The organism is Streptomyces sp. NPDC054866, assembly GCF_053610745.1.
Genome location: NZ_JBSGZA010000001.1, coordinates 508,851 through 621,481 on the forward strand (window position 1 = coordinate 508,851; position 112,631 = coordinate 621,481).

Consider the following 112,631-nt stretch of genomic DNA (forward strand, 5'->3'; position numbering starts at 1 on the left):
GTCGCCACCGCGGACCCGGACACCCCGGTCGTCGCCCTCTCCGGTGACTACGACTTCCAGTTCATGATCGAGGAGCTGGCGGTCGGCGCGCAGCACCGCATCCCGTACGTCCACGTCCTGGTGAACAACGCCTACCTGGGCCTGATCCGCCAGGCCCAGATCGGCCTGGACATCAACTTCCAGGTCAACCTGGAGTTTGAGAACCAGAACAGCCCCGAGCTGGGCGTGTACGGCGTCGACCACGTCAAGGTCGCCGAGGGCCTGGGCTGCAAGGCGATCCGCGTCACCGACCCGAACGAGCTCGGCGCGGCCTTCGAGCAGGCCAAGAAGCTGGCCCAGGAGCACCAGGTCCCGGTCGTCGTCGAGGCCATCCTGGAGCGCATCACCAACATCTCCATGAGCCCCACGGCCGACATCAGCGCGGTCAAGGAGTTCGAGGAGATCGCCACGGAGCCGGGCCACGCGCCCACGGCCATCCGGCCGTTGAAGGTGTGACGCGGCGCTGAGCGTCGAAAGGGGCGGTCCACCCGTGGGGGGTGGGCCGCCCCTTTATCTTGGGCGGATGGAATCGCTCGCTGATCTGAAGGCCATGACCTGCGCGGACCGGGCCGAGTTGGAGGCCTGGCTTGACGAGCACCACGACAGCTCGCCGGGTGTCTGGGTCAAGCTCGCCAAGAAGGGCTCGGGGGTGGCGTCGGTGACGGCCGCGGAGGTCAATGACGTGGCGCTCTGCTACGGCTGGATCACCGGCCATCGCAAGTCGTACGACGATGTCCACTACCTGCAGAAGATCACCCGCCGCCGCGCGCGCAGCCTGTGGTCGCAGGTGAACATCGACAGGGTCGAGGAGCTGACCGCGGAGGGCCGCATGCGCGAGCCGGGCCTCGCGGAGGTGGCCGCGGCGCGGGCTGACGGGCGCTGGGAGGCGGCGTACGCGTCGCAACGGACCGCCACGGTGCCGGACGACCTGACGGCGGCGCTCGCGGCGAACCCGGGGGCTCGCCAGACCTTCGAAGCTCTGGGCAAGTCGGACCAGTACGTGGTGTTGCACAGGCTGATGACGGCCAAGACCCCCGCGACGCGGGCTGCGCGCCTGGAGCGGATGGTTGCGAAGCTGGCTTCGGGCGAGAGGGTGCGCTGAGGTTGGCGTGCCCCTGCAGGTGCGTCGTGGTTGCTCGCGCAGTTCCCCGCGCCCCTAAAGGGGCGCCCACCGGCAGCCCCGCCAGGGGCGCGGGGAACTGCGCGACCAGCCCCCATTCACCCGCAGAAGTAAGCGGACCCAGAGACCGCCAAAGCCCGCGCACGCGAAAGAGCGCCGAGTACGGGACCGTCCGTACTCGGCGCTCTGGCTTCGGTGGGAGGAATTTGTAGCCGTCCGACCGCGCGCGACTGGCGGAACATGCATACGCGCTGCCGGACGGAGTCATGTGGGTCCAAGGCCCAGGGGCCCGAGAACGGCTGGGACCGCGGCGGCTGCGAATGGACCGGCGGGGTTCCCTTCCCTCAGGTCGAGAAGGGAGCCGCCTGACCTTTACCACCGCACTGGCTCGCAGAGCCGCCGCGGTCCTCGTCCGGCCCGGTTCACCACGGGACCACCCCTCATCCGGGTCCGTGATGGTGCGGGCGCAGCACCGGGAAACTGACCTCCCGTCAATTCCCCGGCGCAGTCTGGGAGTTCTGCCGGTTCTAGTCCTCGCGCAGGGCGCGGACCGCCTCCTCCACGCGCTTGCCGTACTCGGGGTCGGCAGCGTGGAAGTGGGCCAGGTTCTTCTCGATGACGTCGTCACGGGTGACCTGCGAGAGGCCACCGGCGATGTTCGCCACCAGGCGTGCCTGCTCCTCGGCCGACATCAGGCGGTAGAGCTCACCCGCCTGGAAGAAGTGGTCGTCCTTGGTGTGCAGCGGGGCCTCGTGCGTGCCCGTGTGGCCGTTGACAGCCAGCGGGGCGGAGAGCGCCTGGCCGGTCTCGGCGGGACCGTCGTACGAGTTGGGCTCGTAGTTCTTGCGGTCACGGCCGTAGGCGTTGGACGCCATCAGACCGTCACGGCCGTAGTTGTCGGCCGTGGTCGCCTTCGGCGCGTTCACCGCGAGCTGCGTGTGGTTGACGCCAAGGCGGTAGCGGTGCGCGTCCGCGTAGGCGAACAGGCGGCCCTGGAGCATCTTGTCGGGGGAGGGGCCGATGCCCGGAACGAAGTTGTTCGGGGAGAACGCGGCCTGCTCGACCTCGGCGAAGACGTTGTCGGGGTTGCGGTCCAGGACCAGGCGGCCCACGCGCTGCAGCGGGTAGTCGCTGTGCGGCCACACCTTCGTCAGGTCGAAGGGGTTGAAGCGGTAGTCGGCCGCCTCCGCCGCCGGCATGATCTGCACGTGCAGCGTCCAGGACGGGTTCACGCCGCGCTCGATGGCCTGGAGGAGGTCCGTCTGGTGCGAGTTGGCGTCCTTGCCCGCGAGCTCGGCGGCCTGCTCCGACGAAAGGCTGCGTACGCCCTGGTTCGTCTTGAAGTGGTACTTCACGAAGAAGGCCTCGCCCGCCGCGTTCGTCCACTGGTAGGTGTGCGAGCCGTAGCCGTTCATGTGGCGGTACGACGCGGGGATGCCGCGGTCACCCATCAGCCACGTCACCTGGTGCGTCGCCTCGGGGGCGTGCGCCCAGAAGTCCCAGACGTTGTCCGGCTCCTGCTTGCCCGTGAAGGGGTCGCGCTTCTGGGAGTGGATGAAGTCGGGGAACTTGATCGGGTCCTTGATGAAGAACACCGGGGTGTTGTTGCCGACGAGGTCGTAGTTCCCCTCCTCGGTGTAGAACTTCAGCGCGAAGCCGCGCGGGTCACGGACCGCGTCCGCGCCGCCGAGGCTGTCCGCCACCGTGGAGAAGCGCAGGAACGTCTCGGTGCGCTTGCCGACGGTGTTCAGGAAGTCGGCCGAGGTGTACGCGGTGACGTCGTCGGTCACCTCGAAGTAGCCGTAGGCACCGGAACCCCGCGCGTGCACCACACGCTCCGGGATGCGCTCGCGGTTGAAGCGGGCGAGCTTCTCGAGGAGGTGCTGGTCCTGGAGGAGGATCGGGCCACCGACGCCGGCGGTGGCTGAGTTCTGGTTGTCGGCGACGGGGGCGCCGGACTCGGTCGTGAGCACACGCTTCGACATGGTGGCGGGGTTGACCTTCCGTACGGACTGCTGAAACTGCTGAAGTGACGTGAGCGTAAGTACGCCTGAACAGCTACGTCAACAGTTTGTTGAAGTTTTGGGTGGAGCTTGTTCGTGGTTCTCGATGGAGCTTGAGTTCCGGACCGCGGCGACGCCTGGGCGCGACAGGACAGGTGTCAGCGCCGCCGCGGCCCGGAAGTTGAGGGAGCTCTCGCAGCCTTCCGGCTGCTTAGAGCTCGGCGCCCGAGAGGCGCTCCACGCCGCGAAGCAGCGCGGAGTGGTCGAGGCCGCCGTCACCCTGCGTGCGCAGCGAGGCGACGAGCTGGGCGACCACGGCGCCGACCGGGAGCGAGGCACCGACATTGCGGGCGGCGTCGGTGACGATGCCCATGTCCTTGTGGTGCAGGTCGATCCGGAAGCCGGGCTTGAAGTCGCGCTTGAGGAAGTTGTCCTTCTTGCGGGTCAGGACGGTCGAGCCCGCGAGCCCCCCGTTCAGGACGTCGAGGGCGGCGGTCAGGTCCACCCCGGACTTCTCCAGGAAGACGACGGCCTCGGCGCACGCCTGGATGTTCACGGCGACGATGAGCTGGTTGGCGGCCTTCACGGTCTGACCCGAGCCGTGCGGACCGCACAGCACGATGGTCTTGCCGAGGGCGTCCAGGATCGGCTTGGCCTCGTCGAAGTCGGCCTGCTCGCCGCCGACCATGATGGAGAGCACGGCCTCGATCGCGCCGGCCTCGCCACCGGAGACGGGGGCGTCCAGGACGCGGATGCCCTTGTCCTTGGCGGCCTTGGCCAGGTCCACGGAGGTCTGCGGGGTGATCGACGACATGTCGACGATCAGCGCGCCCGACTTCGCGTTCTCCAGGATGCCGTTCTCGCCGTACGCGATGGCCTCGACCTGCGGAGAGGCGGGCACCATCGTGATCACGACATCGGCGTCCTTGACGGCCTCGGCGATCGACTTGGCGACGGTGCCGCCGGCGGCCGCGAGGCGGTCCAGCTTGTCCTGCTCAAGGGTGAAGCCGGTGACGGAGTAACCAGCCTTGATCAGGTTCTCGGACATGGGGGACCCCATGATGCCGAGTCCGATCCACGCGATCTTGGGAAGGTTGCTCATGGTGGAGCCTTTCTGCTTACTGCGGGGCAATCGGGTGGGTGGGCGGGAAAGATCCGCCGCGAAGCGGCGGCCTAGTTCCCAGTCGGCAGCCAGCCGAAGGATTCAGAGCTAGGACGGTCGCCAGCCTTGTACTCCAGCCCGACGTATCCCTCGTATCCCGCCTTCTGGAGCTGATCCAGCAGCTCCTCCAGCGGGAGCGACCCCGTGCCCGGGGCCCCCCGGCCAGGATTGTCGGCGATCTGCACGTGCGCGGTCTGAGCGACGTACTGATCGATGACGGCAGGCAGGTCCTCACCGTTCATGGACAGGTGGTACAGGTCCATGAGGAACTTCGCGTTGCCGAGCCCGGTGGCGGCGTTCACCTTGTCCACCACGGCGATTGCCGCGTCCGCGCTGACGATCGGGCAGCGCGGCGACTCGGGCTTGTTCAGGGCCTCGATCAGCAGCACCGCACCCACGCGGTCGGCCTCACGAGCCGCCAACACCAGGTTCTCCAGGGCGAGTTCGTCCTGGACGGCGGGGTCCACGCCCTCCACCCGGTTGCCGTACAGCGCGTTGAGCGCCTTGCAGCCGAGGGACTGGGCGAAGTCCGCCGCGACCGAGAGGTTCGCGCGGAACTTCTCGCTCTCCTCGCCCGGAATCGACAGGGCGCCGCGGTCCGGGCCCGGCAGCTGCCCGGCGTAGAAGTTCAGGCCCACCAGCTGTACGCCGGCGTCCGTGATCGCGGCCCGAAGGGCGTCGAGCTCGGACTGCTCGGGGGTGGGGGCGTCGACCCAGGGCCACCACAGCTCGACCGCCGTGAAGCCCGCCGCGGCGGCGGCCGCGGGGCGCTCCAGGAGCGGGAGTTCCGTGAAGAGGATCGACAGGTTCACATTGAAGCGCTGGTCGGAGTATCCCATGGGGCTTCCGCGCTCCTTCCGTATTGCGGAAGTTAATTTCTGTCTGATGGAAGATTGCCGTCGAGGATCCGCCCTTGTCAAGAGGGGGCTGCCGGAAAATCACGACGCGGCAGTAGGTTGAGCGCGTGCGATTGAGAGTGGAGTTCACGACCGAACCCTTCGACCTGGACGAGGCCCCTGCCCATGCGGTGGTGGCCCGTGACGTCATCCAGGGGGCCGAGCTCGACGCCGTGGACGTCGGCCCCTTCGGCAACACCGCGGAAGGCGGCGCCGACGAGGTCCTGACCGCCGTCGACGCGCTGCTGCGCAAGGCCCTGGAGGCGGGCGCCACGCGCGTCTCGCTCCAGGTGAACGTGCTCGGAGAGTCGGGGGAGGCCATCGAATGACCGGTGCCAGAGACGACCACGGTCCCTTCGTGGCCGCCGTCAAGCCGCTCGTGGACGCCATGGGCGGCGAAATAGTGCCCCCCGACGAGGCGGGCACGGACGACGTCGTTCTCTCCTGGCAGGGCGAGGACGTGGTCGCCGTACGCCTTCCGCAGCTCGCGGACTCCCTGGACCACATCCTGCTCGCCCTGGAGCGCAAGCGCGGGGTGCCCCTGTCGGAGCTCGACCGCAAGGCCAAGCAGGAGGTCGTACGGATACTCGAGGCGCGAGGCGCCTTCGCCGTGCGGCACGGGGTGGAGACGGTCGCCGGCGCGCTCGGCGTATCGCGCTTCACCGTCTACAACTACCTCAACCGCTCCACCTGAGCCCCAGGTCAGAGGGGTCCAGAAGGCCGTCGTCCGTTAACCGGGCGGCGGCCTTTGTTACCCGAAGTTTTCAACAAAGTGTTGACGTGGTGTTTCGGCTGGCGTTAGCTATCCGCAGCCCGTCCAGCACAAGGCCGTATGGCCACGGAGGCACCCGTGACTTCGAGCTCGACGCCGGGCCTTGCCCGGTTCAACGCCTTGCCGGAGAGTGCGGCCACCGCCGCCCTCCACGAGGCCTGCGCCTCATCGGCCTGGGGAAGCAAACTGCTCTCCCAGCGCCCTTTCCCCACCGTCGAAGCCCTCTTCGCCGCCAGCGACGCCGCCATGGCCGAGCTGACCGCCGAGGATCTGGCCGAGGCGATGGCCGGGCACCCGCCGATCGGCCGCCCGAAGCCCGGGGACCCCACGTCGTCGCGTGAACAGCGCGGCATGGCGGGGGCCTCCGAGGAGCTCAAGGCCGAGATGCTCGAACTGAACCTGGCCTACCAGGACCGGTTCGGACATGTCTTTCTGATCTGCGCCACCGGGGCCACCGGTGAGCAGATGCGCGACGCGATGAAGGCACGGATCGGCAACACGGCCGAGGCGGAGCGCGAGATCGTGCGCACCGAACTCGGGAAGATCAACCGAATCCGTCTCACCCGTCTCGTAGAAGAGGACAAGGACTGATGAGCACTGACACCACCGCCTCGGTGTCCACGCACATCCTGGACACCAGCGTCGGACGCCCCGCCGAGGGCGTCGCCATCTCGCTCACCGCCCGCAGCGGCCGTGACGCGCAGTGGGTGGCGCTCGGTGGCTCCGCGACCGACGCGGACGGGCGCTGCAAGGACCTGCCGGCCCTGCCGGAGGGCACCACACACGTACGACTCGACTTCGAGGTCGAGGCGTACTTCGACAAGAAGCAAGCCGAGGCGCAGCAGGACGCCCCCCGCGTAAGGGACAGCGGTGCGTTCTTCCCGGAGGTGGCGATCACGTTCGCCGTCACGCCGGGCGAGCACTACCACGTACCGCTGCTGCTCAACCCGTTCGGCTACTCCGTTTACCGAGGGAGCTAGCAGACATGCCCACGATTCTCGGCCAGAACCAGTACGGCAAAGCAGAGAACCGCGTCGTCAAGATCACGCGGGACGGCGACACCCACCACATCAAGGACCTGAACGTCTCGGTCGCCCTCTCCGGCGACATGGACGACGTCCACTACTCCGGCTCGAACGCCAACGTCCTGCCGACCGACACCACCAAGAACACGGTGTTCGCGTTCGCCAAGGAGCACGGCATCGAGTCCGCCGAGCAGTTCGGCATCCACCTCGCCCGGCACTTCGTGACGTCGCAGGAGCCGATCCACCGCGCCCGGATCCGCATCGAGGAGTACTCCTGGGAGCGCATCGCGACCTCGGACAACAACTCCAAGTTCATCGGCTCGGACGAGGTCAACCACTCCTTCGCCCGCAAGGGCCAGGAGCTGCGCACCACGCAGATCACCTTCGACGGTGAGAACTGGGAGATCATCTCCGGGCTCAAGGACCTCACGGTCATGAACTCCACCAACTCGGAGTTCTGGGGCTACGTCAAGGACAAGTACACGACGCTGAAGGAGGCGTACGACCGCATCCTGTGCACCGACGTGTCGGCCGCCTGGCGTTACAACTGGACCAGCGACGCGGACCGGATGCCCAACTGGGAGAAGTCGTACGAGCAGGCCAAGAAGCACATCCTTCAGGCCTTCGCCGAGACGTACTCCCTCTCGCTGCAGCAGACCCTCTACCAAATGGGTTCGCGCGTCATCAACAGCCGGAGCGAGATCGACGAGATCCGCTTCTCGCTGCCGAACAACCACCACTTCCTGGTGGACCTCGAGCCCTTCGGGCTGAAGAACGACAACGAGGTCTACTTCGCGGCGGACCGCCCCTACGGCCTGATCGAGGCCACGGTTCTCAGGGACGGGGTCCAGCCGAAGATCCCGGTCGACATGACCAACCTCTGACGCGGGACGCGCGCCCCCGCCCGTCCGCAGCGGACGGGGGCGCGCCACACCGGAGGGAACAGCAGCAATGGCACAGCCTGCAAAAGGGTCGGCGAAAGGCCCGTGTCCCACCCCATCGGCGAAGACAGACATAGCTGACGGCGAGTCAACTGCCGCCTGTCACCCGGTGGATGAGAAGCTTCACCCCTCGCGGCTGGTCCCCGCCGCACTCCAGCACATCGCCGCCATGTACGCGGGCGTCGTCACTCCGCCGCTGATCATCGGCCAGGCCGTCGGCCTGGACACGGTCGCGCAGACGCGCCTCATCGCCGCGAGCCTGCTGATCGCCGGACTCGCCACGATCCTTCAGACGCTCGGCGTCAAGGGATTCGTAGGCAACCGGCTCCCCTTCGTGAACGCCGCCTCGTCCGCGGGCATCGCACCCATCCTCGCCATCGCCGAGAACAGCGCCACAGGACATCAACTCCCGGCCATCTACGGCGCGGTGATGGTCGCGGGCGTCTTCTGCCTCGCGGTCGGACCCTTCTTCGGGCGCCTCCTGCGTTTCTTCCCGCCGCTCGTCACCGGCGTCGTCATCACCCTCATCGGTGTGACACTGATGCCCGTGCCCGTCACCTGGGCGCAGGGCGGCGACAAGACCGCCGCCGACTTCGGCGCCATGAAGTACCTCGCGCTCGCCGCCTTCACGCTCGCCGTGATCCTGGTCTTCCAGCGGTTCGGACGCGGCTTCATCAAGCAAGTCGCCCTGCTGCTCGGCCTGTTCATCGGAACGCTCGCCGCGATCCCGTTCGGGATGGCCGACTTCAGCGCCATCAAGTCCGCGCCGGTCGCCGCGCTCCCCACGCCCTTCGCCTTCGGCGCCCCTGAGTTCCAGCCCGCCGCCATCCTCTCGCTCTGCATCGTGATGCTCGTCCTGATGACCGAGTCGTCGGCCGGCATGCTCGCCCTCGGCGAGATCTGCGAGCGCAAGAGCGACGGCAGGACCATCACCCGCGGCCTGCGCACCGACGGCATCGCGACCCTGGTGGGACCGGTCTTCGGCGGCTTCCCGACCTCGGCCTTCGCGCAGAACGTCGGCGTCGTCTCCCTGACACGTGTCCGCAGCCGCTACGTCGTGGCCGTCGCGGGCGGCGCCCTCATCGTGCTCGGCGCCTTCCCGATGCTCGGCGCGGTCGTCAGCCTCGTACCGATGCCGGTCCTCGGCGGCGCGGGCATCGTCCTCTTCGGCTCCATCGCCGTGAGCGGCATCCGTACGCTCTCCGAGGCGGGCCTCGACGACAGCTCCAACATCATCCTGGTGGCCGTCGCGCTCGGAGCGGGCATCATCCCGCTCGCCGCGCCCACCTTCTACGCCGAATTCCCGGCCTGGGCGCAGACCGTCCTCGGCTCCGGAATCAGTGCGGGAGCGCTGACCGCGGTCCTGCTCAACCTGTTCTTCAACCATCTCGGCACCCGCAGCCCCGCGGCCGCGGCACTCAAATCTTCCTAGGGTCATGCCGTGCCCACATCGCCACAACACAGAGAAGGAAGAAGCACCATGGCAGCACCGGCAGACCTTCAGCGCATCGTCATCGAGAACTGTGCGATCGCGACCGTCGACGCGAACGACACCGAGTACGCGTCGGGATACGTCGTCGTCGCGGGCAACAAGATCGAGTCCATCGGCGCGGGGAAGGCCCCCGAGGGCCTCCAGAACGTCGTACGCCGCGTGGACGGGACCGGTCACCTCGTGACCCCCGGCCTGGTCAACACCCACCACCACTTCTACCAGTGGATCACCCGCGGCCTCGCCACCGACCACAACCTCTTCAACTGGCTCGTCGCGCTCTACCCGACCTGGGCGCGCATCGACGAGCAGATGGTGAAGGCGGCGGCCCAGGGCTCGCTCGGCATGATGGCCCGCGGCGGTGTCACCACCGCGATGGACCACCACTACGTCTTCCCGAAGAACTCGGGTGATCTGTCCGGCGCCATCATCGGCGCCGCGAGCGACATGGGTGTGCGCTTCACCCTCGCCCGCGGCTCCATGGACCGCAGCGAGAAGGACGGCGGCCTGCCGCCGGACTTCGCCGTCGAGACCCTCGAAGGCGCGCTCGCCGCGACCGCCGAGACCGTCGACAAGCACCACGACGCCTCCTTCGACGCGATGACCCAGGTCGCTGTCGCCCCTTGCTCCCCGTTCTCGGTCTCGACCGAACTCATGAAGCAGGGCGCGGAGTTGGCGCGCGCCAAGGGTGTACGCCTGCACACCCACGGCAGCGAGACGGTCGAGGAGGAGAAGTTCTGCCACGAGCTCTTCGGCATGGGCCCGACCGACTACTTCGAGTCGACGGGCTGGCTCGGTGACGACGTGTGGATGGCGCACTGCGTCCACATGAACGACTCCGACATCGCCGCGTTCGCCCGCACCGGCACGGGTGTCGCGCACTGCCCGTCCTCCAACGCCCGCCTCGCGGCAGGCATCGCCCGCGTCCCCGACATGCTCAAGGCGGGCGTCCCGGTCGGCCTCGGCGTCGACGGCACCGCGTCCAACGAGTCCGGCGAACTCCACACCGAGCTGCGCAACGCGCTGCTCATCAACCGCCTCGGCGCGCACCGCGAAGCGGCTCTGAACGCACGTCAGGCCCTGCGTCTTGGCACCTTCGGTGGCGCCCAGGTCCTCGGCCGCTCCACGCAGATCGGGTCGCTCGAGCCGGGCAAGCTCGCCGACCTGGTCCTCTGGAAGATCGACGGCATCGGGCACTCCTCGATCGCCGACCCGGTGACCGCCATCGTCTTCGGCGCGGCGGCCCCGGTCACGCTCTCCCTCGTCAACGGCCGGCCGATCGTCGAGGACGGTCGCCTGTTGCACGTCGACGAGGACGCCATCGCCCGCTCAGCGCGGGAGGAGGCGCAGCGCCTCGCGCGGATCGCCGCCGAGGCCTGATCCCAAGAACTCCGGTCAGGGGGGACGGCCCCTGACCGGACTTGAGCAGCCGAGCGGGTTGCTCAAGTGCCGCCCCGGAACGTGGCCCAAAGCTTCACGTTCCCGGGGCGGTCAGTACTAAGTCAGTACTGAGTCAGTACTACCTGGGCGCACGACCCACAACTTCATACCGAGCAAGTCCTTGCACGACGCACCACCTCCCAGAAGCGATGTGCCGGCGGAGAGCCCGCCCGTACTGGAAAACAACCGGAGGAGCCACAGTGGCCACTCAGCCCAGGTTCACCAAGCAAGGCACCACCCCAGACCCAACCGAAGTCGACGGCGAAAGCGCCATACGTGGCGAAAGCGCCGCACAAGAGATACATCCCGTCGATCAGAAGCTCCCCCCGCTCAAGATGGCGACGACCGGCCTCCAGCACGTGGCGGCCATGTACGCGGGCGTCGTCGCCCCTCCGCTCATCGTGGGCGCGGCGATCGGGCTCTCGGCGAAGGAACTCACCTTCCTGACCGGAGCCTGTCTGTTCACCGCGGGCCTCGCCACCTTCCTCCAGACGCTCGGCATCTGGAAGATCGGCGCCCGCCTGCCCTTCGTCAACGGCGTCACCTTCGCCGGCGTCGCCCCCATGCTCGCGGTCGTCGACTCGACCAAGGACAAGGACGACGCGCTCCCCATCATCTTCGGGGCGGTGATCGTCGCCGGTGTCCTCGGCTTCATCGCGGCGCCGTTCTTCTCGAAGCTGGTCCGGTTCTTCCCGCCCGTGGTGACCGGCACGGTCATCACGCTCATCGGCATCTCGCTCATGCCCGTGGCCTTCGGCTGGGCGCAGGGACCCGTACCGGGCGCCGATGACTACGGCTCGATGAAGAACCTCGGCCTCGCGGGCATCACCCTCGTGATCGTCCTGCTTCTGCGCCGCTTCACCACCGGCTTCGTCAAGCAGATCGCCGTGCTCCTCGGCCTCATCGTCGGCACGCTCATCGCGATCCCGTTCGGCGTCACGGACTTCAGCCCGGTCGGTGACGCGGACATCGTCGGCTTCCCGACGCCGTTCCACTTCGGCGCACCGCAGTTCGCGGCGGCGGCGATCGTGTCCCTGTGCGTGGTCATGGTGGTCTCCATGACCGAGTCCACCGCCGACATGCTGGCGCTGGGCGAGATCGTGGAGCGTCCCGCCGACGAGAAGACCATCGCGGCCGGCCTGCGCGCCGACTGTCTGGGCTCGGCGGTGAGCCCGCTCTTCAACGGCTTCATGTGCAGCGCGTTCGCGCAGAACATCGGCCTCGTCGCGATGACGAAGATCCGCAGCCGGTACGTCGTCGCCGTGGGCGGCGGCTTCCTGGTCCTGATGGGCCTGTGCCCGATGGCCGCCTCGCTCATCGCCGTCGTACCGCGTCCGGTGCTCGGCGGCGCGGGTGTCGTCCTCTTCGGTTCGGTCGCGGCGAGCGGCATCCAGACGCTGGTCAAGGCGAACCTGGAGCGCGACAACAACGTCCTGATCGTGGCCGTCTCGCTGGCCGTCGGCCTCATCCCGATCGCGGCGCCGGAGTTCTACCACGCGTTCCCGGAGACCGCGAACATCATCCTCGACTCGGGCATCTCCACGGGCTGTGTCGCGGCGGTGCTGCTGAACCTGGTCTTCAACCACATCGGCAAGCGGGGCGAGGACGACGACGTGACCAATCCGATGGAGCCCGGGGGAGAAATCGCTGAACAGAGGGTGCACGAAGGGTCTTCCCCGGCGGGGGCCCACTGACGTAACGTGCGTGACGCCGCCCGCATCGCGGAAGTTACTTTCCAGTCGGAGTAGTGGTCGGCCCCGTCCCATGCGTCGTGAACTCCCATGGGACGGGACCGACTTCCGGCGTCACGCACACGGAAGAAGCGCCACCCATGAGTTCTCAGCACCGCCCTGCCGGGAAGGCTGCACCGATTTCTGAGGTGCACCCCGTCGACGAGATCCTGCCGCCGGGCCGGATGCTCGTCGCTAGCCTGCAGCACGTCGCCTCCATGTACGCGGGCGCGGTCTCCGTCCCGCTGGTCGTGGCCGTCGCCGCCAAGATGTCGCCGGGGGACACGGCCGTACTCATGGGCGGCAGCCTCCTGATGGCGGGCATCGCGACGCTGCTCCAGACGCTCGGCATAGGCAACTTCATCGGTTCGAAGCTGCCCTTCGTCAACGGCGTCTCGTTCGCGGGCGTCGGCGTGATGCTGACGATCATCACGACTCAGGGCGGCGTCGAGGCCGGGATGCCGGTCGTCTTCGGGGCGATCATCGTCTCAAGTGTGTTCGGATTCCTGGTCAGTTCGTACTTCTCGCGGCTTGTCCGCTTCTTCCCGCCGGTGGTGACGGGATCGGTCATCACTCTGATCGGCGTCTCGCTGATCCCCGTCGCGTACGACTGGATCGTGGACGACTCGCCGACGGGTACGCCGGAGCCGGGCAGTATCGGCCTGGCGGGCGCGACGGTCCTGGTCATGTTGCTGCTTCAGCGCTTCACGCGGGGCTTCCTCAAGCAGATCAGCATGCTCTTCGCGATGATTTTCGGAACGCTCCTTGCGATCCCGATGGGGCTCGCCGACTTCTCCAAGCTTGATGAGGCGGCGCTGGTAGGCGTCCCCGCTCCGTTGCACTTCGGAGCACCGGAGTTCAACATCCCGGCGATCATCTCGATGTGCGTGGTGATGCTGGTGATCTTGACCGAGTCGACCGCGGACATGATTGCCCTCGGCAAGATCGTCGACAAGGAGGTCGACGAGAAGACCATCGCCCGCGGCCTGCGCGCCGACGCGCTTGGTTCGGCCCTGAGCCCGCTGTTCAACGCCTTCCACGCGAGCGCGTTCGCGCAGAACATCGGCCTCGTCGTGATCTCCAAGGTGCGCAGCCGCTTCGTGGTGGCGCTGAGCGGTGCGTTCCTGGTCCTGATCGGCCTGAGCCCGGCCGCGGCGGCGCTGATCTCGGTGGTCCCCATGCCGGTCCTGGCCGCCGTCAGCCTCTTCCTCTTCGGGTCCATCGCGGTCAGCGGCATCCAGACGCTGCTCCAGGCGGACCTGCACCGGGGCGACAACGCCCTGATCGTGGTGGTAACCCTCGGCGCGGGCCTGGCCCCCGCGCTCTCGGACGGCTTCTACGACGCGTTCCCCGCTTGGGCGCAGATTGTCCTGGGGTCGGGAATCTCTACGGGGTGTTTGTTGGCGGTGGCGCTGAACCTGGTCTTCAACCACCTTGGTGGGGAAGCGAGTTCGGAGGGTTCGGGGAGTTCGGAGGGTTTGGCTGAGCCGGAGCCCGCGGTCACGCACTGAGGCGAACGGCAGGTCGGCGGGGGCGCCGCGCGGGAATCCGACGCCACCCCCGCCGCGGCACATTGACGTCGCATACGTGCCAGACCTGGCCCGTACGGCACTGCTGAACTCGGCAGCATGCCAGCACCCACCACGTCACCTCCGTTCACCGAGGCCTCCTCCGCCCGCCGTCGGCGGGGCGGCTGGCCGGCTGTCGTCGCCGTGACGACGGGGATCTTCGCCATCGTCACCACCGAGATCCTGCCGATCGGCCTGCTCAACCCCATCGGCGACACCTTCGGCATCTCGGACGGTACTGCCGGCCTGATGATGACCCTGCCGGGCATCCTCGCCGCCGTCGCCGCGCCGACCGTGACGGTTTCGACCGGACGCGTCGACCGGCGCCTCATGCTCTGCGGCCTGATGATGTTGCTGGCTCTCGCGAACTTCCTCGCCGCGCTCGCGCCCGGCTACTGGCTGATGATGGTCTCCCGGGTCCTCGTCGGAGTCGTCATCGGCGGCTTCTGGTCCATCGGCGCGAGCCTCGCCTCCCGCCTCGTCCCCGAGGTGCAGGCCGGGCGGGCGACCGCCGTGATCTTCTCCGCCGTCCCGCTCGGCTCCGTGCTCGGTGTGCCGGCCGGTACGTTGCTCGGTCAACTCGTGGGCTGGCGTGTTGTGTTCGTGGCCATGGGTGGTTTGACGCTGGCAGTTCTCGCCGCGCTTCTGGTGTCCGTGCCGGCCCTGCCTCCGCAGAACGTCACCCGCCTCGCCGTGCTGCGCGAGCTGCTCGGCGCGGGCCGCGTCCGCGCCGCCCTTGCCGTCACCTTCCTCGTCGTGACGGCTCACTTCGGCACGTACACGTACGTCACTCCGTTCCTGGCGGAGGTGACGGGTGTGGGCGCGGGGGCGATCACCGCTTTCCTGCTGGCGTACGGGGCTGCCGGCATCGTCGGCAACTTCCTCGCGGGCCCGTGGGTGAGGCGTGCGCCGCGCGGCACCTTCGCCACGGCCGCCGGGCTGATCGGTGCGGTGACGTTGCTGCTGCCCGTCCTCGGCACGGGGAAGGCGTGTGCGCTTGTGCTGCTGGTGGTGTGGGGCGTCGCGTACGGGGCGGTGCCCGTCTGCTCGCAGACGTGGTTCGTGACCGCGGCGCCGCATGCGCCGGAGGCGGCGTCCGTGCTGTTCACGTCGTCGTTCCAGGCGACGTTCTCGTTCGGCGCGCTGGCGGGCGGGGTGGTCGTGGACACGGCGTCAACCACGGCGGTCATGGCTGTCGGCGGGGGCGTTGCGGTGCTGGCGGCGTTGATGGTTGCCGGGGCCGCCCGGTTGGTCTGAGGGTGGCGGTGGAGGGGCGGGAGTAAAGGGCGCTCCGCTGCGCTACGCGTCGGCTGCGCCGATTCCGCTCCGCTCCACCCTTGACTCCCGCCCCTCCACCGCGCGTGAACCCGAGGCCGGGCGGCCAGGGGTGGGGCTCTCGGGGTCCGCTGCTCGGGTCATCCGGTTTCGATGCCGGGTGCGGACTGGTTCTTCTGGTGCGGGGCGGGAGGGGAGGAGTGCAGGAGTGCAGGAAAGTCCCAGTGGAGGCCCATTTTGTGGCTGCGGGAGTGGGATTTCTCTGCGGGAGGCGAGGGAGTGGGGAGGGGCGCCCTTATGTTGCCGTTGCCGGGGAGCGGTCCGTTGCGAGTTTGATTGCTAGTCCGCCCAGCACCGTTCCCATCACGTACCGCTGGGCTCGGAGCCATGTCGGGCGGCGGGTCAGGAATACCGCGATGGTTCCTGCCGCCACGATGATCGCCAGGTTCACGGCCAGGCTGATGGAGATCTGGATGCCGCCGAGTACGAAGCCCTGGAGGAGGGTGTGGCCGGCTGTCGGGTCGATGAACTGGGGTATCAGCGAGACGTACATGATGGCGACCTTTGGGTTCAGGAGGTTCGTCAGGACTCCCATGGTGAACAGGCGTCGGGGCGAGTCGGGGGTCAGCTCCTGGTGGGCGAAGACCGATACGCCGCCCGGCTTGAGCGCCTTCCAGGCCAGCCATGCCAAGTAGGCCGCGCCCGCGAGCTTCACGGCCATGTACAGCTGGGGGACTGCGAGGAAGACCAGGGAGAGGCCGAGGTTGGCTGCCGTCAGGTAGATGATGAACCCGACGGCGACCCCGGCCAGGGAGATCGCTCCGGCCCGCCTGCCCTGGGTGATGCTCCGCGAGACCAGGTACATCATGTTGGGGCCCGGCGTGAGCACCATGCCCAGGGACACCACTGCGACGCCGAGTATCGCGTTCATTCCGATCATTCGACAAGGATCGGGTGGCCTTGCCGTTCAGCACCAGCGAAAGCTGCTTCACTCAACTCGTAAGCGCTGCTACATCGGCGCGGGGTGGTGGTGTCCCGCGCCGATGTGGGCGTCAGCCTATGCGGTACGGGTCCCCGTAGACCTTCCACTCCAGCGGCGGGTTCAGGTTCAGGTTGCGCTTGTTCAGGAAGACTCGCTGGGCCGTGTCGACGCGGCTGGTGTCCTCGTGTGCCTCCTCCTGCTTCATCGCCCAGACGCGCGCGTCGAGGAAGGCGTGGAGGTATGTCACCTCGTCGCCGCCCTGGGCCGGCGGCTTGGCCGAACGCAGGGCGCGCTTGCGGATGTTGCGGAAGCTGGTGTTGTCGCTGCCGTCGCCGTGCATGACGATCGCGTCGTAGTACGCGAACTGCCCGAGTACGCCGATGCCGTCCGCCTTGCCCTGCTTGACGGCCGGGTTGAAGTAGACGCGGTCACGCTCGTCGTTCTGCGCCTTCTGGAACTCGGGGTCCTCGGCGGCCTTCTCCCAGTCGCGCTTGTAGTGGGGGTCGAGGCCCTCGTGGGAGTCGGTGCCGTCCACCTCGCGCAGCGCGGGCAGATACTTGGCGAGGATGTTGTTCGGCTTGCGGCGCGTGTAGAGCTCGACCAGGTCGAGCATGTCACCGGTGCCCGAGCAGAAGCCGATGATGCCGGCGGTGTAGCCGCGGCCGTCGCCGATGTCCTCGCAGTAGCGGTAGTACTCCTTCCAGTTGAGGTCGGAGTTCTCGGCGCTGCACACGATCTTCATGGCGATCTCCTTCTTCGCCGGATCGTCGAGTCCGCCCGCCATGGGGGCGGGGGCCGCGCCTGCCGACTGGGAAGCGATCACGGGGCCCGCGACGAGCGATGCGCCGATGAAGGTGAGCAGGGTGCGGCGTGAGGTGAGGGTGCGCGGGCGTGTGTGGGGGGTCTGCACGAGGGCCTCCAAGGGTGGGGAATCCAGGGGGAGTTCGTCGTTCAGCGTTCTGTTAGGAAGGTTTCCTACCAGAGATTGCGGGTGACGTATACCCGGCGCCCTGTTGCGTGCAGCGGAACTTCAACATCAATGGGGCTCGGCCGTGCCACCGATTTCCGTCCGGGGCACGGCCGTTGGGGCGATGGCTTCTCAGCGGATGGCGGTCAGTCGGCTGTGTACTTGCCTTGCGGTCTCGTACGTGTCGCCGGTCGGTCGGGTCGCGAGCGGTCCCGGGTTGCGAATCCAGCCGTCCTCGATCGTGAACCAGTCGATGGCCTTTGGTTTCCGGTCTTGGTCGAGTGCTGTCCGCAGCTCCTTGAAGTACGTTTCCCAGCGCAGCCGGTAGAGCCCGCCGACGAGGCCGGCCCACTCCCGGTTGGCGTAGTCGCGCAGTCCCGCGTCCGCGCCGGCCCGCGTGCCCCACACGGTGAGCAGCGACAGCTGGTCGTACGCGAGATGCTCCCGCTCCGTCGCGTCGGCGCCCCATGAGCGGGCGTCGGCGACCCAACGGCCCAGTAGGTGGCGGGAGTCGGTGGCCGCGAGCTTGTCGAGCAGGTCCATGAGGCCGAGCCAGGTCCGGGTCAGCCGGTCGAAGAGGGCGTTGTCCCGGTCGTCGTACGCCTTCTTGATCTGGGGGAGCAGTGCCCGGCTGCGGTTGGAGAGTGTCTGGCGGGCCACGTCCAGTAGGTCGCGGCGGTAGGCGGATGAGCGTCTCAACGAGGCTTTTACGGAGAGGAGTTCAGTTAGTGCTGGCTCGAAGTCTGCTGGCTCGTACCGCATTGCCTCCGGTGACCAGGCCGCCGCCGACTTCGCCGCAAGGTCCGGGCGCGCGCCGAAGAGGCCGTCCGCACCCTCGGACCACTCGTCCGCTCGGGTCGTGCCGTACGCGGTGCGGCGCAGGACGTCCCAGGCTTCGGCCGCGTGCGGGTCGGCGGCGCCGTAGCGGGACGCGGACCAGTCGGCGAACCAGGCGGTGAGGTTCAAGTCGCCCGTCCGCCAGGCCAGTTCGGAGAAGAGCTCGAAGGCGGCGGGGTTGTTGTCGGCCGCCTCCGGCATCAGGGCGACGCCGCGCTGCTTGCTGCCTTCCTTGGTGCGCCACTTCTCGTAGAGCGCTGCCCAGTCGGGGGTGTTGGCGCCGAGAGTCGTGTGTCCGCCGAAGTTCCAGATCGAGCCGAAGGTGTAGGGGGTGTCGTTCCAGTCGGACTCGCGGTCGGTGATCTTTGGGAAGCGGTCCGAGAGGCCGTCGACCACGAGCATCTTCGACTTGTCGACGGCGTCGACGATGGCCTTGGGAGGGTTGCTCTGCCAGCCGAGGATCACCCAGGTGGCGCCGGGGTGTGCGGACCGGAGGGCCTTTTCGACGGCCTTCGCCGCGTCAGGGACCGGGACGTCGCCCGGCTTTCCGCCCTCGTGGAGGAGGTCCATCTTGTACATCGTCGACGCCCCGAACAGCTCGTCCTGGGCGCGGTAGAAGGCGGCGGCCACCCGCTCGAAGTGCTCGGTGCGCGGGTCGAGCCAGTCGGGCCGCGCGAAGCCGACCCAGTCGCCCTGCGGCACGGTCTTCGCGCCGGGATTCTTCGCGGCGAATCCGGGCGGGACCGTTCCGAAGTAGCCGGGGAGGACCGGGGTCATGCCGAGCTCGCGCAGTCGGTTCGTGATCCGGCGCCCCAACGCGGCTCGTGCGTCCAGGAGTTGGCGTGAGACGGGATGCGGGAAGGAGGACATGTTCTGGAGCAGCCACCACGGCTGGTGGGCCGGGGACGGGATCCACTCGCGCATCACCTTGTCGGAGTAGCCGAACTCCTGGAACACGCGGTGATAGAGGGCGTCGGCGCCGACGTACACGAGCACTTCGTTGTAGCCGTGCAGCGCGAGCACGTCGATCTCGCGCTCCCAGTACGACCAGTCGTGGTACGCCCCTGTGTAGCCGTCGTTCGTGTCGTTGAGGACGAAGCGGTGCGGGGCGTTGGCGCTTCCGGTCACCGGTTCGTCGAGCCCGGGGAGCCGGTCGGGCAGGTCCAGCTGACTGCCCGCCCAGGTGATGTTCGCGTGGGCGGTGTGCTTCAAGTAGTGCCGCAGGCCGGTGAGTTGGACGGCCGGATTCGGCCCGGCTATCTCTATCCGCCCGCGCCGCCCGGATATCCGGAAGGCGTCGGCGGGACCCGCGGTCGTGAACGTCAGCTGCTTCCAGTGTCCGGGCAGCAGCCGCCGGGCGGCCTTGACCGCGGGTGACTCGGAGGTCGGGGCGCCGTCGGCGGACGAGCCGGAACAGGCGACGGCGGCGCCGGTCGTCCCGGCGAGGGCGGAGAGGAACGTGCGGCGGGCTAGGGGCATGACGTAGGGATACCCGCATTCACCGGGACTTTGTCCCGCCCCGTGGGCCGACGTCCCCGGCGACTCCGGTTCCAAGTCCCGGCGTCGGCGGCGGTCCATGCCCATAGATGCGCTCCGTACCGCTGACTTACGTTCGATTTGCGGCGCCGCACAAAAGAGCGCCTGCCCCAGTCGGGAAGCCAGTCGGGAAACCAGACGGGGAAACCATTCGGGATTCTCATTCGGAGAAAGGCAGCACATGAAGCGCGTGCACAGGACCGCGGTCAAGGCCGAAATAGTCCGCGAACCCGGAGCGAAGGAGACCACTCACCGGAAACTCATCGACACACCGGACGGCGCCGACCGCTTCGTCCTCACCGAATTCGAGGTCTCGCCGAACGGCTCCACACCGCCGCATTACCACGAGTGGGAGCACGAGATCTATGTGCTCGAAGGCTCGATGGGGCTCGTCATGCCCGGGCTCGGCAAGACCGAGAAAGTCGGCCCCGGCGACGCCATCTTCATCCCCCGGGGCGAACCCCACGGCTTCGTCACAGGACCGGACCAGACCTGCCGGTTCCTCGTCGTCGCGCCCTGCGAACGGCCCCCGGTACGGAACGTGTTCCTCTCCGAAGACCCGTACGAGTACACGCGGAACCCCGAGTACGTGAGCCTTCTGGAGGGCGGCAAGTGAGTGCCCCGACGGCCGCTGCCCACAGCCGCGCCCTCGCGCCGTACGAGGACGCGCCGGACCCCGGCCCGCTCCTCGCCCTGAACTTCGGCTTCGCCCGCGCCAGAGTGCTCGGCACGGCCCTGGACCTGGGCGTGTTCACCGGCCTCGCCCGGGGCCCGCGCGGCACGCCGGGCCTCGCCGCCGAGCTGGGCTGCGACCCCGCCGCGCTGCGCGCCCTGCTCGCCGCCCTGGAGGAGCTCGGCCTGGTCGCGGGCGGTGCCGAGGAGAGCTGGACTCTCACCGACGCCTCCCGTGCCCATCTGGTCGACGGCACCCGCGGCTACCTCGGCGACCACTTCGCCGACGTACTCGCGGAATGGGACCAGTGGAGCGGCCTCACCGAACTGGTGCGGGCCGGCGGCCACGGCGGCGGTGAGCTGGGCGCGCCCGAGAACCGGGGGCTCTACCCGGGGATGTTCGCCGGGATCTTCCCGGTGGGCGTGCGCACCGCCTTCCGCGTGGTGCGCGAGCTCGCCCCGCGGGACACGGGCCGCGTCCTGGACTTCGCCTCGGGCGCGGGGGAGTGGGGCATCGCCCTGGCCGCCGCCGACCCGGAGGCACGGGTGGTGGCCCACGACTCCCGGGAGCTGCTCACCGCCGCGCGCGAGCGGGCGGCGGAGTTCGGCGTGGCGGAGCGGTTCCGCTTCGTCCCCGCCGACTTCACCAGGGACTACGCCGACGACTTCCCCAAGGCGCCCTTCCCCGAGGGGTGTTTCGACACCGTCGTGCTCGCCCACCTGAGTCGCTTCGCCGGCCCGGACGCCACCGAACGCCTCGTCCAGGAGTGCGCACGGCTGCTGCGGCCCGGCGGCACCCTGCTGATCGTCGACGTCATGCGCCAGGAGCCGGGGCGGCCCGCCCTGCACCGCCCGATGATCGCGCTCAGCCTCCTGGTGAACACCGAGGCGGGCGGGGTCCAGGAGGAATCCGCGTACCGCGCGGTCATGGAGAAATACGGGGTGACGGCAAAGGAGTCCGTCACACCCGGTCTCATCACCGTCCTGACAGGAGAAAGGCGTTAGTGGTTCACGTGCCAGAAGCAGTGCGAGAAGTGGTGGTCACCGGGTTGGGCGTGGTCAGCCCGGCCGGAATCGGAACAGAAGCATTATGGGAAACAATCTCCGCGGGAAAGAGTGTCACCAAACCTCTTTCCGACATCACGAGTTCGGCGCTCTTCGGAGACTTCGACTTCGAGTCGGACGCGATCGCCGAGGTCGCCGGATTCGAGGAGCAGATACCGGCGCTGCCGCCCGAGGTGCAACGCCTCGACCGGTACACGCAGTTCGCCGTCGCGGCCGCGTACCAAGCCGTACGGGACGCCGGACTCGACCGGGGCGCCTACGACCCGGAGCGCGCCGGACTCTCACTGTCCACGGCGGTCTGCGGCACCCCGAAGATGGAGGAGGAGTTCCTGCGGGTCACCGATGAGGGGCGGGGGCCCGTCGACCCGGGGAAGGCCGGGCGCGATCTGTACCTCGCGTCCATGTCGAACACCCCCGGCACGATCCTCTCGGCCCTGCTGGGCATGCAGGGCCCGTGCGTGACCCTGTCGACGGGGTGCATCGGCGGCGTCGACGCGATCGGCCACGCCTACGAGGCGATCCGCCACGGGGAGGCGGACGTGATGATCGCGGGGGCCACGGAGGCGCCCATCACCCCGGTGACGGTGGCGTCCTTCGAGATCATCAACTGCCTCTCGCGCGCCCACAGCGACCGACCCGAGGCCGCGTCACGCCCGTACGACGCGGGCCGTGACGGCTTCGTGCTCGGCGAGGGCTGCGGCATCGTCGTCATGGAGTCGCGGGAGCACGCCGAGCGCCGGCGCGCCGTGCCCTACCTGACGGTCGACGGCTTCTCGCACACCTCGAACGCCGCGCACATGACCGATCTGCTCTCCGACGGCGAGGACCTGACCCGCGCCATGACACAGGCCGTCGCGGAGGCCGGCCTGCGTCCGCGGGACATCGACCACGTCAGCTCGCACGGCAGCTCGACCCCGCAGAACGACACCTGCGAGACCAGCGCCCTCAAGCTCGCCCTCGGCGAGCGCGCCCGGCAGATCCCGGTGAACTCGGCGAAGTCCATGGTCGGCCACGCGCTGGCCGCCGCGAGCGCCATGGAGATCGTGCTCTGCGCCCTCGCGGGCAAGCACTCCTTCGTCCACCCGACCGCCAACTACGAGACCCCCGACCCCACTTGTGACCTCGACTACGTCCCGGGCGAAGGCCGCCCGTGGCACGGCGAGGCCATCCTCAAGGGCGCCAGCGGATTCGCGGGGCTGCACGCCGCGCTCGTCACGCGGGCCGTGCGGAAAGGGGCGCACCGATGAGCGTCGTCATCACCGGCATCGGCGCGGTCACGCCCGCGGGTACCGGCATCGACCCCCTCTGGGACAGTGCACGCGAAGGCGTCCCGCGGGTCGCCGCCATCGACCGCTTCGACGCCTCGGAGTACGCCACGTCGGCGGCGGGCCAGGCCGACTTCGACGCGGGCGCCGAACTCCCGTCCCGCTTCGTCAAGCGCACCGACCGCTTCACGCACCTGTCCGTGCACGCCGTGCGGCAGGCACTCGCGGACGCCCGCGTCACCGTCGGCGAAGAGGCATCCGCCGAGCGGACCGGCGTCATGGTCGGAAACATCCTGGGCGGCTGGGAGTTCGCCGAGCGCGAGCTGCGCCACCTGTGGACCGACGGGCCGCGCGCGGTCAGCCCCTATCAGGCGACCGCCTGGTTCCCCGCCGCGCCACAGGGCAACATCTGCATCGACCAGGGGATCAAGGGCCCGGCGCGTACGTTCGTCGCCGACCGGGCCAGTGGAGCGTACGCGCTGATCGGCGGGGCCGAGGCGCTCCTGCGCGACCGCGCGGACATCGTGATCGCGGGCGGCGTGGAGGCGCCCCTCTCCCCGTACGGCTGGCTCTGCATGGAGACCAGCGGGCTCGGCGCCAAGTCCCGCGGCTCGCTCGCCCCGCACGAGCTGTACCGGCCGTTCGACGCGGGCCACGGCGGCAGCGTCTTCGGCGAGGGCGCGGTGTTCCTGGTCATGGAGCGCCGCGAGCACGCCGAGCGGCGCGGGGCGCGGATCCTGGGCGAACTGGCCGGCTGGGGCGTGAGCACCGACGGCTACATGCCGTACTACACGGTCGAGCCGACCGGGCAGATCCTGGGCCGCGCCATGCGGACGGCGACGGAACGCGCCGGGATCTCCGGCGGCGACATCGGAGCGGTCTTCGCGCACGGCTCGGGCGTCCCGTTCGAGGACGTCACGGAGGGATACGCGCTGCACGAGGCGTTCGGCCCCAGCACCGCACGCCAACTCCCCGTCACCGCACCCAAGTCGGGCTTCGGCCACCTCCTGGGGGCCGCGGCGCCGGCCGACGTGGCGCTCGCCCTGCGGGCGATGCGCGACGGGGTGCTGCCGCCGACCGTGAACCTGGAACGCCCGGCTCCCGGCATCGACCTCGACCTGGTCGCGGGACAGGCGCGTCCGGCGGGCGACTGTGAGCACACGCTGGTGGTCTCGCGCGGCCTGGGAGGTGTCAACGCATGTCTGTTGCTGAGGCGTTGACCGCGTGGAGTGCCCTGCCCCGGTCGTCCGGGATCCGCGCGGTGGGCATCGACATCGTCGACGTCGAGCGTCTGCGCGCGATGGCCGAGCGGCGGGGCCGGCGGCTCGTGGAGCGGTTCTTCACGGTCAACGAACTGGCCCTGTGCGAGGGCGCGTCGCCCCGCCACCGGGCCTCCTGCATGGCGGGCCGCATCGCCGCCAAGGAGGCCGTGCGCAAGGCCCTCGGCGGCCACGGCGAGGGCCTGGGCTGGCGCGACGTCGAGATCGGCCGCGACGCGTCGGGCGCACCCGTGCCCCGGCTGACAGGCCGGGCCGCTGAGGCCTTCCGGCGCGCCGGCTACAGCGGGCTGCACGTGAGCATCTCGCACGAGGCGGGCGTGGCCGTGGCGATCGCGGTCGCCGACTGACCCTCCCAGAGCATCCAACCAACGTGAGGAGTACGTGAGTTACATGGACATCCGCGAGAACGTGGTCACCGTCATGCGCGGTGCCGGCTTCGAGAACGAGGAGCTGGCCGACGGGCAGCGCCTTGCCGAAGACCTCGACATCGACTCGACCGAGCTGGTCGAGATCGTCGTAGCCCTCGAACAGCACTTCGGCGTCAGCATCGACGCCGACGCCGAGGGCGGCTTCCGCACCTTCGGTGACCTCGTCGACTGTGTGGGGCGCCTGCTGTCGGCCGGCGCCGCCACGGTGGGGAGCTGAGACGATGCCCAGGATCGAGAACAGTGTCGTCATCGAGGCCGACGCCCTGAGCGTCTTCGAGACCACCAACGACATCGCCCGCTGGCCCGACCTCTTCGACGAGTACCAGCACGCCAAGGTGGTCTCGCAGGAGCGGGACGGCCGCTGGACCGAGATCCTCTTCGAGCTGACCAACCCCGAGGGCTCGACCTGGAGTTCCTGGCGGCTCCTGGACCACCGCGAGCTCACGGCGGTCGCCGAGCGGCGCGATCCGCTCTTCCCGTTCCGCTACATGCACCTCAGGTGGAGCTACCGGCAGGTGCCCGAGGGAACCCTGATGACCTGGGTCCAGGACTTCGAGGTCGACGACGCCTTTGATGTCCCGCTGCCGACCGTCGTGGAGCGCATGCAGCTGCACACGCGGCAGAACCAGGCGGGCATCAAGCGGAAGATCGAGTCCGGGGTCTGAAGTCTCCGTGCCCATCGCCGTTACGGGGGTCATCGCGATGGACCACCTCATGACTTTCCCGGGCCGGTTCCTGGAGCCGTCAGGAGCATCGGGCCGGCCGCACGTCGCGTCGTTGCCCTTCCTCGCCGAGCGGCTCGAGATACGCCGGGGCGGCGCAGCCGCCAACGTCGCCCTCGGCCTCGGCCGCCTCGGCCTCGACCCGGTCCTGGTCGGCGCGGCCGGCTCGGACTTCGCCGACTACCAGGTGTGGCTCAAGCAGCACGGGGTCGACACCGAGTCCGTGCTCGTCGTGCCGGGCGAGCACACCGCGCGGTACGTGTGCACGACCGACCTGGAGGGGGTGCGGGTCAGCACCTTCCGGCCGGGAGCCATGGGGGCCTCGTCCACCCTCTCGCTGCGTTCCGTCGTGGAGCGCACGGGCGGTCTCGGTCTCGTGGTGGTCGAGCCGGGCGATCCGGCCGCGATGCTCCGGCACACCGGGGAGTGCCGTGCGCTGGGGCTGCCGTTCGTGGCCCACCCTTCGTGGCAGATCGGAGGGATGGGCCGCGCGGACCTCAAGTACCTGATCAAGGGAGCGAGTTGCCTCTTCACCGACGGGGGCGATTCGGTGCGGCTACGCGAAGCAACCGGCTGGAGCGGGCCGCGGATCCTCGAACGGGTCGGGGCGTGGGTGACCACGCTCGGCGCCGCCGGGGTGCGAATCGAGCGCGCCGGCCATGAGCCGTCCCTCGTCCCCGCTCCCGGCTCGGTCACCGTGGCCGAGCCGAGCGGGGCGGGGGACGCGTTCCGGGCGGGCCTCGTCGCCGGGCTCGCCCAGGGCGCACCGTTCGAGCGATCGGCCCAACTGGGCTGCGTGCTCGCGTCGTTCGCCCTGGAGACGACCGGCACACAGGAGTACGCGATGGACGTACGCCGCCTTCTCGGCCGGGCCAGGCAGACGTACGGCCATACGTCGGCGGCCGCGATCCGCCGCCTGCTCACCTACGCCGCGTGAGCGTGACCTACAGCGCCGCCTACAGCGCGACCGACAGCGCCACCTACAGCGTCACCGACACAGAACGAGAGAGGTGCACCCGACTCATGTATGTAGACCTGAGCATCCCCATCAGCCGCCGCGCACCCGGCGTGGAGTTCGAGCAGTGGCTCCACCGGGACGGCATTCGCCATCTGTCGCGCAGAATCAGGGCGTTACCGGGGGACAGCCGCACGGACCGGCGGCGCAACTACTGGCGCTGGCTGACCGGAGCCCGCAGGCTGCGCGTACGCGACCTGCCCGACGGCTGCTTCCTCTCGAACGAGTTCTACCGGATGTCCGTGCACCAGGGCACGCACGTGGATGCGCCCTTCCACTACGGCCCCGAGTGCGCGGGCAGGCCCGCCAAGAAGGTCCTCGACCTGCCACTGGAGTGGTTCCGCGGGCCCGGTGTCGTCCTCGACGTGCGGGAGTGCGGGGGGCGCGTCACGGCCCGTGACGTCAAGGAGGCGTTGCGCGCGGCCGGTTCGGAGGTGGTTCCGGGGACGGTGGTGCTCTTCCGCACCGACTCGGATCTGCGCCTGGGCACTCCCGCCTACTACACGGAGTCCACCGCCATCACTCCCGAGGCCGTCGACCATCTGCTGGATCTCGGGGTGAAAGTGCTAGGCACGGACTGCTGGAGTTTCGACGGGCCCGCCCGTCCGATGGTGGAGTCCTTCTACGGGACCGGAGATCCCGCGGCTCTCTGGCCCACGCATATCCATGGCAGGAAACGCGAATTCATCCAGATTGAGGGATTGGCCAGATTGCGAGACCTCCCGCCGGGCGGCGCGTTCACCTTCATGGCCTTCCCCGTCGCGCTGGCCGATGCGGGCGCGGCATGGTGCAGGGCGGTGGCCGATGTCGTACAGGAAGCGTAATGAACGGGCCAATTGCGCGGGTAATTGAGGCGTGTTCCGCAGTGATGTCAGGGAGATTCCCGTCCTGTGTGTCACGGGTCCGTCGCGAGTCCTCCATGGCGGCCTAAAGAGCGTTTCGCGTACAGGACGGTCTGGACGCGATTGGGGGTGCCCAATTTGGCGTAGATACGGCTCAGATAGTTGCGCACGGTCTTCGGGCGAATGCCCAGAGCCGTGGCGATGCAGTCGGTCTCGTGGTCGTCGGCGACCAGGGACAGGATCTGCCGCTCGCGCTCGGTCAGCGTCGACAGGGCCGCGTCGTCGCCGCGGTGGCGGCCCGACATGAGCTGCAGGAGCGGGCCCGCGGTGGCCGCGGTGAACGCGGCGCCGTCGCGGTGCACCGCGAGGAGCGTCCCGCGCAGTTCGTCCGCGTCGATGCTGCGGGAGAGATAGGCGTTGGCCCCGGCCACGAAGGCCTCGCGCATATAGACCGGCTGCTGGTTGGAGGAGAGGATGACGATGCGTACGTGGCCGGACTCGCGGCGAATGGCGCGGATCGCGTCCACGCCGCCCGTTCCGGGCACGCCCAGTCCCATCACGACGATCTGCGGACGGTGCCCGCGTAAGTGCTCAAGGGCGGTGGCGGCGTCGTGGGCGATGGACACCACGGAGAATTCCGTAAACCCGTCGAGAAGCTTGCGGAATCCTTCGAGGACGAGTTGTTCGCTGTCGACAAGCAGGATCTTTATCGATGACATGAGGGCCCCCGTTGGCTGATTTCAATCGTCGACGATTTATCTGCCTGATCCGATGCTACACCACTCTCACAAAGGCTCTTCCGGTGAATAGTCAATAGCGGAAGGGGTGTTGTGCGGCGGGTTTATCGGAGTCACAGATTCCTTTCGCTGGCTGACTCGGGCTGACTCGGGCCGACCCGGACCGACCGCAATTCGCTTGAAAGCTTTAAGGGGTGGGTGGCGAGGGTGGCTCGGGGGCGACCTGGGGGTGACCCGGGGGTCAGTCATCGGAGCGATGTCGCGTGATCACGCCAACATCCGCCCCATCAGGGTCAGTTGGGCGCATTGACATCCGATGTATTCAACCCTACGTTCCCGAGCGACCCGTCAACCTCAGGGAGCCGCCCCCATGCGCACACAGCTGAGCCGCACCCGGCGAAGAGTCGCCGGGATCGCCCTGCTCCTCGCCTCGGCCCTCGCCGCGACAGCCGTCCCCACGGCGGTCGCCGCGCCGACGGAACCCCCGGCCGCCGCGGGCCCCGGAACCGACCACGCCACCGACGACCCCTTCACCGCCGATCGCACCAGCTGGTTCCGGCAGGACCGCTTCGGCATGTTCATCCACTTCGGCGCGTACTCCAACCTGGAGGGCGAGTACAAGAAGGCCGACGGCTCCCTCTGCCGTGACGCCGAGTGGATCCAGCGCCAGTGCGACATCCCGAAGGCCGAGTACGAGAAGCAGGCCGCGACGTTCAACCCGGCCGACTTCGACGCCAAGGCCGTGGTCAAGGCGGCCAAGGACGCCGGGATGCGCTACATCGTCATCACATCGAAGCACCACGAGGGCTACGCGATGTGGCCCACGAAGGTCAACGACTGGAACCTGCGCGACCACTCCTCCTTCGACAAGAACCGCGACATCCTCGCCGAGCTGAAGAAGGCATCCGACGACGCGGGCATCAAGCTCGGCTTCTACTACTCGATCTGGGACTGGCGCGACCCGGACTTCCCCGACCCGGCGACCTTCCCCAAGTACGAGAAGCGGATGCGTGCCCAGCTCAAGGAGCTGGTGGACAACTACGACCCCGCCCTGCTCTGGTTCGACGGCGAGTGGGACACGGACAAGCCCAACAACCCCTGGACGGCGAGGGACGGCGAGAAGCTGGAGGCCTACCTCCGCGACCTCGACCCCGACCTCGTCATCAACAACCGCGTCGGCAAGCGCCGCGTGGTCGACGGCGACTACGGCACCCCCGAGCAGGAGATCCCCGGCGCCCCGGTCGACGGCCAGCTCTGGGAATCCTGCATGACCCTCAACGGCCACTGGGGCTTCGCGCGCTACGACACCAACTGGAAGTCGTCGTCCACCCTGGTCAAGAACCTCCTCTCCACGACGTCCCGCAGCGGCAACTACCTCCTGAACGTGGGCCCCGACGCCCGCGGCCGCGTCCCGCAGCCCTCCGTCGACCGCCTGAAGCAGATGGGCGACTGGCTGCGTACGTCGGGCCAGGGCAACGCGGTGTTCGGCGCCCGCTTCGGCGGACTCGTCGATGAGCCGTCCTGGGGTTCGGTCAGCCGCAAGGGCGACAAGCTGTACGCGGCGGTCACCCAGTGGCCGGCGTCCGGTACCGCCCTGCACCTGAAGGCCCATACGGACTTCGATGTCACGTCGGCGCGGGTGCTCGGCAGCGACCAGAAGGTGACCGTCACCAAGTCCGGCGACGGCATCGACCTGAAGCCGTCCGGCGCCGCGACCAACGACACCGCCACGGTCATCGAGCTGACGGTGGACCCGGGGCCGACAGCACGGCCCGGCAAGGGCAAGGGCCTGAAACAGGAGATCTTCGACAACGCGGACCTGAGCGGCACCCCGAAGATCACCCGCACCGACCGGTCCGTCAACCACGCCTGGAAGTACGAGGGTTCACCCGCGGCGAGCATCCCCTCCGACAAGTTCAGCGTCCGCTGGACAGGGAAGCTGGAGCCGCGCCGCTCGGAGACGTACACGCTGACGACCGTCTCTGATGACATGGCGCGGGTGTGGGTCGACGGCAAGCTCGTCATCGACTCGTGGACACCGCACGAGCCGAAGATCGACAAGGGTCAGGTCGCCCTCACCGCCGGGAAGCGGCACACGATCAAGGTCGAGTACGCGGAACAGACCGGCGAGGCCCACATGAAGCTGCTCTGGTCCAGCCCCGGACAGGAGCAGCAGATCGTGCCCGCGACACAGCTGTACGCGCGCTGAGCGGACCACGGCTCCTCCGCCGGGGTCAATCGGGCCCCAAGTCCTGGGAAGTCAGGACTTGGGGCCCCTGCTGTGAGGACCAATGGCGGGCACCTTCCGGTCCTCGGAATTGGCAGTGTTGATCGACGCCCGGCTGGGCAGACGACCGTTCGTCGATCTTTGACTTCCCAGGTCAGACGGTCGATGACAGATCATTGCCGACCAAGAAGGTGACTGCCCCGTGAGCGCCCCCGAAGCCCCCGAAACACCAGCACCCGCTCCGGAGGCCATAGCCAGGCACCGTGCGCTCTTCCGCGCGATCCACCGCCGGAAGAACCCGCGCCTGCGCCAGTCGGACATCACCGTCACCGAAGAGGCCCAGGTCAAGCGGGCGGTGAAGGCGACCGCCCTGGGCAACGCCATGGAGTGGTACGACTTCGGCGTCTACGCCTACCTCGCGGTGATCATCGGCAAGGAGTTCTTCCCCTCCGGCAACGACACCGCGCAGACCCTCTCCTCCCTGGCCACCTTCGCCGCCGCGTTCCTCGTACGCCCCATCGGCGGCATGTTCTTCGGGCCGCTCGGCGACCGCGTGGGCCGCAAGAAGATCCTCGCGCTGACCATGATCATGATGTCGACGGCGACCCTGGCCATCGGTCTGATCCCCAGTTACGCCACCATCGGCGTCTGGGCCCCGGTCCTCCTCGTCCTGTGCCGCATGGTGCAGGGCTTCTCCACGGGCGGTGAGTACGGCGGCGCCGCGACCTTCATCGCCGAGTACGCGCCCGACAAGCGCCGCGGATTCTGGGGCTCCTTCCTGGAGTTCGGCACCCTCATCGGCTACACCGTCGCGGCGGTGCTCGTCACCACCCTGACCATGTGGCTCAGCGACGACGCCATGCAGTCCTGGGGCTGGCGCATCCCGTTCCTGGTGGCGGCGCCCCTCGGCCTCATCGGTCTCTACCTGCGGCTGAAGCTCGACGAGTCGCCCGCATTCCAGAAGATGGCGGAGGCGGAGAGCGGACCGGCCGCCGAGCGCCAGAAGAAGTCATTCAAGGACTCCTTCTTCGGCCAGTGGCGGGCGATGCTGCTGTGCATCGCGCTGGTCGCCGCGTTCAACGTCACCGACTACATGCTGCTGTCGTACATGCCGACCTATCTGACACAGCTCGGCTTCGGCGAGACCGGCGGCCTGATGTCCATCGTGCTCGTCATGCTGATCCTGATGGCGCTCATCAACTCCGTCGGCCGCCTCTCCGACCGCGTCGGCCGCAAGCCGGTCCTGATGGCGGGCTCGGTGGGCTTCTTCGTCCTGGCCCTGCCGGCCTTCCTCCTCATCAAGCAGGGCGGGACGGTGGCGGTCTTCACCGGCCTGCTCATCCTCGGCCTCGCCCTGGTCTGCTACCTGGGCGCCATGTCCTCGTCGCTGCCGGCCCTGTTCCCCACGGACGTCCGCTACGGCTCGCTGTCCATCGGCTTCAACATCTCGGTCTCGCTCTTCGGCGGTACGACCCCGCTGGTCGTCGCCGCTCTGATCGGCGCGACCGGCAACGACTTGATGCCCGCGTTCTACACGATGCTCGCGGGTCTGGTCGGCATCATCGCGGTGGCCGCGATGAAGGAGACGGCCCGCAAGCCCCTGGAGGGCTCCCCGCCCTCGGTCGCGACGGACGAGGAGGCCCGGGAGCTGGTGGCCGCCCAGCGGCCCTGAGCTCCACCGAACCGTCAGCCGCGCCCGGCCTCCCGGGCGGATGCCTCAAGGGCTTCGATGGCCTCGGCCAGCCACTTCTTCTCCTCCGTGCCGGTGGCGCGGGCGATCCGGAGCATGCCCTGACGGAAGAGGTCGGGTGCCTCCTCCGCCGTCACCGGCTTCCCGTCGCGGTAGAAGAAGCTCGCGGGAGTGTCCAGGAAGGCCTTGCGGCGGCGGAGCACGGCGGCCTGCTCCGCCGGGTCGGGGAGGTGGCGCAGGAACGCGAGCAGGGTGAAGAAGCGCTGCCCATCGGTGATTTCGGCGTCCTTGGGGTCCCGGAGCCGGGCGCGCAGTTCGCCGTGCCCGGCCTCCGTGAGGGAGAGGATCCGGCGGGGCGCGGCGCTCTTGCCCGGCTCGGTGTGCTGCTCGACGAGGCCCGCCTTCACCAGACGGGTGATCGCCGGATAGAGCGCGCCGTCGCTCACCGGGCGGATGTGCCCGCTGAGGCCCTGGATGCGGGTCTTGAGGTCGTAGCCGTGGAGGGGTTCCTCGTGGAGGAAGCCCAGGATCGACAGCTCCAGCACGTGAGTTGAGCCCCTTCTCTTGTCCAGCCCTTGTCCTGCCGTGCGGTCGATGCTATCTCTTTCCGCTGTACCTCGAAACGAGGTACAGCGGAAAGAGGGGGAATGGTGGGTCCGAAGGAACATCGCGGACGGCTGGTGTCGCTCGCGTACCCGGTCTACTTCGAGCTGCTCGCCGGGGTCACGGCCGGGATCATCAACATGGTCTGGGTGGCCCGCCTCGGCGGTCCCGCGGTCGCCGCGGTGGCCGTCGCCACGAACGTCGAGAACCTGCTGCTCGGCGTCATCCTCATGGCAGGGTCCGGTACGACGGTCCTGGTCGCACGGGCCAGAGGGGCGCGGGACCAGGCGGCTGTACGGTCCGCGGTGCGCGGCGGCTGGACGCTGTGGGCGCTGATCACGCCCGTCGTCGCCATCGGCGGCTATCTGTGCCGGGAGCCGCTGGCCCGGCTGGTCCTCGGCGGAGGCGATGGCGACGCGCTCGCCCTGACGACCGGCTACTTCGCGATCGCACTGCCGGGCATGGCCGTGTACTTCGCCACGAACGTCGTCGACGGAATCCTCAAGGGCGCGGGAGACACCCGCACTCCGATGCGCCTCGCCCTGCTGGCCAACGGCCTGATCCTCGTCCTGGACCCGCTGTTCATCCTCGGGCTCGGACTCGGCGTGCGCGGGGCGGCGATCGCCACGGTCATCGGCCGGACGGTCGCGTTGCTCTGGGGTCTCGCGGCGCTGCGGCGGAACGACGTACTGCGGGGAGAAGTGCCCCTCCAGAGGTCCGGGTTGGAGCGACTGGCGGCCGACGCCCGCAGGACGGTGGCGACGGGGCTTCCGATGTCCGCGGACTTCGTGCTCCGGATGACGGGCGCGCTCGCGCTGGTCGCGGTCGTCGCCAGGATCGGCGTGGGCGAGGTCGCCGCGTACGGCATCGCGACCAAGGCGATGTATCTGGCGACGATGGCCTTCTACTCCGTGCGCCAGGCCGCGGCCATCCACACCGCCCACCTGATGGGTACAGGACGTCACGAGCGGCGGGCAGTCGGGCGCCAAGTGCTGCTGGTCGCGGGTGTGTTGGGTCTTACGGCCGCGCTGCTGCTGCTCGTCGCCGGTCCGTGGATCATGCGGGGCTTCGGCGCCGAGGGTGAGGTGGCCGCCGCCGGGGCGCTCTATCTGCGGTGCCTGGGACCGTACTTGGTGCTGCTGGCCTGCTTCATCGCGCTGGGCGGTGTGTTCGAGGGCAGCGGCGGAAGCCCGGCCCTCGCCCGCATCACGGCAGGCGGGGTGGCGGCCCAACTGGCCCTCGCCTACGCCCTGTTGGATCAGGGACTGCCGGGCGTCTGCGTGGCCATGGCGGTGTCCATGGCCCTGCAGTGCGCGGCGGTCGGCCGGCTCTACCGGCGGGCAGAAGGCGCCGAGGTCAGTCGCAGAGCCGGCGCGTGGTGAGGGAGCCTCCCGCGTTCTCGTCGTCCGTGCCGAGGGCCGCGAGGCCGGAGCCGGGGAGACAGCGCAGCGCCTCGATCTTGTGACCCTCGAACGTCTCCAGGAGCTCGGGCGACCTGTCGACGGAAAGACGCACCTTCCCCGCGGAGGTGACCCTCAGCTTGCCCGCGTCACTCACCGCGGAGTCGAACGGCCCGTCGTCACCGGCATCCGACGCCGAACTGACAAGGATGCGGCCCGACTTGGTCACCTCGATGTCCGAGGCGTGACGCACGTTCCCCTTCGGGTAGGGCGCGCGGAGGGTCGCCTTCTTCACCGCGCCGAACTTCGACTCACCGTAGGAATTGACCGAGAACGCAGCCGCGTACAGCGTCGCGGGACGGTCCGCGCCTTCGCCGCGGTCCGCCCAGAGCGCCGCCGTCTTCCCGTTCCGTGAGGTCAGCGTGAAGCTCTCGAAGTCGTCGCCCGCTCCGATCGCGGGCAGCGGGGCGATGTCCAGGACGCGTACGGCCTCCCCGGCGTCGGTCAGTTTGAGGTGGTAGGCGAGCCCGCGGCTCGCCACGGCCACGTACTCGTCGGACGTCCCCGGCACCGCGTCGACCGCCTCCAGGTCGACGGGCTCGGCGCCGCTCAGCCACGTCATCGCGGCGACCTCGGCGGGCCGGCCGGGGCGGTGGGTCACTTCGGCGATGCGGTTCTCGCCGGGCCGCTTGTTGTCGCGTACGACGAGGGCGCGGAGATCGTCACCCGAACGAGAGGTGACGGTCAGCCCACTGATGCCGGACTTCACGTCGTCCCCGACCTGCTGCCACCGGCCGGTCTCGGGCTGCGCCGCGGACAGTCCGGTGCTGAGCGCCAGGGCAATTCCCGTGCCCAGTGCGGTCATTGCGGTCAGAACGGTCTTACGCATGGTCAGGGACCTCTCGATCGGTGTGCGACGCGCGTAGATTCACGGCTGGCCGGACCGTAGTGGCCCGGCTGGTCGTGAGGCAAGAGGAGTACCCGGATCGGTCTAACAGCTGGTTCACACCGTCGTGGGCTCGCGGCGCTCCGGCTCGCCCTGCTGCTCGGTGGCGGCAGTTGCGGTGGCAGCGGCAGCGGCGGTGTCATCGGATGCGGTCGTTCCGCGCCCCGGTCGCAGCAGCGTCGCCGCCAGGGCGAGGCCCGCCGCCGCGATGCCCGTGGCCACCCAGAAGGCGAGCCGGTAGCCGTCGGCCGTGGCCGCCACGGTCTGCCCGCCGTCCGCGAGCAGGCCCTCCGTGCGGCTCGCGGCAAGCGTGGTCAGCACGGCCAGGCCCAGCGAACCGCCCACCACCTGCGTGGTGTTGAAGAGCCCGGAGGCCAGGCCCGCGTCCTCCTCGCGCGCCCCTGACATCGCGAGCCCCGTCACGGCGGGCATCGCCGCCGCGAACCCGGCGCCGAGCAACAGCATCGCGGGGAGTACGTCGACGACGTACGAACCGTCGGCGGGCAGGCGGCCGAGGAGGGCGAGACCGGCCGTGATGAGGACCAGGCCCGCGAGCAGCGAACGGTAGGGGCCGAAGCGGCCGATCACCCTGGCGGACAGACCCACCATCAGGACGCCGATGACGATCGGCGCGGGCAGGAACGCGAAGCCGGTCTTCAACTCGCCGTAGCCGAGCACCCGTTGGAAGTAGAGCGCGCCGATGTACTGGAAGCCGAACATGCCCGCGATCATCATGATCTGCACGGCGTTGGCGCCGGTCAGGACGCGAGAGCGGAAGACGCGCAGGCGCAGCAGGGGCCGGGCCGTGCGGGCCTGGCGCACGGCGAACGCGGCGTACAGGGCGAGGGAGAGGGCGGCGAGCGCGAGCGTCGCGGGCGTCCCGTGCTCGGCGGAGCCGACGATCGTGTAGACGGTGAGCATCAGCGCGCCGGTGACGAGCGCCGCGCCCGGATAGTCGGCGCCCCCGGCGAGGCCCGTGCCGCGGTCGTTCGCGAGGACGCGTACCGCCGCGACGAGCGCGACGACCCCGATCGGCAGGTTGATCAGGAAGATCCAGTGCCAGTTGAGGGCCTCGGTGAGCGCCCCGCCGAGGAATGTGCCGAGCGCGCCGCCCGCCGCGCCGACCGCGCTGAACACAGCGATGGCCCTTGCCTGTTCGCGCGGCTCGGGGAAGAGCGCCACCAGCATGCCCAGTACGACCGCCGATGTCATCGCCCCGCCGACGCCCTGCACGGCGCGTGCCGCGATCAGCAGACCCTGGTCGGTGGCGACCCCGCACAGCACGGACGCCGCGGTGAACACGGCGAGGCCCGAGACGAACATCCGCTTGCGGCCGATGAGATCACCGATCCGCCCGGCGAGCAGGAGCAGACCGCCGAAGGCGATGAGGTAGGCGTTCACGACCCACGCGAGGCCCGGCGCCGAGAAGCCGAGATCGCTCTGGATGGCGGGCATCGCGACGGTCACGATGTTGCCGTCGATGATCGTCATCAGGAGCCCCGAGGAGAGCACGGCGAGCGACGCCCGGCGGGAGCGTGGTGTGGTGGATGGGGCCTGAGCCCTGGCCTCGGACACGATGAAAACCTCCATGAACTGCATAGGTGCACGACTTGTAACGGGACTCATCGTGGGTGACCATGGAGGCCGGGAGAAGGAGGCACTTCAATGTCCCATGGGAACACCGGTGTTACCTCGCAGGTGGTGAACGCGCAGGCGTGCCCCGTGCGGGAAGTTCTTGACAGGGTGGTCGGGAAATGGAGCGTCCCGATCCTGGTCGCGGCGGCCCACGGCCCCATCCGCTTCACGGAGCTGGAGCGCAGCATCGACGGCATCAGCCGCCGCATGCTGACCCTCACCCTGCGGAATCTGGAGCGCGACGGCCTGCTCACGCGCACGGTGCATCCGACGGTACCGCCGAAGGTGGAGTACGAACTGACGACGGTCGCCCAGGAGTTGCACGGCACGCTGCTGTCCCTGACGGGGTGGGCGGAGCGGCACCGGGTGACGATCGCGCAGTCGCGTGCGGACTATGACGAGCGGCGGGGGCTGGTGGACGCGTAGCCCCCGCCGCTCCGGAGAGACCTATGGCTTGCGGGCCACCGCGCCGTACGCGTCGACCGGCGTCGTGTCCGCGGAGCCGGAGTCCGGGCGCCATCGGGTGACCTGGCAGACGCCGGGCTCCACCAGCTCCAGGCCGTCGAAGAAGCCGCCGATCTCCTCGACGCCGCGGACGTAATAGGGGATCGCGCCGCTCTTGTTGTACGCGTTCGACGCCGCGATCATGCCGTCGCTGGTGGCGGTGCTGTCGCTGATCACCAGATGGCTGCCGGACGGCAGGCCCGCCATCAGCCGGGACACCAGCTCGTGCGCCTGCTCGTAATCCGCCACGTGGCCAAGGGTGTTGAGGATCATCAGGGCGACCGGACGGGAGAGGTCCAGGGTCGCGCTCGCGGCCTCCAGGATGGCCTCGGGGGCGTAGAGGTCGGCGTCGATGTACGCGGTCTCGCCTTCGGGCGTGCTGGTGAGCAGCGCGCGGGCGTGGGCCAGGACGAGCGGGTCGTTGTCCACGTACACGATCCGGGAGTCCGGGGCGACGCGCTGCGCGACCTCGTGCGTGTTGTCGGCTGTCGGCAGGCCCGTACCGATGTCGAGGAACTGGCGGATGCCCTGCTCCGTCGCCAGATACCGGACCGCGCGGCCCAGGAAGTGCCGGCTCAGGCGCGCCACGTCGACCAGGCCGGGGTGGATCTGCTTGATGTGATCGCCGAGTTCGCGGTCCTTCTCGTAGTTGTCCTTGCCGCCCACGAAGTAGTTCCAGAAGCGCGCGGAGTGCGGCGTGCTGGTGTCGATGCGCGCGCGTATGTCCGCGGCGGCGTCGGCTTGGGGGTCGCGGTCCGGCACGGGAGCCTCCTGGGGGTGAGCGGGCCTGCTTACTGCTTGAAAGAACGATCACCAGCCAATCTAGTTCCCGCCACCCGGGCCGGCGCCCCAACTGCCATGCTGCCGAAGGCCGGTCAAGGGCCGGTCAGAGGCCGATCACGGCCGGGTCATTCGCCAGCGCTCTGAAGTACTCGCGGGGGTCGGCCACCATCTGCCGTTCGTTCAGGTCCAGGAGGCCGCCGATGGAGTGCAGCTCGGCGGCCTTCGTGCCGTCCGTCTTGCGGATCGTCTGCTCGATGCGGAACGTCTTGCGCTCGCCCCACACGAAGACGCAGCTCACCTCCACCTCGTCGCCCGCGCGCAGCTCGCTGAAGTAGCGGATGGTGTTCTCCAGGGCGACCGGGCCGACCCCCTTGGCGAGCAGATCGGCCTGCTCGATGCCGGCCGCGCGCAGCACCGACCAGCGGGCGTGCTCGGCGTACTGGAGATAGACGGCCTGGTTCAAGTGGCCCTGCGAGTCCGTCTCGTACCCACGGACGCTGATGCTCACGGAAAACGGCTCCGCCACGACATTCCCTTCAACGGTTCAACACGGTCACTGCAAGATTGTCTAGCTTCTCCGGGGCGAGGCGAGGAGATAGCGCGCGCCCCCGGGCCGCTCGGCGTGCTCACTGACCTGCCAGCCCGCGGCCTCCAGGGCCGTCGCGCACGCCCGCAGCCCGTCCGCCGCCGCCTCGCGCACGGCGACGGCCTCGGGCTGCGGAGTCTCGTCCACCCGATATCCGCCGGGCCCGGGCGGGCAGCCCGCCGCCTCCAGGGCCAGTGCGGCGGCCTGCACCAGATGCTTCCGCTCCCAGGCGCAGGGACGGTCCCGCGCGCCGTCCGGGTTGGTCATGCGGCGCATCTCCAGGAGGCCTTCCCAGGCGCTGCGTACGTCACGTGCGCGGGCCTCCGGTCTCTCCGCGCCCGGCGGTGGCGTCGGCCCGGCGCCGGTGCGGGCGGCGAAGAGGCCGGAGGCGGCGGGAGTGTCCGGAGGAGGGCCGGGGGCCCCGGCGGCGGGATGGCTCTCCTTTCCCTCCCGTATGCGATGGCCCGTGGGCGTCAGGAAATAGGCGTGCGGCGGACGGGGGTGCCGGAAAGCGAGGCGGTGGCGCACCAGTCCCGCCAGCTGTGCCTCGCTCCCGGTGAGACGGCCGGTCGCCGGGTCCGCGGCCTCGATGATCCGCCGCTGAGCGGCCGTCGGAGGCTTCGTCATGAGCCCACCTCTTCTCCCAGGTCCTTCTGCCTGGTTCCGATAGTGCCTCGTCCCACTGACAACGGCCGCGGGATGTCAGCTGACGGTGGATGTCAGCTGGTGGTGGATGACGGGCCGCCCAACTGTTTCCGATACTCAGCGAACCGTTCCCGTTACGGGGTCGACCACCTTCTCGACGACGAGCTCCAGCGTGCGCCGGTCGTCGTCGGCGGTGCCCCGCTCAGCGGGCGTGCCGGGATAGGTGTCGAGCAGCACGTCCGTGGCGCCGAGCTCGGCGAGCGCCTCCAGGTCGGCGCGGAGCTGGTCGACGCTGCCGTGCCCGAGGGGGCGGTCCTCCGTGTCCGGTTGCGCCGTGAGCTTGAGCTGGAGGCGGGGCACGAGGTCCGGCACGGGGCGCCCGGCGGCCTCGGCCTCCGCCGCGATGCGGGGCAGCGCCGTCCGTACGGCTTCGAGCGTCGGCATGAACGGGTGCCAGCCCTCGCCGAGGCGGGCCGCGCGGCGCTGGGCCGCGGGGGAGTTGCCGCCGACCCAGACGGGCAGCTGCGTCGCCGGGGCGGGAGCGTTGCGGATGTCCTCGTAGGCGGCGAACCGGCCCTGGAAGGAGGTCGTCTCCTCGCTCCAGGCGGCGCGGATGGCGGTGAGGTACTCGTCCGTGATGGCGCCGCGCTTCTCGAACGGGACGCCGAGCGCCTCGTACTCGGCGCGGGACCAGCCGACACCGGCGCCGAGGATGAAGCCCGCTTCGTTGAGCTGGTCGATGTTGGCGGCCAGGCGGGCGGTCTGGAGCGGGTGGCGGTAGGGGATCACGGTGATCGTCGTGCCGAGCCGCAGCCCCGGGACGCGGCCCGCGAGATGCGCGGCGAGCACGAACTGGTCGTAGAACGGGGCCGGATAGACCGCGTGCACGTCGGGGGTGACCGTTATGTGGTCGGAGATCATCGCGAAGCCGAACCCGAGTTCACGGGCGTCGGTCGCCTGACGGACGAGGGAGTCGGGGGTGGTGCCGGAGCCGAAGTTGAGGAGGTTCACGCCGTATCGCATGACGGCAAGTCTTGATGATCTTCGGGTCGCGTGTCGAACCGGGCCGGCCGGTGACCCCGGCCGGCCCGGAACTCCGCTCGCTGCCGGCCAGCTACTTGCTCATCGCGAAACGCATCAGGGCCTGCTCGTCGCCCTGCTTGATCTTCCCGGTCTCGTTGATGACCTGGAGCTTCCAGGCCCCGCCGTCCCGGATCGCCTTGGCCACGGCGCAGCCGTTGTCGTTCGTGAGCAGGCTCGGCCAGATGTCGGCGACCTGCTGGGTGCTGCCGCCCGTGGCGTCGTACACCTTGAAGCTGATGTTGCGCGCGTTCTGGAAGGCGCTGCGCTTCTTGTACGCGGCGGCGACGAACACGATGGACGTGATGTTGTCCGGCACGCGCTCGAACTCGACGGTCACCGTCTCGTCGTCGCCGTCACCCTTGCCGGTCTGGTTGTCGCCGCTGTGCACCAGCGAGCCGTTGCCCAGCGGGTCGAGCGAGTCGAGTCCGGCGAGGCGCACCGGGTCGGCCCCCGCCATCGCGATGGCGATCAGATCGAGGTCGGTGCCGGCCTTCTGGCGGAGCTTGCCCATCAGGCCACCGCTGCTGCCGACGGTGGGGTCCCAGGACACCCCTATGGACAGACGGGTCACGCCGCCCAGATCCGCCGGTCCGTCTTCCTTCTTGAGCGTGATCATTCGTGATCCTTCTTGGTGGTGAGAGTGCTATATGGGACAGAGTGTGCCTGGTTTTACGGCCGAATGTTCCAGCTCGCCACCACCGGGCGGCCGTGCTCCGTGCTCAGGCGGCACACCGTCCCCGTCGCCAGCTGGAACAACGACCCGCCCGACACCGGCAGTCCGAGCCGCCGGGCCGTAAGGACCCGCAGGAAGTGGGAGTGCGCGAAGAGGACCACACTGCTTTCGTAGTTGGCCAGTGCCGCGTCGACCTTGGCCAGCATCCGGTCCGCCCGCTCACCGACCTCCTCCGGGGTCTCACCGGGGTGCTCGGCGGGGCCCGGGGCCACTCCGTCCGTGAACAGATACCAGTCGGGGCGTGTGCGATGGATCTCCACCGTCGTGACCCCCTCGTACGCCCCGTAGTCCCACTCGCTCAGGTCGGGGTCCACCCGGGCGTCCGGGAACCCCGCCAACTCCGCCGTGTCCTTGGCCCGCTGCCGGGGGCTCGTGAACGCCGCGCCGATCCGGAACCGCCCCACGAGACCCGCGAGGCCCCGCGCCTGTTCCCTGCCGTTCTCGGTGAGCGGGATGTCCGTCCAGCTGGTGTGCCGGCCGTTCATCGACCACTCGGTCTCGCCGTGCCGGACGAGGAGCAGGTCACCCATGGTGCGGAACTTCCTGTCTGTCGATGGATCTGAGGGGTCTGGCGGTGGTGGCCGGACCGCCCTGCGTGCCGGTCCGGCCACCACCGAGACTAGATCCCCGCAGGTACGCGCGCCGGGCGGCCCGAGCCGCGCGTCAGGCGGTAGCCCCCGATGCCCGCGAGCGCGCCGAGCACACCGCCGCCCGCGGTCCACAGCCAGCGCGACGACCACAAGGCCGACGCCCAGCCGTCCTCCGGCTCACCGGAGGCCGCCGCCATCTTTGTGCCCGCCCCCGGCACCAACGGCTCCGCCAGCGCGCCGTCCACCGCCTGCGCACCGCCCGCGTCGCTCGACGTCACCTTCGTCGAGGCCCGCATCGGCAGGCCCAAGTCGTCGGCCTTGAGGCCGGTGACCGTCACACGCGCGTAGTACGTGCCGGGCAGCGGGTCGTTGGCCCACGGCTCGGACCAGCCGCGCACGGTGCGCAGCGTGCAGGACAGCTCGACCGTGGCGGCGTCCTGCGCGGCCGTCCTGGTCTGCGCGCCGAACCGGCACGCCTGGTGGCGCCGCAGTCCGTCGTACACATCGACCTGCCAGGTGGAATCGCCGTGCCGTGCGGCCGCGTCGGGCAGCTTCACCGTGGCGTGCACGGTCGGGCGCTGCCCGATGTCCGCGGGGAACGACCAGTACAGGTAGTCGCCGGTGGACGCCTCCGCCGTCGCCTCCTGGTCCGGCTGGATCGCCGTCGCCGTACGGAAGGACGTACCGGCCTCGGTGGGCTTGTCACCGTCCTCGGCGCTGCCGGCGAACGCCACTCCGGCCGAACCGGCCAGGGCGAGCAGCGCGGCACCGGCCAGCACACCTGCCCGGCTCAGCACACCCGCCCGGCTCAGCACGCCGGTTCGGCTCAACACACGTGTCGTACGCATCAGTTGGTCCTCCAGACCGCGAAGCGCCAGCGCGAGACCCAGCCCCAGACCAGACCGGCGACGAAGCCGGTGAGGATCAGTACGCCGAGCAGCCACCAGCCGTTGCCCAGGCCGAACGACGCCACGTCCGACGCCTCGTCGGGTGCGTCCACCAGATCGACGGAAAGCTCGACGGGCAGGCCCGGGGTCGTCTTGACCGAGGAGGGCGCCGAGAAGGAGTTGCTGACCTGGAGACACACGGTCTCGGCGGCGGGTTCGCTCCCGCCGTTCTCCTCCTCGTCGTCCTCCTCCGGCTTCGGATAGCGCAGGCCCGTCGAGATCACGTCCGTACGCCCGTCGCCCGCCTCGGAGCCCCGCACGATCTCGCGTCCGTGCACGGTCGATGCCCGCAGCAGCACGCCGTAGTCCCGATTCACCGCGCGGTCGGCGCCGACGCTGACGGAAGCGCGGAGCTCCTGGCCGGGCTTGACGGCGACGCGGTACCAGCGGTGCTCGCCGAACTTCTCGCGGTCGGTGTAGACGCCCGCGTTCAGCCGCGGGGCGTCGGTGCACTGGGCGGCGCCCTCGGTCGCCACCGGAGTGGCGACGGGGTCCGCCGCGCGGTCCACCAACTGCTTGACGCGGCCGGAGAGTTCATCGGTGTGCCGCACCGACGTGTACGTACCGCCGGTGGCCTCCGCGATGCAGCTCAGCTGGTCGCGGGTCTTGGCGTCCGGCACGAGGCCGAGCGTGTCGACCGTGAGGTGGATGCCCTCGGCGGCGATCTTGCGGGCCACCTCGCAGGGGTCGAGCGGCTGGCAGGTGTCCTCGCCGTCGGAGATGAGGACGATGCGGCGGCTGCGCTCCTTGTTGTCGTCCTTGAGGTCGTCGGCGGCCTTCAGGAGCGTGGGGCCGATCGGCGTCCAGCCGGTGGGCGCGAGCGTGGCCACCGCGGTCTTCGCGTCGGTGCGCCCCGCCCGGTCGAGCTCCGCGACCGGGTAGAGGAGCTCGGTGTCCTTGCAGCCCGTCTTGCGGTCGTCGCCGTGGTAGTTGGCGCCCAACGTCCGTATGCCGAGCTGGACTTCGTCGGGTGTGGCGTCGAGCACCTCGTTGAACGCCTGCTTCGCCGCCGCCATCCGGGACTTGCCGTCGATGTCGCGGGCCCGCATCGAACCGCTGACGTCGAGGACCAGCTCGACCTTGGGTGAGGGCTGTGCCGGTTCTTCTTCGCCGGCCGCGGCGGGGCCCGCCGCGCCGAGCCCGGCGGTCAAGGCCGCGAGCAGGGCGAAGGCCCCGGCCGCCAGCCGTTGTCTTGTGATCATCGCCGGATCTTATTGATCTTGACGTGCATACCCAAACCGGCGGGTGGGTATGAGCCTTCGCCCCTTCAACTAGGGCCTCGGTCTACCGCCTCAGCTCGCGGCCCCCGAACGCCCCGCCCCCGTCGGCCTGCTTCCACCACGTCTCAAGGGCCGTCTGGTCCATCGACCGCCACGGCGGCGTCTCCTCGACGAGCGCGAGGCCGAGGCGCCGCCCGAGATCGACCATCGCGCCGCCGACGACAGTGCGGTCGGTGTCGTACGTGTCGAGCGCGTCCGCCCAGGTCGTGGCCGTGGCGAAGGCGGACTCCAGAACCGTCGCGTCCTGCAGCGCCTTGACCGCCCCCGCCCCGGTGTGCGGCCGGGCGACGGTGGCCGCGTCGCCCATCAGGAGCAGGCGGCCCGCGGTGTAGCGGGGCGCCGTGAAGTCGTACATCGGCTGGAGGAAGAGCTCGTCGGGGGTGGTCGTACGGACGAGATCGCCCCAGAAGGGAGGCAGCAACTCGTCGCACACGTACGTGAGGTGAGAGGCAAGGGCCTCCGTGAGCCCACCGGGCGGCAGGCTGGTGAGGGCTGTGAGCTTCAGGTCGAGGCCGAGCCCCAGGTCGAGGTCGGGCGGCGGTGCCGTGTAGAGGACCCAGTTGACGCGGTGGCCGCCGACTCCGTCGGGGATGCGGTAGACGATGACATGGCCGCCGGAGAAGACGACGTACGCGCAGTCCTCCTCCGCCCACAGCTCCGGGTCCGGCAGCCGTTCGGCCGGGAAGGCGCCGCGCCAGGCGAGGTAACCGGCGTACGTGGGACGCACGGTGGCGAACGCCGCCGTACGGACCACGGAGCGGTAGCCGTCGGCGCCGACCACGAGGTCGACACGCTCGGTGCCGTCGGCGGTGACCACCTCGGCGCCCTCCGCGCCCCATGTGCCCTCCGCGCTCGCATCGCCGGGCCGCACCTCGTCCACCGTCACGCCCGAGCGGAAGACCACGCAATCGGGCACGCGGCCCCGCAACTCACGCCACAGAGGACCCCAGTTGTACGTACGGAAAGGGAACGCCATCGCCCCGATCTCGTGCCCGAGCGGCCCCGCGGCCGACCCGTCCCGCACATACCAGCGGCGCCGCTCCAGCTGCACCCACGGCATGTCCGCGTCCAGATACCCGGCGGAATCCAGCTCCGCGTAACGGGAGTTGTGCACCGCGAGCCCGACGCCGCGGTCCGCGAGCCGGCCCGCGGCCCGCTCGTACACCGTGATCTCATCGGCGCCACCGCGGTACGCGGCGAGTGCGGCGGCGCATCCGGCGATGCTTCCACCCACGATGGCGACCCTGCCTCCACGCATCATCGCGCCATCCTGGCAGCAAGGGTGACCCTCTGTCAGCGCATGGACACTCCGCGTCCGGCGAAGAACGGTTCGAAGTCCGAAAGTGCCATGTCCGCCATCCGCGTCCCGGCGTCGATCCCGGACGGGTTGTGCAGGTGCAGACCCCCGTCCGCGGAACGCCCCGTGACCAGCACGAGGTGGCCGCCCCGGCCGGGTGACGGCCGGTGCGGGCGGCGGATCTCGTAGTGCACCGAGACCATGACCGAGCGGCCCTCGTCGAGCAGGCCGGTGATCTCCTCCACCGTGAGGTGCCGGTGCACCGTGGCGTTGACGCCGTGCACGTCACGTACGTACTCCGCGAACGGGGCGTAGATCAGCCCGCGGATCGTGCCGTCGGCGTCCTCGGTGTACCCGCCGTACTTCAGCGCGCCGTCCCGCAGCTCGAAGAGCGGGGGCGCGGACGGGCCGAGGGCCATCCGCAGGCACGTCAGACCGCACAGATGGCCGCACCAGCGCGCGTAGTCGTCGAGGGTGGCGGCGCCCGACTCGGCCCAGGCCGGGTCGGCTGCGGGGTCGAGGCCGCCGTACACGATCCGCTCGACGAGGCCGGGCGAGGCGAACTGGGTGAGGGAAGGGACCTGGCAGGCGGAACAGAGAGACACACGACCCCCGTCGTCCGGTGACGTCACTGGCGGTAGCCGCTGAGGAAGCGGCCGATGCGGCTGATCGCCGCGTCGAGGTCGTCAGCGTAAGGGAGGGTCAGGATGCGGAAGTGGTCGGGGCGCGGCCAGTTGAAGCCCGTGCCCTGGACGACCTGGATCTTCTCCTGGAGGAGCAGGTCGAGGACGAACTTCTCGTCGTCGTGGATGGGGTGCACCTTGGGGTCGAGGCGCGCGAAGGCGTACAGCGCACCCTTTGGCTTCACGCACGAGACGCCGGGGATCTCGTTCAGCTTCCGCCACGCCATGTCGCGCTGCTCGTGCAGCCTGCCGCCCGGCACGGTGAGCTCGCGGATGGACTGCCGGCCGCCGAGGGCGGCCTGGATGGCGTACTGGGCGGGGGCGTTCGGGCACAGGCGCATGGAGGCGAGCATGGTCAGCCCCTCCAGGTAGCTCTTCGCGTGCTGCTGCGGCCCCGTGACGACCAGCCAGCCGGACCGGAATCCCGCGACGCGGTACGTCTTCGACAGGCCGCAGAAGGTCAGGACCACGAGGTCCGGGGCGAGGGCCGCGACGCTGTGGTGCACGGCGTCGTCGTACAGGATCTGGTCGTAGATCTCGTCGGCGAAGACCATCAGGCCGTGGCGGCGCGCGAGGTCGAGGATGCCCTCCAGGACCTCCTTGGGGTAGACGGCGCCCGTGGGGTTGTTCGGGTTGATGATCACGACGGCTTTGGTGCGGTCGGTGATCTTCGACGCCATGTCGTCCAGGTCCGGGTACCAGTCCGCGGACTCGTCGCACGTGTAGTGGACGGCCTTGCCTCCGGAGAGGGTCGTCACGGCGGTCCACAGGGGGAAGTCCGGGGCGGGGATGAGGACTTCGTCGCCGTCCTCCAGGAGGGCCTGGACGGCCATCGTGACCAGTTCGGAGACGCCGTTGCCGAGGAAGACGTCGTCCACGGAGACCTCGTCGAGGCCGAGCGCCTGGTAGCGCTGGGCGACGGCGCGGCGGGCCGAGAGTACGCCGCGCGAGTCCGTGTAGCCGTGCGCCTGGGGGAGCATCCGGATCATGTCCTGGACGATCTCCTCGGGCGCCTCGAAGCCGAAGAGCGCGGGGTTGCCGGTGTTCAGGCGCAGGACGCTGTGGCCCGCCTCCTCCAGGGCGTTGGCGTGCTCGATGACCGGGCCCCGGATCTCGTAACAGACCTCGCTGAGCTTGCTGGACTGCCGGAACTCCATGCGCTGTGCCTCCCGTGACGTGAGTTACTTGGTTTTACCAAGCTGGAGCTTGGAAAGTCCAACAACTTGCATAGACTGCGTCGCATGCCACCTGCACCCAGGCCTCGCCGAAGCTATGACCAGTACTGCGCTGCCGCCCGTGCCCTCGACACCGTGGGTGACCGCTGGACCCTGCTGATCGTCCGCGAACTCCTGGTCGGGCCCCGCCGCTACACCGACCTGCACGCCGATCTGCCGGGCGTGAGCACCGACGTCCTGGCGTCCCGGCTCAAGGACATGGAGCGCGAGGGCCTGACGACGCGCCGCCGCCTGCCCCCGCCATCGGCCGCGTACGTCTATGAACTGACCGAGCGGGGCCGCGAGTTGCTGCCGGTACTCCAGGCCCTCGCCACCTGGGGCGCGCCCGCCCTCCAGGAGCGCAGGCCCACGGACGCGGTCCGCGCCCACTGGTTCGCGCTGCCGCTGCTGCGGGCACTGACCGGGCTCGGGGCGGAAGGAGTGATCCAGGTCCGCCTGGACGAGGGGGAGTTCCATGTACGCGTCGGGGGCGACGGCGTCTCGTACGGGGACGGACCGGCGCCCCAGGAACCGGACGCCCGCATCGTCATGGACGCCGAGACGTCCGTCGCGGTGAGCGGGGGCGCCCTGACGGTCGCCGAAGGGGTCAGGGCGGGCCGGATCGAGGTGTCCGGCGAGGGCGTCCTCGCGAAGGCCCTGCGCGCGTGCTGACTCGGCGAAACCGGATCGTGGCCGGGCGGGCCCTCGGCATACAGTTGCCGGTGTGCTGCGTGAAGTGACTGCTGTCCGGTATGTGAACCCGTTGCGGACCGGGGGCTCCGTGCCCGGCGTCGTCGAGACCGACGACCTGGGTACGTACGTCGTGAAGTTCACCGGCTCGGCCCAGGGCCGCAAGGCGCTGGTCGCCGAGATCATCGTCGGCGAACTGGCCCGCCACCTCGGCCTGCGCTTCCCCGAGCTGGTCATGGTCCACTTCGACCCGGCGGTCGCGGCGGACGAGCCGCACCAGGAGGTGCGGGACCTGCTGGACGCGAGCGCCGGTCTCAACCTGGGCATGGACCTCCTGCCGGGCGCCGTGGACTTCACCCCCGAGGCGCTGGACGTGGACCCGCTGGAGGCGGGCAAGGTGGTGTGGCTGGACGCCCTCACGGCGAACGTCGACCGCACGGTGCACAGCTCGAACCTGATGATCTGGCCCACGTCCGGCTTCCAGCGGCCGAGGCTGTGGCTGATCGACCACGGCGCGGCCCTGGTCTTCCACCACCGCTGGGGCGCGTCCGCGCCGGACAAGGTGTACGACTTCCGGCATCACGCGCTGGGCGGGTACGGACCCGATACGCGTGCGGCCGACGCTGAACTGGCCCCGCTCGTCACGGAGGCGGCGCTGCGCGAGATCGCCGGTCTCGTGCCGGACGCGTGGCTGGCGGACGAGCCGGGATTCTCGTCCCCCGACGAGGTCCGCGAGGCGTACGTCGCTTTCCTGCTGGCCCGCGCGCGTGCCTCCGCGGTCTGGCTGCCGGTGGACTTTCCCAGCCGGGGTGAGCTTGCCGCCGCCGATGCTCGGCGTGCTGCCGCTACCGAGAGGGGCCGCCCTGCCTGGCTGAAGCGGGTGCCTGATCTGCACGGGAAGCCTGCGGCTGAGCAGGACTGGACGCGGCACATCGGTTAGCCGCGGGCCGTCTGTGGCTGGTCGCGCAGTTCCCCGCGCCCCTTCGGGGCACGGCAAAGCCCCCGGCGCTGTGCGGTGCCGGGGGCCTTGTCGTTGACTCCGCAGGGAAATCAGCGCAGTTGCTCGTACGCCGGGAGCGTGAGGAAGTCCGCGTAGTCCGCGTCCAGGGAGACCTGGAGCAGGAGGTCGTGGGCCTGCTGCCACTTGCCGGACTCGAAGGCCTCGTCGCCGATCTCGGCGCGGATCGCGTCCAGTTCAGCGGCGGCGACCTCGCGGGCCAGGTCGGCGGTCGCCGTCTGACCGTTCTCGAAGACGACGCCCGCGTTGATCCACTGCCAGATCTGCGAGCGCGAGATCTCGGCGGTGGCCGCGTCCTCCATGAGGTTGAAGATGGCGACGGCGCCGAGGCCCCGCAGCCAGGCCTCGATGTAACGGATGCCGACCTGGACGGCGTTGACCAGGCCGTCGTACGTGGGCTTCGCGTCGAGGGAGTCGATGGCGATCAGGTCGCCCGGGGCGACGTTCACGTCCTCGCGCAGACGGTCCTTCTGGTTGGGCTTCTCGCCGAGCACCGCGTCGAACGACTTCATGGCGATCGGGACCAGGTCCGGGTGCGCGACCCAGGAGCCGTCGAAGCCGTCGCCCGCCTCGCGGTCCTTGTCGTTCTTGACCTTCTCGAAGGCGACCTTGTTGACCTCCGCGTCCTTGCGGGACGGGATGAACGCGGCCATGCCGCCGATCGCGTGCGCGCCGCGCTTGTGGCAGGTGCGGACGAGGAGTTCGGTGTACGCCCGCATGAAGGGGGCGGTCATCGTCACGAGGTTGCGGTCCGGCAGGACGAACTTCGAGCCGCCGTCACGGAAGTTCTTGACGATGGAGAAGAGGTAGTCCCAGCGGCCCGCGTTCAGGCCCGAGGCGTGGTCGCGGAGCTCGTAGAGGATCTCCTCCATCTCGTACGCGGCCGTGATCGTCTCGATGAGGACCGTGGCGCGGACGGTGCCCTGCGGGATGCCGACGTAGTCCTGCGCGAAGACGAAGATGTCGTTCCAGAGGCGGGCCTCCAGGTACGACTCCGTCTTCGGGAGGTAGAAGTACGGGCCCTTGCCGAGCTCGATGAGGCGCTTGGCGTTGTGGAAGAAGTACAGGCCGAAGTCGACGAGCGCGCCGGGCACGGGCTTGCCCTCGAACTGCAGGTGGCGCTCGTCCAGGTGCCAGCCGCGCGGGCGCATCACGACGGTGGCGAGCTCGTCGGCGTCCTTGAGGGAGTACGACTTGCCGCTGCGGTCGTCCGTGAAGTCGATGCGGCGCTCGTAGGCGTCGGTGAGGTTCAGCTGGCCGAGGACCACGTTCTCCCAGGTGGGCGCCGAGGCGTCCTCGAAGTCCGCGAGCCAGACCTTGGCGCCCGAGTTCAGGGCGTTGATGGTCATCTTGCGGTCCGTCGGCCCGGTGATCTCGACACGGCGGTCGTTCAGGGCGGCCGGGGCCGGCGCCACCTTCCAGGAGTCGTCCGCGCGGATGGCCGCGGTCTCGGGAAGGAAGTCGAGCGTGGAGGTGCGGGCGATCTCGGCGCGGCGCTCGGAGCGGCGGTTGAGGAGCTCGTCACGCCGGGGCGTGAAGAGCCGGTGCAGCTCGGCCACAAAGGCGAGGGCCGCGTCGGTGAGGACCTCCTCCTGCCGCGGCAGAGGCTCCGCGTCGACGATGGCCAGCGGGGACTGCGCTGGTGCGGACATGAGCTGTCACTTCCTTCAGCGAGCTTCACAGGTGGTGTCGCGGCGGCCGCCGGGCCTTCGCAGTGACACTCAGTGCCACAGGAGCCGAGATACGGCCGTGGACCCCACTTGAGGGAACGGGTGCTTCTGAACAGTGGATACTAGTTTCCTCATAGTGGAAGTTCAATCGTCTGTTGACGTCGAGATTCTCTTCATCGACAGAACGTGTCGCTGAGTGCCATGCCGGTCACTCAAGGTGGATCAGGTCGGCGGGCGTGTCGATGTCGTACGCCCTGGCCACGTCCCCGCACTCGACGAGCGCGATCTCCCCGGCGTGTTCCTTCAGATAAGCGCGTGCCCCGCGATCACCGACCGCGCTCGCCGCGATGCCCGGCCAGTGGTCGGCGCCGAAGAGCACCGGGTGGCCGCGTTCACCGTCGTAGGCGGCTGCCGCGAGGGTGGCGGGCGAGCGGTAGGCGGCGTACACGCGGGCCACCGCGTCGGGCCCGATGCCCGGCTGGTCGACGAGGGAGACGAGGGCGGCATCGGCCCCGCTGCCGCGGAGGGAGGCGATGCCGGCCCGCAGCGAGGAACCCATCCCCTCCGCCCACTCGGGATTGTCGATCAGTACGCAGCCGGGGAGCGAGGCCTTCTCGCGTACGACGTCGGCGTCTGCGCCGAGCACCACGTGCACGCGCGTGCAGCCGCCCTCGCGCAGTACGCGGACCGCGTGCTCCACGAGGGGCCGCCCCCGGTGGTCGAGGAGCGCCTTGGGCCGGCCGCCGAGGCGCCGCCCGCCGCCCGCGGCGAGAAGGAGCCCGGCAACCATCGGATTCGTCGTCATGGCTCCTGCATACCGCACCCTGTCCGCGGGGTCGCGACGGCTTCCGCGATCGAGGCGGTGTCTTCCGGCCGGAAAGTGGCGCGTCCCGCTTCCCGTGGCGTTTACTTGCCCGCGGCCCCCTGGCGTCTGACCAATGCCGTACGGGGTCGGCAAGATCTGCACGAGAGACATGCGCACGACATTGTGCGAGGGGGAGAGCTGTGTTGCGGAGCGTGGGGCAGAGGCGAGTGACCGGCAGCGATGAGGATCCGCGAGTCGCGGAGTTGGGCACGGCTGTGTCCCGGCTGCGCCGTGAGCTAGCCGCGCATCCGGCCGAGTTCCCCGACCGGGGCATCGCCGAGGACGAGCTGGCGGCACTGGCCGCGATGGCCCTGAGCGGCACCCCGGAGGTACCGAGACTGCGCCGCTCACTCCTGCTGGTGGCGGGAGCAATCGGCTCGGTCAGCGCACTGGCCTCGGGCCTGGCGGCGGTCAGGGGAGCGGTGGAACTCTTCGGGGAGCCGGGACCGAGGTAGACCGACCCCGCAGGGGCGTCTGTGGCGTTACGCGACCCAGTTGCGTGGGCCCCCGGTCGCCGCGGTGTTCAAGCCGTCGGCCAGCGTCGCGGCCAGGCGGCGGGCTGCCTCCTCGCCTGCGGTGGGCGGCAGGGTGTAGGGGATGCGCAGGCGGTGTTCGTGCGTACCCGGGTCCGCGCCGAAGCGGGCGCCTCCCTCGATGCGGACGCCGTGGGACAGCGCCGCGTGGGCCAGGGCCGAGGCGATCGGCCGGCCCAGGTCCACCCAGAGCGACAGGCCCCCCGGCGGCGTCCGCCAGCGCCACTCGGGGAGATGCCGGGCGAGCGAGGCGGCCAGCGCGTCCCGCTGCGCGCGCAGCCGCGGCAGCCGATCGCGCAGGACGTCGTCCATCCCGGCCAGCAGATGCAGCGCGACGAGCTGCTCGATCACCGGGGTCGACATGTCGGAGGGAACGCGCGCCGTAGCCAGCTCCGTGACGAGCCGTGAGCCCGCCCGCACCCAGCCGATGCGCAGCCCGCCCCAGTGCGTCTTGCTCAGCGAACCGACGGTGACGACCTGCTCGCCCATGCCGTGCGGGGCCAGCGCGGCGAAGGGCAAGGGCGGCGGCCCGTCGAGCGCGATGTCGGCGATCGTCTCGTCGATCACGAGCCGGCTGCCGGTGGCACGGGCGGCCTCCAGGACGCGTACCCGCTGCTCCCTCGGCATCAGACTGCCCGTCGGATTCTGGAAGTCGGGCACCAAGTAGGCCAGGCGCGGCGCCGCCTGACGGAGCGTCGACTCGTCCAGGCCGGTGTCCCAGCCGCTGTCGGTGACCGGCACGGGAGTGGCGCGAAGCCCGGCGCGGCGGATCGCGTCGAGGGCGTTCGGGTACGAGGGGTTCTCGACCAGGATGCGGTCGCCCGGCCTGCCGAGCAGGGAGAGCGTGAGGGAGAGGGCGTGCTGGGCGCCGGTGGTGATCAGGATCTGGTCGGGGAGAGTGGGAAGACCGCGCCGCGTGAAACGCTCGGCGACGGCTTCCCTCAACTCCGGGAGCCCGTACGGGTGGTAGCCCGGTGTCGAGGCGTGCCGGGGGAGGGCGAGGGCCGCGGCGGCGAGCGCGTCGGAGAGCTCCGCCTCGGGCGCGCCCGGTGCCGCCACCGCCAGGTCCAGCATGCCGTCGCCCGCCGGGAACGCGGCGACGCTGGAGGGGCGGCGCCCGTCGGGCAGCTCGGTCCAGGTGCCCGCGCCGCGCCTGCTGCGGGCATAGCCGCCCTCGCGCAGGAGGTCGTACGCGGCGGTGACGGTGGCCCGGCTGACACCCAGCGCCGTGGCGAGCTCGCGTTCCGCGGGGAGCCGGGTGTGCAGGGGGATGCGGCCGTCCAGGAGGAGGGTGCGGATGCCGTGCGCGAGGGCGCGGTAGCCGGGGTGCGGAGTTCCGGCCGCGCCGGTCACCATTTGAGCCAGCTGCCTGCTGCCGAGCCGCCGGTCCACGTCGTGGACCACGCGTACGTCCGCCATGCCACCTCCCGCTGATTGGCCCTGCCTGCCGGGCCAATCAGCGTACAGACTCCTGCTGAGTGGGCCGGATTGGCCTGGTACGGCGAGGGAGAGGAGCGGGCGGTGGGAGCGCGGGTTGTCGTGGGGGTGAGCGGATCGCCGGCGAGTCTTGCGGCGTTGCGGGTGGGAGTGGAGGAGGCGCGACGGGGCGGGCGTGTGCTGGTCGCGGTGATCGCGTGGGAGCCGCCGGAGGGGGAGGGGCTGTACGCGCGTCGTCCGGACCGGGCGTGGGCCCGGCACTGGGAGGCGGTGGCCCGGGAACGGCTCGACCAGGCCTTCGAGGAGGCGCTCGGCGGGGCGCCGGAGGGGGTTGTGGTGGAGCGGTGGGTGGTACGGGGCAAGGCTGGACCTGCGGTGTGCGACCTCGCCGCGGCCGGGTCGGCGGACGATCTCGTGGTCCTCGGCGGGGGGAAGGGGCGGGGGAGGGTACGGCGGTACGTGCAGGGGCGTGCGGGTTGCCGGGTCATGGTGGTGCCGGGGCCTGTTGTACCGCGGGGGGTTCGGCGGGCGTTGCGGAGGGTCAGAGCAGCGGATTTCTCCCCCACCCCGCCCCTACCCGAAATCCCGGCTCGGCCGGCCAGGGGTTGCCGCTGACCACTGGCTGCGCCAAGCTCGTCCTCAAACGCCGGACGGGCTGAAACGCCTCAACTCCGCCTGGTCGGCGATGCGTCACCGGCTCCGCCGAGTTCGTCCTCATGTGCCGGGTGGGTTGGAATGCCTCAACTCCGGCCGGTCGGCGGTGGGTCACCAGCTTCGCTGAGTTCGACCTCACGCGTCAGGCGGGCTGAGACGCCCCAACTCCGCCCGGCCGGCGATGTGTCACCGGCTCCGCCGAGCCCGCCCTCTCACCCGGACCGCCCGCACTACCCCCTCTCCTGCTAGCCCCCCACCCTCCCGTCCACCAACTCCACCACCCGGTCGGCGACAGACAGCCGTGCTCGGTCGTGCGTGACCAGTACCGTTGCCGTGCCCCACTCCCGCGTGAGCCGACCCAGCAGGTCCAGGACCGCCGCGCCGCGTTCGTGGTCGAGTGCGCTGGTCGGCTCGTCCACCAGGAGCACCGCGGGTGAGTTCATCAACGCCCTTGCGATGCCAACCCGTTGGCGCTGGCCGCCCGACAGCTGGTGCGGGCGGCGGTGTGTGAGGCCCGCTAGGCCCACCGTGTCCAGCAGCTCCCGTGCGCGATCCCGGGCCTCGCCCGAGCGTCCGCGCCCGTCCAGGCGCGCCATCAGTTCCACCTGCTCGAGCGCCGTCAGCGATGCCAGCAGATTCGGCTGCTGGAAGACGATGCCCATCCTCCGCCGCCGCAGTTCCGCACGTTCCGCCGCGGTCAGTGCGGCCGTCTCCGTACCGCCGACCACCACCCGCCCCGCATCGGGAGTCACCAGCGTCGCCGCCACCGCAAGGAGGCTGGACTTTCCGGAGCCGGACGGGCCGACGACCGCCGTCATCGTCCCGGCGGGGACCTCCAGGCCGACTCCGTCGAGCGCCGTGAGCCTGCCCTCCCCGTCCGGGTACGTCAGCGTGATGTCTTCGAGGGACAGACTCATCGTGCACTCCCCAGCGCGGTCAGCGGATCTACGGCGGTGATCCGCCTTACGGACAGGCCAGCGCCCAACGCCCCGAGGGCGATCATCACGGCGGCGGGCCACAGCACGGTCGGCGGCTCCAGCACGAAGGGGACGTCACCGCCGCTGATCGCGGCACCGACCACCGCCGCGATCCCCGTCCCCAGAGCCGTACCCGCGGCCAGCATCAGCACGGCTTGGCCCAGAGCGTCCCTGAGCAGATACGGCGTGGACGCCCCCAGCGCCTTCAACACCGCGATGTCACCCGCGCGTTGAATCGTCCACACCGTGAAGAACGCCCCTATGACGAGCGCGGAGATGACGAAGAGGAAGCCGCGCATCAGCTGCAGCGAACCGTTCTCCGCCTGGTAGGAGCCGATCGCCGTGAGCGCGCCGTCGAGAGACTTCGTCTTCGTGCCCGCCGCCTCGTCCCCGGCCGCGAGATCGACCCCGCCACCGGTCCGCAGCGCGATGACCGTGGCCTGCTCGTCCATCGACGTACCCCGGTGGCCGAGCCCCTGCCAGTCGTCGAGCGTCGTCCATACGACAGGGGTGTGGCTGTACGAGGCGTCCGACGCGACCCGTGCGACGCTCTCCTCGACCCCGCTCCCGCCGAGCCGCACCGTGTCCCCGGGGCCGACGCCCAGGTCCGCCGCCGCCTTCTCGGAGAGCACGGCCTCGCCCGGCGCGATGCCCGCGGGCGCGATCCCGGAGTCCGGTTCGACGCCGAAGGCGGACACCGCGGCCGAGCGGTCGCCCGCGGTGGCGTTGAGCGTGCTGATGCCGACCGGCTCGGCGGACCGTACGCCGGGCTGCTCGGCCCAGGTCTTCCAGGAGCGCTCTTCAACCTGGGAATTGGTGAAGGAGACGGACTGGCCGGACGGTGGCGCGGCGAAGGCGATGCGGTCGGCCGGGAGGCCGGTGATCGCGGAGGTGTTCTCCCTGGCGAGCCCGGCGGTGAGCCCGGAAAGCAGCCCCACGAGCAGAGTGATGAGCACGACGACGGCTCCCATCAGGGCGAACCGCCCCTTGGCGAACCGGAGGTCTCTCCATGCGACGAACATGCCCCCACCCTCCGTCCGCGCCCGCCCCCACGGCATCGCGCCACAGCACGCTTCACCCGAATCGAAGGGGGGAGCCCGCGATCAACCTTTCGGTTGAGGGGATACGGGGCTGTTCCGCATACGCTGGAAGGTCCGATGAACACCTCCGAAGCTCCCCCCAACCTCTCCGGCGAGACCCGCCCCGGACCTCCGGCCGGGCCCGGGGCCCCGTCCCGGACCACTCCCGTAGCCCTCGCCCTGCGGCTCTGCCTGCACGCGCTCCTCGCGGGGCTGCTCGCGCTCGCCGCCGTGCGCGCCGTGGCCGACGGTGCGCCGCGCGGGGGTGCCGTCGTGGCGGCCGTGGTCGCGATGGGCGGTGTCTACGCGGCGGGGACGCTCAGCCCGGCCGTCGCGCGCTCACAGCGCGCCGCCGCGGTGTGGCTCGCGGCGCTCGGTGTCTGCTGGGTGGCGCTGCTCGTCCTGTCGCCGGACGGGCTGTGGACGGCCTTCCCCCTGTACTTCCTGCAACTGCACCTGCTGCCCGTGCGCTGGGCGCTGCCCACCGTCGCGCTGACCGCCGCTGCCGCCATCGCGAGCTTCCTGCTGCACGGCTCACCCGTGTCGCCCGGCAGTTTCATCGGGCCGCTGCTCGGCGCGGCCGTGGCGGTCGCCACCGTCCTCGGGTACGAGGCGCTGTACCGGGAGAGCGAGCGGCGCCGTCAGCTGATCGACGAGCTCATGGCCACGCGGGCCGAGCTCGCGGCGGCCGAGCGGACCGCGGGCACCCTCGCCGAGCGGGAGCGTCTGGCGCGCGAGATCCACGACACGCTCGCGCAGGGCCTCTCCTCCATCCAGCTCCTGCTGCGTGCCGCGCAACGCGCGCTGCCCGCGGGTTCGCCCGCCGCGCCGCACATCGAGCAGGCCCGTGCCGCCGCGCAGGACAACCTCGCCGAAGCGCGCCGCTTCGTCCGCGCCCTCAGCCCGCCCGACCTGGAGCGCGGCTCGCTGGCCGGAGCCCTTGAGCGGCTCTCCGCGTCCCCCGCAGCCGACGTCGACGTCAAGTTCACGGTGAGTGGGGAGCCCGCCGAGCTCCCCACGCCGTACGAGGTCGCCCTGCTCCGCACCGCCCAGTCCGCCCTCGCCAACACGTTCCAGCACGCGGGCGCGGGGCGCGCCGAGATCACCCTGAGCTTCATGGGCACGTCCGTGTCCCTGGACGTCGTCGACGACGGGCGCGGCTTCGACCCGGCATCGGCGCCCAGCGGCGACGGGGGATTCGGGCTCCCCGCGATGCGGGCGCGGGCCCGGTCGCTCGGCGGGACGCTGAGCGTGGAGTCGGCGCCGGGGCAGGGGACGGCCGTCGCGGTCACCCTGCCGCTTCCGACGGAGGCCGCACGGTGAGCGCCGCGGTGCCGGAACCCATCAGGCTGCTCCTCGCCGACGATCATCCCGTCGTACGTGCCGGGCTGCGCGCCGTGCTCGACACCGAGCCGGGCTTCGCCGTCGCGGGGGAGGCGGCCACGGCCGAGGAGGCGGTGACACTCGCAGCGACCGGTGGGTTCGACGTCGTACTGATGGATCTTCAGTTCGGGACGGGGATGCACGGGGCGCAGGCCACGGCAGCGATCACCGCCGAACAGGGGGCGCCGCGGGTGCTCGTCCTGACGACGTACGACACGGATGCCGACATCCTCGCCGCGGTCGAGGCGGGGGCGGCGGGATATCTCCTGAAGGACGCGCCGCCGGAGGAGCTGGCCGCGGCGGTGCGGACCGCGGCCGCGGGGCAGTCCGCGCTCGCGCCCGCGATCGCCCATCGGCTCATGGACCGGATGCGGGCGCCCGGGGAGGCGCTGACCGGGCGGGAGCTTGAGGTGCTCAGGCTGGTGCGGGAGGGCCTGTCGAACCTGCAGATCAGCAAGCGTCTCTTCCTGAGCCAGGCCACCGTGAAGTCCCACCTGGTGCACATCTACGCGAAGTTGGGCGTCGACTCGCGTACGGCGGCGGTGGCGGTGGCGACGGGGCGGGGGCTGATCCGGGGCGGCGCCGGTCAGTAGTCGTCCCCTTGCCCCGCGCCCGGGGTTACGCCGCCGGTCCCGAACTGGCCAGCGCGGCGGACAGTTCCACCGCCACCTCCTGTAGCACCGGCACGATCTTCTCCACCGCGGCCTCGGTCACGCGGCCCGCCGGGCCGGAGATCGAAATGGCCGCCGCCGTGGGGGAGTTGGGGACCGACACCGCCAGGCAGCGCACCCCGATCTCCTGTTCGTTGTCGTCGACCGCGTAGCCCGCGCTGCGGACCGCTTCCAGCGCGTCGAGGAAGCCCTCCGGCGTGGTGATCGTCTTCTCCGTGGCGGCGGGCATCCCGGTGCGGGCGAGGAGCGCGCGCACCTCCTCCGGCGGGGTGTGGGCGAGGAGTGCCTTGCCGACGCCCGTGGAGTGGGGCAGGACCCGGCGGCCCACCTCGGTGAACATCCGCATGGAGTGCTTGGACGGCACCTGCGCGACGTACACGATCTCGTCGCCGTCGAGCAGCGCCATGTTCGCGGTCTCGCCGGTCTCCTCGACCAGGCGCGCGAGGTAGGGGCGCGCCCAGGTGCCGAGGAGGCGCGAGGCCGATTCGCCGAGGCGGATCAGGCGCGGGCCCAGCGAGTAGCGGCGGTTGGGCTGCTGACGTACGTAGCCGCAGGCGACGAGCGTGCGCATCAGGCGGTGGATCGTGGGCAGCGGGAGGCCGCTGCTGGCGGAGAGCTCGCTCAGGCCGACCTCGCCTCCGGCGTCCGCCATCCGTTCGAGGAGGTCGAAGGCGCGCTCAAGGGACTGGACACCACCGCTGGCAGCGGGCGGCTTGGAGGCGGCGACTTCGGTGGAGGCGTCGCTGGCGCTTGACGTCGGCACGGCGCAGTCCTTTCGGGGCTGACGGGCAAGGCAGCAGCCTACCGGGCGGTTCCTCGCCAGGTCCCTTTGCGGCCCTGGCGTCAGAGCCGGTCAGGGCTGCTCAGGGAGTGGCCGGGGACCGGTCGGGGAGCCTTTGTCCGCTTCTCCGCCGTCACACCGCGGTGATCGTTCGACGGCCCGGTTGTGTGTAGCTACGTTCTGGCTTGCGGAATTCTAATTCCACTTTGTGGAAACGTCCAGAGTGCTCCAGGTGGCCTCTTGACGGTTCGGGGTCGGCCGTGAAGACTCATTCAACAGAACGTTGAATTCCGTTTAGCGGAAACGAATGGTCTGTGTAGCGGAAAAGAACGAACCGGCAAGCAACAGCGAAAAGACGAAGAGAGGGCGTTGAAGACGTGGACGTAGAACTGGTGCTGCGCTCGACTCGCGTGATCACCCCGGAGGGAACCCGCGCCGCGTCGGTCACGGTCTCCGGCGGGAAGATCGCGGCCGTGCTCGCGTACGACGCCGACGTACCGGCGGGGGCCAGGGTCGAGGACTTCGGTGACGACGTCCTGCTGCCCGGACTCGTCGACACGCACGTCCACGTGAACGACCCGGGCCGCACGGAGTGGGAAGGCTTCTGGACCGCCACCCGTGCCGCGGCCGCCGGTGGCATCACCACCCTCGTCGATATGCCGCTCAACTCCCTGCCGCCGACCACGACGGTCGGCAATCTGCGTACGAAGCAGGACGTCGCCCGCACCAAGGCGCACATCGACGTCGGCTTCTGGGGCGGCGCCCTGCCCGACAACGTCGGCGACCTCAAGCCCCTGCACGACGCCGGTGTCTACGGCTTCAAGTGCTTCCTCTCGCCGTCCGGTGTGGATGAGTTCCCGCACCTGGACCAAGACCGTCTCGCCACCTCCATGGCGGAGATCGCCGGGTTCGGCGGGCTGCTGATCGTGCACGCCGAGGACCCGCACGAGCTGGACGCCGCCCCGCACAAGAGCGGCCCCAAGTACACGGACTACCTGGACACCCGGCCGCGCGTCTCCGAGGACGTCGCGATCGAGGGCCTCATCGGGCTCGCCAAGCGGCTCGGCGCCCGCGTCCACGTACTGCACCTGTCGTCCTCCGACGCGCTGCCCCTGATCGCCGCCGCCAAGCGCGAGGGCGTCAAGCTCACCGTCGAGACGTGCCCCCACTACCTCACGCTCACCGCGGAGGAAGTCCCGGACGGCGCGAGCGAGTTCAAGTGCTGCCCGCCCATCCGCGAGGCCGCCAACCAGGACCTGCTGTGGGACGCGCTCGCCGACGGCACCGTCGACTGCATCGTGACGGACCACTCCCCGTCCACCGCCGACCTCAAGACCGACGACTTCGCGACCGCGTGGGGCGGCATCTCCGGGCTCCAGCTCAGCCTCCCCGCCATCTGGACCGAGGCCCGCAAGCGCGGCCACAGCCTCGAGGACGTGGTGCGCTGGATGTCGACGCGCACCTCCGAACTGGTCGGACTCGACCAGAAGGGCGCCATCGAGGCCGGCCGCGACGCCGACTTCGCGGTCCTCGCGCCCGACGAGACCTTCACCGTGGACCCCGCGGAGCTGCAGCACCGGAACCGAGTCACGGCGTACGCGGGCAAGACCCTCAGCGGCGTCGTGAAGTCCACCTGGCTGCGCGGCGAACGCATCCTGCACGGCGGCGAGTTCAGCGAACCCGCAGGCCGACTTCTGGAAAGGAAGAACTGATCACTGTGACGACGGCGATACCCACCTTCACCGGCGACGCGAGCCCCTACGGCGGCGGCGACCCCTACGCGGACTACCGCACCGCGGACTTCCCCTTCACGCAGTACGCCAACCTTGCCGACCGGCAGCTCGGCGCCGGTGTGATCGCCGCCAACGACGAGTTCTTCGCGATGCGCGAGAACCTGCTCCTCGCGCACCCGGCAGTCTTCGACCCGGAGCACTTCGGTCACAAGGGCAAGGTCATGGACGGCTGGGAGACCCGCCGCCGCCGCGGTGTCTCGTCCGAGCACCCGTGGCCCACCGCCGACGACCACGACTGGGCGCTCGTACGCCTCGGCGCCCCCGGCGTCGTACGCGGCATCGTCATCGACACCGCCCACTTCCGCGGCAACTACCCGCAGGCCGTGTCCGTCGAGGGCACGAGCGTGGACGGTTCGCCGACCCCCGAGGAACTCCTCTCGGGTGACGTGAAGTGGACGACTCTCGTACCCCGCACGGCAGTTGGCGGCCACGCGGCCAACGGCTTCGCCGTCGACCTGGAGCAGCGCTTCACGCACCTGCGCGTCAACCAGCACCCGGACGGCGGTGTCGCCCGCCTCCGCGTGTACGGCGAGGTCGTCGCCGACCCCAAGTGGCTCGCGGCACTCGGCACGTTCGACGTCGTCGCCCTGGAGAACGGCGGCCAGGTCGAGGACGCGTCCGACCGCTTCTACTCCCCGGCCACCAACACCATCCAGCCGGGCCGCTCCCGCAAGATGGACGACGGCTGGGAGACGCGGCGCCGCCGCGACAACGGCAACGACTGGATCCGCTACCAGCTCGTGGCCCAGTCCGAGATCCGCTCCGTCGAGATCGACACCGCGTACCTCAAGGGCAACTCGGCGGGCTGGGCGGCGCTTTCGGTCCGTGACGGCGAGAGCGGCGAGTGGGTCGAGGCGCTGCCCCGCACCCGACTGCAGCCCGACACCAACCACCGCTTCGTCCTGGACGCCCCGGTCGTCGGCACGCACGCGCGCATCGACATCTTCCCGGACGGCGGCATTTCGCGACTGCGGCTGTACGGCTCCCTGACGGAGTCGGGCGCGAGCCGTCTGACAGCGCGTCACCAGGAGCTGGGCGGCTGAACCGGGGCCGCTGAGGCCCACCGATGAACGTGGGGCGCACCGGGTGGACAGCCCCGGTGCGCCCCATCACCATGCCCGCGCGCGGTTACGCGGCGTGCCCGCCGTCGACCACGAGCTCCGAACCCGTGATGAACGCGGCGTCCTCACCGGCGAGATAGGCGACGAGCGAGGCCACCTCGTCGGCCGCGCCGAAGCGGGCCAGCGCGTTCGCCGACTTCTGCGGCTCGGCGAACGGCCCGTCGGCAGGGTTCATGTCCGTGTCGATCGCGCCCGGGTGCACCACGTTCACGGTGATCCCGCGCCCGGCGAGCTCCCTCGCCAGGGGCTTGGTCATGCCGGAGAGGGCCGCCTTGCTCATCGCGTACAGCGTGCTGCCGCCTCCGCCCGCGTACCGGACGAGCGCCGAACCGGTGGAGATGATCCGGCCTCCGTCGGCCAGCCGGCCGGCCGCCGCCTGCGAGGCCAGGAAGACCGAACGTACGTTGATGTCGAGCACCCGGTCGATGTCGGAGAGCGCCAAGTCGCCGATGGGGCCGAGGACTCCGATGCCCGCGTTGTTCACCAGGATGTCCAGACGGCCCAGGTCGTCGGCCGCGCGCTCCACCGCGCCCGCGGCGTCACCGGGGTCGGCCGCGTCGGCCTTGATGGCGAACCCGCGCCGTCCCGTCGACTCGATCTTGGCGACGACCTCATGAGCGGCGGCCTCTCCGTTGACGTACGTGATCGCCACGTCGGCGCCCTCCTGCGCGAGCCGCAGCGCGATCGCCGCGCCTATGCCACGGCTGCCGCCGGTCACCAGGGCCGTCTTGCCGGTCAGAGAAGACATGTTCGTAGACCTCAATCGTGTGGGTATGTTCTGCAATGCGGTGAGAAGTGCTTGCGGGTTCAATGAAAGCGGGCGGCGTGCCCCGGGGCTGGCGGTAAATGGACACCGCTTTCCCGGCGGAAGGGCTACGGTGATCAACCCGCGTGAGAGCCGCCGAAGTCTCCACACCGCCGCATCCGTTGGAGACCGCGCCCCGTGTCGACGCTCGCCGTTCCCGCCGCGCCCGCAGCGCGCCGCGCCTGGCTCACCGATCTGCCCGTCCTGCTCGTGGCCGTGGTCTGGGGCGCCAGCTATCTCGCCGCGAAGGGCATCACGACGACGCACACGGTCGTCGCCGTCCTGGTGCTGCGGTTCGCCGTCGTGCTGCCCGCGCTCGTGGTGGCCGGATGGCGCGGGCTGCGCGCGCTGACGGCGCCGCAGTGGCGCGGGGCGGGAGCGCTCGGTCTCGTCCTGAGCGGGATCTTCCTCCTGGAGACGTACGGAGTCGTCCACACCTCGGCGACCAACGCGGGCCTCATCATCAGCCTCACCATGATCTTCACCCCGCTCGCCGAGGCCGCGATGACGCGGAAGAGGCCGCCGCGCGCCTTCCTCGCCGCGGCCGGACTCTCCGTGCTCGGCGTGGTCCTGCTGACCCAGGGCGGCGGGTTCACGCGGCCGTCGATGGGTGACGGCCTGATCCTCCTCGCGGCGCTCGCGCGCACGGTTCACGTACTCGCGATGTCCCGGATCAAGGCCGTGCAGGGCGCGGACGCCCTCTCCTTGACCACGGTCCAACTGGGCGGTGCGGTAGCCGTGTTCGCGGTGCTCGCCGCCGCGGGCACGGGAGCGTCGCCCTGGTCCGTCGCCGCGGACTTCGGCGCGCGCGAGTGGGCCGGGCTGCTCTTCCTCTCCGTGTTCTGCACGCTCTTCGCCTTCTTCGTGCAGATGTGGGCGGTGCGCAGGACGTCTCCTTCGCGGGTGAGCCTGCTGCTCGGTACGGAGCCGTTGTGGGCGGCCGCGGTGGGGATCACGCTGGGCGGGGAGCGTCTTGGTGTGGTGGGTCTGGTGGGAGGTGTGCTGGTTCTGGTGGGGACCAGTTGGGGGCGTCGGGTGCGGTGATACCTTCCGTGGTCGATCAAGCAGGGGGAGCCCGTGAACGAGTACTTCGAGCAGGAATTCGCCGAGGGCGCGCAGAAGCGCCGTATCTGGGGCGGGGTGCTGTTCCTCGCCGCGGGTGTCATCTGGGCCGTGCTCGCGTGGCAGTTGACGGCGCCGTTCAGCGACGGGGACGACGACTCCTCCAGCAGCCGCAAGTGCCAGTCGGTGCTCTTCTACGAGGGGGACGCCCCGACGTGGCAGGAGTCCACGTGGGAGGACTGCCGTGCCCAGCGCCGGTGGCCCGAGATGCTGGGCTGGCTGGGGCTCTCGGTGCCGCTGTCGGTGGGCGGCGCGGTGCTCTACACCGGCGGGTCCACCAGCCTGCGGATGCGTGAGTACATGGCGGAACACCGCATCGCCGCCGCGAAGAAGGACTGAGGAAGAACCGGCGGCGCTTGGTTAACTCCCGGAAAATTCACTGCACTTGACGTTGACACGACATCCTCTACGCGCGTCACACTGGTCGCATGCGAATCCCCCCACGAATCGTGAGCGTCACCGCCCTCGCCGCCGCCCTGCTCATCGGCGGCCCCGTCGCCGCCTCCGCGAGCGCGGCCCCGGACCACCACGCCCCCGTGTCGACGGCGTACTCCATCACCGCCGTCGGCGACATCTGCTACTCCGCGCTGCCCGCCCAGGCGCACGACACCCTGGACCTGATCGAGGCGGGCGGCCCCTACCCGTATCCGCAGGACGGCACGGTCTTCCAGAACAGGGAAGGCATCCTGCCCTCCCAGGGCTCCGGCTACTACCACGAGTACACCGTGAAGACGCCGGGCTCACCGGACCGTGGCGCCCGCCGCATCGTGACCGGTGAGGAGAACAAGGAGGACTACTACACCGCCGACCACTACGAGTCCTTCGACCTGGTCGACTACGCCTGCTGAGACCGCCGCCGCACGGTACTGATGCGACGGCACGGTACTAACGGGCCTTCCGGCTCTCCGCGACGGCGAACAGCGCGAGGGCGAGGACGATCAGCGTGACGCCCGCGTAGATCTCGTAGCCGTCGAGGAACCCGATCCGCCGCACGATGCCCCAGCCGCGCAGCCGGCCGGTCAGCCCGTGCACCAGGGCGGCCACGCCCTGGATCAGGAGAAGGACGCCGAAGACCTCAAGTACCCGCTTCATACCGAAGAGCCTCGCCCCGTGGACCCCCCACGCACATCGGCCACGGGGTGAGGCTTCTTCCTCCTGGCCCCCTCCGAAAGTCTCCGCCTGCGCGACTTTGGTAGGCGATCACGTCCGGTCGGCGCCCGGCGCCCCGACAGTGCGTAGATTTGTCGACCATGAGTGGCAATGAGCCCCCGCCTGTTCCCTCGGCGCCATCGGCCCCCTGGGCCAGGCGTCCATGGGCGCTGCCCTCGGCCGTCGCCGCCGAGTTCGACCCGGACCGCGCGCCGCGCAAGAGCGGTCGCAGGCCCCGGCGGACCGCGCGCGACTGGCTGGTCGACTTCGCCTGCTTCTTCGCGGCCGTCGTCATCGGCATGGTGGGCGCGGACGCGATCGGCAAGAACCCGAACGTCTCGCCCGGCCTCGCCGAGGCCGACCAGCTGATCGGCGCGCTCGCCTGCGCCGCCGTCTGGCTGCGCAGGCGCTGGCCGGTCGGCCTCGCCGTCGCCATGGTGCTGGTCAGCGTGGTCTCGGACACCGCGGGCGGCGCGGTCGCCGTGGCGCTGTTCACCCTCGCGGTGCACCGGCCCTTCCGGTACGTCGGCTGGATCGGCGGGATCTCGATCTGCGTGGTGCCGTTCGCCTACTGGATGCGGCCCGACCCCGACATGCCCTTTCTGCTCGGCGTCCTCTTCGGCGTGCTGATCAACGCCTCCGTCATCGGCTGGGGCATGTTCGTGCGCTCGCGCCGCCATCTCCTGCTGAGCCTGCGCGACCGCGCGGTCCGCGCCGAGAACGAGGCCGCGCTCCGCGCCGAAAAGGCCCAGCGCCTGGCCCGCGAGTCCATCGCCCGCGAGATGCACGACGTGCTCGCCCACCGCCTCACCCTGCTCAGCGTGCACGCGGGCGCCCTGGAGTTCCGCCCCGACGCGCCCCGCCAGGAGATCGTCCGCGCCGCGGGTGTCATCCGGGAGAGCGCCCACGAAGCGCTGCAGGACCTGCGCGAGGTGATCGGCGTCCTGCGCGGCGGTGGGGACGGCGAGGCGTCAGGACGGCCGCAGCCCACCCTCGCCGCCCTGGAGACCCTGGTCGCCGAGTCACGCGAAGCGGGCATGAAGGTCGCACTCGACCACCGCGTCACCGACCCGGCCGCCGTGCCCGCCGCCGTCGGCCGCACCGCCTACCGCATCGCCCAGGAGGGCCTGACCAACGCCCGCAAGCACGCCCCGGGCGCCGAGGTCACCGTCCGGGTGTCCGGCGCCCCCGGCGAAGGCCTCACCCTGTCGGTACGCAACCCGCCGCCGCCCGGCGACGTGCCGAACGTCCCCGGCTCCGGTCAGGGGCTGATCGGCCTCACGGAGCGGGCCATGCTCGCGGGCGGCCGCATCGAGCACGGGACCGCGGGGGACGGCGGCTTCCGCGTCGACGCCTGGCTGCCGTGGCCCGGCAGTTGAGCTCGTCGCCCCCCTCTCCGTACCGTGCTGAGGCGTGAAACCGCCGGTGGTACGGTCGCGGAGCAAATGCCCTGCTTGAGTGTGGAAATGGGACGTACATGACCGTGAGGCGTCAGCCCTGGCTGAGGCGGCCGTCATCCCTGGTCCTGCTGATCGGCGCGGCCCTGCTCGCTGCCTGGATGACCACAGTCATCGTCTCGATCGCCACGGAAGAGCCGGACGGGGAGGCCACGTTGGACGGACTGAGCTCCGCCGTGCAACAGGCCCTGACAGACGGGGACGACGGGGAGTTCGGCAGGCTCTTCGACGCCGACAGCGCGGGCGACGACTACGCCAAGAACTATGTGGCCCGTCTCGCAGAGGCGGATCCGCGACGGATCCGCGCCACCGTGTCCAAGGGTGACGGGGAGCCGGTGGTCACCGTCACCGCGGACGCCGGGGGCGACGGCACGGTGTGCACCGCGTGGTCCGTCGTCCGCGGCGACGACGACCGCTGGGTCCTGGACGCGGCGCCGCCCGTGGCGCGCGAGAAGCGGTGCGACGCTGAGCGTCGGTAGGGGCTGGGTGCCGGGACAGGCGTACGTCGCTGATCTCGTTACTGTGGGGCCATGAACCCGATCCGCGTGCTTCTCGTCGACGACGACCCGCTGGTCCGTGCCGGTCTGTCCTTCATGATGGGCGGCGCGGACGACATCGAGATCGTCGGCGAGGCGGCTGACGGCTCCCAAGTGGCCCCGCTGGTCGGCGAGCTCCGCCCCGACGTCGTTCTGATGGACATCCGCATGCCCACGATGGACGGCCTCGCGGCGACGGAGGCCCTCCGCAAGCGCCCCGACGCCCCCGAGGTCATCGTCCTCACCACCTTCCACGCCGACGATCAGGTGCTGCGGGCCCTGCGGGCGGGGGCGGCCGGGTTCGTACTCAAGGACACCCCGCCCGCGGAGATCGTCGCGGCGGTACGTGCGGTCGCGGCCGGGGAGCCGGTGCTCTCGCCCACGGTGACGCAGCAGCTGATCACGCAGGTGACGGGGGTCGACCCCCAACAGGGGCGCCGCGAGCGGGCGTTGGAGCGGCTCGCGCTGCTTGGCGAGCGGGAGAGGGAGGTTGCGGTCGCGGTGGGCCGGGGCGCGTCGAACGCGGACATCGCGGCGGAACTCTTCCTGAGCGTGGCCACGGTCAAGGCCCACGTCTCCCGCGTCCTGACGAAGCTGGACCTCAACAACCGGGTACAGATCGCGCTGTTGGCGCATGACGCGGGCCTGCTTGACGAGGTGGAGTAGCCGCCGCGGCAGCCACCGGGCGGTCAGTCTCCCGCGATCTCCGCCATCCGCACCAACCGCCCTTCTCCGCGCGACAGTTCGCACGCCTCCGCGATCCGCAGCGCCTCGAGTGCCTCGCGGCCGTCGCAGGGGTTCGTCCGTTCTCCTCGTACGACATCCACGAACGCGGCGAGCTCCGCCTCGTACGCGGGAGTGAAGCGTTCGAGGAAGCCGGGCCACGGCTTGTCGGGCGGCGGCGGGCCCGACGGTTCCACGGACGACAGGGGGGTGCGGTCGTCGAAGCCGACCGCGATCTGGTCCTCGTCGCCCGCCAGTTCCATCCGTACGTCGTAGCCCGCGCCGTTGCACCGCGTGGCCGTCGCCGTGGCCAGCGTGCCGTCGTCGAGCGTGAGGACCGCCGCGGCCGTGTCGACGTCGCCCGCGTCGCGGAACATCGAAGGCCCGGCGTCCGACCCGGTCGCGTACACCTCCGTCACCTCACGGCCCGTCACCCACCGCAGCATGTCGAAGTCATGGACCAGACAGTCGCGGTAGAGGCCGCCGGAGAGCGGGAGGTACGCGGCCGGCGGCGGCGCCGGATCGGAGGTCATCGCCCGGACCGTGTGTAGCCGCCCGAGCCGCCCCGCCCGCACGGCATCGCGCGCGGCCACGTACCCCGCGTCGAACCGCCGCTGGAAGCCCAGTTGGAGCACCGTGCCCGCGGCCTCGACCTCCCGGAGCGCGGCGAGCGTACCGGGCAGATCGAGGGCGATGGGCTTCTCGCAGAAGACCGGCAGGCCCGCACGCGCCGCCTTGCCGATCAGCTCGGCGTGCGCGGAAGTCGCCGCCGTGATCACCACCGCGTCCACGGAGCCTGTCCGGCCGCTCCCCGTGAAGACGTCGTCCACCGAGGCCGCCGAGGCCGCGCCGATCCGCGCCGCGAGCCCGGCCGCGCGCCCGGCGTCGGCGTCGGCGACGACCAGCGCGTCCACCTCCGGATGCCGCTGCAGAGCCGCGGAGTGAAATGTGCCGATACGACCCGTTCCGATCAGTCCGATGCGCATGGACCCACCCTCGCCACACCCCGCGATCCTGTCAATCCTTTGTCCGGACAACAGAACTTCAGAACTTCCCGTCATCATTCCCTGCGACTACGCTCGCCCCGTGCCCAAATCAGCCGCCAAACCAGCCGTGGACCCGACCGTCTCGCTCCAGCTCGGCGTCGACCGCAGCAGCCCGGTCCCGCTGTACTTCCAGCTGTCCCAGCAGCTGGAGGCGGCGATCGAGCGCGGCGCCCTGACACCGGGCACCCTGCTCGGCAACGAGATCGAGCTCGCGGGCCGCCTCGGCCTGTCCCGGCCGACCGTCCGCCAGGCCATCCAGTCGCTCGTCGACAAGGGGCTGCTCGTGCGCCGCAGAGGCGTCGGCACCCAGGTCGTGCACAGCCAGGTCAAGCGCCCTCTCGAACTCAGCAGCCTCTACGACGACCTGGAGGCCGCGGGCCAGCGCCCCGAGACCCGCGTTCTGCGCAACACCCTCGAACCCGCTTCCGCCGAGGTCGCGGCCGCGCTCGCCATCGCGGAGGGCGACGAGGTCCACCTCGTCGAGCGGCTCCGCCTGGCCCACGGCGAGCCCATGGCCTACCTCCGCAACCACATCCCCTCCGGGCTGCTCGCCCTCGACACCGCACGTCTGGAGGCCACCGGCCTCTACCGCCTGATGCGCGGTGCGAGCATCACCCTGCACAGCGCGCGCCAGTCCGTGGGGGCCCGCGCCGCCACCGCCGACGAGGGCGAGCGGCTCGGCGAACCCGCGGGGGCCCCGCTGCTCACGATGCAGCGCACGACCTTCGACGACACGGGCCGCGCGGTCGAGTTCGGCTCCCACATCTACCGCGCCTCGCGCTACTCCTTCGAGTTCCAGCTCCTCGTACGGCCGTAGGTCCCAAGTCGCTCACAGTCGTCAGAATGTTCTGACAAATCCATTGACGCTGCCGCGCGCCCGCCGCTAGAACTCCCCCAGCCGCATTCGGGCGGCCGGGAGAAGAGGTGGTCCCCCATGCGTACCCCCATGCGTACCCCCAGGCGTAGCAGCATGCGTAAAGCCCGCACGGCGGCAGCTCTCACAGCGGTGATCGCGCTCGCGGCCGGGTGCAGCGGCTCCGGCGGCAAGGACGACGAGGACAAGTCGGGTGACGGCGGGGGAGGCGGCAAAGGCGTCAGCACGCCCCGCCTCAAGATCGCGATGGTCACGCACTCCGGCGAGGGCGACACCTTCTGGGACATCGTCCAGAGCGGCGCCAAGCAGGCGGCCCGCAAGGACAACGTCGAGTTCCTCTACTCCAACGACAAAGAGGCCAAGGGCCAGGCCGAGCTCGTCCAGTCGGCGATCGACAAGAAGGTCGACGGCATCGTCGTGACCCTGGCCAAGCCCGAGGCGATGAAGACGGTCCTCGGCAAGGCGGAAGCCGCCGGGATACCGGTCGTCACGATCAACTCCGGCGGCGAGTTCTCCGCCGACTTCGGCGCGCTGAGCCACATCGGCCAGGACGAGTCCGTGGCGGGCGAGGCCGTCGGCGACGAGCTGACCAAGCGCGGCAAGAAGAAGGTGCTCTGCGTCATCCACGAACAGGGCAACGTCTCCCTGGAGCAGCGCTGCGACGGCGTCAAGAAGACCCTCAAGGGCTCGGTCGAGAACCTCAACGTCGAGGGCACCAACGCGCCCAACGCCCAGTCCTCCATCAGCGCGAAACTCCAGGCGACCAAGGACATCGACGCGGTGGTCACGCTCGGCGCGCCGATCGCCGCCCTCTCGGTGAAGGCCAAGGAGGACTCCGGGAGCAAGGCCGAGGTCGCCACCTTCGACCTGAACGCCGAGGTCGTCAAGCGCCTCAAGGCCAAGGAGGTCGGCTTCGCCGTCGACCAGCAGCCCTACCTCCAGGGCTACCTCGCCATCGACGAGCTGTGGCTCTACAAGACCAACGCGAACGTCCTCGGCGGCGGCAAGCCCGTCCTCACCGGCCCCGCCATCGTCACCGAGAAGGACGTGCCCAAGCTGGAGAAGTACACCGCCCGCGGTACCCGATGAACGCATGCGTGATCCGCGTGGTCGATACTTGGGCGGCTGGGGCCGGGGATCCGGACCGGCCTCACCGAGGAGCAGAGCTAGAAGGGCACGGCGTCGTGGCAAGGGTTCAGACAGGGGTACGTGCGGTGGGCGCCGTGCTGGTCGCGGTGCTCGGGGTATCCCTCGCGGGGTGCAGCAGCACCGGCGGCAAGCGCGCCGAGGACGCACGCAAGGCGGCGACGGCACAGGGCAAGGCCGCGGTGAACACGCCGAACTGGACGTTCGGCATGGTGACCCACTCGGGTGACGGCGACACGTTCTGGGACATCGTCCAGAGCGGCGCCAAGCAGGCCGCCGTCAAGGACAACATCAAGTTCCTGTACGCCCACAACGCCGAGGCCCAGCAGCAGGCCCAGCTCGTGGACTCGTACATCGACAAGAAGGTCGACGGCATCATCGTCACCCTCGCCAAGCCCGCCGCGATGAAGGGCGCCCTGGCCCGCGCCAAGAAGGCCGGCATCCCGGTGATCACCGTGAACTCCGGTTCCGCTGAGTCCAAGGAGTTCGGCGCGCTCACCCATATCGGCCAGGACGAGACGATCGCGGGCGAGGCCGTCGGCGAGGAGCTCAACAAGCGCGGCAAGAAGAAGGCGCTCTGCATCCTGCACGAGCAGGGCAACGTCGGCCACGAGCAGCGCTGCGAAGGCGCCAAGAAGACCTTCGACGGCAAGATGCAGAACCTGTACGTGACCGGCACGAACATGCCCGACGTGCAGTCCTCCATCGAGGCCAGGCTCCAGTCCGACAAGTCCATCGACTCGGTCGTCACGCTCGGCGCGCCCTTCGCGGACACCGCGGTGAAGGCCGCGGACAGCGCGGGCAGCAAGGCGGAGGTCGACACCTTCGACCTGAACGAGAAGGTCGCGGCGGGCCTGAAGGACGGCACGCTCGGCTTCGCCGTCGACCAGCAGCCCTACCTCCAGGGTTACGAGGCCGTGGACCTGCTCTGGCTCTACAAGTACAACGACGACGTGCTCGGCGGCGGCAAGCCGGTCCTCACCGGCCCGCAGATCGTGACCAAGGACCAGGCCGCCAAGCTGGAGGATTACGCGAAGCGAGGGACGCGATGACAGCGACCGCACCAGCACCGGCGCCGTCGCCGGACACCAAGACGGACGAGCGCCTCCTGAAGGCCTCGCCGCTGAAGAAGCTGATGGGCCGCCCTGAGCTCGGCTCCGTCGTCGGCGCCATCGCCGTCTTCGTCTTCTTCACGGTCGCCGCGGACAGCTTCTTGCAGGCCACAAGCCTCGCGACGGTCCTCTACGCGGCGTCGACCCTCGGCATCATGGCGGTGCCGGTGGCGCTCCTGATGATCGGCGGCGAGTTCGACCTGTCGGCGGGCGTCATGGTGACGACCTCCGCGCTGATCTCGTCGATGTTCAGCTACCAGATGACGGCGAACGTCTGGGTCGGCGTACTCGTCTCGCTCCTGGTCACCCTCGCCATCGGCGTCTTCAACGGCGTGATGCTGACGCGCACCGACCCGCCGAGCTTCATCATCACGCTCGGTACGTTCCTGATGCTGACCGGCATGAACCTCGGCTTCACCAAGCTGATCAGCGGCACGGTCTCCACGAAGTCGATCGCCGACATGGAGGGCTTCACCTCCGCCAAGGACGTCTTCGCCTCGACGATCACCATCGGCGGCGTCGACTTCAAGATCACGATCCTCTGGTGGCTCGGCCTGATCGCGGTCGCCACCTGGATCCTGCTCCGCACCCGCGTCGGCAACTGGATCTTCGCGGTCGGCGGCGGCGAGGACGCGGCCCGCGCGGTCGGCGTCCCGGTCGCCGCGACCAAGATCGGCCTCTACATGGGCGTCGCCTTCGGCGCCTGGATCTCCGGCCAGCACCTGCTCTTCTCGTACGACGTCGTCCAGTCGGGCGAGGGCGTCGGCAACGAACTGATCTACATCATCGCGGCCGTCATCGGCGGCTGTCTGATCACCGGCGGATACGGCTCCGCGGTCGGCGCGGCCGTGGGCGCCCTCATCTTCGGCATGGTCAGCAAGGGCATCGTCTTCGCCGAGTGGAACCCTGACTGGTTCAAGTTCTTCCTCGGAGTGATGCTGCTCCTGGCGACCCTGCTCAACCACTGGGTCCGCAAGCGCGCGGAGGCGACGAAGTGACCACCGACACGACCGAAGTCACCGACGCGGTGCCAGGGCCGGGCCGCACCCCGCTCGTCGAGCTCGACGACGTCAGTAAGTACTACGGCAACATCCGCGCCCTCGAAGGTGTCTCCCTGGAGGTCCACGCGGGCGAGATCTCCTGCGTCCTCGGCGACAACGGCGCGGGCAAGTCCACCCTCATCAAGATCATCGCGGGTCTGCACCGGCACGACGCGGGAGAGTTCCGCATCGAGGGCGAGGACGCGAAGCTGGGCTCGCCGCGCGAGGCCCTGGACCGCGGTATCGCCACGGTCTACCAGGACCTCGCCGTGGTCCCGCTGATGCCGGTCTGGCGCAACTTCTTCCTCGGCTCCGAGCCGACGAAGGGCGCGGGCCCCTTCAAGCGCCTTGACGTCGACCTCATGCGCGAGACGACTCGCACGGAGCTGCTCCGCATGGGCATCGACCTGCGCGACGTCGACCAGCCCATCGGCACCCTGTCGGGCGGCGAGCGCCAGTGCGTGGCGATCGCGCGCGCGGTCTACTTCGGCGCGAAGGTCCTCGTCCTGGACGAACCCACCGCCGCGCTCGGCGTCAAGCAGTCGGGCGTCGTCCTCAAGTACGTCGCGGCCGCGCGGGACGCGGGCCTCGGAGTGGTCTTGATCACCCACAACCCGCACCACGCGTACCTGGTCGGCAACCGCTTCGTCCTCCTGAAGCGGGGCACGATGTTCGGCAGCTATGCGCGTGACGAGGTCACCCTGGACGAGTTGACCCGCCAGATGGCGGGCGGTAGCGAACTCGACGACCTCCGTCATGAGCTGGAGAAGCGCTGAGCAGCGCCCCGTCAGGGGCGCGGGGAACTGCGCGAGCAACCACGAAAGAGCCGCAGTCGCGTCTGCTGGGCCGCCCGGCAGACGCGACTGCGGCATTTCTCGGGCTGAGCGCGCAGTTCCCCGCGCCCCTGACGGGGCACACCCCGGGTGACGGGGCGCACCCCAGGGCCCCCGGCACCCCGGGGTCCGTTGTGCGCGCCCCCGCGAGTGTGAGGCAGAATCGCCGCAATGAGCACCTACCGCGACCTCGCGCACCGCGGCTCCGCCCGAGCCACCGTCCTGCGTACCGTGGGCACGCGTGAGCGCCGATCACATCTGACGGCGCCCCGCGTCCCCACGGTCGGCATCGACATCGGCGGCACGAAGGTGATGGCGGGAGTCGTCGACGCCGACGGCAACATCCTGGAGACGCTCCGCACGGAGACCCCGGACAAGTCCAAGAGCCCCAAGGTCGTCGAGGACACCATCGTCGAGCTGGTCCTCGACCTCTCCGACCGGCACGACGTGCACGCGGTGGGCATCGGCGCCGCGGGCTGGGTCGACGCGGACCGCAACCGCGTCCTGTTCGCCCCGCACCTGTCCTGGCGCAACGAACCACTCCGCGACCGTATCTCCGGCCGCCTCGCGGTCCCCGTGCTCGTCGACAACGACGCGAACACGGCCGCGTGGGCGGAGTGGCGCTTCGGAGCGGCCCGCGGCGAGGACCACCTGGTCATGATCACGCTCGGCACCGGCATCGGCGGCGCGATCCTGGAGGACGGCCAGGTCAAGCGCGGCAAGTTCGGCGTGGCCGGGGAGTTCGGTCATATGCAGGTCGTTCCCGGAGGCCACCGCTGCCCGTGCGGCAACCGCGGCTGCTGGGAGCAGTACAGCTCCGGGAACGCGCTGGTCAGGGAGGCCCGCGAGCTCGCCGCCGCCGACTCCCCGGTCGCGTACGGGATCATCGAGCGGGTCAAGGGCAACATCCCCGACATCACGGGCCCCCTGATCACGGAGCTGGCCCGCGACGGTGACGCGATGTGCGTCGAGCTCCTCCAGGACATCGGCCAGTGGCTGGGCGTCGGCATCGCGAACCTCGCGGCGGCGCTCGACCCGTCCTGCTTCGTGATCGGCGGCGGTGTGTCAGCCGCCGACGACCTCCTGATCGGCCCGGCCCGCGACGCGTTCCGCCGCCAGCTGACAGGGCGCGGCTACCGCCCCGAGGCCCGCATCGCCCGCGCCCAGCTGGGCCCCGAGGCGGGCATGGTGGGCGCCGCCGACCTGGCACGCCTGGTGGCCCGGCGCTTCCGCAGGGCGAACCGCCGCAGGGTGGAGCGCCACGAACGCTACGAGCGGTTCGCGGAAGCGCGCCGTACCAACGACCGCACTTCTCAGGGAACTCAGTAACCGATGACCGTCCCCCGCCAGCCTTCGTCCCCGGACTCTCCGGACTCCCCGGATCCCGCCGACGAGGGCGGCCGCCCCCGCGAGGACCGCCGCCACATGATCCGCCGCCGCTGGCTGACGGCCACGATCATCGTGCTCCTGATCGGCGTACCCGCCGGCTATCTGGTCATCTCCGCGAACCAGAGCCGCAACAGCGGCCGCGACAAGGAGGCCAAGTACTCCGCGACGGGCCTCACCGCGGGCTGGCCGTCCAGGGTGCAGCGCCGCCTCTACGACGTACCGATCCCCCCGTACTCCAGGGAGGTCGCCTACTACGAGACGAACAACTGGCGCACCAGCCGCCTGTACGTCCAGTTCCTGACGAGCAACAAGGGCCTGGACAAGTTCCTCAAGCGGATCGGCTCGAGCACGAAGTCGCTGGAGAAGAACGACATCACGATCAGCAAGCGCGACCGCAAGGTGGTCGGCTGGGAGTTCACCGACCCGGGCCCCTGGCTGGGCCTCACCCATGTGCAGAAGGACCCGGTGCCCACCCTCGACGTGGTGGTGAACCGCGGCAACCCGGAGCACCCGATGGTCTATGTAGTGTCTACGACAACCCCGTAACTGGCGTGTTTCATCGGTGAGTTGCCCGAGGGGCGGCTCGTACGATGGCGCCCATGATCTCTGAAGAGGCGTACGACGGACGTCGGCGTGCCCAGTGGCTCGCGGGGGAGGCGCGGGCGGACGGGGTGGCCCGCAGGGACATGCTGCGGCTGCTGGCCGCGGCGGGTGCGGTGGCGACGCTGCCGGTGACACTGGGAGCACCCCGGGCGCGGGCGGCGACCGGCACAGCGGCCGCCGGGATCGTGAAACCGCTGCCCGCGGACCGCTTCACGATCCGCGGCACGAACGCGGAGACGAAGTTCGAGGCGCTGGCTGAAACAGGCTTCCACACCCCCACATCCCACTTCTTCGTACGGAACCACACGGCGACGCCACGCCTGGACGCGAAGACGTGGACGCTGCGGATCTGGGGCGACGGACTGACCGGAGGGGAGAGGGAGTTCACCCTCAACGACCTCAAACGCCTCCCGTCGGTGACGCGCACCGCCTTCGTCGAATGCGCGGGCAACGGCAGAAGTTTCTTCACGACCCAGCAGGGCCAACCGGCCTCCGGCACGGCCTGGACCCTGGGAGCGATCGGCAACGCACGCTGGCGCGGCGTACGCCTCTCCGAAGTCCTGCGCCGGGCAGGCGTGTCGCGCGACGCGGTGGACGTGATGCCCAGCGGCCTGGACGCGGAGTACGTCACGGACGACGGCACGAACCTGGGCAGGGTCCGCCGCCCGCTGCCGCTCGCCAAGGCGATGGACGACGTGATCCTCGCGTACGAGATGAACGGCGCCCCGCTCCCCGCGGACCACGGCTACCCGGTGCGGGTCCTGGTCCCGGGGTGGGTGGGCATCGCTTCGATCAAGTGGCTCGGCGACATCGAGGTCTCGGCCAGGCCTCTCTTCTCCCCCTGGAACACGCGGTTCTACCGCCTGTTCGGCGAGGCGTACCCCCCGGAGGGCAGCGCCCCCCTGACGCGCCAAACCCTGAAGTCCGCCTTCGAACTCCCTTGGAACGCAAGCCTCCCGGCGGCCACGACCCACCACCTCACCGGCCGCTCATGGTCGGCGACGGGCGCGATCGCTCGCGTGGACGTCAGCACGGACGCGGGCAGGAACTGGCACAAGGCCCGCCTCAAGGACACCCCTCACCGCGCCACCTGGACCCGCTGGACCACCCCGTGGCACCCCAGGACCCCGGGCCCGGCGACACTCCTGGCCCGCGCCACGGACACCACAGGGCGCACCCAGCCAGAGGTGACGGTGCACAACACGCAGGGGTACTTCTTCGACGCGGTGGTGCGGCACGCGGTGCGGGTGGTCTGAGGACAGGGAGCTTGTGAGGACAGGGAGTTCCGGGGTCAGCCGAGGCTCGCCCACCGCTCGTACGCGGCTGCCCCCACTCCCAGGTCCTCCCAGGCCATCCCCGCCGACTTGAACAGCCGAGGCCGCCCCTCGGGCACCTCCACCTCGCCCCGCACCAACTCACCCAGCGTCCACAGCCGCCCCATGTCGAAGGCGCCCGCGGACACCGCGAGGACGATGTCCCCGCACTCCCGCCGTGCCACCTCGTGCGACTCGGCCACCACCAGGCCACGCCGTAGCAGCTCCTCGTCCACCTCGCGCGCGTCCGGTTCGTGTGAGCCCACCGCCGCGACCGTCGCGTGGGACGGGAGCAGCGCGCTGTCGAAGAGCGGTTCGCGTGCCGTCGTGCAGCAGCAGACCACGTCGGCGGTCGCGACGTCCGCCGGAGTCGCGGGCGCCGCCGAAAGGCCCGCGCCGCGGCATCGGTCGACGAAGGCCGCCATCCGCTCGGGGTTGCGCGCCACCACGTCCACGTGAGCCAGCGTCGGGCGTACCGCGCGGACCGCCTCCACGTGCCCCCAGGCCTGGGGGCCGGTGCCGAAGACCAGGAGGCGTCGCGTCTCCGGGACCGCGAGGTGCTCGATCGCGGCGCCGGACACCGCGGGGGTCCGCAGCGACGTCAGCGCGATGCCGTCCAGGAGGGCCAGGGGCGTGTGGGTCGTTCCGTCCAGGAGGAGGTACATGCCCTGGACACGGGGCAGGTCGCGGGCCGCGTTCTCCGGGGTGACCGTGGCGATCTTCACCCCTGTGTACGACGCCGTGGCGGACGGCATCAGCAGGAGCTGGCCGCCCGGCACATCCAGGACCCCGCGAGGAGACTCCGCCTCCGGGTCGAGGCCCGTCTTGAGGACGGCTTCCACCGCCTCGACGGCCGTGGACATGGGGACGAGCCGGGCGATCGCCTCGGCGTCGATGTAGGGCGGGGCCTCGCTCATGCCAGGTCCTTTCAGGGCTTCTCGCCCGGGAGTGCTGCGCGCGTCACGTCACACTCATGATCACCCCGCGATGGCCGTGTGAACCAGGTGGTCGATGACGTCGTTGAGGTCCTGCCTGCGCTGGTGGGCGGCTCTCTGGCGGTCGGCGCCGTTCCCCTCGTCCCTGACGCGTGCTCGCGCGGCCCGCAAGAGGGGGAAGCAGCTCTCTGTCTCCAGGGCGGGGCGCACGGCGGCGAAGAGACGGTCCAGGTGCGCCGTGGCGGGTTCCAGCCGGCCGGTGCGCAGGTTGATGCACTGGCCCGCCAGACCGTCGCGGGCCGCGCGCCAGCACGCGGCGCGGAGCATCTCCGGCTGGGGGCGCGGGGCGGGCAGAGCATCGTCGATGGCTCGCAGCGCGAGGGTGGCCAGGCCCCTGACCACTCCGGCGAGCAGCAGGGTGTCGTCGACGGTGGGGGCGGCATCGGCGACCCGGATCTCAAGGGTGGGCACGTGGTGGGAGGGGCGGATGTCCCAGTAGAGGCCACCGCGGTCCATGAGCGTGTCGGTCGCGAGGAGGCTGTCGAGCAGGTCCTCGAAGTGGGTGCGGGACTCGAAGTAGGGAGGCGGCCCCGCCACGGGCCAGCGCCACCAGGTCATGGTCCGCCAGCTTGCGTATCCGGTGTCCTGCGCCTGCCAGAAGGGCGAGTTGGCGCTCAGGGCGATGAGGGCGGGAAGCCAGGGGCGCAGGTGGTTGCTGAGGTGCAGGGCCGTGCTCAGATCGGGTACGCCGATGTGGACGTGGCAGGCGCAGGCGCTCTGTTCGTTGTCCAGAGCGCGAAACATGGCGGCGCTTCGGGCGTAGCGAAGGCCGGGTGTCAGCGGCGGAGGGGTGCGCTGGCCGAGGACGGGCGTACCGCTGGAGATGATGCGAAGGCCGAGCCCGGCCGCGGCGCGTGCCACCGCGTGGCGTGCCGCCCGGAGTTGGCCTCCCAGCTCCGCAAGGCTGGTGTGCGGATCGGTGCGAACCTCGACCTGGTAGCGGGTGATCTCGGTGGTGACGCGGTCGCCCAGTTCGGTGGCCGCCTGCGCGACGACCTTGTCGGCCTGCGTGCTCAACTGCCGGGAGACCGGGTCGACTAGTAAGTACTCCTCTTCGACCCCCACCGTGACGGGCATCAGCCGCATCGGCCCGTCGGCCGCTCGGTGTCCCTGCCCGTGCCGCGCGGCCGCCGGAGCCTGCTCGCCGAGGGGAGGCCACTTTCGCTCTTCATGGTGAGCAGTCTGTCACCTATGGTGACCGGGCCGGAATGTGAGCAGCCGCCGCACCAGATGTATCCAGTCGACTCGGTCGAGAGGACTCCTTGTGCCGGAAGCGCCGGAAGTGCCGGAAGGGCTGGAACCGCCGGAAGCAACAGACGTCCTCGTCACCGGCGGTGGGCCCGCGGGTTCGACAGCCGCTGCCCTGCTGGCCCGTCAGGGCTTCCGGGTCACCCTCATGGAGAAGGACCGCTTCCCGCGCTACCACGTGGGCGAATCGCTCCTGCCGTCCCTGCTCCCGCTGCTCGATGTGATGGGGGCGAGAGACCTGATCGAGGAGCACGGCTTCGTCCGCAAGACCGGCGCCTTCTACGGCTGGGGCCGTGAGGAATGGTCGCTGGGTTTCGACGAGCCCGGCCGGCCGGCCACTTACAGCTTCCAGGTCGTACGCTCCGAATTCGACCACCTCCTTCTGCGGCACGCGCGAAGCCAGGGCGCCGACGTACGCGAAGGAACCCGCGTACGCCGTATCGAGTGGGACGGCGACCGGCCCGCCGCGGCCGCCTGGTCCAGCGACGACGGACACCACGGCACGACAGCCTTCCGGTACCTCGTCGACGCAACCGGCCGCGCAGGCCTGTTGGGTGCCCGAGAGCTGCGTACCCGCAGATTCCACGACGTGTTCCGCAACGTCGCCGCGTGGGGCTACTGGCGCGGGGCGCCACCCCTGCCCGGTGCCCCCGCCGGCGCGATCGGGGTCTTCTCGCTGCCCGACAACGGCTGGTTCTGGGCCATCCCCCTGCACGACGGCACCCTGAGCGTGGGGCTCGTCACCGACAAGCGTTCCTTCAACAGGGCGCGTCAGCAGGCGGGTTCGGTCGAGGCCCTGTACCGCGAGGCCCTCGCTGAGTGCCCGCGGCTCGCGCGACTGCTCGAAGGCGCCCGGCGGGCCGGGGACTTGAGGGTGGAGAGCGACTACTCCTACGTGTCCGACCGCTTCTGCGGACCGGGTTACTTCCTCACCGGCGACGCCGCCTGCTTCCTCGACCCCCTGCTCTCCACGGGGGTGCACCTGGCCATGCACAGCGCGCTGCTCGGCGCGGCCTCGATCGCAAGCGTCCTGCGGGGTGAGGTGGACGAGCGCGGGGCCCGCGACTTCTACCAGACCGCCTACCGCCACGCGTACGAACGGCTGCTCCTCCTCGTCAGCGCCTTCTACCGCATCCACGACGGGCGCGACACTTACTTCCGCACAGCCCAGACGCTCAGCCACCGCGACCAACGCGACCTGCGCCTGCACGAGTCGTTCCTGAACGTCGTCACCGGCGCCGATGACCTCCACGACGCCCAACAGGACCCCGTGGACGCCGTGCACCGCAGACTCACCCAGCCCCTCCATGGGCGCCCCTCCCACGGTCTCGGCGGACACGGCACCAGTCAGATGCTGCCTCTGCCCACCGACCCCGCCCGAGCGGCAGCGGGCCTCTACCTCCACCTCGAACCCCACCCCCGGCTGCGCCGCGCGACCTGACCCGGTTACGCGGTGCGTCGGTTACGCGGTGCGCCGGTTGCCGTCGTCGTCGCAGGGCAGGTCGGCGGCCTGGTGGTGGGTGAGGAAGTCGCGGGTGGCTTGCCGTTCGACCTCGGTGATCGCGGTGGGTCTCACGTCGATGATGCCGCCGAAGGGCCGGTCGACGTCGCGGATGATGCACAGAGTCGACGTCAGGAGTGCCGTGATCACGGTGAGCGCGATGATCTGGCCGCGGTTGTTCCTGCGGGGCAGACAGACGCCGAGAGCCACGACGGTGATCGCGAGGGTGGCGAGCAGGAACCAGAGGATGACGCCCGGGATGCTGGCGGTGGCCTGGGTGAGGCGCTCCTCGCGTTCGTCGGAGCGCTTGTTGTCGGCGGCGATCAGCATGCCGAAGACGGGCTTGCCCTCCAGACCGCGGAAGGAGCGGCGCACGTCGGTCGACCAAGTGCTGGGCGCCGCCGATCCGTTGCCGTCGGCCATGGCGGGCCATTCCTGGGTGCGTACGGCGCGTGCGTAGCAGACGGCGTCCGCCTGGACCCGCTGCCGCTCGGCCGCCGGGGCGTACTCGGCGATCTCGGTGAGCTGGTCGAGGGCCCGGGCCTCGCCGCGCGAGGCGACCTCGGCCTTGTTGTAGGAGCCGGAGGCGGTGACCAGGACGAAGGCCAGCAGGAGGACCGTAAGCGTCAGCAGCGGGCCGACGAGGTCCTTGACAGCCATGCCCGCGTCGTCGTCGCTCATCAGCCGGGGCCGCAGGAAGCGGTTGGCCGCGAGCCCCGCGAGCAGGGCCAGTACGGCGATGACGATGACAAGGACCACGGAGACCTCCTGAGCGGGCGGCGGAATCCGCCGTTGCGCGGAACCCGCCGTGATCATGACCGCCCTGCGACAGCCGGAAGCGGGGGAAAGGTTCGCCCACCTTCGAACGAGCGAACCGCTTGCGCCGGAAAGCCTCCCGCGCTCCCCGTCTTTGATTAGATGAACCTCTATGTTGACGAGTGTCGATTCAGGGAGGAGTCTTGTATTGGTGAACGTCGAAACCGTCGAAACGGTGGAGGTGGGTCATGGCTGGGCAGGACGGCGACCTGCGTGAGCAGGTCCGTGCCAACTACGCTGCGGCGGCGATGCGGGTCGCCGCGGGCGGAACCGCTTGTTGCGGGTCCGATCGCTCCGACGGCGTCGAGATCGACGCGGGTTTCGGAGCGGGCCTGTACGCGGCCGGAGATCGTGACGCCCTCCCCGCCGAGGCGGTTGCCGCCTCCCTTGGGTGCGGCAACCCCCTTGCCGTGGCCGAGCTGCGTGAAGGCGAGCGCGTACTCGATCTGGGCTCGGGCGGTGGCATCGACGTTCTGCTTTCGGCGCGCCGGGTGGGGCCGAGCGGGAAGGCGTACGGCCTCGACATGACCGAGGAGATGCTCGCCCTGGCGCTGGCCAACTCGAAGAAGGCGGGTGCCACCAATGTCGAGTTCCTCAAGGGTGCCATCGAGTCCGTACCGCTGCCCGCGAACTCCGTCGACGTGGTCATCTCCAACTGCGTGATCAACCTGTCGGTCGACAAGTCCGCCGTGTTCACCGAGATGTTCCGGGTGCTCGTTCCCGGTGGGCGGATCGGCGTCTCCGACGTCGTGGCGGAGGACCACCTGTCCCCTGAGCAGCGCGCCGAGCGTGGTGACTACGTCGGCTGCATAGCCGGGGCGCTGTCCGCCGCCGAATACCGGGCGGGGCTTGAGGCTGCCGGGTTCACGGAGATCGGCATCACCCCGACGCACCAGGTCGCCGACGGCATGTACTCGGCCATCGTGCGCGCCGTGAAGTGACAGCGGGTGCTGTGGTTGGCCCTGTGGTTGGCCCCTGGGGGCCTACTTGGCGTCGACGGAGCCTACTTGGCGTCGATCTCGGCGATGAGGGCTTCGATGCGGGCCCTGATCTCATCGCGGATCGGGCGGACGGACTCCACGCCCTTGCCCGCGGGGTCTTCCAGGGCCCAGTCGAGGTACGTCTTGCCGGGGAAGACCGGGCAGGCGTCGCCGCAGCCCATGGTGATGACGTAGTCGGACGCCTGGACGGCCTCGGTGGTCAGGACCTTCGGCTTCTGGCCGGCGATGTCGACGCCGACCTCCCTCATGGCCTCGACCGCGGCCGGGTTGACCTGGTCGCCGGGGATCGATCCGGCGGAACGGACCTCGATCCGGTCACCCGCGAGGTGGTCGAGGAATCCGGCGGCCATCTGTGAGCGCCCGGCGTTGTGGACGCAGACGAAGAGCACCGAGGCGAGGGGGAGGGGGGCGGTGGCCATGGGGGCTTCCTTCGCAGGCGAGGGGGAGAGGGCGATGGGGGGGCGGTGGTGAGTGGTCAAAAGGGCCCGGGATTGGATTGGTATCAGCTCCGGCTGATGTGACAGTATCAGTCCATGCTGACTTCAGTCGACGCTGATGTGATCCGGGTGCTCGGCGACCCGCTCCGTCTGAAAATCGTGACCCTGCTCGCCCAGGAGACCCTCTGTACGACGCACCTCGTGGAGGAGACCGGCGCCAAGCAGACCAACCTCTCCAACCACCTGAAGGTGCTGCGCGAGGCGGGTCTGGTGGACACCGAGCCGTGCGGCCGCTTCACCTACTACAAGCTGCGCCCCGAGGCTCTGGCCTCGGTCTCCGAGCAGTTCGCCGAGCTGGCCGCCGCCGCCCGCACCGCCGCCGACAACAAGAGGGCCTGCTGATGAGCCGCACCGACACCACCCCGCGGACGGACCGGAGCGGGCCGTCCGGCGAGGGCATCGTCGCCAAGCTCTCCACCCTCGACCGCTACCTGGCCGTATGGATCCTGCTCGCCATGGCCATCGGTCTGGGCCTCGGCCGGCTGATCCCGGGCATGAACGACGCGCTCGCGAAGATCGAGGTCGGCGGGATCTCCCTGCCGATCGCGCTCGGTCTGCTCGTGATGATGTACCCGGTGCTCGCCAAGGTGCGCTACGACAAGCTCGACGCGGTCACCGGCGACAAGAAGCTGATGGCGTCGTCGCTGGTCATCAACTGGGTCGTCGGCCCGGCCGTCATGTTCGCGCTGGCCTGGATCTTCCTTCCCGACCTGCCCGAGTACCGCACCGGCCTGATCATCGTCGGCCTCGCCCGCTGCATCGCGATGGTCATCATCTGGAACGACCTCGCCTGCGGCGACCGCGAGGCCGCCGCCGTCCTGGTGGCGCTCAACTCCGTCTTCCAGGTCATCGCCTTCGGCCTGCTCGGCTGGCTCTACCTCGACCTGCTGCCCGGCTGGCTCGGCCTCGGCGACGGGGAACACCTCGACATCTCCATGTGGAAGATCGCCCTGAACGTCGTCATCTTCCTCGGCGTCCCGCTCCTCGCCGGGTTCCTCACCCGCCGCGTCGGCGAGAAGAAGCTGGGGCGCGAGGCGTACGAGTCCGACTTCCTTCCCAGGATCGGCCCGTGGGCGCTGTACGGGCTGCTCTTCACGATCGTCGTCCTCTTCGCCCTCCAGGGGAAGACGATCACCTCCCAGCCGCTGGACGTCGTACGCATCGCCCTGCCGCTTCTGGTGTACTTCGCCGTGATGTTCTTCGGAACCTTCTTGCTGGGCAAGGGACTTGGCCTCGCCTACGACCGCACCGCGACCCTCGCGTTCACCGCGGCGGGCAACAACTTCGAGCTGGCCATCGCCGTCGCCATCGCCACCTTCGGGGTCACCAGCGGCCAGGCGCTCTCCGGAGTCGTCGGCCCGCTCATCGAAGTGCCGGTGCTGATCGCGCTCGTGTACGTCTCGCTGGCCTGGCGCGGGAAGTTCGCATCATCGGCGCTGACCACCGCGGCATGACGCGCGTACGGACGTGGTCGTGGTGGTGACATGACGCGCGTATGGACGTGGTGGTGATCGGCGGGGGTCAGGCGGGTTGCCGCAGCATCTGCCCCATCGCGGCGAGCACGGACGGCTCCACCCGGTAGTAGACCCAGGTGCCGCGACGCTCGGAGGTCAGCAGGCCCGCCTCGCGGAGCTTCTTGAGGTGGTGGGAGACGGTCGGCTGGGAGACGCCGACATCGGAGATGTCACACACGCACGCCTCGCCGCCCTCATGTGAGGCGACCAGCGAGAACAGCCGCAGTCGTACGGGATCACCGAGCGCCTTGAACATCCCCGCCGTCCGCTCGGCCTCCTCGGCGGTCAGGGGCCGCTCCGTCAGCGGTGGGCAGCAGGGGGCGTCGGTCGCGGGGTCGAGGAGCGGCAGCACCTTCGTATTCGACATGCATCTATGTTGACACATGTCGAACCAGGTCGGTGAGGCGGCATTGATTAGATAATTGCCTATGTTGACGTACGCCGAATCAGGTGCGATGCTGGCCGCGCAAGAGATAGACAGGTGTCGAATCAGGCCGAAGGGGAATCGCCGTGACCACTTCCACTACCCAGGTACCCGCCACCCAGGTACCCGCCTCCGACGAGCTGCCCGTCGTGGTCATCGGAGCCGGCCCCATCGGTCTGGCCGCCGCCGCCCACCTGCTGGACCGCGGCCTTGAGCCGCTCGTCCTGGAGGCTGGTCCGTCCGCGGGCGCCGCCGTACGGGAGTGGTCTCACGTGCGGCTCTTCTCCACCTGGGCCGAACTCGTCGACCCCGCGGCCGAGAAGCTCCTGGCCCCGACGGGATGGGTGAGGCCGGACGGTGCGGCCTACCCCACCGGCGGCGACTGGGCCGAGAAGTACCTGCAGCCGCTGGCCGACGCCCTGGGTGACAAGGTCCGTCTGGGCGCGACGGTGACCGGGGTATCCCGCCAGGGCCGTGACCGCATTGTCGACGCCGACCGCGAGCGGCAGCCCTTCACCGTGCGCATCCAGGACGCCGACGGAAACGAGCGGCGGATCCTCGCCCGTGCGGTCATCGACGCCTCCGGCACCTGGTCCACGCCCGGCCCGATCGGCGGCGACGGACTGCCCGCCCTCGGCGAGCGCACCGCGGGTGCGCGCATCTCCTACCGGGTTCCCGACCTCAACGACCCTTCCGTACGGGCGCGTTACGCGGGCAGGCGCACCGCGGTCATCGGCTCCGGCGCCTCCGCGTTCACCGCGCTCGCCTGCCTGGCCGACCTCGCCGACGACGCCCCGGGCACCCATGCCGTATGGGTCCTGCGACGTGGCATCGGCGGCTCGACCTTCGGCGGCGGCGAGGCGGACCAACTGCCCGCACGCGGGGCGCTCGGCCTGGCGGCGAAGGCCGCCGTGGACGGCGGCCGCGCCGATGCCGTCACCGGATTCCGCACCGACGCCGTCGAGCAGAGCGGCGAGCGTCTTGTGCTCGTCGCCGAGGACGGCCGCCGCCTCGACCCGGTCGACGAAGTCATCGTCCTGACGGGCTTCCGCCCCGACCTCTCCTTCCTGAACGAGCTGCGCCTGGACCTCGACGAGCGCCTCCAGGCCCCGGTCGGCCTCGCCCCGCTGATCGACCCCAACCAGCACTCCTGCGGCACCGTCTACCCCCACGGCGTCAGGGAGCTGTCCCACCCGGAGAAGGACGTCTACGTGGTCGGCATGAAGAGCTACGGCCGCGCCCCGACGTTCCTCGCCATGACCGGCTACGAACAGGTCCGCTCCGTCGCCGCATCCCTCGCGGGCGACCAAGAGGCCGCCGAGCGCGTCGAGTTGACCCTTCCGGAGACCGGGGTCTGCGGCGGCGCCGGCCTCTTCGACGAGCCCGCGCAGACCGAGCCCGAAGACGGCGGGTGCTGCGGCGCCCCGGCCGTGGTGCGGCTCGGGACCGGCGCTCCGGCGGCCACCTCCGGCGGCTGCTGAAGCGACCCTGCGGTGCCTCACACCCCGTGCTGCCCGGTCCGCTCCACAGCTGCGGTGGGCGCGCAGCAGGCCTTGCCCCGCCAGGCGTCGCGCCCTTCCTTGACGGCGACGGCGGCGATGACGAGGGCTGCGACGGGGTCGGCCCATGACCAACCGAGGGTGGCGTTGAGGACCAGGCCCACCAGCAGGACGGCGGAGAGATACGTGCACAGCAGGGTCTGCTTGGAGTCCGCGACCGCCGACGCGGAGCCGAGTTCGCGTCCGGCGCGGCGCTGCGCGGCGGAGAGGAACGGCATGACCGCCAGCGAAAGGGCCGCGATGGCGATGCCGGGGACGGAGCGGTCCGCCTCACCGGCGCCGGCCAGCGCGCGCACGGCGTCGACGCTGACGTAGGCGGCGAGGACGAAGAAGGACACCGCGATGATCCGCAGGGTGGTCTTCTCCCGGGCCTCGCGCACGGCGTGCTCGCGGGCGGAGAACTGCCAGGCGACCGCGGCGGCCGATGAGACCTCGATGACCGAGTCCAGACCGAAGCCGACCAGCGCGGTCGACGAGGCGATGGTGCCCGCCGTGATCGCGACGACCGCCTCGATGGCGTTGTACGTGATCGTCGCGGTGACCAGCAGGCGTATGCGCTTGGCGAGGGCGTCGCGGCGGGCTGGGGAGGGCCCGATGGATATCGCGGTCATCAGCAGCAGTCCTTCTCGGCGGCGTCCGCGCAGGTCTTGTCCGACTCGACCGCGACGACCGCCGCGAGCAGCTGGTCCAGGGCGTGGCCGAGGCGCTCGTCGGCGAGTTCGTAGCGGGTGCGGCGTCCGTCAGGGACGGTCACCACGAGACCGCAGTCGCGCAGACAGGCCAGGTGGTTGGAGAGGCGGGTGCGGGAGACGCCGAGCGCGTCGGCGAGCTCGGCCGGGTAGGCGGGTGACTTGCGCAGGGCGAGGAGGATGCGGCAGCGGATCGGATCGGCGAGCGCGCGGCCGAAGCGGGTCAGTACGTCGATGTCGGAGGCGAGGGTCAGCACTCCGCGAGAGTACAGCAAATCCTGAATTCAGGAAACCGTGAATAATTGAGCTGGATCCCGAGCCCCGGACCCCTCAAACCCCAGCCCGCGCGCGTCCGTGCATGACCTCGTCCGTGCAACGGAGTTGACGAGGTCTCAAATGTTTCCTCGGGGCGTGGTCGCGGCGATACAGTCCGGCAAGGCCGGATCGGTGATCAAGGGGAGGGGCCCGACGTGCTGGAGGTTGTGGCGCTGAGTGCGCTGACCGCCTTTCTCACCGCTGCCGGGAACGGCGCCGCGGGGGAGATGGGCAAGCAACTGCTCCTGTCGACCGGGGCATTGGCGAGAAGGACCATGGGCAGGGAGACGCCGATGCCGGCCGACCCGGAGGGATGGCAGACGCTGGCAGCCCAGATGCACCCCCGCCTGGGCCGAGACCCTCAGCGGGCGGACGAGTGGGCGCTGCTCGTTCGCAGCCTCCCGGAGCGTGCCGTGGCCCTGTCCGGCACAGGTGGACTGCCGCCCGCCTCAAGGGACTTCACCAACCGGCAGAGAATCCTCAGGCAGTTGAAGCGGGAGGCGTCCCGCCCCGCCGCCGGGCGGCCACGCGTCGCGCTGCTCCACGGGCCGCCGGGGATCGGTACCACCGCGGTGGCACTGCACCTCGGCGCCGCTCACTACGCCCAGTTCCCTGACGGCCGGTTCTACGTCGACCTGCGTGACGCCTCGGCGGGGAACGGCCCGGAACCCGCCACCGTTCTGCTCCGCCTCCTGCGGCAGATGGGCGTCGCACCGGAGCGGATACCCGCCACGACTGCGGGCCGCGAACAGCTCTACCGTCAGGTCACCGAGGGCCGCAGGGCCCTGGTGGTGGTCGACCACGCGACGTCAGCCGCCCAGGTCCGCCGACTGATCCCGGCCACCCCCGACGTCTTCCTGCTGGTGGTGGTGTCCGGCCGCCCCTTCGCGCTGGAGGCCGAACGCGTGGCCGTGCCGCCCCTGAGCGACCGGTACGCGGTGCAGATGGTGAGAAAAGTGGCGGGGCCGGAGAAGGCCGCGCGCGCCAAGGCCAGGATGCCGCAGTTGCTCGAGTACTGCGCGGGCAACGCTTTCGCTCTGAAGGCCGAGGCGATGCGCTTGCTGACCGACGAAGCAGACCCGGACCCGGATCCGGCCCCGACCCCGGAGCCGAGGGCTGGCGGGCCAGGCGGCCATCCGGTGCGTGCCGCTGCCCAGCACGCCTGTGACCGCCTCCCGCCGGAAACGGCGCGGCTCGTCCGGCTGACGGCACTGGGCGGCTGGCCCTCCGTAGACGACCGTCTCGCCGCCGCGGCCGCAGGCGTCGCACCCGAAGAGGCCGCACGGATGCTCGCCGAGGCGGCAGACGTACAGCTCCTGGAACACGCGGCGGACGAGCGCTACCGCTTCCGCCCCGAAGTCCAGCGCTACTTGGCCGACACCGCGGGCCCGGAACACGGAATCCCCGAATGTTCCGCCGCCGTCGAGCGCGCACTCGACGCTCTGCTGAACCGCGCCCTGCATGCCGCCCACGCCGCCCTGCCGCAAAGCTGGCGTACCGAGCCGGCGCCACGGGACGGGGAGGCGTACCGCGACGAGGCCCAGGGCGTGGCCGTGCTGGCGGCAGAGGTGGCCAACGTCGTCCGAGCGGTGTCCGTCGCACAGGAGTACCAGCACATCACGACCGCGCTGCGTCTGGCCCGAGCCCTGTGGCCCCTTCAACTGAAGGCCGGCCATTGGGACGAGGTACTGCCCGCGCTACGTGTGGCGGCCCGATGCGCCGACGCACATCACCCGCGTTCGCGCATGGCGGCGGCGCTGCACTTTCAACTCGGCCACTGCCTGGGCGAACTCGAACGGTGGGAGGAAGCCGAGAACGCTGCGCACGCGGCCGTGGAGAGCGAGCGCGCGGCGGGCCATGTGCGGGGTGAGGCATCGGCGGTCGAACTCCTGGGCCTCCTGAGCCTGTACCAATGGCGATACGAGGCTGCCTACGAGCGGTTCGCCGAGGCCGAGCGCGTATACCGGCGGATCACTTCCGGCCAAGAGGGCGCGCAGGATGTGGCACGCGCTCTCGCGCTGGCCGAGCGCCACCAGGGGCGCGCCCTACGAGGCATGGGGCGAACGGCCGAGTCACGGCACCTCCTGGAAGCTGCTGCGGACTTCTTCCGGGAGCAGGGCGAGAGTTACAACCAGGCGCGCTCTCTCACCGACCTGGCCGAGACCCTCCACGACGCGGGGGAGCGTTCCGAGGCGCTGACGAAGATCACCGAGGCGGAGGCGCTGCTCACCCCGGCAGCCGCCCCGCATCTGCGGTATCTCGCCGGACTCCGGCTGCGATGCGAGGGCGGTCACTAGGAGCGGCCACCAGGAGCGGCTACTAGGGCCCGTCCGACCCTGATCCGCCGGGCAGGCCCCGGCAGGGTTCCACGGCCACGGGATGGACGCCCCCGGCGGCGTGCACACGGAGGGTGAGACCTCCGGACGGCACGATGCCGCCGCCCGCCAGCCATGCGTACAGCGACGAGGCGTACGCCGCTGGATCGGCGTCCGCTCCCGGGCCCGCGGACAGGCGGAACAGGCCGTGTTCCCGGCTGCGCACGGTGCAGCCGTCCGGGCCGTCGACGTACGCGGCAGCCGCACAGTGCGCATGCCGGCCCAGAACCTCGGCCGTCCACAACTCCGCTCCACCCAGGCGTGGGTCGTCCGCAGACCCGTCGCGCCAGATCACGTCGGCCACCTCCAGGTCGCCCGGGTCCCGGGTGTCCTCGTGCACCGCGATGTGTACGTCGCCGACCGCGTCGTAGGGATGCGCGGTGGACCGCTCGATCTCGATGGCCGTGTCGCTGACGCGGGTGAGGACGCGCAGCGGGGCCGTCCGCTGTGGCGGCTCGTACGGAGGCAGGGGCAGGGGTTCGAGCAGCGCGGGCGCGGTGGGCTCGGGGAGGTCCATCAACGTATAGAAGTGACGCCGCAGGAGTGCTGCCGATGCGCCTGGGGCCGAAGTGACGAACTCGGCGGGATCAGCGGAAACGGCGGAATCAGCGGGATCAGTGGGATCAGCGGGCGCGGCGGCCGGGAGGTGCCCGGCCGCCGCCCTCAGAAGCTTCTCCACCTGAGCGCGCAACGGACCGTGCGGATCGAGCCGTGGTGCGTCCCCGACGAACGCGGCGAGCGGCGACTCGGGGTCGAGGCGGTCCTGCCCGGTGGCCGCGAGCAGCACCGGGACACCCAGCGCGGACGCGTAGTAGGAGACGGCGCCGAAGTCGCCCAGCACGGCATCGGCCGCCAGGAGGGCTTGTCGCCAGCCATGAGCGGGGTCGATCAAGGTCAGTCCGTTGCGGAGGGCTTGATCCAGCCAGGCTCGCACCTGCCCCGGCCCGTGTCCGTGCCAGATGTTCGGGTGCAGTACGACGGCGAGGCGGTAGTCGTCGGCGGGCAACTCCGCGGTGAGCCGCGGGAGAAGGCTCGGCAAGAGGTCATGGCCGCCGCCGCTGCCGAAGAAGCCCTCGGGGTTCCAGGTGGAGTTCAGTACGACGAGCCGCTGGCCCCGTCGCACGCCCAGGGCCCGCCGGAAGCGGTCGCGGTACGGGCGCGCGGCGAGCATGCGGTCGAAGCAGGGGTCGCCGCCGAGTACGGAGACGTCCACGGCCTCCGGGCACACGCGCCGCAGTCGCTCCAACTGCTCCGGATGCGACAGCACGAGGCCGTCCATGAACGGGCGGCCGTCCGCCAAGAGCCACTCGGGCGACAAACCGAACGTCGGCTCCCGGCTCCCGGCTCCCGGCTCCCGGCTCCCGGCTCCCGGCTCCCGGCTCCCGGCTCCCGGCTCCCGGCTCCCGGCTGGGGGAGTTTCTTAGTATATCCCGCTCCATGCGAGACAATGGTCAATTTGCCCTGGATGAAGGGTATTTGACCACCGAAGCTCGCGGAAACGGCGAGATCCACAGGCGTTGAAAGAGCCTGGTCCCAAGGAAGCACCGGGAGGCCCAGGTCGGCGAAGAGCTCCTCGACCCCGCCCTGAAAGGCGGAGGATCCCGTCGAGGTGACGAGCAGCTGGACGCGGAAGTCGTCATGGAACAACGGCAGCAAGTCCCGTAGGCGACCGGCGGAGGTCACGTTGTGGACCACCAGCAGAACCCGGCGCTGAGTGACGCGGCTGGCCCAGCGCCGGGACTCATGCCCGACCGGCACGCGTATCGGCAGGGGTTCAGCCCTCACTTGTGCCCCTCCAGACCGTATGCGGCATCATCGCGCGATCACTTTATCCGTGCCACGACGCCACCTCCGCGTCACGGGGCCTGCCCGCCGGCGCCCCCTCCTGCCGCCCTCGCGTGTCGCACCACCGGGTCGCGGCGCCAAGTACGCGGGAGTTGTGAAGAGTTTGCGCATGATTCTGGGGATTCGGTCACGGGAGAGGAAAGATCGGAGGCTCACTCGGCGCTTTCGAACAGGTCGGGCGCCGACCCATGCGATGGGAGACCGAACAACGATGTTCACTCTTGTACGGAACAGAGTGCGGACGGCGGTGCTCGCGCTCTCGGCCGTCACGGCCCTCGCCTTCGGCACGACCGCGGCGACCGGCGCGGCGGCGGCCCCCGCTCCCGCTCCATCTCCCGCTCCCGCGAAACAGGGACCGACCTCGGTGGCGTACGTCGAGGTGAACAACAACAGCATGCTCAACGTCGGCAAGTACACGCTCGCCAACGGCGGCGGCAACGCCTTCGACGTCGCCGTGATCTTCGCGGCGAACATCAACTACGACACGGGCAAGAAGAAGGCGTACCTGCACTTCAACGAGAACGTGCAACGCGTCCTCGACAACGCCGCCACGCAGATACGGCCGTTGCAGCAGAAGGGCATCAAGGTCGTCCTCTCGGTGCTCGGCAACCATCAGGGCGCGGGATTCGCCAACTTCCCCTCCCAGCAAGCGGCTTCGGCGTTCGCCAAGCAGATGTCGGACACCGTGACCAAGTACGGTCTCGACGGGATCGACTTCGACGACGAGTACGCCGAGTACGGCAAGAACGGCACCGGCCAGCCCAACGCCTCCTCGTTCGTGCACCTGGTGACGGCGCTGCGCGCGAACATGCCGGACAAGATCATCAGCCTCTACAACATCGGCCCTGCCGCGTCCCGCCTCTCCTACGGCGGCGTCAACATCTCGTCGAAGTTCGACTACGCCTGGAACCCGTACTACGGCACCTGGCAGGTCCCCGGCATCGCACTGCCCAAGTCGAAGCTGTCGCCGGCGGCCGTCGAGATCGGCCGGACCTCACAGAGCACGGCCGCCAACCTCGCCCGCCGCACCGTCAGCGAGGGCTACGGCGTCTACCTGACGTACAACCTCGACGGCACCGATCGCAGTGCCGATGTCTCCGCGTTCACCAGGGAGTTGTACGGCAGTGACGCCGTCTACACGCCGTAGGGCGCCCGCCCACTCCCGCGCGCGGTGCTCACTCGGGGCTTGCCTCATCCCGTAGAGCCGCGACCCGCATAGGCCGCGCCTTCGACAACGATGTCGGGGGCGCGGTGCGCCGCACACTCGTTGAACCCCTGTTTATCGATTCCTGATCGCAGCTACCTACGATCGTCCGGCCGATCCCGTGCCGAACGACCACTGGTGCGCTGTAGAGCAAGAGCCGTACTCACCTGGGGGAACGACATGCTCCGCATTCACTTCACCGACGTGGATCTGGCGAGGACCCGGCTCGCCTCCGCCCCTGATCCGCTCTCCGAGATCGCCGCGAGTCTGCACCGGTTCCAGTCCCGCAGGGGCAGGTGGGCCTTCGCCGGGTGGCACCGCGCGGCACGGCAGCGGCTTCGGGAGAAGGAACTGGAGCGCGTACTGCGGAGTGTTTTGCTGCCTCTGTATCCAAGGGCCGCGTACTACCCGGATTTTCTCACCCCGGTTGGTGCGGTCGACGGACTGGACGCGGGGCTTGAGGCAATTCTGGCTACGCCTCCGCGACGGGTCCTCACGGAGATGAACATCCTCGACCGCACCGTCGGAGCACCCGCCTGGGCCGGGCAACTGGCCGGACTGGAAGCGCGCAAGGAGTTCGTGGGGATGCTGCGCGCGTATTACGAGGCCGTCGTCGCCCCCCACAAGGAGCAGGTCCAGGCGCGCATCGAGGCCGAGAGGGCGGCATGCTGCCGAGGGCTCCTCGACGGCGGAGTGGAGGGCATGCTCTCGGGACTCGGCCCCATGCTGCACTGGCGCCCTCCCGTCCTGGAGGTCGCCTACCCCAGGCAGGCGGACGACCGGGACCTGCACCTCAACGGCCGTGGGCTCACGCTCGTCCCTTCGTACTTCAACTGGGGCGAGCCGGTCGCCTTCGCCGACCCGGGGCTGCCGCCCGTGCTCTGGTACTCGCTGCTCCACGAGCCCGAGGCCCGCCCCGTCCCCGGCAGCGCCCCCGAGCAGTCCCTGACCAACGTGCTCGGACGTGCCCGAGCGGTCGCCCTGCGCGCCGCGTCCGCCGGCGCCACGACCGGCGAGATCGCCCGCGCTGCCGGAGTCTCGGCCTCCGCCGCCAGCAGACACGCCACCGCGTTGCGCGACGCGGGACTCGTCACCACCGTTCGCAACGGCCCGGCCGTGCTGCACACCCTCACACCCACCGGCGCATCCCTGCTGCGCGCCGCCGTGCGCAAGGCTGAGGGGCCGGTGCCCGTTCCGGGGCACAAGCCGGAAGAGGCCCGGCCGGCGCCGGGATGGTGAAAATTTGGTGTGCGGGGCCGACGGAACCGGGTAACGTCTTGGCCATGTTCTTCCAGACGCCGATTTACGAGTGAGAGCGTGATGGGCCCCCGCTGACGTCCTTCGACGTCGCCGCGCGCCCGTCCCCCACCGATGAATCCGTAGATCACTTCACATCATTCCGGGAGAACCCGTGAGCAAGAACATCAACAACCCCGTGGGCATGGGCGGCGGCAAGCGCAAGAAGCTGTCCCGCGCCGAACGCCAGAACAACGGTCCGCACCGCAACCTCGACCGCCAGGGCGCCGCCGAACAGAAGGCGGAGCTGGTGCGCAAGATGCGCGAGAAGGTGGGCACCGCCGAGGGCGCAGGGCAGACGAGCGACGACACCGCACAGAGCTGACGCACCGCCGCCGTAGGGCGGCACCGCACGGGGCAGGGCCCGGACCGCGATACGCGGTCCGGGCCCTGCTGCCGTACCGGGCGCGGCCGCTCCCGCGCACCCCTCCGCCGAACACCCCGCTACGCTGCCCGGAAGGTCTTCCACCTGGTTGAACCGCCACAGCCAGGACCCCGCTCATAGGGGCTGCTGTGACAGGTGCGGCTCCTGCCGACTAGGTGCTGCTCATGCGAATGCGGCGTCTGTGAGCGTATCGAGTGGCCGCCGTGAGGAGCGTTGTTGCTCGGCTACCTGTTGCGTATCGGTCGCGAACGATCGGCCTGTGTCAGTTTCATGTTGCCCGAGGGCTGGGACTGAGCATTCTCCCTGCTTCCAGGTGGTAATGCTGTGGCGGGCGGGAGGATTGGTGGGTGCTGTCCCGGGGTCTGGGGTCTGACTCCTGACATCTCTGACCGGAGCGTCTGTATTTCGCAGTGTCGGCTGCTGGCCGGGGATGGTGCGTTGTCGGTGCCGGGCTGGCGGGGTGTGTCTCGATAGGGGGCCTGCCGATGGTTGTGGCGTTCTCACGATTCTGACGGCCTGGCGCGGCCCGGTGCCGACGACGCGACGCGTCATCGGACCGGAAAGGGAACGGGCATGTCTACTTCGACGGTGACCAGTACGTCGCCCGCGCCGCAGGCCCGCCGTCGCCGTCCTGCGGGGGAGGTGGTGCTGGGAGTGGACAAGGAGTTCCCGGCCACCGCAGTCGGTTACCGGGATCTGTTGAAGTGGGCCAGGAAGTCGGGTGCGGTGAGGCGCGCCGGGGTGGATCCGCTCGATGCCCAGAACGCGGCGCGAGCCGTGCTGAGTGGGCGGGCTCGTGCCCGGGCCAAGGCGGGCGACGGTCCGGTGCAGATCGCCCGGATGTACAAGCTGACGAAGGTGTCGGCCGTCAAGGCCCGCACGCAGGCGATCAACCAGCTCAAGTCCGTTCTCATCTGGCATCGCCGGCGTACGACTGTGCAGTGTCGAGCGCCTGATCAGGCATCAGCCCTTGTCCGACTGTCCTCCGCAGGGCCGCTTTCCAGGAGGCCGTGCTTGTGGATCAGGTATCCCGCATGCAGTCGATTACGGGCGCCGAGGCGTTTCATGATCTCGGAGATGTGGCGCTGGCAGCTGCGCAGCGACATTCCAAGGCGGGCTGCGATCTTCCTGTCCTCCTCGCCGTCCGCCAGGAGCCGGATGATGCGGGCCTTCACATCCTCTGAAGCCTCGGCGATCAGGCGACGGCTGGGGCGTACCGGGAACGTGGACGCGGCTGACCATGACCGGTCGTAGGCGTCAACCGCGAAGTCGACGAAATTGAGGGCCCGCACCAGCATCGCGCCCCGGGGGTGCTCGCGCAGGGGCATCAGAGCTTCTCGCCTGTCGAAGATGATGACCTGCGCGAAGCCTTCGGCCAGGGTTCTCACTTGAGCGCCCGCCTCCGCCAGGTGTTCTACGTGCGCCGCCGTGGCGGCGTCGTACCGCGCACTGTGCTGGTAGAGCGTCCGCATGGTGACGCCCCGGGCCAGGAGTTGCTGAGTCCTTGCCAGCGATTCCCGCAGCACCTCCGGCGGGCGTGCGCCCCCTGGATGTGAGGTGAGCACCTCCGTGGTGCACTCGGCGGCCAGCGCGGCGATCACGTCACGCACGTCGCTCGGATGTTTGATCTCCTCAAAGGGGCGGCCGACTCCCTGGAGGCGCTCCTTGTCGGCTGCCTCGTATACGCGCATGAGGGTTTCGAAGGTGGCGCTCAACGCGTTCACCTGGGCCTCGCGTTGACGCAACTCCCGGAGGGCAGGCGCGATCAGCAGCGTCCTCGCGCTCGCGGGCGGCACTACGGCGAAAGGGCCTTCGCTGTCCTCGCCGCGCAGCAGCCGCAGCGCGACCAGCCGGTCGATGGACTTCCGCACTTCGGCGCGAGGCATGCCCGTGCGGGCTTCGACGGTGCTGACGCGGATCTCTCCGTCGGCGCATGCCTGGACGTAGATCATGGACTCTTGAGAAGTTAGTCCAGGTATGTCGTATGAGTCTTGCGTAACCACAAGGGGTCAGTTTAACCCGAGTTGGGTACCTGTCGCATCTCACATGGCGGAAAGGCGATGGGTTGATGATCTTGGATGCGTGGACGGGAGTGCATACGTTGGTGCCGCCCCACAAGGGCCGCACCACCTGCAAGAGTTTGGACGACCCATGAGCTTTGCCCGCCTCCCCGCCTTCGCCCGGTCGGCTGTCCCCTCACGGGCCGCGTCCGAGGCGCCGATGCGCGACCTGGGCTGGAGATGACCCCCGTGTCGCACGGTGTGTGGATCGCACACATGCGTCAGCGGCCGAGCCAACCCGCAGGCCGAGTCGTTGTCTTCCCGCATTCCGGTGCGGGCCCGAACGCTCTGCTCCCTGTCGTGGAACGGCTCCCGGCGGCGTACGAAGTGCTCGGCGTGACCCTGCCGGGGAGAGAACGGCGTTTCGGTGAGAGCGCCGAAGTGGCCCCCTCGGAGCTGATGGCCGGCCTCCGGCAGGAACTGTCCGCCCTGGATTCGTGCCCGACGGTCTTCCTCGGCCACAGCCTCGGAGCGTCCATCGCCGTTGCCCTCGCGCTTGCTGAACCATCCTTGTGTGCGGCGCTGTTGGTCAGTGCGCAGCTTCCCGGCGGGTCCCAGATCGAGAGGCCCGCCGTGTGGGACGAGTCGGACCTCCTGCGAATCGTGGAGCTGGGCGGAGGGACCCCCACAGAACTGCTGGCCGACCCGGTCTGGCGTGCCCACGTACTTCAACTGCTGAGTTCTGATCTCCAGTTGGGCGCCCAGTTGGGGCGCAGCAATGTGGAGGGGGTGCTGAGGGTGCCGCTGACGGTGCTCGGCGGGGCGGAGGACCGGCTGGTGTCCGCCGACCGACTTGCCTCGTGGAAGGCGCACTCCACCGGTGACGTGCAGGTCAAGGTCCTGCCCGGAGGCCATTTCTACCTGCTGGATCCCGCGAACGCCGACGCTGTCACGGCTGAGATCGCCGCGCTGACGTGTGCCGCGGCAGGCTCCGGCGAGGCCCGCCCCGCGCGCTGAACCGCGCTCCTGTCACCCCTGCTCACGTACCCACGCACTCGCCGTACGCACGTGCTCGCCGTACCCACGCACTCGCCGTACCCACGTACGGCAGTTGATGCTGCCGTTATTTCACGATTTGAATGGAGAAGTTAGCTTCATGGAGCCGACCTACCTCGTGTGCCTCCCCTTTGCCGGTGCGGGGGCATCCTTCTTCAAGGAGTGGGAGAAGCAAGCACCGGAAGGGCTGAGCATCCTGCCGGTTCAGCTGCCCGGCAGGGAGGAGCGCTTCATCGACGCTCCCCACACTGACGTCGCCCGTGCCGCGGAAGAGGCGTTCTCCTGGGTCATCGAGCAGATCGGTGGCACTGCCCGAGTGGCTCTGTTCGGACACAGCCTGGGGGCAGTGCTGGCCTACGAGTTGGCGCACCGGCTCAGCGGCGTGGACGGGGTGGAGCTGGCCCGGCTCTTCGTGAGCGGTTCGCCGGGTCCGTGGAGCGGGCGGGAGAGCCGGGCCACCGGCCTGGACGACGAGGGCTTCCTGGCGCAGGTGCGGCGTTTCGCCGGCTACTCCCACCCCGCCCTCGAAATGCCGGAGATGCGGGAGCTGCTGCTGCCTATGCTGCGCGCCGACGTCGAGATGCACGAGAGCTACCTGCCGGCGTCCGACAAGCCGCTCTCCGTGCCGATCACCTCCATGCGGGGCCGCGACGACGAACTGGTGGACACGGCGCAGATATCCCAGTGGGAGCAGGCCACCACGGTGGGGCTCACCACTGCCGAATTCGACGGCGGGCACATGTACTTGGCTGACGCCGCCGCTCCCCTTCTGCAGCTCATGGGCACCGCGCTCGCGGCGGAGGAAGCGCGATGACGCAGCGCCTGTCCGGCAAGACCGCCGTCATCACCGGCGCGGCCCGCGGCCTCGGCCGGGCCGGCGCCCTCGCGTTCGCGCGAGAAGGAGCAGACCTCGTCTTGCTCGACATCGCACAGGACCTGCCCGGCGTGCCGTATCCGCTGGGTTCGGCCAGCCAGCTCGAGTACACCGCGGAACTCTGCCGGGAGCTCGGGGTCTCCGTCCTGACCCGGCAGACGGACGTACGCGACATGCGCGAGGTCGAGGCGGCGGTGTCCACGGCAGTCGAGCGCTTCGGACGCATCGATGTTCTCGTCAACAACGCCGGCATCGCCGCGCCTTCGGGCAAGGCGGCGCACGAGATCGACGAGGGCGAGTGGGAGTTGATGATCGACGTCGACCTCTCGGGGGCCTGGCGCACCATCCGCGCGGTGGGCGGCCTCATGGCCGCGCAGCGCTCCGGCAGCATCATCAACGTCGCCTCGACCGCGGGCCTCGTCGGATACCGCCACTTCGCCGGGTACGTCGCCGCCAAGCACGGTCTCGTCGGCCTGACCAAGGCCGTGGCGCTCGACTACGCTCCGAGCAAGGTGCGGGTCAACGCGCTGTGCCCGGGCTCCGTCCGGGACGATTCGCGGGTCGAGGGCCGGATGCTGTCCGAGATCGCACGCTCCCTTGACGTGCCGGTCAGCGAGCACGAGGAGACCTTCGTGCAGGCCCAGCCGATGAACGCCCTCATCGAGCCCGAGGACATCGCGTCGGCCGCCGTGTGGCTGGCCTCCGACGAGTCCCGGCAGGTCACCGGCAGTGTGCTCACGGTCGACGGTGGCTTCACCGCACGCTGATCCCCGCCGCTGACCCCTCTCCCGGTGTCGACTGCCGCTCGCCGAGCCGGTCCGCCGCTGCCCGTTGAACCACTCCTGCTCTGGAGATCGCTCCGTGCCCCGTACCGATTCCTCTGCCCTTCCCCTTCCGGCCGACAGCCCGGCGTCCGCGTACTGCCACTCCTGGCACGGCAGGCTGCCCGCCGGAGCCGACGCCTCCGCGCTGGTCAGTGCCTTCGACGACGCTGCCCGTGCCTGGTGGGGCGATGGCCCCGGCCGGCTGCCCCGGCTGTGGGTCGAGCGTGTTCCCGCGCCGTGCGAGTCCCCGACGGCGCGACGCCGGTTCCAGTCCGAGCTGCGCCGCCCCGTGGACGGTCGAGGGCACGGGCTGCGTGCGGTGCTGCTGCGGTACGCGGACGGACCCGCGGACCTCGTGCTCGTCGCTCACCGGGGGAGCTTCGACGCCGAGTCGCTCGCCCGGATCGCTGACGTGATCACCGGCCGAGCTCCGCACGCGCGGTTCAGCCTCCACAGCCCGGGCCACTCGGCCGGCGCGGATGCGGAGACGCTCAAGCGGTGGCAGGAGGCCGACTACTCAGGGCGCGTCGAGTGGGCAGTGGGTGACGACGCCGCGGGGGACCGCACGGACGTGGTGACCGTGGCACTCGGCGACGGCGCCGCGGATGTGCTGGCCACCGCCGTCGTGGCGACCGGTCTGGTCGTGGGGCGGTACGAGGGCCAGGAAACTCCTGTCGTCAGCGCGCTGACCGCCTTCCCGGACCGGCAGGACGGTGCGCTGGGGGCGTTCGACGCAGGAGTGCTGCTGCCGCTGGATCTGTCGGGCGGTCGCGGCACGGTCGAGCTGGTGGCCGAGGCGGGCCGGATCCTGGGTGGCGGTGAGGGGCGGTGCGACCAGCGGCAGTACACCGGACTCGCCGCCGAGGCCGGGGGCAGGGTCCTGGCGGGTGTGCTCGGGGAAGAGCTCACGGCGGAAGGTGAAGGCACTCGTCTGCCGTGCCAGACAGCCCTGTTCCCGCTGACCGTCGTACCTGGCCGCACGGGCGACGGTGCACTCCAGCTGGCTGTCCACTACCGCGTCAGGGACATCGACGAGGACGCGGCGGAGCGATTCGCACGGCATATCGCCCGCGCCTACGAGCAGTTGAGCGCCGCGGACGGCGATGTGGCCCCGGCCGACGTCGAGTTGCTCGATGAGGCCGAGCGCCGGCAGATGGCCGCTCTCGGCCGCCCCGCGAAGTCACTCGACTGGCAGCCTCAACGGATCGACGAAGCAGTCGCCGCGCAGGCGGCGCACCGTCCGGACGCCCTCGCGCTGACCTGCGAGGGCCAGTCCCTGACCTACGCCGAGATGAACGAGCGCGCCGAGCGCTTCGCGGCGGCTCTGCGCGACCGCGGAGTGCGGGCGGGCGAGCGCGTCGGGATCTGCCTCGAGCGCTCGCTCGACCTAGTGATCACCATGCTGGCCGTGCTCAAAGCCGATGCGGTCTACGTGCCCATGGACCCGGCCTACCCCGCCGACCGGCTCGCCTACACGGCCGAGGACGCCGAGCTGCGCATCGTCGTCACCGGACTCGACGACTTCCCGGGCAACGAGCAGCTCCGCACCGTTCGGCCCGAAGAACTCGCCGCGTTCGACGGCGAGACGGGCAAGCCCGCGGACGCGCGCCGTGCCGCTGAGGACGCCGCGTACATCATCTACACCTCGGGCTCCACCGGCCGCCCGAAGGGCGTGGTGGTACCGCACCGCAACGTCGTCGCCCTGCTGTCGGCCACCCGAGAGGACTTCGGGCTCGCGGCCGATGACGTGTGGACGCTCTTCCACTCAAGCGCGTTCGACTTCTCCGTCTGGGAAATCTGGGGGCCGCTCCTGACCGGCGCCCGGTTGGTCGTGGTGCCCTACTGGGTCTCCCGATCGCCCGACGAGTTCCGCGAGCTGCTGGCGCATGAGCGGGTCACCGTGCTGAATCAGACTCCTTCCGCGTTCGCCCAGCTCATGGAGGCGGACCGCCGCCAGGCCGAGCGACTGGCGCTGCGTCTCGTGGTCTTCGGCGGCGAGCCCCTCGACACCCGTGCCCTGCCCTCCTGGTTCGACCGCTACCCCGAGCGGCAGTGCCGCCTGGTCAACATGTTCGGCATCACCGAGACCACCGTGCACGTGACGGCACAGACCGTCACCCGCCGGGAGGCGATGGCCGGGTCCCGCTCGGTGGGTCCCGCCCTGCCCGGCTGGTACCTCTACGTTCTCGACGAGCGAGGCCGCCCCGTGCCCTGTGGCGTCCCCGGCGAGATCCATGTCGGCGGAGAGGGCGTCGCCCTGGAGTACCTGGGCCGCCCCGAGCTGACCGAACAGCGCTTCGTGCAGGACCCGTTCACCGGCGGTCGCATGTACCGCAGCGGCGACCGGGGCCGGCTGCGGCCCGATGGCCGACTGGAGCACCTGGGGCGCCTCGACACCCAGGTCAAGGTCCGAGGCTTCCGTATCGAACTGGACGAGATCCGCAATGTCCTGCTCGACGACCCCACCGTCACGGCGGCTGCCGTCGTCCTCGGCGGCGATCCGGTGCGCGACGCCGCCGGGGTGCGCATCGACGCGTACGTGGTGCTGGAAGGCGGTGAGACGGCAGAAGTGCGGCGACGGGCCGGCAAGGTGCTGCCCGAGTACATGCTGCCGACGACGGTGACGGCGCTGACCGCGCTGCCGCTCACCGCCAACGGCAAACTGGACGCCCGGAAGCTGCCGGAGCCCGCGCAGACCGCCGCGCCCACATCGGCTGTGACGCCCGCACCGGCTGCGACGGCCACATCGGCTGCGCCGGGCGCGTCGATGGGGGAGGCTGCCGGAGCCGAGTCGGAAGAGAACACCGCGGGTGGCCTTGCTGCCGCGCTGGCCACCGTCTGGGAATCCGTACTCGGGGTGGCCGTCGGCCCCGATGACAACTTCTTCGAGCTCGGCGGCAATTCGCTGTACGCGGTGCGCATCGCCGCGGCCATGCGTGAGCGAGGGCTTCCCGCCCTTCCCATGCGCGAGCTGTACATCAACCCGACGGTGAGCCGTCTCGCGCAGGTGCTGGACGGGGGTGCCCGCGGATGAGTGAGCTCGACGCCGATCCCGGACGGCTCCTGGAGTGGCTCCCGGGCCCGGCCGACCCGGCTCCGGCCGGAGCGTACGGGCCGGTGGACGCAGCCGGGGCATCGGAACCGTTCCGGTTCACGTTCACGTTGCCGGCATCCCCGGCATCCCCGGCATCCCCGGCATCCCCGTCAGGCACAAGCCTGGCGAAGGTCCTTGCGGCTTGGGGCGTCCTGCTCCACCACCACACCGGTCATCGGGAGACCGCCTTCCGCGTCCTGCGCGAAGGCTCGCAGGACCTGGTGGTGCGGCTCACCGTCGATCCAGCCGGCAGCGCGACCGACTTGGTGGGCTCCGCGACGCGAGCACTCGACACCGCGCAGCCGTACGAAGCGGGAGCAGAGCCCCTTCCTCTTCTGGTGCACCAGCCGGAGAAGATCCCCGAGGACGCGATACCGGCCGGCCCGCTCGTCCTGTGCCTGGAGGAGAACGAGAGCGGATCCGTTCTGCGGCTGCGGCATGATCCGGCCGCGAGCCGCGCGGACGCGGTGGCCCGTCACGCGGTCCACCTGTCGAATCTGCTCACCACGATCACCGAGGCCCCCGAGCGCGTGGTCCGGGACCTGGATCCCCTCTCCGAGGCGGAGCGCACCTGGCTGCTGGACGAGGTCAACGACACCGCTCGGGACTACCCGAAGGACAGCCGTGTCGAGCGGCTCTTCGCCGAGTGCGCCGAGGCGTCGCCCGATCACGCCGCCGTCGTCCACGGGGACACCACCCTCACCTACGCCGAACTGCACCGACGCAGCACTCTGCTGGCGCAGTCGCTGCGTCGGGGCGGAGCCCTCCCCGGTGAGCCGATCGCGCTGCTTCTCCCGCGTACCCCGGACCTGGTCGTCGGCGCGCTCGCGGTCCTCAAGGCCGGCGGGATCTACCTGCCGGTGGACCCCGACTATCCGGCGGACCGTGTCGCCTACCTCCTCAAGGACAGCGGCGCACGCAGGGTGCTCACCACACGTGCGCTGATCCACCGCTTCGGTGAAGCGGTGGATTCCCTCGAAGCGCGAGGGAACGTCGTCGCGATGGACGCACAGGACTGGTCCGCCGAGCCGGCAGCCGAGACACCGGCTCCGGCTGACGCTGCCGAGGCACCGGCAACGGCACCGGGCGACCCCGCCGATGCCGCGTATCTCATGTACACCTCCGGAACCACCGGCCGGCCCAAGGGCGTCATGGTCCCGCATCGCGGCATCGTCCGCCTCGTGCGCGACGTCGACTACGTGCGCCTCGACGCCACCACCAGGATGGCTCAGATCGGAGCGACCGGCTTCGACGCCTCGGTCTGGGAGATGTGGGGCGCGCTGCTCAGCGGCGGCACCCTGCACATACTCGACCGCGAGACCTTCCTCGACGTCGTGGAGCTGAAGCAGGCCCTGGACAGCCAGCGGATCACCACCGCCTTCTTCACATCCGCACTGTTCAACCAGCTCGCCGACGAGGATCCGACGGCCTTCCGGGCCCTGCGGGAACTGCTGGTGGGCGGCGACGTGCTGTCCACCAAACACGTCCGCTCCGTACTGCGCGCCAACCCCGGCCTGACCCTCACCAACGGGTACGGCCCGACGGAGAACGTGGTCTTCTCCACCTGTCACCCGGTGACCGAGCCCATCGGCGCCCGCGTGCCCATCGGCCGCCCGCTGCCCAACAGCACCGTGTACGTCCTGAACCAGGACCGCATGCCGCTCCCCACCGGCGTACCCGGAGAGCTGTATGTCGGCAGCGAAGGCATGGGGCTCGGATATCACGGGCGTCCCGAACTGACCGAGAAGGCCTTCGTCCCGCACCCGTTCGAGCCCGGCCGGGTGCTCTACAGGACGGGTGACCGGGTGCGTCAACTGCCGGACGGGACCATCGACTTCCTCGGCAGGACCGATCACCAGGTCAAGGTCCGCGGATTCCGCGTGGAGCCGGGGGAAGTCGAAGCCGCCCTGCTGACCCACCCCGGCGTCCGTGCTGCCGTGGTGCTGGCCCGGCGCCGTCCGGATTCCTCGGACAGCTATCTGTGCGCGTACGTCTCCGGTGAGGAGTCCCTCGCTCCGGAGGCCGTCCAGGCGGAGATCGCTCCGATGCTTCCGCCCCACATGGTGCCTTCGCACATCACCGTCCTTGACGCCCTGCCGTTGACCGCCAACGGCAAGGTGGACCGGGGAGCGCTGCCCGAACCCGCTGCCGTCAGCGGCGAACGGAGCCCGGGGAGCGGGCAGTCGGCGCGTGACGAAGTGGAGCGCGCCCTGGTCGAGCTCTGGGAAGACGTCCTGGGCGTCCGCGGCATCGGAATCGAGGACACGCTCGACGAACTGGGCGGAAGCTCACTGAGCGCGACCCGCCTCGCCGCCCGCGTTCGCCGCCGGTTCGGTGTGGCCTGTCCGGTCTCCGCCGTGCTGGCCGCCCGCACGATCGCCGCGCTCGCCGATGTCGTCCGCGGCGCGGACACCGCGGACGCGGGTGTCGAAGGGCCGCGACCGGGCCTCGCCACGGAGCACACTCCGCTGTCCCCGCAGCAGAAGGGGATCTACGTCGAGCAGGTCAAGGACCCGTCCGGTACGGAGTACAACCTGCCGATCGTCGTCGAGCTCCCGGCACCGGTGGACCTGGGGCAGCTGCGTGCCGCCCTGGCCGAGCTCGTGGCCCGTCACGAAGTGCTGCGCACCGACGTCGCCATCGACGAGGCCGGACAGCCGTACCAGCGCGTGCACGACGCACTGCCCGTGACGCTGGACGAAGTGGTCCTGCCGCCGAGTACGGGCCCGGAGGCCTGGACCGGACAGTGGATCCGCGCCTTCGACCCGCACCAGGCCCCGCTGTGGCGCGCGGTGCTGTTGCGCCACACCACGGGGACCAGGCTCGTCCTTGACGTGCACCACCTCCTCACCGACGGGTACTCACTGGCTCTCCTCATGGGGGAGTGGGCAGCACTGATGCGTGGCGAGCGGCTGCCGGAGGTGGAGGTGGCCTATCGGGACTTCGCGCAGTGGGCGTCAGGCCCGGAGAACCGCGGGCTCTCCGAGTCCCAACGGGCCTTCTGGACAGAGACCTTCGCCCGGCCGGTCAAGGCCCTCGACCTTCCGACGGATCTGCCGCGTCCCCCGGTGCGCCGTACCGAAGGCGACTACCTCCCCTTCGACTTCGGGACGGAGCGCAGCCAGGCGGTCCGTGAGCTGGCCCGTGCCGAAGGGCTCACCGCCTTCCATGTGCTGCTGGCCGCGTACACCGCGTTCCTCGGGCGGATGAGCGGCCGCGACGACGTCACCGTCGGCACGCCCGTCTCCGGCCGGCACCTGCCCGGTGTCGACCGGGCCCAGGGCATGTTCGTCAATACGCTCTGCCTGCGGCTGCGGCCCGCTGCCGAGCTGTCGTTCCGCGCCCATCTGCGCGCGGTCGCCGAGCACACCCTGGCCGCCGCGGACCACCAGGACCATTCCTTCGACGAGATCGTGCCGCTGGCCGGTGAGCGCGACTTCAGCCGCAATCCGCTCTTCGACACCCTCTTCGCGCTCCAGGACACCGGGCTCCAGCAGGTGGACTTCCTCGGCGGCCGGCCGCACTGGAGGCCGGAAGCCACCGGGCGCACGATCTTCGACCTCAACCTGCAGATCGATGACGAGCCGGACGGCTTCACGGCGCGCTGGGCCTTCGCCACCAGTCTCTTCCTGCGTCCCACCGTGGAGATGTTCCGCGACGAACTGCTGGCCGTCCTCGACGCCGCGCTTGCCGAGCCGGACGCGCTCCTTGCCGAGCTGAGCCGCCGGCCGGCCGCCGAACACTCCGTCCCCGAGCTCACGCTCGACTTCGATTTCTGATCTGATTTCCGGAAGGCACCATGCAATCCATTGAGACCCGAGGCCAGCTCAAGGTCGCGGCCGCACAGCGTCCGCGCGAGGGCGCCTTCTGGCGAGCCGAACTCGCCGTCCTCCCCGAGCGCTCCGGCTTCCCCTCGGACCTGAACGCCGCCCCACAGGGCGGTGCCCACGCCACGGTCACGCTCGATCTGGACGACGCCCTGGCCGAGCGCCTCGATCAGCTGACGCGGGGCCAGGACGCCGCGCTGCACTCCGTGCTGATCGCCACCGTCGGTGCGCTCCTCCAGCGCTACACCGGTGGAGAGGAAGCCGTGCTTGCCGCCCCGTCGGTTCCGGTGGCGGGCGCTCCCGAGCCGCTCGCGGACACACTGGTGCTGCGCCTGCCCATCGCGCGGGACACCGCTCTGCGGGGTCTCCTCGGTGAGGTCAAGACCCGCTTGCTCGCCGCGCTGACGCACCAGGACTTCCCGGTCGAGCTGCTCGCCGAGGAGATGGGGATCACGGCGCCGGAAGGCGAGCACCCCTTCGCCGATGTCCTGGTCGACTCCGTACGGGGCGGTGCGGGGGCAGCGGACCGGAGCGCCTTCGGGTTCGTCTTCGCGTTCGTCCGGAAGCCGGGTGGTCTCGCCCTCGAACTCCGTCACCGGACGGACCGGCAGACGAGCGATTCCGCGCAGCGGCTCCTCGCGCACTGCGCCGTCCTGCTCGGGCAGGCCGCCCACGCCCCCGACGCGGCCCTGGCCGCCCTCGACCTGCACTCGGACGCCGATCGCACACTGATCGCCGAGTCCAACAGCACCGAGGCACCCTTCGAAGACACCGTGCGCCTGGACGAGTTGTTCAGCCGCCAGGTCGCCGCCCGTCCGGACGACGTGGCCGTCGTGGGCGACGACTTCCGCCTGACCTACGCCGAACTGGACGTCCGGGCGAACCGGCTCGCGCACACGCTGCGCGCCCGTGGCGTCGGCCGCGACGACCTGGTCGCAGTGCTGGCCGACCGGTCACCGGAGATGCTCGTCGCCATCTACGCGGTCCTGAAGGCGGGCGGCGCCTATCTGCCGGTCGACCCCTCCAACCCCCGCGAGCGCATCGCGTACATCCTTGAGGACAGTGCCGCCCGGCTCGTCCTGACCCAGCCCCGGCACACCGGACTCGTGGGCGCGGATGCGGCTGTCGTGGATCTGACCGACGAGGCCAGCTACGCACCGCAGGAGAGCACTCCGCCGGTCGGCGGCACGTCCCGTGACCTCGCCTACGTCATCTACACGTCGGGATCGACCGGCAATCCCAAGGGCGTGCAGATCGAGCACCGCTCGGCGGTGAACCGGATCGCCTGGATGCAGAAGGCGTACCCGATCACCTCCGGCGACGTGATCCTGCAGAAGACCCCGACGTCGTTCGACGTCTCGGTGTGGGAGCTCTTCTGGTGGATGTTCGAGGGTGCTTCGGTGTGCTTGCCCGCGCCCGGCGCCGAACGTGACCCGGAGGCCCTGGTCGCCGCGGTGGAGCGGCACGGCGTCACCACCCTGCACTTCGTTCCCTCCATGCTCGGCGCGTTCCTGGACTTCGTGTCCGGAGCGGGGGAACAGGCCCGACTGGCCACGCTGCGACGGGTCTTCGCCAGTGGCGAGGCGCTGACCCCCCACCACGCACGGCGCTTCGCCGAGGTCGCCGCCGACGCCCGGCTGGTGAACCTGTACGGGCCCACCGAAGCGGCGGTCGACGTCACGCACTACGCCTGCGACGGCACGGAGACCCGGGTGCCGATCGGCCGGCCGATCGACAACACCCGCATTCTGATGCTCGACGCTGACCTGCGCCCTCAGCCGGTGGGTGTTCCGGGAGAGCTGTGCATCGCCGGTGTCCAGCTGGCCCGCGGATATCTGCACCGCCCCGAACTGACCGCCGAACGATTCGTCGCCGCCCCGGCGGCCGGCGAGGACCGTGTCTATCGCACCGGCGACCTCGCCCGCTGGCTTCCGGACGGCTCGATCGAGTATCTGGGCCGCATCGACCATCAGGTCAAGGTGCGCGGATACCGCATCGAGCTGGGTGAGATCGAGGAGCGGCTGCGTCAGCACCCCTCGGTGAAGGACGCCGTGGTCGTGGCCCGCAAGGGAGACGACGGACAGATCTCCTTGTGCGGCTATGCCTTGTCCCCCGAGCCGGTCGCGGAGGCCGTACTCAAGGATCATCTGGGCCTGACGCTGCCGCAGTACATGGTCCCGGCCCGCCTGGTCACGCTGGACTCCTTCCCGCTCACCCCGAACGGCAAGCTGGACCGCCGGGCACTGCCCGAGCCCGAGCAGCCCGCTCGCGATGTCGTCGAGTACGTCGCCGCGCGTACACCGCAGGAAGCCGACCTGGCCCGCATCTGGGGAGAGGTGCTCGGCGCCGACCAGGTCGGGGTGCATGAGAACTTCTTCGCCCTCGGCGGCAACTCGATTCACTTCGTCACCGTGCTGGCAAAGGCCCGCGCGGCCGGCCTCGACTTCACCTTCCAGCAGTTCTTCCAGAACCCGACCGTTGCGGAACTGGCCGCGAGCCTGGCAGAGGAGTCCGCCACGCACGGTGCCGCGACGCGCACCCTGGAACCGTTCGAGCTGCTGTCCGCAGCGGACCGCGCGAAGATCCCGGCCGGGATCGAGGACGCGTATCCGATGACCCAGCTGCAGGCCGGTCTGGTGTTCCAGAGCGAGCTGTCCCACGGCACCGCCGAGTACCACGACATCATCAGCTACATGATCCAGAGCTCGTTCGACGCTGAATGCTTCGAGCGGGCCGCCCGGATCGTGGTGGACCGGAACCCCATCTTCCGGACCAGTTACCACCTCACCGGCTACGACGAGTACTTGCAGTTCGTGCACGAGGACGCGCCGCTCCCGCTCGCCATCGCCGACCTCCGCGGCAAGACCGAGGAGGAGCAGGACGACTGGTACCGCACGTGGGCCGAGGAAGAGAAGGCGAACCAGTTCGTCTGGGCCGAGCCCGGCCTCGTACGGCTGCACGTGCACATCCTGAGCGACGACCTGTTCCGCTACTCGCTCAGTCAGCACAACTCCGCCCTCGACGGCTGGAGCATCACTCTGGTCCACACCACGCTCTTCGACACGTACTACCGGCTCCGGGAGGGCAGGCCGCTCCCGGACGCCCTCGTCGACAACCACGGACGCAACTACGTCGCGCTCGAACGGGAGTCGCTGGAGAACGAAGAGCACCGCGCCTACTGGGCCGAACTGCTCGAAGGCAGCACCTTCACCGAGCTGCCCCGGACCAAGGACTCCGAGGACCCGGACGTCTTCCCGGTGCTCTTCCACGAGGTGGAGTTCCCGCGCGGCCTCTCGGACCGCATCGTGAAACTGGCCAATGAGCTGTCCGTCCCGGTCAAGAACGTCGCCATGGCCGCGCACACCAAGGTCCTCGCGCTGATCGCGGGTGACCGGGACGTCATGACCGGCTATGAGCACAGCGGCCGTCCCGAAGCGGAGGACGCCACACGCGCGATCGGCCTGTTCCTGAACACCGTGCCGTTCCGGGCGCGGATGGACGAGGGCTCGTGGGCGGATCTCGTCCGCCAGGTCTACCGGTCCGAGGTCGATCTGCTTCCGGCTCGGCGCTATCCGATGGCCCAGATGAAGCACGACCTGGGGACGCAGGAAGCCCTCTTCGAGACGGCCTTCAACTTCACGCACTTCTATCTGCTCAAGCAGCTGGAGGCGATCGACGGCTTCTCGATCCTCGACGTGCGGGCCAACTCCGAGACGGAGTTCGTGCTCCGTGCCGAGTACTCGCGACACTTCATCACCGATGAGGTACGGCTGTGCCTGCACTACCACGCGCACCTCTTCGAGCCGTGGCAGATGGCGCGGATGGGCGCGTACTACATCGCCGCGTTCGAGCAGATGACGGCGGATCCCACAGCCGCTCACCATCTCGCCGTGCTCCTTCCCGAGGAGGAGCTGACGGCGCTCGACACGGCAGAGCGTGAGCAGCGCCTGCCCGTCGAACTGGAGCAGTTCGTGCCGGACCCGACCCGGTCCTTCCACGCACGGATCCTCGACGAACACGGACTGCGGGCTCCCTTCGCCACACGCGGCGAGATCGTTCTCGTGGCCGAGGACGCGGGTGCTCACCCGGTGACGACCGGGTCGTACGGACGCCGTACGACCGAAGGCGTCGAGGTCCTCGGCAGCCTTGAGCAGCGCAGCCGCCTCACGTTCGGCCGTTCCGGTACGCCGGAGGCCACCGAGTTCGCCGAGGCCACCGAGTCCGCCGCGGAGCCGGCAAACCGCCGTCCCGTCACCGGAGTTCAGGTGCGCATCGCCGAAGCGTGGTCGAAGGTGCTCGACGTACCGCTCCACGAGATCACGCTCGACCAGAACTTCTTCATGCTGGGCGGCAGCTCGCTGTCGGCGATGCGCGTGATCATGGAGCTGGACGGGCTGGTCTCGCTGACCGACCTGATGCGCAACTCCACCCTGGAACCGCTGTGTGACCTGGCCCAGACCCGCGTGGACGAGAGCAGCGGCGCCCAGGCGGAGGAGCGGAACCTGCTCCAGTCCCTTTCGGCGAATCCGTCCGGAGCCGAGTGCGCCCTGGTCTGCTTCTCGTACGCGGGTGGCAACGCGATCAACTTCGAGCCGCTGGCCACGGCACTGGACAAGGCCGACAGCGGCGTCGCCGTGTTCGGCGTGGAGCTGCCCGGTCACGACGGAGGGCGGCCGGATGAACCCTTCCTGTCCGTGGAGGACGCGGCGAAGCGGGTGGTGGAGGAGATCGGGCACACCCTCGCCGGGCGGCCGGTCATGCTCTGGGGTCACTGCGTGGGCTCGGCCCTCGCGTTGGAGACCGCACGCCTCCTGGAGGAGGGCGGGACCCGCCCGGCGCACGTCTTCACGGGCGGCAAGCTGCTGCACCCCGCCGAGGTGACCCGCAAGGGCCTGGACCAGGTGGCCGCGATGACGGACGAGGACATCGTCCGCTGGCTCGTCGACGAAACCGGCTTCGCCGGACTCGACGTACTGCGCCCCGCTCAAGTGGCCTTCATCGCCGGTGTGTTCCGGCACGACTCCAGCTCCGCCAACGGCTATCTGCTCAGGGCGGTCGAGCACGGCCCGAGCGTGAAGATCAGCGCCCCGCTCACGGCCGTCTACACCACGGACGACCCGCTGACCCCGGGGCACGGCGAGCGCTACGAGCAGTGGTCGCTGTTCGCCGAGGCACCACGGCTCGCCGAGGTCGGCGCGGGCGGTCACTACTTCTGCCGTACGGCTCCGGACACGGTCGCCGATCTGGTGCTCGACCGGTGGCGGGAAGCGGCCGGCGACGCGCGCTGATTCTTGAGGGCGGCCGGGTCCACACGCATGCCATGTGGCCCCGGCCGCCCTCCGACCAGGCTGGTCACGCCCGTACATTGAAGATCGACGGAACGAAGTGCACTGAAGATGAGTACCGCAGACACACCGGAGGCCATGGGGCTTCTCACCCCGCGCCAGCAGTTGCTCGCCGGGGCGAAGAGCATGGCCCCATTCCTTGCTTCGGCCATACCCATGGGCATCGCCGGCGGCGTGCTCGGCCTGTCCAGCGGGCTGTCCGCATGGTCGACTCTGGGTCTCGCGATGGCCGTGAACTCAGGCACCGCCCAGTTCGTCGGCTTCGCTCTGATAGCCGACGGCGCGGGCTGGCTCACGATCATCCTGACGACCCTCATCCTCGGGCTCCGGATGTTGATCTACTCGACCATCCTGATACCGCACGTCAAGGACGTGCCGCAGCGGTGGAGGGTGCTTCTCGGCTTCGGGCTGATCGATGCGGTCTTCTTCGTGGCCATCGAACGGCTGAAGAAGGGTGAACTCACCCGCGGCAAACACCTGTACTTCCTCGGCGCCTCGGGCGTCATGTACGTCACGTGGATGCTGTCGACGGTCGTCGGCATGATCCTCGGCTCCGCCGTGCCCGACGTGGAGAAGCTCGGACTCGACTTCCCGATGACGGCGATGTTCGTCGCGATGCTCGCGACCGGGCTTGCGAACTGGCGTGTGGCCGCCGTCATTTGCACGGCGGGACTGACCGTGATGCTGGCGCACGGTCTGCCCTACAACCTGGGCGTCGTCCTGGCCACCGTGGTCGGCGCTGGCGTGGGTACCGCGTGCGAATACGCGACGAAGGGGCCCAAGGACGACGAGGTGCCCGACACGGCCGCCGAGGAGTCGGAGAACACGGAAGGCATGGAGAGTTCGCGATGAACATGGCGCTGTTGATTCTGGGCATGGGGCTGTGCAGCTTCCTGCCGCGGTACCTGCCGCTTGCCGCTTTCGCCGACCGCGAGATGCCTCCGGTGGTGAAGACCCTGCTCAACTACACACCGCCCGCGGTCCTGGCCGCCCTGGTGTTCCCCGCCATCCTCGCCCCGTCGGGCGAGGGCATCGAGCTGACGGCGACGAACCCGTATCTGATCGGCGGCATCGCCACTTTCGTCGCGGGGCTCATCTCCAAGAAGTTCCTGCTCGTCACGGCAATCGGCATCGCCGTGTTCTTCTTGAGCCAGTGGCTCATCGGCTGAACCGATCCACGACATCCACCTCGAGTCCACGAAGGGCCAGATCATGAACACCGAGTTGCCCCCGGACCGAGCGCCCCTGCGGGTGGCTGTCGCGCAGACACAGGCCCGCCCCGGAGACGTTGCCCATAACGCCTCCGAGGCGGTGTCCGTGGTGAGGGCCGCAGGGGATGCGGGGGTACGTGTTCTGCTCTTCCCCGAGCTGTCCCTCACCGGCTACGAGCCCGCGTGGCTCCGCGCCTCCCTGCCCGCCCAGGCGGTTGATCCGCAGGGGGCGGAGCTGGAAGTGATCCGGGATGCCTGCCGC

At 70.1% G+C, this 112,631-nt stretch carries 104 protein-coding genes and 1 pseudogene (2 of these 105 cut by a window edge); 66 read left to right on the top strand and 39 right to left on the bottom strand.

The genetic code is table 11. The annotated features are described in order from the left end of the window. Positions 1–495, top strand: the final stretch of a protein-coding gene (gcl, locus tag ACWGI2_RS02085; protein ID WP_453693156.1) for a glyoxylate carboligase. 1,293 nt of this gene lie to the left of the window's left edge; 495 of the gene's 1,788 nt are visible here — the last part of the coding sequence; the start codon falls outside the window, past its left edge; the stop codon is at positions 493–495. Between the two features lie 67 nt (positions 496–562). Continuing rightward, entirely contained in the window at positions 563–1,141 is a 579-nt protein-coding gene (locus ACWGI2_RS02090) for a YdeI/OmpD-associated family protein (RefSeq protein ID WP_453394205.1), read from the top strand. A gap of 545 nt (positions 1,142–1,686) precedes the next feature. Here the strand turns inward: ACWGI2_RS02090 and ACWGI2_RS02095 are convergent. From ACWGI2_RS02095 to ACWGI2_RS02105, 3 genes are all read right to left on the bottom strand, one after another. Beyond that, positions 1,687–3,144, bottom strand: coding sequence for a catalase (locus ACWGI2_RS02095; RefSeq protein ID WP_453394206.1), 1,458 nt, complete (start codon positions 3,142–3,144; stop codon positions 1,687–1,689). A 229-nt stretch (positions 3,145–3,373) separates the two neighbouring features. Next, positions 3,374–4,264, bottom strand: a complete 891-nt coding sequence (locus tag ACWGI2_RS02100; RefSeq protein ID WP_453394207.1) for a 2-hydroxy-3-oxopropionate reductase — start codon at positions 4,262–4,264, stop codon at positions 3,374–3,376. Between the two features lie 71 nt (positions 4,265–4,335). Further along, a complete protein-coding gene (locus tag ACWGI2_RS02105; protein WP_453693158.1) occupies positions 4,336–5,163 on the bottom strand; it encodes a TIM barrel protein in 828 nt (275 codons plus the stop codon). A gap of 125 nt (positions 5,164–5,288) precedes the next feature. Here ACWGI2_RS02105 and ACWGI2_RS02110 point away from each other — a divergent pair, with 125 nt between their 5' ends. From ACWGI2_RS02110 to ACWGI2_RS02155, 10 genes are all read left to right on the top strand, one after another. Beyond that, positions 5,289–5,549: a hypothetical protein gene (locus ACWGI2_RS02110; protein ID WP_249586930.1), complete on the top strand. Its 261-nt coding sequence runs from the start codon at positions 5,289–5,291 to the stop codon at positions 5,547–5,549. After that, positions 5,546–5,914, top strand: a complete 369-nt coding sequence (locus tag ACWGI2_RS02115) for a helix-turn-helix domain-containing protein (RefSeq protein ID WP_453394209.1) — start codon at positions 5,546–5,548, stop codon at positions 5,912–5,914. Before ACWGI2_RS02110 ends, ACWGI2_RS02115 begins: the two co-directional genes overlap by 4 nt. 156 nt (positions 5,915–6,070) lie before the next feature. Next, positions 6,071–6,583, top strand: a complete 513-nt coding sequence (uraD, locus tag ACWGI2_RS02120; RefSeq protein WP_453693160.1) for a 2-oxo-4-hydroxy-4-carboxy-5-ureidoimidazoline decarboxylase — start codon at positions 6,071–6,073, stop codon at positions 6,581–6,583. Next, positions 6,583–6,972, top strand: a complete 390-nt coding sequence (uraH, locus tag ACWGI2_RS02125) for a hydroxyisourate hydrolase (protein ID WP_453394211.1) — start codon at positions 6,583–6,585, stop codon at positions 6,970–6,972. Before uraD ends, uraH begins: the two co-directional genes overlap by 1 nt. Positions 6,973–6,977: 5 nt before the next feature. Further along, positions 6,978–7,901 (top strand): factor-independent urate hydroxylase, encoded by a 924-nt coding sequence (gene pucL, locus ACWGI2_RS02130; RefSeq protein WP_160507957.1) that lies wholly within the window; start codon positions 6,978–6,980, stop codon positions 7,899–7,901. 67 nt (positions 7,902–7,968) lie between these two features. Beyond that, positions 7,969–9,390: a nucleobase:cation symporter-2 family protein gene (locus ACWGI2_RS02135; RefSeq protein ID WP_453693162.1), complete on the top strand. Its 1,422-nt coding sequence runs from the start codon at positions 7,969–7,971 to the stop codon at positions 9,388–9,390. 48 nt (positions 9,391–9,438) lie between these two features. Beyond that, complete coding sequence (locus ACWGI2_RS02140) at positions 9,439–10,827, top strand: 8-oxoguanine deaminase (RefSeq protein WP_453693164.1); 1,389 nt, start codon at positions 9,439–9,441, stop codon at positions 10,825–10,827. A gap of 395 nt (positions 10,828–11,222) precedes the next feature. Further along, positions 11,223–12,581 carry a nucleobase:cation symporter-2 family protein gene (locus tag ACWGI2_RS02145; protein WP_453693166.1) on the top strand — a complete coding sequence of 453 codons (1,359 nt, stop codon included), beginning with the start codon at positions 11,223–11,225 and terminating at the stop codon, positions 12,579–12,581. 137 nt (positions 12,582–12,718) lie between these two features. After that, positions 12,719–14,128, top strand: coding sequence for a nucleobase:cation symporter-2 family protein (locus ACWGI2_RS02150; protein WP_453693168.1), 1,410 nt, complete (start codon positions 12,719–12,721; stop codon positions 14,126–14,128). A 117-nt stretch (positions 14,129–14,245) separates the two neighbouring features. Beyond that, a complete protein-coding gene (locus ACWGI2_RS02155) occupies positions 14,246–15,442 on the top strand; it encodes an MFS transporter (protein WP_453693170.1) in 1,197 nt (398 codons plus the stop codon). Between the two features lie 313 nt (positions 15,443–15,755). Here ACWGI2_RS02155 and ACWGI2_RS02160 read toward each other — a convergent pair whose 3' ends face one another. The 3 genes from ACWGI2_RS02160 to ACWGI2_RS02170 form a co-directional block, all read right to left on the bottom strand. Continuing rightward, the gene (locus tag ACWGI2_RS02160; RefSeq protein ID WP_453693172.1) at positions 15,756–16,400 is read right to left on the bottom strand and encodes a LysE family translocator; all 645 of its coding nucleotides are present in this window, start codon (positions 16,398–16,400) and stop codon (positions 15,756–15,758) included. Between the two features lie 112 nt (positions 16,401–16,512). Then, on the bottom strand, positions 16,513–17,352 hold the full coding sequence (locus ACWGI2_RS02165; protein ID WP_453693174.1) for a chitosanase: 840 nt from the start codon (positions 17,350–17,352) through the stop codon (positions 16,513–16,515). A 189-nt stretch (positions 17,353–17,541) separates the two neighbouring features. Further along, positions 17,542–19,725 (bottom strand): alpha-N-acetylglucosaminidase, encoded by a 2,184-nt coding sequence (locus tag ACWGI2_RS02170; RefSeq protein WP_453693176.1) that lies wholly within the window; start codon positions 19,723–19,725, stop codon positions 17,542–17,544. Between the two features lie 238 nt (positions 19,726–19,963). On the opposite strand from ACWGI2_RS02170, the gene ACWGI2_RS02175 reads away from it, so the two are divergent. From ACWGI2_RS02175 to ACWGI2_RS02215, 9 genes are read left to right on the top strand one after another with little or no spacing between them, the layout of a single operon-like run. After that, positions 19,964–20,398, top strand: a complete 435-nt coding sequence (locus tag ACWGI2_RS02175; protein ID WP_453693178.1) for a cupin domain-containing protein — start codon at positions 19,964–19,966, stop codon at positions 20,396–20,398. Continuing rightward, a complete protein-coding gene (locus tag ACWGI2_RS02180) occupies positions 20,395–21,459 on the top strand; it encodes a methyltransferase domain-containing protein (RefSeq protein ID WP_453693180.1) in 1,065 nt (354 codons plus the stop codon). Before ACWGI2_RS02175 ends, ACWGI2_RS02180 begins: the two co-directional genes overlap by 4 nt. Positions 21,460–21,467: 8 nt before the next feature. Further along, positions 21,468–22,766 carry a beta-ketoacyl-[acyl-carrier-protein] synthase family protein gene (locus ACWGI2_RS02185; RefSeq protein WP_453693182.1) on the top strand — a complete coding sequence of 433 codons (1,299 nt, stop codon included), beginning with the start codon at positions 21,468–21,470 and terminating at the stop codon, positions 22,764–22,766. Next, on the top strand, positions 22,763–24,004 hold the full coding sequence (locus ACWGI2_RS02190; protein WP_453394224.1) for a beta-ketoacyl-[acyl-carrier-protein] synthase family protein: 1,242 nt from the start codon (positions 22,763–22,765) through the stop codon (positions 24,002–24,004). The genes ACWGI2_RS02185 and ACWGI2_RS02190 overlap by 4 nt, the downstream gene beginning before the upstream one ends. Continuing rightward, a complete protein-coding gene (acpS, locus tag ACWGI2_RS02195; protein WP_453693184.1) occupies positions 23,983–24,411 on the top strand; it encodes a holo-ACP synthase in 429 nt (142 codons plus the stop codon). The genes ACWGI2_RS02190 and acpS overlap by 22 nt, the downstream gene beginning before the upstream one ends. 43 nt (positions 24,412–24,454) lie before the next feature. Continuing rightward, positions 24,455–24,709, top strand: a complete 255-nt coding sequence (locus ACWGI2_RS02200; protein ID WP_453694626.1) for an acyl carrier protein — start codon at positions 24,455–24,457, stop codon at positions 24,707–24,709. 4 nt (positions 24,710–24,713) lie between these two features. Continuing rightward, positions 24,714–25,157, top strand: a complete 444-nt coding sequence (locus ACWGI2_RS02205) for an SRPBCC family protein (RefSeq protein ID WP_453693186.1) — start codon at positions 24,714–24,716, stop codon at positions 25,155–25,157. A 7-nt stretch (positions 25,158–25,164) separates the two neighbouring features. Further along, on the top strand, positions 25,165–26,151 hold the full coding sequence (locus ACWGI2_RS02210) for a PfkB family carbohydrate kinase (RefSeq protein WP_453693188.1): 987 nt from the start codon (positions 25,165–25,167) through the stop codon (positions 26,149–26,151). After that, a complete protein-coding gene (locus tag ACWGI2_RS02215) occupies positions 26,148–27,053 on the top strand; it encodes a cyclase family protein (protein WP_453693190.1) in 906 nt (301 codons plus the stop codon). Before ACWGI2_RS02210 ends, ACWGI2_RS02215 begins: the two co-directional genes overlap by 4 nt. Positions 27,054–27,124: 71 nt before the next feature. Here the strand turns inward: ACWGI2_RS02215 and ACWGI2_RS02220 are convergent, their stop codons facing one another. Continuing rightward, the gene (locus ACWGI2_RS02220; protein WP_453394229.1) at positions 27,125–27,790 is read right to left on the bottom strand and encodes a response regulator; all 666 of its coding nucleotides are present in this window, start codon (positions 27,788–27,790) and stop codon (positions 27,125–27,127) included. 388 nt (positions 27,791–28,178) lie between these two features. Between ACWGI2_RS02220 and ACWGI2_RS02225 the strand changes: the two genes are divergently transcribed. Both ACWGI2_RS02225 and proP read left to right on the top strand, forming a co-directional pair. Beyond that, entirely contained in the window at positions 28,179–30,017 is a 1,839-nt protein-coding gene (locus tag ACWGI2_RS02225; protein ID WP_453693192.1) for an alpha-L-fucosidase, read from the top strand. A gap of 220 nt (positions 30,018–30,237) precedes the next feature. After that, positions 30,238–31,707, top strand: coding sequence for a glycine betaine/L-proline transporter ProP (proP, locus tag ACWGI2_RS02230; RefSeq protein ID WP_453693194.1), 1,470 nt, complete (start codon positions 30,238–30,240; stop codon positions 31,705–31,707). Positions 31,708–31,721: 14 nt separating this feature from the next. Here proP and ACWGI2_RS02235 read toward each other — a convergent pair whose 3' ends face one another. Beyond that, entirely contained in the window at positions 31,722–32,270 is a 549-nt protein-coding gene (locus tag ACWGI2_RS02235; RefSeq protein ID WP_453693196.1) for a PadR family transcriptional regulator, read from the bottom strand. 102 nt (positions 32,271–32,372) lie between these two features. On the opposite strand from ACWGI2_RS02235, the gene ACWGI2_RS02240 reads away from it, so the two are divergent. Then, the gene (locus ACWGI2_RS02240) at positions 32,373–33,710 is read left to right on the top strand and encodes an MATE family efflux transporter (protein ID WP_453693198.1); all 1,338 of its coding nucleotides are present in this window, start codon (positions 32,373–32,375) and stop codon (positions 33,708–33,710) included. Here the strand turns inward: ACWGI2_RS02240 and ACWGI2_RS02245 are convergent. Both ACWGI2_RS02245 and ACWGI2_RS02250 read right to left on the bottom strand, forming a co-directional pair. Then, positions 33,685–34,617 (bottom strand): hypothetical protein, encoded by a 933-nt coding sequence (locus tag ACWGI2_RS02245; protein WP_453693200.1) that lies wholly within the window; start codon positions 34,615–34,617, stop codon positions 33,685–33,687. The genes ACWGI2_RS02240 and ACWGI2_RS02245 overlap by 26 nt on opposite strands. A 114-nt stretch (positions 34,618–34,731) precedes the next feature. Next, positions 34,732–36,165, bottom strand: coding sequence for an MFS transporter (locus ACWGI2_RS02250; RefSeq protein ID WP_453694627.1), 1,434 nt, complete (start codon positions 36,163–36,165; stop codon positions 34,732–34,734). A 174-nt stretch (positions 36,166–36,339) separates the two neighbouring features. Here ACWGI2_RS02250 and ACWGI2_RS02255 point away from each other — a divergent pair, with 174 nt between their 5' ends. Further along, positions 36,340–36,735, top strand: a complete 396-nt coding sequence (locus ACWGI2_RS02255) for a winged helix-turn-helix transcriptional regulator (protein WP_453693202.1) — start codon at positions 36,340–36,342, stop codon at positions 36,733–36,735. 21 nt (positions 36,736–36,756) lie between these two features. On the opposite strand, the gene ACWGI2_RS02260 is transcribed toward ACWGI2_RS02255, so the two are convergent. The 11 genes from ACWGI2_RS02260 to ACWGI2_RS02310 form a co-directional block, all read right to left on the bottom strand. Then, positions 36,757–37,575 carry an SAM-dependent methyltransferase gene (locus ACWGI2_RS02260; RefSeq protein WP_453693204.1) on the bottom strand — a complete coding sequence of 273 codons (819 nt, stop codon included), beginning with the start codon at positions 37,573–37,575 and terminating at the stop codon, positions 36,757–36,759. A gap of 124 nt (positions 37,576–37,699) precedes the next feature. After that, positions 37,700–38,122, bottom strand: coding sequence for an acyl-CoA thioesterase (locus ACWGI2_RS02265; protein ID WP_453394238.1), 423 nt, complete (start codon positions 38,120–38,122; stop codon positions 37,700–37,702). 42 nt (positions 38,123–38,164) lie between these two features. After that, positions 38,165–38,809, bottom strand: coding sequence for a hypothetical protein (locus ACWGI2_RS02270; RefSeq protein WP_453693206.1), 645 nt, complete (start codon positions 38,807–38,809; stop codon positions 38,165–38,167). A 135-nt stretch (positions 38,810–38,944) separates the two neighbouring features. Next, positions 38,945–39,850 (bottom strand): TIGR03619 family F420-dependent LLM class oxidoreductase, encoded by a 906-nt coding sequence (locus tag ACWGI2_RS02275; protein ID WP_453693208.1) that lies wholly within the window; start codon positions 39,848–39,850, stop codon positions 38,945–38,947. A gap of 91 nt (positions 39,851–39,941) precedes the next feature. Beyond that, positions 39,942–40,526, bottom strand: a complete 585-nt coding sequence (locus ACWGI2_RS02280) for a TerD family protein (protein WP_453693210.1) — start codon at positions 40,524–40,526, stop codon at positions 39,942–39,944. A 53-nt stretch (positions 40,527–40,579) separates the two neighbouring features. Continuing rightward, positions 40,580–41,173, bottom strand: a complete 594-nt coding sequence (locus tag ACWGI2_RS02285) for a histidine phosphatase family protein (RefSeq protein ID WP_453394242.1) — start codon at positions 41,171–41,173, stop codon at positions 40,580–40,582. 89 nt (positions 41,174–41,262) lie between these two features. Continuing rightward, positions 41,263–42,081, bottom strand: a complete 819-nt coding sequence (locus ACWGI2_RS02290) for a hypothetical protein (protein ID WP_453693212.1) — start codon at positions 42,079–42,081, stop codon at positions 41,263–41,265. Next, positions 42,081–43,382 carry a VWA domain-containing protein gene (locus ACWGI2_RS02295; RefSeq protein ID WP_453693214.1) on the bottom strand — a complete coding sequence of 434 codons (1,302 nt, stop codon included), beginning with the start codon at positions 43,380–43,382 and terminating at the stop codon, positions 42,081–42,083. Before ACWGI2_RS02295 ends, ACWGI2_RS02290 begins: the two co-directional genes overlap by 1 nt. Before the next feature lie 82 nt (positions 43,383–43,464). Further along, positions 43,465–44,718 carry an FAD-dependent monooxygenase gene (locus ACWGI2_RS02300; protein ID WP_453694628.1) on the bottom strand — a complete coding sequence of 418 codons (1,254 nt, stop codon included), beginning with the start codon at positions 44,716–44,718 and terminating at the stop codon, positions 43,465–43,467. A gap of 35 nt (positions 44,719–44,753) precedes the next feature. Continuing rightward, entirely contained in the window at positions 44,754–45,362 is a 609-nt protein-coding gene (locus ACWGI2_RS02305) for a peptidase (protein ID WP_453693216.1), read from the bottom strand. 23 nt (positions 45,363–45,385) lie between these two features. After that, positions 45,386–46,597 carry a pyridoxal phosphate-dependent aminotransferase gene (locus ACWGI2_RS02310; RefSeq protein WP_453693218.1) on the bottom strand — a complete coding sequence of 404 codons (1,212 nt, stop codon included), beginning with the start codon at positions 46,595–46,597 and terminating at the stop codon, positions 45,386–45,388. Between the two features lie 84 nt (positions 46,598–46,681). Between ACWGI2_RS02310 and ACWGI2_RS02315 the strand changes: the two genes are divergently transcribed. Further along, positions 46,682–47,326 carry a winged helix-turn-helix transcriptional regulator gene (locus tag ACWGI2_RS02315; RefSeq protein WP_453693220.1) on the top strand — a complete coding sequence of 215 codons (645 nt, stop codon included), beginning with the start codon at positions 46,682–46,684 and terminating at the stop codon, positions 47,324–47,326. A gap of 52 nt (positions 47,327–47,378) precedes the next feature. Continuing rightward, positions 47,379–48,284 carry a HipA family kinase gene (locus ACWGI2_RS02320; protein ID WP_453693222.1) on the top strand — a complete coding sequence of 302 codons (906 nt, stop codon included), beginning with the start codon at positions 47,379–47,381 and terminating at the stop codon, positions 48,282–48,284. A gap of 110 nt (positions 48,285–48,394) precedes the next feature. Here ACWGI2_RS02320 and aceB read toward each other — a convergent pair whose 3' ends face one another. Continuing rightward, entirely contained in the window at positions 48,395–50,014 is a 1,620-nt protein-coding gene (aceB, locus tag ACWGI2_RS02325; protein ID WP_453693224.1) for a malate synthase A, read from the bottom strand. 226 nt (positions 50,015–50,240) lie between these two features. After that, positions 50,241–50,837: a nucleotidyltransferase family protein gene (locus ACWGI2_RS02330; protein ID WP_453693226.1), complete on the bottom strand. Its 597-nt coding sequence runs from the start codon at positions 50,835–50,837 to the stop codon at positions 50,241–50,243. 200 nt (positions 50,838–51,037) lie between these two features. Here ACWGI2_RS02330 and ACWGI2_RS02335 point away from each other — a divergent pair, with 200 nt between their 5' ends. Then, entirely contained in the window at positions 51,038–51,352 is a 315-nt protein-coding gene (locus ACWGI2_RS02335; protein ID WP_453693228.1) for a DUF5955 family protein, read from the top strand. Between the two features lie 27 nt (positions 51,353–51,379). Here ACWGI2_RS02335 and yczR read toward each other — a convergent pair whose 3' ends face one another. Further along, complete coding sequence (gene yczR, locus ACWGI2_RS02340; RefSeq protein ID WP_453693230.1) at positions 51,380–52,849, bottom strand: MocR-like transcription factor YczR; 1,470 nt, start codon at positions 52,847–52,849, stop codon at positions 51,380–51,382. 120 nt (positions 52,850–52,969) lie between these two features. Here yczR and ACWGI2_RS02345 point away from each other — a divergent pair, with 120 nt between their 5' ends. Then, positions 52,970–53,482, top strand: a complete 513-nt coding sequence (locus tag ACWGI2_RS02345; RefSeq protein WP_453694629.1) for a universal stress protein — start codon at positions 52,970–52,972, stop codon at positions 53,480–53,482. A gap of 284 nt (positions 53,483–53,766) precedes the next feature. Here ACWGI2_RS02345 and ACWGI2_RS02350 read toward each other — a convergent pair whose 3' ends face one another. Further along, on the bottom strand, positions 53,767–54,438 hold the full coding sequence (locus ACWGI2_RS02350; RefSeq protein ID WP_453693232.1) for an ABC transporter ATP-binding protein: 672 nt from the start codon (positions 54,436–54,438) through the stop codon (positions 53,767–53,769). Beyond that, positions 54,435–55,520, bottom strand: a complete 1,086-nt coding sequence (locus ACWGI2_RS02355; RefSeq protein WP_453693234.1) for an ABC transporter permease — start codon at positions 55,518–55,520, stop codon at positions 54,435–54,437. Before ACWGI2_RS02355 ends, ACWGI2_RS02350 begins: the two co-directional genes overlap by 4 nt. Positions 55,521–55,655: 135 nt before the next feature. Here ACWGI2_RS02355 and ACWGI2_RS02360 point away from each other — a divergent pair, with 135 nt between their 5' ends. After that, on the top strand, positions 55,656–56,900 hold the full coding sequence (locus ACWGI2_RS02360) for a sensor histidine kinase (RefSeq protein ID WP_453693236.1): 1,245 nt from the start codon (positions 55,656–55,658) through the stop codon (positions 56,898–56,900). Between the two features lie 8 nt (positions 56,901–56,908). Further along, complete coding sequence (locus ACWGI2_RS02365; protein ID WP_453694630.1) at positions 56,909–57,553, top strand: response regulator; 645 nt, start codon at positions 56,909–56,911, stop codon at positions 57,551–57,553. Between the two features lie 25 nt (positions 57,554–57,578). Here the strand turns inward: ACWGI2_RS02365 and ACWGI2_RS02370 are convergent, their stop codons facing one another. Then, the gene (locus ACWGI2_RS02370) at positions 57,579–58,394 is read right to left on the bottom strand and encodes an IclR family transcriptional regulator domain-containing protein (RefSeq protein WP_160507998.1); all 816 of its coding nucleotides are present in this window, start codon (positions 58,392–58,394) and stop codon (positions 57,579–57,581) included. A 395-nt stretch (positions 58,395–58,789) separates the two neighbouring features. On the opposite strand from ACWGI2_RS02370, the gene allB reads away from it, so the two are divergent. Beyond that, positions 58,790–60,124: an allantoinase AllB gene (allB, locus tag ACWGI2_RS02375; protein ID WP_453693238.1), complete on the top strand. Its 1,335-nt coding sequence runs from the start codon at positions 58,790–58,792 to the stop codon at positions 60,122–60,124. Further along, on the top strand, positions 60,121–61,248 hold the full coding sequence (gene alc / locus ACWGI2_RS02380) for an allantoicase (protein ID WP_453694631.1): 1,128 nt from the start codon (positions 60,121–60,123) through the stop codon (positions 61,246–61,248). Before allB ends, alc begins: the two co-directional genes overlap by 4 nt. 85 nt (positions 61,249–61,333) lie before the next feature. Here the strand turns inward: alc and ACWGI2_RS02385 are convergent, their stop codons facing one another. Next, on the bottom strand, positions 61,334–62,074 hold the full coding sequence (locus tag ACWGI2_RS02385) for an SDR family NAD(P)-dependent oxidoreductase (RefSeq protein ID WP_453693240.1): 741 nt from the start codon (positions 62,072–62,074) through the stop codon (positions 61,334–61,336). 195 nt (positions 62,075–62,269) lie between these two features. On the opposite strand from ACWGI2_RS02385, the gene ACWGI2_RS02390 reads away from it, so the two are divergent. From ACWGI2_RS02390 to ACWGI2_RS02400, 3 genes are all read left to right on the top strand, one after another. Next, positions 62,270–63,175, top strand: a complete 906-nt coding sequence (locus ACWGI2_RS02390; RefSeq protein WP_453693242.1) for a DMT family transporter — start codon at positions 62,270–62,272, stop codon at positions 63,173–63,175. Between the two features lie 33 nt (positions 63,176–63,208). Then, positions 63,209–63,592, top strand: coding sequence for a hypothetical protein (locus ACWGI2_RS02395; RefSeq protein ID WP_453394260.1), 384 nt, complete (start codon positions 63,209–63,211; stop codon positions 63,590–63,592). 89 nt (positions 63,593–63,681) lie between these two features. Then, positions 63,682–64,101, top strand: coding sequence for a ribonuclease domain-containing protein (locus tag ACWGI2_RS02400; protein WP_453394261.1), 420 nt, complete (start codon positions 63,682–63,684; stop codon positions 64,099–64,101). 37 nt (positions 64,102–64,138) lie between these two features. On the opposite strand, the gene ACWGI2_RS02405 is transcribed toward ACWGI2_RS02400, so the two are convergent. After that, positions 64,139–64,345, bottom strand: a complete 207-nt coding sequence (locus tag ACWGI2_RS02405) for a hypothetical protein (RefSeq protein WP_160508005.1) — start codon at positions 64,343–64,345, stop codon at positions 64,139–64,141. A 158-nt stretch (positions 64,346–64,503) separates the two neighbouring features. On the opposite strand from ACWGI2_RS02405, the gene ACWGI2_RS02410 reads away from it, so the two are divergent. From ACWGI2_RS02410 to ACWGI2_RS02420, 3 genes are all read left to right on the top strand, one after another. Beyond that, positions 64,504–65,781: a sensor histidine kinase gene (locus tag ACWGI2_RS02410; protein ID WP_453693245.1), complete on the top strand. Its 1,278-nt coding sequence runs from the start codon at positions 64,504–64,506 to the stop codon at positions 65,779–65,781. 98 nt (positions 65,782–65,879) lie between these two features. Beyond that, the gene (locus ACWGI2_RS02415; protein ID WP_453693247.1) at positions 65,880–66,338 is read left to right on the top strand and encodes a hypothetical protein; all 459 of its coding nucleotides are present in this window, start codon (positions 65,880–65,882) and stop codon (positions 66,336–66,338) included. A 51-nt stretch (positions 66,339–66,389) separates the two neighbouring features. Further along, positions 66,390–67,061 (top strand): response regulator, encoded by a 672-nt coding sequence (locus ACWGI2_RS02420; protein WP_453394265.1) that lies wholly within the window; start codon positions 66,390–66,392, stop codon positions 67,059–67,061. Between the two features lie 23 nt (positions 67,062–67,084). On the opposite strand, the gene ACWGI2_RS02425 is transcribed toward ACWGI2_RS02420, so the two are convergent. After that, on the bottom strand, positions 67,085–68,104 hold the full coding sequence (locus tag ACWGI2_RS02425; RefSeq protein WP_453693249.1) for a Gfo/Idh/MocA family protein: 1,020 nt from the start codon (positions 68,102–68,104) through the stop codon (positions 67,085–67,087). A 127-nt stretch (positions 68,105–68,231) separates the two neighbouring features. Here ACWGI2_RS02425 and ACWGI2_RS02430 point away from each other — a divergent pair, with 127 nt between their 5' ends. The 8 genes from ACWGI2_RS02430 to ACWGI2_RS02465 all read left to right on the top strand — a co-directional run bounded on the left by ACWGI2_RS02430 (position 68,232) and on the right by ACWGI2_RS02465 (position 76,417). Continuing rightward, positions 68,232–68,981: a GntR family transcriptional regulator gene (locus tag ACWGI2_RS02430; protein ID WP_453694632.1), complete on the top strand. Its 750-nt coding sequence runs from the start codon at positions 68,232–68,234 to the stop codon at positions 68,979–68,981. Between the two features lie 153 nt (positions 68,982–69,134). Continuing rightward, positions 69,135–70,127: a sugar ABC transporter substrate-binding protein gene (locus ACWGI2_RS02435; protein WP_453693251.1), complete on the top strand. Its 993-nt coding sequence runs from the start codon at positions 69,135–69,137 to the stop codon at positions 70,125–70,127. Positions 70,128–70,222: 95 nt separating this feature from the next. Then, the gene (locus tag ACWGI2_RS02440) at positions 70,223–71,236 is read left to right on the top strand and encodes a sugar ABC transporter substrate-binding protein (RefSeq protein ID WP_453693253.1); all 1,014 of its coding nucleotides are present in this window, start codon (positions 70,223–70,225) and stop codon (positions 71,234–71,236) included. After that, positions 71,233–72,294 carry an ABC transporter permease gene (locus tag ACWGI2_RS02445; protein ID WP_453394280.1) on the top strand — a complete coding sequence of 354 codons (1,062 nt, stop codon included), beginning with the start codon at positions 71,233–71,235 and terminating at the stop codon, positions 72,292–72,294. Before ACWGI2_RS02440 ends, ACWGI2_RS02445 begins: the two co-directional genes overlap by 4 nt. Further along, positions 72,291–73,112 carry an ATP-binding cassette domain-containing protein gene (locus ACWGI2_RS02450; RefSeq protein WP_453394281.1) on the top strand — a complete coding sequence of 274 codons (822 nt, stop codon included), beginning with the start codon at positions 72,291–72,293 and terminating at the stop codon, positions 73,110–73,112. Before ACWGI2_RS02445 ends, ACWGI2_RS02450 begins: the two co-directional genes overlap by 4 nt. Positions 73,113–73,340: 228 nt before the next feature. Then, positions 73,341–74,498 carry an ROK family glucokinase gene (locus ACWGI2_RS02455; RefSeq protein ID WP_383323833.1) on the top strand — a complete coding sequence of 386 codons (1,158 nt, stop codon included), beginning with the start codon at positions 73,341–73,343 and terminating at the stop codon, positions 74,496–74,498. 3 nt (positions 74,499–74,501) lie between these two features. Next, entirely contained in the window at positions 74,502–75,104 is a 603-nt protein-coding gene (locus ACWGI2_RS02460; RefSeq protein ID WP_453394282.1) for a sugar kinase, read from the top strand. A gap of 53 nt (positions 75,105–75,157) precedes the next feature. Next, positions 75,158–76,417 (top strand): sulfite oxidase, encoded by a 1,260-nt coding sequence (locus ACWGI2_RS02465; RefSeq protein WP_453394283.1) that lies wholly within the window; start codon positions 75,158–75,160, stop codon positions 76,415–76,417. A gap of 35 nt (positions 76,418–76,452) precedes the next feature. Here ACWGI2_RS02465 and ACWGI2_RS02470 read toward each other — a convergent pair whose 3' ends face one another. Both ACWGI2_RS02470 and ACWGI2_RS02475 read right to left on the bottom strand, forming a co-directional pair. Beyond that, on the bottom strand, positions 76,453–77,391 hold the full coding sequence (locus ACWGI2_RS02470) for an ornithine cyclodeaminase family protein (RefSeq protein WP_453693255.1): 939 nt from the start codon (positions 77,389–77,391) through the stop codon (positions 76,453–76,455). Between the two features lie 60 nt (positions 77,392–77,451). Next, on the bottom strand, positions 77,452–78,546 hold the full coding sequence (locus ACWGI2_RS02475; protein ID WP_453693257.1) for a carboxylate-amine ligase: 1,095 nt from the start codon (positions 78,544–78,546) through the stop codon (positions 77,452–77,454). Between the two features lie 187 nt (positions 78,547–78,733). Between ACWGI2_RS02475 and ACWGI2_RS02480 the strand changes: the two genes are divergently transcribed. Beyond that, a complete protein-coding gene (locus ACWGI2_RS02480; protein WP_453693259.1) occupies positions 78,734–80,158 on the top strand; it encodes an NAD(P)/FAD-dependent oxidoreductase in 1,425 nt (474 codons plus the stop codon). Positions 80,159–80,179: 21 nt separating this feature from the next. Here the strand turns inward: ACWGI2_RS02480 and ACWGI2_RS02485 are convergent, their stop codons facing one another. Next, the gene (locus ACWGI2_RS02485; RefSeq protein ID WP_453693261.1) at positions 80,180–80,977 is read right to left on the bottom strand and encodes a bestrophin-like domain; all 798 of its coding nucleotides are present in this window, start codon (positions 80,975–80,977) and stop codon (positions 80,180–80,182) included. 245 nt (positions 80,978–81,222) lie between these two features. Between ACWGI2_RS02485 and arsM the strand changes: the two genes are divergently transcribed. Beyond that, entirely contained in the window at positions 81,223–81,975 is a 753-nt protein-coding gene (gene arsM, locus ACWGI2_RS02490) for an arsenite methyltransferase (RefSeq protein ID WP_453693263.1), read from the top strand. A gap of 62 nt (positions 81,976–82,037) precedes the next feature. Here the strand turns inward: arsM and ACWGI2_RS02495 are convergent, their stop codons facing one another. Then, the gene (locus ACWGI2_RS02495; RefSeq protein WP_453693265.1) at positions 82,038–82,454 is read right to left on the bottom strand and encodes an arsenate reductase ArsC; all 417 of its coding nucleotides are present in this window, start codon (positions 82,452–82,454) and stop codon (positions 82,038–82,040) included. A gap of 114 nt (positions 82,455–82,568) precedes the next feature. Here ACWGI2_RS02495 and ACWGI2_RS02500 point away from each other — a divergent pair, with 114 nt between their 5' ends. Both ACWGI2_RS02500 and arsB read left to right on the top strand, forming a co-directional pair. Beyond that, positions 82,569–82,874: an ArsR/SmtB family transcription factor gene (locus tag ACWGI2_RS02500; protein WP_453394289.1), complete on the top strand. Its 306-nt coding sequence runs from the start codon at positions 82,569–82,571 to the stop codon at positions 82,872–82,874. Next, a complete protein-coding gene (gene arsB / locus ACWGI2_RS02505) occupies positions 82,874–83,986 on the top strand; it encodes an ACR3 family arsenite efflux transporter (RefSeq protein ID WP_453693267.1) in 1,113 nt (370 codons plus the stop codon). Before ACWGI2_RS02500 ends, arsB begins: the two co-directional genes overlap by 1 nt. A gap of 67 nt (positions 83,987–84,053) precedes the next feature. On the opposite strand, the gene ACWGI2_RS02510 is transcribed toward arsB, so the two are convergent. Then, positions 84,054–84,413, bottom strand: a complete 360-nt coding sequence (locus tag ACWGI2_RS02510) for an ArsR/SmtB family transcription factor (RefSeq protein ID WP_453693269.1) — start codon at positions 84,411–84,413, stop codon at positions 84,054–84,056. Positions 84,414–84,556: 143 nt separating this feature from the next. On the opposite strand from ACWGI2_RS02510, the gene ACWGI2_RS02515 reads away from it, so the two are divergent. Continuing rightward, positions 84,557–85,951, top strand: coding sequence for an NAD(P)-binding domain-containing protein (locus ACWGI2_RS02515; protein ID WP_453693271.1), 1,395 nt, complete (start codon positions 84,557–84,559; stop codon positions 85,949–85,951). Between the two features lie 17 nt (positions 85,952–85,968). Here the strand turns inward: ACWGI2_RS02515 and ACWGI2_RS02520 are convergent, their stop codons facing one another. Continuing rightward, positions 85,969–86,640, bottom strand: coding sequence for a cation transporter (locus tag ACWGI2_RS02520; protein WP_453693273.1), 672 nt, complete (start codon positions 86,638–86,640; stop codon positions 85,969–85,971). After that, on the bottom strand, positions 86,640–86,975 hold the full coding sequence (locus ACWGI2_RS02525; RefSeq protein WP_453693275.1) for an ArsR/SmtB family transcription factor: 336 nt from the start codon (positions 86,973–86,975) through the stop codon (positions 86,640–86,642). The genes ACWGI2_RS02520 and ACWGI2_RS02525 overlap by 1 nt, the downstream gene beginning before the upstream one ends. A gap of 213 nt (positions 86,976–87,188) precedes the next feature. Here ACWGI2_RS02525 and ACWGI2_RS02530 point away from each other — a divergent pair, with 213 nt between their 5' ends. Further along, positions 87,189–89,330: an ATP-binding protein gene (locus ACWGI2_RS02530; RefSeq protein ID WP_453693277.1), complete on the top strand. Its 2,142-nt coding sequence runs from the start codon at positions 87,189–87,191 to the stop codon at positions 89,328–89,330. Between the two features lie 22 nt (positions 89,331–89,352). On the opposite strand, the gene ACWGI2_RS02535 is transcribed toward ACWGI2_RS02530, so the two are convergent. Then, positions 89,353–90,675 carry a hypothetical protein gene (locus ACWGI2_RS02535; protein ID WP_453693279.1) on the bottom strand — a complete coding sequence of 441 codons (1,323 nt, stop codon included), beginning with the start codon at positions 90,673–90,675 and terminating at the stop codon, positions 89,353–89,355. Between the two features lie 789 nt (positions 90,676–91,464). Between ACWGI2_RS02535 and ACWGI2_RS02540 the strand changes: the two genes are divergently transcribed. The 4 genes and pseudogenes from ACWGI2_RS02540 to ACWGI2_RS02555 all read left to right on the top strand — a co-directional run. Further along, positions 91,465–92,400, top strand: coding sequence for an endo-beta-N-acetylglucosaminidase H (locus tag ACWGI2_RS02540; RefSeq protein WP_453693281.1), 936 nt, complete (start codon positions 91,465–91,467; stop codon positions 92,398–92,400). 237 nt (positions 92,401–92,637) lie between these two features. Next, a complete protein-coding gene (locus ACWGI2_RS02545; RefSeq protein ID WP_453693283.1) occupies positions 92,638–93,696 on the top strand; it encodes an ArsR family transcriptional regulator in 1,059 nt (352 codons plus the stop codon). Positions 93,697–93,868: 172 nt separating this feature from the next. Then, a complete protein-coding gene (locus ACWGI2_RS02550; protein WP_453693285.1) occupies positions 93,869–94,078 on the top strand; it encodes a DUF6243 family protein in 210 nt (69 codons plus the stop codon). Between the two features lie 633 nt (positions 94,079–94,711). Further along, a pseudogene (locus ACWGI2_RS02555) lies at positions 94,712–95,053 on the top strand (IS110 family transposase); the annotation flags it as partial. A 41-nt stretch (positions 95,054–95,094) separates the two neighbouring features. On the opposite strand, the gene ACWGI2_RS02560 reads toward ACWGI2_RS02555, so the two are convergent. Beyond that, a complete protein-coding gene (locus tag ACWGI2_RS02560) occupies positions 95,095–96,141 on the bottom strand; it encodes a helix-turn-helix transcriptional regulator (RefSeq protein WP_453693287.1) in 1,047 nt (348 codons plus the stop codon). 273 nt (positions 96,142–96,414) lie between these two features. On the opposite strand from ACWGI2_RS02560, the gene ACWGI2_RS02565 reads away from it, so the two are divergent. From ACWGI2_RS02565 to ACWGI2_RS02605, 9 genes are all read left to right on the top strand, one after another. Continuing rightward, positions 96,415–97,155, top strand: a complete 741-nt coding sequence (locus ACWGI2_RS02565; protein WP_453394298.1) for a thioesterase II family protein — start codon at positions 96,415–96,417, stop codon at positions 97,153–97,155. 139 nt (positions 97,156–97,294) lie between these two features. Continuing rightward, complete coding sequence (locus ACWGI2_RS02570) at positions 97,295–98,008, top strand: thioesterase II family protein (protein ID WP_453394299.1); 714 nt, start codon at positions 97,295–97,297, stop codon at positions 98,006–98,008. Beyond that, positions 98,005–98,835, top strand: coding sequence for a mycofactocin-coupled SDR family oxidoreductase (locus ACWGI2_RS02575; RefSeq protein WP_453693289.1), 831 nt, complete (start codon positions 98,005–98,007; stop codon positions 98,833–98,835). The genes ACWGI2_RS02570 and ACWGI2_RS02575 overlap by 4 nt, the downstream gene beginning before the upstream one ends. Before the next feature lie 94 nt (positions 98,836–98,929). Further along, a complete protein-coding gene (locus ACWGI2_RS02580) occupies positions 98,930–101,926 on the top strand; it encodes an amino acid adenylation domain-containing protein (protein ID WP_453693291.1) in 2,997 nt (998 codons plus the stop codon). After that, positions 101,923–105,765 carry an amino acid adenylation domain-containing protein gene (locus ACWGI2_RS02585; protein ID WP_453693293.1) on the top strand — a complete coding sequence of 1,281 codons (3,843 nt, stop codon included), beginning with the start codon at positions 101,923–101,925 and terminating at the stop codon, positions 105,763–105,765. The genes ACWGI2_RS02580 and ACWGI2_RS02585 overlap by 4 nt, the downstream gene beginning before the upstream one ends. A 20-nt stretch (positions 105,766–105,785) precedes the next feature. After that, the gene (locus ACWGI2_RS02590; protein WP_453693295.1) at positions 105,786–111,101 is read left to right on the top strand and encodes an amino acid adenylation domain-containing protein; all 5,316 of its coding nucleotides are present in this window, start codon (positions 105,786–105,788) and stop codon (positions 111,099–111,101) included. A gap of 108 nt (positions 111,102–111,209) precedes the next feature. Next, entirely contained in the window at positions 111,210–112,010 is an 801-nt protein-coding gene (locus ACWGI2_RS02595) for an AzlC family ABC transporter permease (RefSeq protein ID WP_453693297.1), read from the top strand. Further along, on the top strand, positions 112,007–112,327 hold the full coding sequence (locus ACWGI2_RS02600; protein WP_453394305.1) for an AzlD domain-containing protein: 321 nt from the start codon (positions 112,007–112,009) through the stop codon (positions 112,325–112,327). Before ACWGI2_RS02595 ends, ACWGI2_RS02600 begins: the two co-directional genes overlap by 4 nt. A gap of 43 nt (positions 112,328–112,370) precedes the next feature. After that, positions 112,371–112,631: the beginning of a carbon-nitrogen hydrolase family protein gene (locus ACWGI2_RS02605; RefSeq protein WP_453394306.1), read on the top strand. The gene runs 621 nt beyond the window's last position; the window shows 261 of its 882 coding nt (coding positions 1–261); it begins with the start codon at positions 112,371–112,373; its stop codon lies beyond the right edge, outside the window.

What these genes read in the sequence shown, in the direction of transcription:
- ACWGI2_RS02600 (WP_453394305.1), top strand. Translation starts at nt 112,007, where the DNA reads ATGAACATGGCGCTGTTGATTCTGGGCATGGGGCTGTGCAGCTTCCTG.
- acpS (WP_453693184.1), top strand. Translation starts at nt 23,983, where the DNA reads ATGTCTGTTGCTGAGGCGTTGACCGCGTGGAGTGCCCTGCCCCGGTCG.
- ACWGI2_RS02220 (WP_453394229.1), bottom strand. Translation starts at nt 27,790, where the DNA reads ATGTCATCGATAAAGATCCTGCTTGTCGACAGCGAACAACTCGTCCTC.
- ACWGI2_RS02445 (WP_453394280.1), top strand. Translation starts at nt 71,233, where the DNA reads ATGACAGCGACCGCACCAGCACCGGCGCCGTCGCCGGACACCAAGACG.
- ACWGI2_RS02415 (WP_453693247.1), top strand. Translation starts at nt 65,880, where the DNA reads ATGACCGTGAGGCGTCAGCCCTGGCTGAGGCGGCCGTCATCCCTGGTC.
- ACWGI2_RS02500 (WP_453394289.1), top strand. Translation starts at nt 82,569, where the DNA reads ATGCTGACTTCAGTCGACGCTGATGTGATCCGGGTGCTCGGCGACCCG.
- ACWGI2_RS02385 (WP_453693240.1), bottom strand. Translation starts at nt 62,074, where the DNA reads ATGTCTTCTCTGACCGGCAAGACGGCCCTGGTGACCGGCGGCAGCCGT.
- ACWGI2_RS02420 (WP_453394265.1), top strand. Translation starts at nt 66,390, where the DNA reads ATGAACCCGATCCGCGTGCTTCTCGTCGACGACGACCCGCTGGTCCGT.
- uraH (WP_453394211.1), top strand. Translation starts at nt 6,583, where the DNA reads ATGAGCACTGACACCACCGCCTCGGTGTCCACGCACATCCTGGACACC.
- ACWGI2_RS02275 (WP_453693208.1), bottom strand. Translation starts at nt 39,850, where the DNA reads ATGCGATACGGCGTGAACCTCCTCAACTTCGGCTCCGGCACCACCCCC.
- ACWGI2_RS02355 (WP_453693234.1), bottom strand. Translation starts at nt 55,520, where the DNA reads ATGTTCGTCGCATGGAGAGACCTCCGGTTCGCCAAGGGGCGGTTCGCC.
- ACWGI2_RS02575 (WP_453693289.1), top strand. Translation starts at nt 98,005, where the DNA reads ATGACGCAGCGCCTGTCCGGCAAGACCGCCGTCATCACCGGCGCGGCC.
- ACWGI2_RS02565 (WP_453394298.1), top strand. Translation starts at nt 96,415, where the DNA reads ATGCGTCAGCGGCCGAGCCAACCCGCAGGCCGAGTCGTTGTCTTCCCG.
- ACWGI2_RS02240 (WP_453693198.1), top strand. Translation starts at nt 32,373, where the DNA reads ATGGTGGGTCCGAAGGAACATCGCGGACGGCTGGTGTCGCTCGCGTAC.
- ACWGI2_RS02250 (WP_453694627.1), bottom strand. Translation starts at nt 36,165, where the DNA reads ATGACGATCATCGACGGCAACATCGTGACCGTCGCGATGCCCGCCATC.
- ACWGI2_RS02150 (WP_453693168.1), top strand. Translation starts at nt 12,719, where the DNA reads ATGAGTTCTCAGCACCGCCCTGCCGGGAAGGCTGCACCGATTTCTGAG.
- ACWGI2_RS02285 (WP_453394242.1), bottom strand. Translation starts at nt 41,173, where the DNA reads ATGGGTGACCTGCTCCTCGTCCGGCACGGCGAGACCGAGTGGTCGATG.
- arsB (WP_453693267.1), top strand. Translation starts at nt 82,874, where the DNA reads ATGAGCCGCACCGACACCACCCCGCGGACGGACCGGAGCGGGCCGTCC.
- ACWGI2_RS02465 (WP_453394283.1), top strand. Translation starts at nt 75,158, where the DNA reads ATGATCTCTGAAGAGGCGTACGACGGACGTCGGCGTGCCCAGTGGCTC.
- yczR (WP_453693230.1), bottom strand. Translation starts at nt 52,849, where the DNA reads ATGGCGGACGTACGCGTGGTCCACGACGTGGACCGGCGGCTCGGCAGC.
- ACWGI2_RS02270 (WP_453693206.1), bottom strand. Translation starts at nt 38,809, where the DNA reads ATGACGAAGCCTCCGACGGCCGCTCAGCGGCGGATCATCGAGGCCGCG.
- ACWGI2_RS02475 (WP_453693257.1), bottom strand. Translation starts at nt 78,546, where the DNA reads ATGCCCGTCACGGTGGGGGTCGAAGAGGAGTACTTACTAGTCGACCCG.
- ACWGI2_RS02435 (WP_453693251.1), top strand. Translation starts at nt 69,135, where the DNA reads ATGCGTAAAGCCCGCACGGCGGCAGCTCTCACAGCGGTGATCGCGCTC.
- ACWGI2_RS02145 (WP_453693166.1), top strand. Translation starts at nt 11,223, where the DNA reads ATGGCGACGACCGGCCTCCAGCACGTGGCGGCCATGTACGCGGGCGTC.
- arsM (WP_453693263.1), top strand. Translation starts at nt 81,223, where the DNA reads ATGGCTGGGCAGGACGGCGACCTGCGTGAGCAGGTCCGTGCCAACTAC.
- pucL (WP_160507957.1), top strand. Translation starts at nt 6,978, where the DNA reads ATGCCCACGATTCTCGGCCAGAACCAGTACGGCAAAGCAGAGAACCGC.
- ACWGI2_RS02095 (WP_453394206.1), bottom strand. Translation starts at nt 3,144, where the DNA reads ATGTCGAAGCGTGTGCTCACGACCGAGTCCGGCGCCCCCGTCGCCGAC.
- ACWGI2_RS02360 (WP_453693236.1), top strand. Translation starts at nt 55,656, where the DNA reads ATGAACACCTCCGAAGCTCCCCCCAACCTCTCCGGCGAGACCCGCCCC.
- ACWGI2_RS02315 (WP_453693220.1), top strand. Translation starts at nt 46,682, where the DNA reads ATGCCACCTGCACCCAGGCCTCGCCGAAGCTATGACCAGTACTGCGCT.
- ACWGI2_RS02255 (WP_453693202.1), top strand. Translation starts at nt 36,340, where the DNA reads ATGTCCCATGGGAACACCGGTGTTACCTCGCAGGTGGTGAACGCGCAG.
- ACWGI2_RS02300 (WP_453694628.1), bottom strand. Translation starts at nt 44,718, where the DNA reads ATGCGTGGAGGCAGGGTCGCCATCGTGGGTGGAAGCATCGCCGGATGC.
- ACWGI2_RS02140 (WP_453693164.1), top strand. Translation starts at nt 9,439, where the DNA reads ATGGCAGCACCGGCAGACCTTCAGCGCATCGTCATCGAGAACTGTGCG.
- ACWGI2_RS02405 (WP_160508005.1), bottom strand. Translation starts at nt 64,345, where the DNA reads ATGAAGCGGGTACTTGAGGTCTTCGGCGTCCTTCTCCTGATCCAGGGC.
- ACWGI2_RS02540 (WP_453693281.1), top strand. Translation starts at nt 91,465, where the DNA reads ATGTTCACTCTTGTACGGAACAGAGTGCGGACGGCGGTGCTCGCGCTC.
- ACWGI2_RS02585 (WP_453693293.1), top strand. Translation starts at nt 101,923, where the DNA reads ATGAGTGAGCTCGACGCCGATCCCGGACGGCTCCTGGAGTGGCTCCCG.
- ACWGI2_RS02545 (WP_453693283.1), top strand. Translation starts at nt 92,638, where the DNA reads ATGCTCCGCATTCACTTCACCGACGTGGATCTGGCGAGGACCCGGCTC.
- ACWGI2_RS02245 (WP_453693200.1), bottom strand. Translation starts at nt 34,617, where the DNA reads ATGCGTAAGACCGTTCTGACCGCAATGACCGCACTGGGCACGGGAATT.
- ACWGI2_RS02310 (WP_453693218.1), bottom strand. Translation starts at nt 46,597, where the DNA reads ATGGAGTTCCGGCAGTCCAGCAAGCTCAGCGAGGTCTGTTACGAGATC.
- ACWGI2_RS02460 (WP_453394282.1), top strand. Translation starts at nt 74,502, where the DNA reads ATGACCGTCCCCCGCCAGCCTTCGTCCCCGGACTCTCCGGACTCCCCG.
- ACWGI2_RS02590 (WP_453693295.1), top strand. Translation starts at nt 105,786, where the DNA reads ATGCAATCCATTGAGACCCGAGGCCAGCTCAAGGTCGCGGCCGCACAG.
- ACWGI2_RS02155 (WP_453693170.1), top strand. Translation starts at nt 14,246, where the DNA reads ATGCCAGCACCCACCACGTCACCTCCGTTCACCGAGGCCTCCTCCGCC.
- ACWGI2_RS02595 (WP_453693297.1), top strand. Translation starts at nt 111,210, where the DNA reads ATGAGTACCGCAGACACACCGGAGGCCATGGGGCTTCTCACCCCGCGC.
- ACWGI2_RS02400 (WP_453394261.1), top strand. Translation starts at nt 63,682, where the DNA reads ATGCGAATCCCCCCACGAATCGTGAGCGTCACCGCCCTCGCCGCCGCC.
- ACWGI2_RS02425 (WP_453693249.1), bottom strand. Translation starts at nt 68,104, where the DNA reads ATGCGCATCGGACTGATCGGAACGGGTCGTATCGGCACATTTCACTCC.
- ACWGI2_RS02290 (WP_453693212.1), bottom strand. Translation starts at nt 42,081, where the DNA reads ATGCGTACGACACGTGTGTTGAGCCGAACCGGCGTGCTGAGCCGGGCG.
- ACWGI2_RS02100 (WP_453394207.1), bottom strand. Translation starts at nt 4,264, where the DNA reads ATGAGCAACCTTCCCAAGATCGCGTGGATCGGACTCGGCATCATGGGG.
- ACWGI2_RS02200 (WP_453694626.1), top strand. Translation starts at nt 24,455, where the DNA reads ATGGACATCCGCGAGAACGTGGTCACCGTCATGCGCGGTGCCGGCTTC.
- ACWGI2_RS02510 (WP_453693269.1), bottom strand. Translation starts at nt 84,413, where the DNA reads ATGTCGAATACGAAGGTGCTGCCGCTCCTCGACCCCGCGACCGACGCC.
- ACWGI2_RS02160 (WP_453693172.1), bottom strand. Translation starts at nt 16,400, where the DNA reads ATGATCGGAATGAACGCGATACTCGGCGTCGCAGTGGTGTCCCTGGGC.
- ACWGI2_RS02205 (WP_453693186.1), top strand. Translation starts at nt 24,714, where the DNA reads ATGCCCAGGATCGAGAACAGTGTCGTCATCGAGGCCGACGCCCTGAGC.
- ACWGI2_RS02330 (WP_453693226.1), bottom strand. Translation starts at nt 50,837, where the DNA reads ATGACGACGAATCCGATGGTTGCCGGGCTCCTTCTCGCCGCGGGCGGC.
- ACWGI2_RS02470 (WP_453693255.1), bottom strand. Translation starts at nt 77,391, where the DNA reads ATGAGCGAGGCCCCGCCCTACATCGACGCCGAGGCGATCGCCCGGCTC.
- ACWGI2_RS02350 (WP_453693232.1), bottom strand. Translation starts at nt 54,438, where the DNA reads ATGAGTCTGTCCCTCGAAGACATCACGCTGACGTACCCGGACGGGGAG.
- ACWGI2_RS02225 (WP_453693192.1), top strand. Translation starts at nt 28,179, where the DNA reads ATGCGCACACAGCTGAGCCGCACCCGGCGAAGAGTCGCCGGGATCGCC.
- ACWGI2_RS02570 (WP_453394299.1), top strand. Translation starts at nt 97,295, where the DNA reads ATGGAGCCGACCTACCTCGTGTGCCTCCCCTTTGCCGGTGCGGGGGCA.
- ACWGI2_RS02090 (WP_453394205.1), top strand. Translation starts at nt 563, where the DNA reads ATGGAATCGCTCGCTGATCTGAAGGCCATGACCTGCGCGGACCGGGCC.
- ACWGI2_RS02280 (WP_453693210.1), bottom strand. Translation starts at nt 40,526, where the DNA reads ATGATCACGCTCAAGAAGGAAGACGGACCGGCGGATCTGGGCGGCGTG.
- ACWGI2_RS02495 (WP_453693265.1), bottom strand. Translation starts at nt 82,454, where the DNA reads ATGGCCACCGCCCCCCTCCCCCTCGCCTCGGTGCTCTTCGTCTGCGTC.
- ACWGI2_RS02170 (WP_453693176.1), bottom strand. Translation starts at nt 19,725, where the DNA reads ATGCCCCTAGCCCGCCGCACGTTCCTCTCCGCCCTCGCCGGGACGACC.
- ACWGI2_RS02455 (WP_383323833.1), top strand. Translation starts at nt 73,341, where the DNA reads ATGAGCACCTACCGCGACCTCGCGCACCGCGGCTCCGCCCGAGCCACC.
- ACWGI2_RS02115 (WP_453394209.1), top strand. Translation starts at nt 5,546, where the DNA reads ATGACCGGTGCCAGAGACGACCACGGTCCCTTCGTGGCCGCCGTCAAG.
- ACWGI2_RS02135 (WP_453693162.1), top strand. Translation starts at nt 7,969, where the DNA reads ATGGCACAGCCTGCAAAAGGGTCGGCGAAAGGCCCGTGTCCCACCCCA.
- aceB (WP_453693224.1), bottom strand. Translation starts at nt 50,014, where the DNA reads ATGTCCGCACCAGCGCAGTCCCCGCTGGCCATCGTCGACGCGGAGCCT.
- ACWGI2_RS02410 (WP_453693245.1), top strand. Translation starts at nt 64,504, where the DNA reads ATGAGTGGCAATGAGCCCCCGCCTGTTCCCTCGGCGCCATCGGCCCCC.
- ACWGI2_RS02190 (WP_453394224.1), top strand. Translation starts at nt 22,763, where the DNA reads ATGAGCGTCGTCATCACCGGCATCGGCGCGGTCACGCCCGCGGGTACC.
- ACWGI2_RS02520 (WP_453693273.1), bottom strand. Translation starts at nt 86,640, where the DNA reads ATGACCGCGATATCCATCGGGCCCTCCCCAGCCCGCCGCGACGCCCTC.
- ACWGI2_RS02105 (WP_453693158.1), bottom strand. Translation starts at nt 5,163, where the DNA reads ATGGGATACTCCGACCAGCGCTTCAATGTGAACCTGTCGATCCTCTTC.
- ACWGI2_RS02175 (WP_453693178.1), top strand. Translation starts at nt 19,964, where the DNA reads ATGAAGCGCGTGCACAGGACCGCGGTCAAGGCCGAAATAGTCCGCGAA.
- ACWGI2_RS02295 (WP_453693214.1), bottom strand. Translation starts at nt 43,382, where the DNA reads ATGATCACAAGACAACGGCTGGCGGCCGGGGCCTTCGCCCTGCTCGCG.